The organism is Spirosoma sp. KUDC1026, from assembly GCF_013375035.1.
In the GTDB taxonomy this organism is placed as follows: domain Bacteria; phylum Bacteroidota; class Bacteroidia; order Cytophagales; family Spirosomataceae; genus Spirosoma.
In genome coordinates this window covers 4981446-5096788 of record NZ_CP056032.1, presented here as the reverse complement: position 1 = coordinate 5096788, position 115343 = coordinate 4981446, and the positions used below count along the sequence as shown (strand labels likewise).

The window sequence follows — 115343 nt, the reverse complement described above, 5'->3', positions numbered from 1 at the left end:
GTTGCCTGCCGAGGAGAAATACGTTACGTTGTTATTCGTCACGACGTCATCGACGGCCTGCGCAATAACGCCATCCTGAAAAAACGGCTCCGCAAAGTAGCTGACGTCGTCAACAATAATGTTGCAACCCGCTGCGGCCAGGTTCCTGATGCCCTGCGCAAATCCAGCCTGACCCGTAAACGCAGTATTGAACGCAATAGCGGCTCCCTGTGCTACGTCGTGGACGATCTCGGCCATCGCCCGGCCTTCATCGGATGCGTCGGGTTCCCGATACTCTTCCAGTACCTGAACAGTGGCAGGCAGATCGCCCGAGGCAACCCCCGCAGCCGCACCACCCCGTGCGTCATACGAATCGGAGAGAATCCCAATTTTAGACCGGGTTCCTGTCAGGCCATACCGTTGCCGGGCAAGATCGGATTTCTGGGCCTTGTCGCCCTGCGATGTAACGCGCCCTGCGCTATGGACTGGCTTATAAGCAGGCCGGACAAACCGTAGTGCGGGAATCGTTTTGAGGATATTTAACTGATTTATCGGTATGTATCCGAAAACCAGCTGGTTATACGCTCGTCCGTCCGTTAGCCCCAGCCCCTGCAACGCCTGTAGGAGGGAATTAGCGTCCCAGCCAGGAGCGGCCACCGCTTCGATGGCAATACGATCTCCCCGCATCTGAAAACGGGTCAGTTTGTCGAGCCCCCGAACCTCGGAAGGAACAGTAGCCGAGTTACCACCAGGAACGTTTAACAGGTCGGTGGTGAGCCGGGCTGTTTGGGCTGCTGCCTTACCAGGAGGCTGGGCCTGAACACTACTGACCAGAAGAATGAACAGGAAAAAGGAAAGGCGCTGTAGTGGTTGTAGCATAGATTGATAAACGTGACTGCGTAAGAAGGAGTGAACTACAAAAGTAATCGGAATAGAAGACGGGCGGAGGGGAGAAAGGATTGCGTCCGGATTCACCTAGCCAATGGTCCGGGCAGCCAGCTTTTTTGCGAAAATGTTTGCTCCGACAAATTTTCTGGCGTAATCTTGTGTTAATTAAATTGAATCTAAATAAGGCGCGGGTCGAGGTCTGCCGGTCAGAAGCCAGTATATGAGTAAGCGTAGCGTAGCTGATTTAAAAATTGGAGAACGGGCCACTATTCAGTCGTTCAGCGATCAGATTATGTCCCTGAAACTGCTGGAAATGGGCTGTCTGCCCGGGGCTGAAATCTGTCTGCAATGCAAAGCTCCATTGGGAGATCCACTCTGCCTGGACGTATCAGGCTACTGCCTGTCGATGCGCAAATCAGAAGCCGCTACGATTCTGATTGAGAATTAACCGTTTGCTGTTGTACTGTTTGCTCAGTTCCAAACCGGTAAACGGTGCGCTGTAAACCGTAAAGTAAATTGAAATCGTCGCCTACCATCGCCCTCATTGGTAATCCCAATGCGGGAAAATCGTCTTTATTTAACCAACTGACGGGCCTGCGTCAGAAAACAGGAAACTTCCCCGGCGTCACCATGGACCGCAAGTCCGGTACGTGGGCGGTGAATGAACAGATCAGCACGACCGTTGTCGATTTTCCCGGTATCTATTCCGTTTACCCCAAGTCTCTCGACGAACAGCTCGTAACGGACATCCTGGCCAATCCAGGTCATCCTGATTATCCGGACGTTATCATCGTTGTCGTTGACGCATCAAACCTGCACCGAAACCTGTTGCTGTTTACGCAGGTTGCCGATCTGGGCGTGCCGACGGTACTGGCCCTGAACATGCTCGATGTAGCCAGGGAACAGGAGAAAGACGTCAACGCGACCCGGCTGGCCATGCGCTTGGGCGTGCCGGTCGCCCGGATCAACGCCCGGACCGGAGAGGGGGTCGATTCGCTGAAAAAAGCGGTGCAGGGACAATTAACCGAGCCCATCTACGCTGAGAAACTATTTTTTGATCCTGCCGACGAAGCCCGTTCGCTGATCGAGGAAACCCGCGAATCCTATCATCTGGATAACAACTATCTGACCCTGCAGTATCTGATTCAGCACGACGGTTTTACGTTCCTGAATCAAGAGCAACGGGTAGGTTTGGACGCTCTTATCGACCGGCACCAGTTTCAGGAAACGCCGTTTCAGGCTAACGAAACCATTACGCGCTACAAACGTATTGCCACTATTGTTGCCGAGGCTGTTACTGAAAAGCGACCGCGTAACCAGGTCACCTGGACCCAGAAACTGGATCGGGTGCTGCTGCATCCGGTCTGGGGCTACGCTATTTTCGCGCTGATCCTGCTGCTGATCTTTCAGGCAATCTTTGCCTGGGCCGAACCGTTCATGGATGCCATCGATTCAGGCGTAGCCTGGCTGAACGGCGAGCTAAAATCCCGGCTTCCCGGTGGCCCGCTGACCGATCTGTTAACCGACGGAATCCTGGCGGGGATAGGCGGTATTCTGGTATTTATCCCGCAGATTGCTTTTCTGTTTCTGCTGGTCTCGCTGCTCGAAGAGTCGGGCTATATGTCGCGGGTGATGGTAATCATGGACCGGATCATGCGCAAATTTGGTCTGAATGGACGTAGTGTAGTGCCGCTGATTTCGGGTGTGGCCTGCGCCGTCCCCGCTATTATGACAACCCGGAGCATCGGTACCCGGCGCGACCGACTCATTACGATCCTGGTTACGCCACTTATGAGCTGCTCGGCCCGACTGCCGATCTACACGATCTTTATCGCGCTGGTAGTACCAAACCAGCGGGTGCTGGGTATTTTTAACCTGCAGGGCTTTGCCTTGATGGGGCTGTACCTGCTGGGCCTAGTGAGTGCCCTGCTGTCTGCGGCTGTTCTGAAACTGATCCTGCGTACTAAAGAACGGAGTTTCTTCATTATGGAGCTGCCTACGTTCAAGCTGCCCCGCTGGAACCATGTCGGCATTACGGTCTGGGACAGCGTTCGCTCGTTTGTCTGGGAAGCAGGTCGGGTCATTCTGGCGATTTCTATCGTCCTGTGGGTCCTGGCGAGCTACGGTCCTGGCAATTCGATGCAACAGGCCGAAGATCGGGTACGGCAGGAAAATAAAACGCTGGCTGACGAAGATTTACAGAATTACATTGCCTCGGAGCGGCTGGAGTCGTCCTACGCCGGTCGGTTTGGGCACTTTATCGAACCAGTTATCAAACCACTGGGTTACGACTGGAAAATCGGTATCGCCCTGCTCAGTTCTTTTGCCGCCCGCGAGGTGTTTGTCGGCACTATGTCCACTATCTATAGCATTGGCGACGGCGATGAGGAAGGCGTCACGATCCGTGAGCGACTTAAACAGGAACGTAATCCGGAAACTGGTGGACCGATGTACACTACCGCTGTGGCCTGGTCACTGCTTATTTTCTACGTTTTTGCCATGATGTGCATGAGCACGCTGGCCGCTACCCAGCGTGAGACCCGTAGCTGGACCTGGCCAGCCGTGCAGCTGGCATTTATGATGGTTCTGGCTTATGTATCAGCCTTCGCTACGTACCAGATTCTTCGTTAACTGAACTTCATATACGTAATAAAGCCCGCTGGTTATGGCCAGCGGGCTTTATTACTAAACAGTATAACTGATTTACCAGAGCAGCCCTTTCGAGATGAGCGGGTAAATAAAATGGTAGGTAATGTAGGTTAGCAGAGCAATCGTCAGGCCGCCAATAACTGATGTCTGATCAAGACTAAAACGATTCTGGCGAGATGACCGGACGGTACGCCAATCCCGTTGTGCAGTAGGTTTCATAGGATACGTAGAAAAACAGGATAAGTGTGTCTACCACGTAAACAAATTTGAGACCGCGTTACGTATAGTGCCGTTTAATAAACATCTGGTTATCAGAAATAGCCCAAGAGTCTGATTAGTCGATCCTTAATAAAAAGCAAGTGCTGAAAACTGAATAGGTCAATAGGGTAAAAAATCAACAGAAGTGTGGCAGAATATCTACACTACGGCTATAGAGATCATGCGCTAATTCCAGCGTAAGGCGTCAACAATATCCGAGGCTGTCATACCGATCTGGCCGTGCTGGCTCGCTACCCGGTCTCCTGCCAGCCCGTGTGCATACACGCCCAGCACTGCCGCTTCAACTGGGTCGTATCCCTGCGCTAACAAAGCTGTCAATACGCCCGTTAAGACGTCGCCAGTGCCACCTGTGCTCAGGCCAGGATTACCCGTGCTATTGAAATGCACTTCACCATTGGGCGTAGCAACGGCTGTATGGGCGCCTTTCAGCACAACTACGACCTTGTATTTCTGCGCAAACTCGCGCAGCATGGCCAGTTTCTGATAATCGTCTGTCCAGGTGCTAGTCAGACGTTCGAATTCTTTGGGGTGGGGGGTCAGTATGCTGTTGGGCGGAAGCTGCTCCAGCATTTCCCGGTTCTTCGACAGCAGGTTCAGCGCATCGGCATCAACAACCATTGGCTTTTTCAGACCGGGCAGCAGCTCACGGAGCATCGCTAACGTTTCATCGGCGGTTCCAATGCCGGGGCCAATGCCTACCGTTGTGTAGTCAGCCGGGGGGGGAGTGTCTACTTCACTGGCCCCCGTCAGGACATGCTCGTTCGTGTCGGGGCGGCACATAGCTTCCGGAACGGCCGTTTGCAGGACGGAATAACCACAACCCGGCGTCTGGACCGTAAGTAAACCAACCCCCGAACGCAGGCAGGCCCGAGCCGAGAGAACAGCCGCTCCTATCTTTCCGTAACTCCCCACAAAAAGCAGCGCTTTACCAAACGAACCTTTGTTCGAGTAGCGGTCGCGTTTGTGGAGCAATAGCCTGGCTTCGTGCGGTTGGGTATAAAAATAAGGCGTGGGGGCCAGGTCGATGTAGCGTTTATGCAATCGGATATCGACCGTATGCCAGTCGCCAACATACTTACCGTTCGATGGCAGCAGAAAGGCCAGCTTGGGCAGCTGAAACGTAACGGTATGGTCGGGTTCAATAATCGTATCACCCTTTGCGTTGGGTTTGTCAGTATACAGGCCGCTGGCAATATCAACCGACACGACCATCGCTGGCGCCCGGTTAATGGCTTCGATCGTGTACTTGACGATGCCTTCGGTGGGGCGGGATAAACCAGAACCCAGGATCGCATCGATGATGACGTCGTTATGACGAATGGGTGGAATGTCGCGCGAGTATTCCAGGTAATGAACGTTCTCTGTAATGAGCTTGAGCCGCCGGTGGTTATGCATGAAGTCGTCGGACTCGCGCGGGGCGTAACGAACCACAAAAACGTCGACGGGGTATTCCCGCTCCAGCAGCAGACGGGCAATCGCCAGGCCATCCCCCCCGTTATTTCCTAGGCCGCAGAAGATCTTGGTGGCGGTGGTGCTGGGGAAGTTACTGACGAACCAATCGACAAAAGCGAGGGCAGCCCGCTCCATTAAATTCAGGGGGGCAATGGGTTCATTTTTGATGGTCGATTGATCGAGCGCGTGAATCTGGTCGACATTGAGGATTTTCATACAGGAAAGCGCGATTTACATAACGTAATTTTGCAAAAGTATTTTCTCCCACCGAGAAGTTTGCTATCTTTGCGGCTCATTTCGCAAATAGTTTTCCGGCGATATATATAAGGTCATGAGCGAGTTAATTAAATTAGTGGAGGCAGACAACGCGCAGCGTCGCGCCGAACTGCCTAATTTCCGGGCGGGCGATACGGTGAACGTTCACGTCAAAATCCGCGAAGGAAATAAAGAGCGTATTCAGGTATTTACGGGCACGGTTATTCAGCGCCGGAACCCAAGCAGCGGTGGCGAAACGTTCACCGTGCGGAAAGTATCGAACGGTGTTGGTGTGGAGCGGATTTTCCCGCTGCTGTCGCCAAACGTTGACAAAGTTGAAGTTGTACGGATGGGTAAAGTTCGCCGGGCTCGGTTGTTCTTCCTACGTGGCCGTCAGGGTAAAGCTGCTCGTCTGAAAGAGCGTAAGCCAAAAGTTAAAGTAGCAGCAGCGGCTTAAGCGCCCGTACCCGCAAAAAAAATCGAAAAGCTGTCTGAGAAGACGGCTTTTTTTGTGTCTATTGGTGTTGCAACTTTGTAACTCTACCATAAGCTTGCTCCAACGTGACTGTTGATTTCTTCAAATACCAGGGTACCGGCAACGATTTCGTCATGATCGATGACCGCGGGAACCGTTTTCCCGAACATGATCAGGCGCTGATCGAACGGTTATGCCACCGGCGGTTTGGTATCGGTGCCGATGGGCTCATTCTGCTACGTAATGATCCGGACTACGATTTCCGGATGATCTACTTCAACGCCGACGGGGCCGAGGGCAGCATGTGTGGTAACGGCGGCCGGTGCATAGTTCGGTTTGCGTACGATCTGGGGCTGTTCTCGGAGAAAACACGCTTCATCGCCGTCGACGGTGAGCACACCGCCACTGTTTCCGACGATGAGGTGTTCTTGAAAATGAGCGACGTCAGCGGGATTACTCCACGCGATGGCAAGACGTTTCTGAATACGGGCTCACCCCACGTGGTAGAGTTTGTGAGTGATCTCGATTCGCTGGACGTAGTGAAAGAAGGCAGGGCGATCCGCTACAGCGATACGTTTGCGCCCGGAGGAACCAACGTCAACTTCGTCGAACCTTTGGCGGACGGAACGCTTTACGTTAGAACCTATGAGCGGGGCGTTGAGGACGAAACCTATTCCTGTGGAACGGGGGTAACGGCCGTAGCGCTGGCCGCCAGCCAGCAACTGGCTGTAGCAGGGCCGGTCGCTATCAAAACGATTGGCGGGAATCTGCGGGTGTCCTTTGCTAGGCTGGCTGATACGCAGTTCAATGATATTGAGTTGATTGGTCCGGCAAAACGAGTGTTCACGGGACAAATAAACCTGTAACGCATTCGTTCTTTAAAAGATCTACACCAAACCCCGCCTGAGGTGACTGCCTTGGCTCCCCTGCATGATCACCTATAGAAAGACCGACTGGATCAAAGCAATCTGGTATTTCCACACCGGAGAAACGATCATTTCGCTGCTGAAGCGGCTTCTTATCGTGCTGGTGTACGTCACTTTTGTGACTGTATTTGAAATCTCCTATTTGCACCAGCGGTTAACCAACACGCCTACCGAGTTCTTCTCAGCTCTGGGGATTCTGTTGAGTCTGCTGCTCATTTTCCGTACGAACACGGCGTACGATCGCTTTTACGAAGGCCGAACGGCCTGGGGAAGTCTGGTAAACAATTGCCGGAACCTGGCTGTGGCCATTGATGCCATACTACCGGCTAACCGGCAGGCCGAGCGGTATTTCTTTACGAAGACAATTGCCAATTTTCCCTTCGCGCTGAAAAATCACCTGCGCGACAACCGGATAATTGAAGAACTGGAAGTTACCGACAGCTTCGACGAGATCAAACGGTTTGATCATTTGCCCAATGCGGTGGTGGTACAACTCCGGAAACGGGTAGAAGGTCTCTATCGGGAGGGGGTCATTACCGACGCTCAGCTGATTAACCTGAGTGATATGCTGCTGACCTTTCTGAACGTAGCGGGGATCTGCGAGCGGATCAAAAGCACACCCATTCCATTCTCCTACAGCTTCTTCATCAAGCTCTTTATCCTGATCTTCGTCACGTTGCTGCCGTTTTCCATTCTGGAAGTGTACGGATACATCACCATCCCGGCCGTACTGGTCATGTCATACGTACTGATTGGGCTGGAAATGATCGGAGAAGAAATTGAAGAACCTTTTGGCACTGAGCAGAACGACTTGCCTCTGGACCAAATCTCCCGGAACATCCGGATTAACGTACACGAAATCTTTAATGTTGCCCTGCCCAAGCAGGATAAGGCCCCCCAGCGTAACTTTACAATCGTTACGTAATTAGTCTTCGGCTTCGATGATGCCGCCCCGCAGGTGGTAAATTTTCTTGTTCTGCAAATGGGGCTGGCGCAGAAAATCTTTGGCTGCTACCCGACTGCGGACGCCGTTGGTGCAGATCGCAATCAGCGTATTGTAATCCTGAAACTCCGCGCTCCGGTTTCGTATGTCGGAAAGGGGAATGTTCAGGCCACCAATGTTGAATTCCTCGAACTCCCATTCGTCACGCACGTCGATAACGACCGTATTGGGTTGCTGGCGAAGCTGTTCCAGCTCAGGTAGAGAAATGTCGGTGTACGAATGAGTAAGCATACATTGGTACAACAGCCGTAGTCTGCTCCCCGTTCGGTCTTTTGTGCAGGAAGTCTGCCGAATCAGGAAGGGTTGCAGGGCGGATGAGATTTTAACTCTGTCAATGTGTCAGCCGGGAGGTATCTGGAACAGGATTTGTCCAAGGGCTACTACTAACCAATTCCTTTCTAAGTCATAGCTATGGAAGCCGTACAAAGCGAAAAGGGGCAGATCTCGATCCATACCGAGAATATTTTCCCGATCATTAAAAAATTCCTGTATTCAGACCACGAAATTTTCCTGCGTGAGCTGGTCTCCAATGCGGTCGATGCTACGCAAAAACTGCGTCAGCTGGCGTCGTTTGGCGAGTTCAACGGCGAACTGGGCGATCTGAAAGTAACCGTTTCGCTCAACGAAGAAGCCAAAACGATTACGATCAGTGACAATGGCGTCGGGATGACGGCTGATGAAATCAAGAAATACATCAACCAGATTGCCTTCTCCGGCGCCACCGATTTCCTGGAGAAATATAAGGACAAAACCGACGATAAGGGGCAGATCATCGGCCACTTCGGACTAGGTTTCTACTCGGCGTTTATGGTGGCCAGTGAAGTGGAAATCGTCACTAAATCATACCGGGAAAACGCTGAGGCCGCTCGTTGGGTGTGCGACGGATCGACGGAGTTTGAGCTGACGCCAGCCGAACGTACCGAACGGGGCACCGACATTATTCTGCACGTTGCCGAGGATTCTGAAGAGTTTCTGAATAAAGCTCGTCTGCGGGGTATCCTAGACAAATATGCCCGGTTCCTGCCCGTAGCCATCGAGTTCGACGGCGAAACGATCAATAATACGGCCCCCATCTGGACCAAATCGCCGTCTGATCTAACCGACGAAGATTACAAAAACTTCTACCGGGAACTATACCCGATGAGCGAAGAGCCGCTGTTCTGGATTCACCTGAACGTGGACTATCCGTTCAACCTAACTGGGATTCTGTATTTCCCCCGCGTTAAAAACGAACTGCGTTTCCAGCGGGAGAAAATCCAGCTCTATAGCCGCCAGGTATTCATTACCGATGAGGTGAAGGACGTAGTGCCCGACTTCCTGATGATGCTGCACGGCGTAATCGACTCGCCCGATATCCCGCTGAACGTATCGCGGAGCTTCCTGCAGGCCGACTCGAACGTTAAAAAAATCAATGGATACATCACCCGGAAAGTCGCCGATAAACTGAACGACCTGTTCAATCAGGACCGCAAAGCGTTCGAAGAGAAGTTCGACGACATTGGTTTGTTCATCAAATATGGTATTCTGAGCGACGAAAAATTCTGGGAGAAAGCCAAAAACTTCGTACTGCTCAAAAACACGGAAGGGGAGTTCAGTACACTGGACGAATACCGCGAAAAAACGCAGGCCAACCAGACGGATAAAAACGATACACTGACCCTGCTTTACACCACCGACCGGAAACATCAGGACGCTTATATCGAATCGGCGCGTCGCCGAGGGTACGATGTGCTGCTGATGGATAACGTGATTGATGCACACTTCATCAACGCCCTCGAGTCGAAGCTGGAGAAAGTACGTTTCCAGCGCGTTGATGCTGATACGCTCGACAAACTGATCGACAAAGGACTGGCGAACGAAAGCGTTCTATCGGAAGAGGATAAAACGAAGCTGAAAACGGTATTCGACGAAGTACTCAATGATAAAATGCTGACCGTAAGCGTTGAAGCGCAACCCACCGACGAACTGCCCGTAACCATTACGTTGCCCGAGTTCATGCGCCGGATGAAGGACATGTCGGCCCTGTCGGGTGAGCAGTCGTTCTACGGCAACCTGCCGCTGGGCTACAACGTCGTTGTAAACGCCAATCACCCGCTGATCGGAAAAGTCTTGGCCGAGCCAGAAGGTGATTCACAAAAGGCGCTGGTAAAACAACTGTACGATCTGGCCCTGCTGTCGCAGAATATGCTGACTGGCTCCGACCTGACCGCCTTCGTGCGTCGGACGGTCGCTACGTTGTAGTTGAATAGAGTATTCGAACGAACGCAGAAGCCCCATCAGATTTTCTGATGGGGCTTCTGCGTTTTTATTTGTCATTCCAGCGCCAGGAACGGGCTACCGGGGGGATATACACTAGTTGTGGATACAGGTCATGCTTACTAGTGATCTGGCTGAGCGCTTTAGTCTGACATATCACCAGTAAAAGCATCTTGCCTTGAACTTGGAGCCGATGCGGTGAACTGACAACAGTTTTTTGCCTTCATGCCCGCTACTGAGCAGGTAGCTAAGTCAGCAACCACTCTGGCCGATTCAAGGAGTAATACAAAAAAGCGGGACTACTATAGTAGAGGATCGGGCAGCTTGTATTATAGTATGAAGTGAGGACATGCCAATTATGGCAGCGCTGATGGTTACTATGTTGTAAGCGGCTTCTCTAAAAGCGGTGATCTATACGATACCGCACTTAAAATTAATGTTGGGGCACGGCCATGACCAAAATTAATTTTCTTCAAATTGGGCTTGTTTGTCTATGTTTTTTTTTGTTCGGTTGTCCTTCCGACAAAGCCAAACTGTACACACTTGCTGGCGGTACACGAGGTACCTGGGAATGGATCAAAACAACAAGCCCTACCCGAACAAATACACCACAAACTCAAGGCTACAGTCAGCAGTTATCGATTGGGACCGATCAGAAGGGTAATGTAGCCGTCTTCTTTAGGAACGATTCGATTCAACGACTACTATACGAGACACAAACTGACATCAACCATGTTTCAGCGGACATCAACGACCAGAGTTTGATAATTCAATACGGGCAGGTAGGGTCTATTAAATACGTAGTTCCTAATGGCCAAAACTCGACAACTCTTTTTGTTGGGGAAGTATTGAACCCATACACCGCGCAGGCTGATACTATTCAACACCTGTACCAAAAGTCGAATAAAAAGCTTTATCCTTTCTAGCTCATGCTAACAGGGTCAGAAGGCAGTGAGACAAAGTAAAAACGTCTCCCGTTATATCTATGATGCGTCATACATTGTCTATACGTCGGCACGATTAAGAACAGTCAATGTCAGTTAAGATTCGTTGGGCTGCGGGGGACGTTCGTAAATGTACCCGCTCCCCGTTTGCCGCGTGTGAACCAGACTTTGCGTTTTGCGGCCAGCTGGCTAATAACAAACACGAGGAGTATACCGATAACGGCGGCAGCAATCAACGGGAGCAGGATCGTTAAAATAGACAGAATAACCGAAGCGGCATTCTCTCCAGTAGCCAGTACCGAATTCGCAACGCCCCCGGTTGTAGCGGTTGACCCCAGGCGTAACAAACTGGTGCCGGCCTGCACAATCCCGGCCGAGCCACCCCCAACGATCAGCCCCAGCCCCCACTGAATAACCGGCGAGTCGATGAAGAGAAAGGACGAACTGAGAATTGTACCGGCGATGATCGACGCGGGCGTCGCCAGCGTATCCAGGAAATTGTCGAGCCAGGGAATGTAATACGAACCAACCTCGAAAATCGTCGCTACAGACAGACCCACCAGCGCTGGCCAGCCACTGAGCCACTCAAATCCGGCCATCGTGTGAACAATACCCAGCTTGGTAGCGAGACTGGCCAGAAGCAGGGGGACAAATACCCGAAAGCCGCAGCAGGCCGCCAAACCAACGCCAATACAGGCGCTCATAATCCAGTCGATAGACATACCAAAATCGTTGTGTATAACCCTACCTCTAACTGGTTTTTGCGCCCAACGGTTTTAACCAAAAAACTGCTGATTGAAATTCATCAGGTAAGCTTCGTCCGTAGCGCGGGTCAGGGCCGTATACAGCCAACGCACGAATTCATTGTTGACCTGGCCATCGGGCAGGAAGCCCTGATCGATAAAGACCGCGTTCCACTGACCACCCTGCGCCTTGTGGCAGGTCAGCGCATAGGCAAACTTCACCTGTAACGCATTGAGGTACGGATCCCGACGGAGAGCTTCCGTTCGTTCTTTCTTGCTCTTGATGTAGAAATAATCACGCTGCACGCTTTCGTAGAGTGCCTTGTACTGATCTGACGTCAGCGACGGGACAGGTGAGTACAACGTATCGAGCAGAATCTTGGCGTCGAAATCCGGCTGATCTTCGTAGTCGACCAGACGCAGCGTAACGGTGGCAAAGCGGAAACCGTGCATTTCTTCCTTGTTCCGAATCTTCAGCACCTCGGCAAATTCACCATTGGCCAGAAAACCCGCGGGCGAATCGTCGTCCAGTACCGTATAGTTGTTCCGGGCAATCATCAGCATATCGCCGGTGTCGAGCTCGTCTTCGCACTGGTCGATCATACGCCGGATAAACTGGTTATACTGTACCGCCGTTTTATTTGACCGACACAGAATGACGGTGTTTTCGCGGCCGTATTTATTGTAAGCGTACTGAATGCCGTCTTCAAGCTTGTTCAGCGGCATTTTATAGATGTCCCCAAAAGAACGCACGTTCAGTCGGATGTCGGGCGCGTCGAGCTCAGGTACCGTTGGCCTGTCGTTCAGCAGGGCGTCGAAGCCCACGGCTTTAGGAGTCGCGTCGCTACGCTCGGCATCGCCCAATAGGACGCGCAGTTCCGTAGCGTTATAGAGAATGCCCGATTCTTCATCCTGGCGCATAACTTCAGTCAGCTCCTGTTCGAAGACGGTCATGTCGAACGAGCTAGCCAGGAAACCACGATCCAGCGCGGGGCTGAGTTCACGGCCAACGGGGGGGAGCTGCGCCGTATCGCCCACCAGCATCAGTTTATTACCGGGGTTTTCGAATACGTAATCAATCAGGTCGGTCAGAAGACCTTTGCCACCAAAGTCGGCTTCGTCGGAGATCATGGATGCCTCGTCGACAATAAAGAGCGTGTCTTCGTGGTAGTTTTTCTGCCGCTGAAACGCCAGCGTACCCGAACCCGGATCGGCCACCTGCCGATAAATTTTGCGGTGAATGGTCTGGGCGGGTTTTTTGGCGTAGTTCGACATCACCTTGGCGGCCCGACCCGTAGGCGCCAACAGGATGGATTTGTAGCCAAAGCGGGGCAGTACTTTAATGAGGGTACCAACCAGCGTCGTCTTACCGGTACCGGCGTAGCCACGTAGCAAAAAGCAATCCCGGTATCGCTCCTGCTCCTCCGGTGTGATGAACGTACTAATCTGATCAAAGAATTGTAACTGTCCGGGAGTGGGTTTGAAAGGAAAGCGTTTGGCCAGTAACTGAGCCGCCGACAGAGTATCGTTCATGCATCTAAGTTACGAAAAAAGGGGCAGAATATGAAGGATATCTGATACTATCAGAAGCAGGATCGCGCAAAGAAAAAAAGTGGATACCCGTGTTTTTTGTATTTCCTTTTGTCTACTTTCACTTTTTATAAACCTTTAATAATCAACGAATATACGTCAAATTCTACAGGCTAAATCTGTAAATGCACTTTACTCGGTGTCATCCCGACAGACCGTATTGGCCGCCCTTGAGTTAATGGCGGAAAAAAACATCGGGGCCGTACTGGTTGTCGATGCCGGCAAACTAACCGGAATCTTCTCCGAACGCGATTACGCCCGCAAAGTGATCCTGAAGGGACGCCACTCAAACGACACCCTGATCGAGGACGTAATGACCCGCCAGGTGATCACGATTGAGCCCCAGCAGCGGCTGGAGGAATGTATGGTCATTATGTCGGAGAAGCACATTCGCCACCTGCCCGTTATGGAAGAAGGCGAACTGCAGGGAATAATATCCATCAACGACGTTGTGGCTGCCATTATCCGGGATCAGAAAATCCGGATCGAATCGCTCGAAAGTTACATTTCGGGCAGTCCATACTAGTTCGGATCGCTCTGGCAGTCCCCGTTTTCACGGGGCAGTCACCTGGTGCACGCAGCCGAATACACGATTCCCATACGCCCAACGTCGTAAAACCGCTACCTTTGCAGTTCTAACTAGTGACGTAACTGTGACGAAGGTACTTGACAAGCCCCGGGAAGAGGTGTTGAAACTATATGGTAATCGGCTTCGGCTGCGTGTGTGTGGCCTATACTGTGAAGACGATAAACTGCTGATGGTACGCCATCGCGGTATCAATCCTTCTGACACTTTCTGGTGTCCGCCGGGGGGCGGGGCACAGTTTGGCGAAAAGGCACCCGACGCGCTGGTCCGGGAGTTTTCCGAAGAAACCGGCCTAGACGTAGAAGTCGGGGAGATGCTCTTCGTCAACGAGTTTATGTTGCCCCCGCTGCATGCGCTGGAGTTGTTTTTTACCGTCCGGGCGGTGGGCGGTTCCCTGCGGATGGGCCTCGATCCCGAAATGGGCATCGACGAGCAGATCATCGAAGAAGTGCGGTTGATGACGTTTGATGAAATTAAGCAGCTGCCGGCTGAAGAAGCACACGCCTTGTTTCAGTACTGCAATTCGCTGGATGATGTTTTTCGGCTGCGGGGTTACCTGGGGCATTAATTCTTTTGGTCGTTTCTGCTTTTTAAGTAGCTTGCCTGCTTCGTTCGAAAGTCAACCCCCTGCCGCCCCGTCGTGAAAACCGCAGATATGCTCACCCCGACCATACTAATTCGTGCTGACTCCTTTGAGCCGACTCAGGTTGGGCAGTCGGTGCTATGCCTGGAAATTGGGCGCGACCGGTTGCGGTTCATGGTGCAGAACAAACAGCGGGAGGTGGGGTATCTGGAAGAATACACCTTTCCGTCGATGCTGACCGAGCGTCCGCTCACGGAAGTATTGCCCGAGGTCTTCCAGAATCATCCGGTGCTATCCGCCGGGCCGTGGCAGGAGATCCGGATTTCGCTGAATTCCCCTTCGTTTACGCTGGTCCCTCAGCCATTATACCGAAAAGAGTATGCCGGTAGCTACTTGGCGCTGATGCGGGGGAGCGCTTTACCCGCTCACGAGTTTGCGCAGGCGCATTTGCACGAAAACGAAGGATTTTTGTCGGTATTCAACCTGTCGCACCCGCTGGCTGACTATTTCGCGGAGATCTATCCGCTGCAGCCGCTTCGGTTCGTGCACCAGACCAGCGCCCTGATTCAGGCGACGGCCGATCTGGACAAACGCTCGCTGACCCCGCAGGGTGTATGGCTATATTTCGAGGATGAGTTTGTCACGGTCATCTGCCGTCAGGACCACAAGCTGCATTTCTGTAATCGCTTTGGGTATAAGAACCCGCAGGATCTAACGTATTACATCCTGTATGTACTGGACGAGCAGCAGATGAATCCAGCGGAAGTGCCTGTTACGTTATACGGCGAGATTACGCCCTTTGCCGATTCTTTCGCTGAGTTAAGTCGTTTTCTGGCCCACCTGTCGTTTGGGCAGACACCACCCAGCCTGCGTCTGGACAGTGCGTTCGACGACGTACCCGAACACCGCTACCTGAGTATGTACGGGCTGACACTGCTGACAACCTAGCTGCCAACCGAAGAAAGTAAGCGAGAAACGAACGAAGCCGCGAAGATGCTGCGGTCTGTTGCTGGTTTACGTTTATTCTCTACCGTTCTTTGTGCTCCTTATTTCAGCTCTATGAAAAGAATTGCGTTGTTTCCCGGCTCGTTTGATCCGTTTACGAAAGGTCACGAAGATATCGTGCTGCGTGGGTTGAAGCTGTTCGATGAAGTCGTTATCGGGGTTGGGCGAAACGCACGTAAGGAGCGTTACTTTCCATTGGATCAAATGATGGAACTCATCGAAGGGGCCTTCCAAGCTCATCCGGCGGTACGGGTGATCAGCTACGAGGATCTGACCGCCCGGGTTGCCCGCAATGAAGGCGCTAAATTCCTGCTGCGGGGGCTGCGCAATACCACCGATTTTGAGTACGAGAATGGCATCTCCCAGGTTAACCGTTACGTATACGACGAAATAGAAACCGTTTTTCTAATTACGTCCCCCGATCTGGCCCCTATCAGCTCCAGTATTGTACGGGATCTTCACCGCTACGGACAGCCGGTCGATACGTTCCTGCCTTACAAGCTTTGACCAATAAACTCATCGTTACCCGATGAGTTTATTGGTTTCGTCGATCACATAGCGAATGGAACTGAACGAGTTTGTCAGCGCTTTTTTGGTTTGCCGCTGATCCAGCCAGGCTAGCTGCTCAATATCCTCGTCTTCCTGAGGAGCCATGTTCCGGTCGTCCAGGACGCTCATCAGGTACCATTTGGTGCGCTTCAGGATGCGGTTGCCGTTTAGCTTATACGTGTGCCAGGTCGTGCAGATTCGTTCGCCTACGGCAACCCGGACACCGGTTTCTTCTTCCACTTCCCGGGCGGCTCCCTGCCGCGACGATTCACCGTCGTCCAGTTTGCCCTTGGGCAGATCCCAGACACTCCGGCGGAACATCAGCAGCATTTTTTTATTCTTGATCACTACGCCCCCCGCAGCTTTAATGATCTTGAAGGGCTTTTTGATAGCCGTTTCGCAGTCGGTTTTGTTAAGACAGGAAAGCGTAACCGAAAGTAAATCACTGATAGCATCCGTTTGCAGGAGGGTCAGGAGTTTGGCAATCAGGGCAGGGGTAGTGTTTAAGATCAGGAGGTGACCCTGCAGCGCTTCGGGCTTCAGGGTTTCCAGCCGGGCGTCAACAATCTGGTCGTAATCCCTCAGCGGTTTGCTGTCTGTGGGGGCAACTTGCTTAGCGGTTTTGGCGCCAACGAGCCGAATGGGACGGTCGTTCAGAAAAACAATCATTGGAACAGGAACGGTTCGAACTGTAAAAGTAATGAAACCGGCGTTTTGTAACACGAGCGATTGAGTAGGAAACCTGACCGGTTTCTTTATTTTTGCGCTGGACAACCTCATTCCCTTTGTGGAGATTCTCATAATATTCGTGTTGACATTGCTGAATGGAGTTTTCTCCATGTCAGAAATTGCACTGGTTTCATCACGTCGGTCCAAACTAGAAACGGCGGCCAAAAACGGCGACCGCCGGGCGCAGGTAGCCCTCGATCTGGCGAACTCCCCCAACCGCTTCCTGTCGACGGTACAGATTGGTATCACACTCATTGGTATTCTGTTGGGTATTTTCTCCGGCGACAAGCTAACCGACGACGTACAGAACGCCGTGGTGCAGGTAGAGATATTACGTCCCTATGCCCATACGGTGGCCGTGGTGCTTGTTCTGTTGGTCCTGACTTATCTGTCGCTGGTGTTAGGCGAGCTGGTCCCCAAACGGATTGGCCTGTCGAATCCGGAGGGGATTGCCAAAACGGTGGCCGCACCCATGATTTTGCTGTCGAAAGTAACATCGCCCTTTATTACGCTCCTGACGTTTTCCAGCGATCTTCTGCTCAAGATTCTACAGGTCCGGCCGAATGAAAGCGCGGTTACCGAGGAAGAAATCAAGAGTATGATTCAGGAGGGAACCTCCGGCGGAACGATTGAAGAAATCGAGCAGGAAATCGTTCAGAACGTATTCCAGTTAGGCGACCGGCGTATTACGTCGCTGATGACTAACCGGCAGGAAATTGTCTATCTGGATCTGGATGACGACCTGGCCGAAAACCGGGAAAAAGTGCTGCAATACAAACACTCGGTTTTTCCCCTCTGCCGGGATGGCGTCGATGACGTAGTCGGGCTGATTTACTCGAAAGACTTTCTGGGGAAAGATCTTGATACGGAACTGCTGCGGCTGATGGAGATCAAACGCGATGCCCTGTTCATTCCCGAAAACAACCGGGCCTATCAGGTGCTGGAACGGTTCCGGGAGCGGAAAATGTACGTCGGTATCATTGTCGATGAATATGGCGGTATTCTGGGTATGGTGACGCTGAACGACATTCTGGACGTGCTGGTGGGCGACATTACCGACGATGCCGATGATGAGCACGAAATCGTTGCCCGCGAAGACGGCAGCTTCCTGATTGATGCGCAGTTGCCTTTCGATGAATTTGTTGCCTACTTCGATATTGTCATCAGCGCCGAGAATCGCCGAAATCTGACCGGGTTCGATACGCTGGGAGGCTTTGCCCTGCACATTCTGCAGGATATTCCCCAGACCGGCGAAACATTTGTGTGGCAGCAGTTCAAATTCGAGATCGTTGACATGGACAAAAGCCGGATTGATAAGATCCTGGTTCGCCAGCTCGACGAAGAGTAAGATTCTTTAGAACAGGAGGGTGCCTCAGCGCGTTATGGGTTCAGAACTAAACTCAATGTACTCATGCGCTTATTCATTCCTGATTCCAGCGATTTGACAGGCGGTAGTTCTCGGTACGTCAGCACCGGTATGGATGTTGATCCGACTGCCGATGAGGAAATCATCAACCAACAGGCAGGAGAGCAGTATCCTAAACCCGTAGAGGACCCCGCGAAAATCGCGCCCGACGATCTGTCAGCCTCAATTGCCTACGCATTGGACGGTAGCGGCCCCGGCCCTACTCATGACACTCCGAACGTATCTGGTCATAAAGTAATCTCCGAGGGCATCACTGGTGCCAGTCTGGAGGATGAAGAAGATGCGATGCGGGTGTAAAACAAGTCATACGTTGTTACAGCGAAATGGGCATAAACCGACGAGTTTATGCCCATTTTCTTTCTCTGAAAATCTGTAGTCAGAAATCACTTCTGGCGGACAAACTGGATGGCGGGCGCACCCGCCCCCTTTAGCCAGGTGCAGCGGGAGTTTTTTTGGGCCGTGACCGTTTTCTTCTCAATCACATACGATTCCGGATTCGAGTCCCAGTCGACGTTAGGATTGTCGCGGTAAATGATAGCCTGATTGCTAAAAAACGACTACTTAAATAAATGGTTATGAACCGACGATTGGACGAGCTTCTGTACTGACGTTACGCTTATTTATGTATTTGTGTCATCAGCAAAGCGGCTAAAATAACTGATCCGCCAAAACAGATTGTCTTAGAAGGTGTTGTATGACTACATTGTAAACAACAATCAGCATGAGTAAAGAGACAAACATTGCGGCCCAGAAACGATTTGGTGAAGCCGTCAATACGGGAAATCTGGAGGAGTTTTATGAATTGGTGGCTGAGTCGTCCGTTGACCATGACCCGGCTCCTAGTCAGGAACCCGGCCCCAACGGATATATTGTCTTTTTTACGATGATGCGTACGGCCTTTCCAGATTTTAAGCTGACTGTAGAGCAACTTGTGGCCGATGAAGATAATGTAGCCTTTGCCTATACGGCAACGGGTACGCACAAAGGAGACTTTATGGGCGTGGCTCCAACCGGGAAAGCAATCAAGATTCGGGGGATGCAGATCAGCAAGTTCGCAGACGGGAAAATGGTTGAACGCTGGGGTAGTTCCGACGAGCTTGGTATATTAAAGCAAATCGGTGTAGCACCCTCCAAAGCCTGAATAGTATCAGAACCACAGTTGCGAAGACAGACATCTGCTCTGTTCACAGCTGGCAAATGGCGCATAAAAAAGGAGCCCGGTAAAGTTTACTGGGCTCCTTTTTTATGGTATCTGATTAATTCCGTTATACAACCTCCTTGTACTGCATCCGGTAGAGATTAGCGTAGAAGCCTTCGCGCTGAATGAGCTCTTCGTGGTTACCCTGTTCGACAATCTGTCCTTTGTCAACAACGATGATTTTGTCGGCTTTCTGAATCGTTGACAATCGGTGAGCAATGACAACAGCAGTACGTCCTTTCATTAGCTTGCTAATGGCGTTCTGAATCATTTCCTCCGTTTCGGTGTCGACCGACGAGGTCGCTTCATCCAGGACGATGATACGTGGGTTCTGTACCATGGCTCGAACGAATGAGATCAACTGCCGCTGGCCCACCGAAATGGTGGCACCCCGTTCCATAACGTTGTAGCTATAGCCGCCAGGAAGCCGCTCAATAAACTCGTGTACCCCCACGAGTTTGGCCGCTTCAACAATTTTCTCTCGCGTAATGCTTTGATCACCCAGCGTAATGTTGTTCTCGATGGTATCCGAGAAGAGGAATACGTCCTGAAGAACAACGCCGATGTTCCGGCGGAGATGCCCCAGTTCGTAGTCATGAACATCGACACCATCGACCTTAATTTCCCCCCTGTTGATGTCGTAAAACCGGCTGAGCAGATTAATAATCGATGATTTCCCTGCACCGGTGGCACCCACAAACGCGACAGTTTCGCCCGCTTTAACGTCAAATGAAATGTCGCGCAGGACGTAATTTTCATCGTTGTAGGCGAACCAGACGTGGTCGAAGGTTACGTCACCCCGAATCGCTTCGGGCGCGTAGCTGCCATTATTGACAGTGTATTCATCGCTATCGAGCAGTTTCAGAATACGATCAGTACTCACAATCCCCATCTGGAGCGTATTGAACCGGTCAGCCAGCATCCGGATGGGGCGGAAAAACAGGTTGATGAACATCACAAAAGCGGTGATGGTACCAAAGGTTACATCCGAGTCAATAACCTGCTGCGCGCCATACCAGACAACCAGTCCAACGGCCACCGCCGAGATAATATCCGCTACGGGGTAATAAATCGAGTAGTACCAGATCGACCGGATATTGGCCTGCCGATGTTCGTCGTTGATCGATTGAAACTTTTCGGCTTCGATTTTTTCGCTGCCAAAAATCTGGACAATGTTCATCCCCGTAATGTGCTCTTGAACAAACGAATTCAGGTTGGCAACGGCCGTACGTACTTCATTGAAGGAGTGCTTGATCTTCTCCTTAAACACGTACGTACTGAACAGCATCAGCGGAATCGTCGACAGACTGATGGCCGACAAACGCCAGTCGGTATAGAACATTACCGCAATGATCAGAACCAGTTGCAGAATGTCGCCTGCAATGGCGGCCATACCTTCACTGAACACATCGGCCAGGGTTTCAACATCGGAGATAGAACGGGTGACGAGTCGGCCAATCGGTGTGTTGTCAAAGAATTTTAGCCGTAGGTTGATGATTTTCCGGTAGAGCTGTACCCGGATATCCCGGATGATGTGCTGGCCCAGCCAGCCCGACAGGTACGTATTGGAAAACTGAACGATGGCCTGAACGACCAGTACGCTGATCATGATAATCAGCATCTGCGTGAGCCGCGTGTAATCACCCATGGCAATCACGTTGTCGATGGTATAGCGAATCAGCAGGGGAGAGAGGGGGGCCAGACAGGCCGACAACAAAATGATGCTAACCAGCAGGTAAAAGCGGCCCTGGTAAGGCTGTATAAAATCATACAGCCGACGCAGGATTACCCAGTCGAAAATGCGTCCGGACGGTGATCCGTCGCTTTTTTGTTCTTGGCTCACGAGGAAATGTAATAATGACGAGTCTGAAAACGTAACAGGATTTTCCCGGCGAACGTTTCAGCGCGGGCAGAATCGGCCGATAAGAACGAGTATCGGGCTGTGTGCTACGAAGGATGACGCGTAAACCAGTTCACTTTTGTGAGCGAATACGCGACGTAACGTTGGTGAAGGAAACGAGGATTTGGCCGCTGTTTGGGTTGTCGTTACGTAGGATTAGCGTGGAGACCTTACACCAGAATACGAGAACAGCTTGAGCAGGTATATGTTCTGTATAGTGGGGAATAATTACCCCCTCCTAAAAACAGGAGGGGGTGATTAAAAAGGTCATTTCTGCTTGTTCCCCTCCTGTTTTAGCCGGGCCGCCGGTGCGGAGGGGGCAGGGGGGGGTAGAGCAAACCCTTACAGGATTACCTATGATGAGTATTTCGTCGATTACGACACCGTGCCGCCGTTCCAGACAGCATCGCCGGGAGCGATGAGTGCTAGTTTGCCGTCGCGGTCTTCGGCCATTAGAATCATACCCTGCGATTCGTGGCCCATCATCTTACGGGGTGCCAGGTTCGCCAGGAACGTCACCTGCTTGTTGATCAATTCTTCGGGCGCGAAGTGCTTAGCAATACCGCTCAGGATTTGCCGACCACCCATGCCGTCGTCAACTTTCAGTTTTAGTAGCTTGTCGCTTTTTGGAACACGTTCGGCTTCGACGATGGTACCAATCCGAATATCCATCTTTGCAAAGTCGTCGTACGTAATTTCCGACCGCAACTCAGGTACGGTCTTGGTAGCTAGTTCATTCATGCGTTTGGCATCCAGTAGTTTCTGGATTTGCTTATTAATCTCGTCGTCTTCGATTTTAGCGAACAGCAGTTCTCCTTTGCCCAGTTCGTGCCCTTCGATCAGCAGATCGGCCCGGCCCGCGTCGATCCAGGTAAAGTTGTCGGTAATGTTAAGCTGACTACGTAGTTTTTCGGCCGTGAACGGCAGGAATGGTTCGCAGACAATGCTCAGGTTTGCCGAAATCTGCAGCGCCAAATTCAAGATCGTGTTGGCACGTAATGGATCCGTCTTGACGACTTTCCAGGGCTCTGTTTCGGCTAGGTACTTATTGCCAAGTCGAGCCAGATCCATCAGGTGGCCCAGTGCTTCCCGGAATTTATACTGGCTGATGGCCTGCCCGATGCGGTCGGGGAAGAGCGCCAGTTCATCCATAACCTGAAGGTCGTAATCCGTATGTTCACCGGCAGCAGGCACTTTACCATCGCAAAACTTCTGCGTCAGTACTACGGCCCGGTTCACGAAGTTGCCGAATATGCCGACCAGTTCCGCGTTGTTACGGGTCTGGAAATCCTTCCACGTAAACTCGCTGTCTTTAGTTTCGGGCGCGTTGGCCGCCAGCACGTAACGCAGGACGTCCTCTTTGCCGGGCAGTTCCTCCAGGTACTCGTGCAGCCAGACCGCCCAGTTCCGCGACGTACTGATCTTATCGCCTTCCAAATTCATGAACTCATTGGCGGGCACGTTATCGGCCAGAATATATTTGGACGAAGACCCTTTGCCTTCAGCCATCAGCATCGCTGGGAAAATGATGCAGTGAAAAACGATGTTATCCTTGCCGATGAAGTGCACCAGCTTGGTCTGCTCATCGCGCCAGTACAGTTCCCAGTCGCGGCCCTGTTGCTCGGCCCACTCCTTGGTCATCGAAATATAGCCGATAGGCGCGTCGAACCAGACGTACAGCACTTTGCCTTCGGCGTCGGGAAGGGGTACTTTGATGCCCCAGTCAAGGTCGCGGGTCATGGCACGGGGACGTAACCCTTCTTTCAGCCACGATTGGCACTGCCCAAATACGTTGGTTTTCCACTCGGTATGGCTGTTGACGTATTGTTCAATCTCGGGTTGCATCCGGTCGAGCGGCAGGAACCAGTTCTTGGTCGATCGCATGACAGGTTTCGAGCCGGACAGCGTGGAGTGCGGTTCGATCAACTCGGTTGGGCTGAGTGCCGTACCACAGCGTTCGCACTGATCGCCGTAGGCGTTGGGGTTCCCGCAAACCGGGCACGTACCAACGATGTAGCGGTCGGCCAGGAATTGGTTGGCCACCTCGTCGTAATACTGCTCGGTCACTTCTTCGATAAAGCCGCCCTGGTCGTAAATCTTAGTAAAAAACTCCTGCGATGTTTCGTGGTGGATAGGGTTGGAGGTGCGGGAGTAGATATCGAACGAGATACCAAAGTCGCTGAACGACTGCTTGATCTGCGTGTAGTATTTGTCGACAACTTCCTGGGGCGTAATGCCTTCCTTCTTGGCCTTGATCGTGATAGGAACGCCGTGCTCATCGGTCCCGCTGATGAAGGCAACATCCTTACCCGTCGAGCGAAGGTAGCGAACGTAAATATCGGCGGGCAGGTAACAACCCGCCAGGTGACCGATATGAATCGGTCCGTTGGCGTAGATGAGTGCCGCCGTAACGGTATAGCGTTGGGGATTTTCTAAAGACATGGTCCGGTAATTGGAACGCAAAATTAGCAATTCAGACCCGAAGGTTGTTATGTTTACACAAACAGCTGCGTCAGGTTATGATGGAGAACAACACACCCGCTACGAATAATTTCCTGAACTGGGTCGAAATCAAGAATATACAGTGACCTCATCCTTACCTAAATCGGTTTTCATTACTGGTGCGACCGGATTCATTGGCTCGCATATTGCCCGGCGCTATCTGGCCGAAGGGTACACGGTTTGTGCACTGAAACGGCCGGAGAGTAGCTATGGGATGCTCTCCGACGTAGCCAACCGGATCTCCTGGCACGAAGGTGATGTGCTCGACATCCCGTCGCTCGAACTGGCGATCTTGCCTGACATGGATGTGATTCATACAGCGGCAATGGTGTCATTCGTGCCGAAAGACCGTCGGCAGATGGAGCGGATTAACGTTGAAGGGACGGCTAATATCGTCAACGTATGTCTGAAAACAGGCGTCCGTAAACTGGGTTATCTGAGTTCCGTAGCGGCATTGGGGCGGCCGGTGGCGAAAGGAGAGAAGCCAATGAACGGAACGCCCGTTGTCATTGACGAAAACCAGAAATGGGAGGAGTCGCCCAATAATTCGGCCTACGCGCAAACCAAATACCGGGCCGAACTGGAAGTCTGGCGGGGTATTGCCGAGGGGCTGAACGCCGTCATGGTCAATCCGTCAATCGTACTGGGTGCGGGCGACTGGACCCGCAGCAGCCTGCAACTCCTTAAATACGCCTACGACGAAAAGCCATTCTATCCCGCTGGGCTAATGAACTACGTCGATGTGCTTGACGTAACCGACGCCCTGTTTGGGCTCATGCAAAGCGACATTACGGGACAGCGCTATATCCTGAACGGGGGCACCATTCCCTATCGTTCCTTGTTAGAACAGGTAGCTACCATACTGGGTAAGCGACCGCCGTCTATTCAGGTACCCCCCTTGCTCACGCAGGTGATGTGGCCCCTGGAAGCAATACGGTCCTGGATAACCGGGAAAGCGCCCCTGATTACCCGCGAAACGGCCCGGTCGGCCAGCTCGTTGTACCAGTTCAATGGACACAGGATTGAGCAGTTGCCTGGTTTTCAATACCGACCGTTGAGCGAGACGCTGCAGCGGGTCGCCGACGCCTTTAATCAGTCGCCAGTAGGAGCATAAAAAGTTGAATCAGGGGTTGGAGTTGTGTTTTTTTAGATTTACATTTCTATCAAAGAAGGATAAACCGCGTCAGTTGATGCGGCCCCTATCCGCCCTACATTTTTCGTAAAGGAAACAGCATGGAGCAAGAGTTCGAAGAACGTGAAGGCGATAATAAAGAGGCAATCCAGCGTTTTGAACAGATGTTGGACCAGCAGCAAAGTCAGTTTTTCGACCTGGATGTCTATGAACAGTTAGTTGAGCATTACCTCAACCGTGGTGATCTGGACAAAGCCTTAAAGGCAAGTGAAGCCGGTCTGGAAAACTTTCCGTATGCGCTGGAACTGATGCTGGATAAAGCGCAAATCCTGGCTAATTACCAACGCTTCGATGAGTCGCTGGATTTATTAGAACAGGCCTATTTATTCAATCCCGGTGATCTGGACATACCCTTTATGCAGGGCTCTGTTCTGAGTATGGCCGGACGCTATGAAGAGTCGGTGCAGGTACTGGAGGAGTTGCTCGACCGGGCCGATGAAAAAGATGATATTCTGTTTCAACTGGGGCAGAGTTATCAGAATTGGGGTAAGTATGACGAGGCCATAACGCAGTACAAAAAATCGATTGCGCTGAACATTAATAACGAGAACGCGCTGTACGAGCTGGCGTTCTGCCTGGACGTAACGGGTGAACTGGAAAACAGTTTGTCGTATTACCAGCAGCTGATCGATCAGGAGCCGTATTCGTACAATGCCTGGTATAACATTGGTATCGCTTACAGCAAACTGGCGCGTTACGCCGAAGCTGCCGAAGCCTACGACTACGCCATTATCATCAAGGAAGATTTCGCGTCGGCGCATTTCAACCTGGGTAACACCTATATGAACCTGGGGCTGTTCGAGAAAGCCGAAGCCTGTTACCGCGAGACGCTGAAATACGAAGAAGCCACGGCCGATACGTATTGTCACCTGGGCGCTAGTCTGGAGAAGCAGGATAAGATGACCGAAGCGATCAAGGAATACCGCGAAGCGATCCGGCTGGATACTATGTGGGACGAAGCGTGGTACGGTATTGGGGTGTGTATGAGCACAGCGGGTAAATGGTATGAGGCTCTGCCATTTCTGCAGAAGGCCATCAAGCTGAACGACCAGAATGGGGAGTACTATCTGGCTTTAGCCGAAACGGAATACAAAATCGGGAACGTACTGGCCAGTCTGGAAGCGTTTGAAAAGGCAGCCGAAGTAGACAGTCACAATCCTGATGTGTATTTAACCTGGTCGCTGGTAGCCTTCGATCAGGGGGACTACGCGCGGGCCAATGACGTGATTCAGATGGGTCTGGAGGACATGCCGAAAGAAGCGGACCTGTACTACCGCTCGGCGATTTACCTGATTCACGCCGGGCAGTATCGCCAGTCGCTGATTCAACTGGAAGCAGCCCTGATGCTCGACTACGACGCGCACGTTCAGCTGTTCGAGTTCTTTCCCGAACTGGAAAAGCAGAAAGCGCTGTACAAAATCATTCAGCAGTACAAGAAAGACTAATCAGGTTTTATAATGGTAATACTTGAGAAGCCGCTGCCTATATTGGTAGCGGCTTTTTGCTTACACTGCAGAGACTGAAGTAGTACGAAAAATACCGAGGTTGATATCCAGATTACTTTATAGATATGAACGATTCAGATAAGCATAACGAACGTATGGCAATGCTGAAATTCTCCTCAGTATATCCCGCCTATCTCTCAAAAGTAGAAAAGAAAGGTAGAACGAAAGAAGAATTGCAGCAGGTCATCGAATGGTTAACTGGTTTCGATGAAAAAAAGCAGCAGGCACTGATTGATGAACAAGTTACGTTCAAAACGTTCTTTCAACAGGCTACATTGAACCCCAACACACACCTCATTAGTGGTGTAATATGTGGGTATAGGTTGGAAGATATCGAAAACCCATTGACACGACAGGTGAGGTATCTGGACAAACTAGTCGATGAGTTAGCGAAAGGCCGCAAAATGGAAAAGATACTGCGAACGGAATAGCACCCGCATCACCGACTATCTCAATGTCTATAAACCCTACTTCGGATGGGGTTCAGGCCATACCATCGTAACGGCTGTTTGTGATTCGGGATGAAGTCGTAGCTAACGGATTATTCGAACGAAAACAGCGTACGTTGTTAGCGAGTTAACGACTTTAGTTCAGTCATGGGAAAGTAAATACGATGACAAAATCCGTATCAGCGAAAATGGGTATCAGGGCAGGGGTGCGGACTCTACTGGTTAATGCGCCCGGTGATGCTGTTGATGCTATCGAGCTACCAAGCCTGGCTATGGAGACGAGCCGGGAGGGCGAGTTCGAGTATATTCATCTTTTCGTGACAAAACAGGTCGACATGCACGAGCACTTTTCAGCTCTGATGAATAGTCTAGCCAAAACTGGTGCGCTTTGGCTCTCCTGGCCTAAAGGGGGCAAGATGAGTACTGATCTGTCGCTACCCGCTGTCATAAAAATCGGGTACGATTATGGCCTGGTTGAAAGTAAAACGTTGAGCATCAACGAAACCTGGTCGGCTATAAAGTTTACGTGGCCGAGGGAAGGAAAAGTATACCAAAACAGCTTCGGGAAACTCAGATCATGAGTTTCCCGAAGCTGTTTTGGTACGTTTGATGATTACGCCACCTTATAACTGACGCCTTCCAGACTATCCAGCCCGCGTAGCAACGTATTGGCAGGTGGTACTTTCAGCGTGCGCGATGGTGTATTTAAGCTGCTTGTAAACGAATTACTTCCAGTTCTGCTCCTTTCATAACCGCATCCTGTGCCTGAGTAAGCAAACGACTGGTTACGTCCGAATCGATGTAGGTTTCTCCACAATTCGGGCAAACCTGGGCTGGCACTTCTTTAAACACAATGATGGAGCCATCCCGCTCCAAGGTAATCGTTGTAAATCCTGCTTCTGGTTCTCCGACTTTACAGATCAGACAAGTCATTTCTTCTTTGTTTTAAAGTCAGCATTCCACATGAATACGCTTGGTTCGTAAGCCGTTACAACAAAACAAATTCCGCTTTCGTTTCTGGCGACCACCACGTGAATCGGCCGACCATTTACTACGTAAAGACGCAATGAACTTGGATAGGGCTTATCGGTTGGATAAGCAGCTACCTCTTCTCCCTCCGCAATCACCTGCTCGACTTCATACGGCGATATAGCTCGTTTAAACATCTGTTCTACAGCGTGAAGTCGATACGTTATTTTCTCGCAATCCATCTATCTACGCCACTTTATAGCTCACTCCGGCCAGGCTGTCCAGTGCATTGAGCAGGGAGTTGGCAGGTGATACTTTCAGCGTGCGCGATTGCAGGCTGATTTCCAGCCGCTCGTCGGGGTCTACTACGTTCAATGACAGGTTGCAGGTGCCGGGGTGGGCGTTCATCAGTTCGTTGATCTGGCTGATCAGCTGTGCATTCAACACGTCCAGCGTGAGCGACACGCGCAGTTCCTTGCACATCTTCTCCCGCATCTCGTTGAGCAGCCGGATCGATGCGGGTTTGAACTCCAACTGGTCGGAGTTCCACTTGTTCTGCGTTTTGCCGGTAATGTGCAGGAAGCGACCCACGTCGACGTACTGACCCAGCCGCACGTAATCGTCGCCAAACAGCGCCAGTTCGATGGATGTGTTGTAATCTTCCAGCTTGAACAGACAAAACGGGTTACCCGTCTTGGTCATGCGAACCTGCATCGACGAGACAATACCGGCAACTTTGATTTCGGGCGTTTTGGTTTCGTAGAGTTTATCGAGGGTGCAGTTACAGAAGCCTTCCATTTCGAGCCGGAACTCATCGAGCGGGTGGCCGGTGATGTAAAAGCCGACGACTTCTTTCTCGAATTTGAGCTTTTCGATCTGATTCCAGCCCGGCACCGTGGGGGGCTTGGGACGAGCCAGCATAGGTTCCCCACCCATCATGGCACCAAACAGCGACTGCTGCGCGGCTGCTTTCTCGGCGTGGTAGTTGTTACCGTAGCGGATGATTTTTTCCAGGAATGGACTGGTCTCGGTCGGTGGTAAGTCGAAATACTGCGCCCGGTGATAATCAGGCTCCAGCGCGTCGAAAGCCCCGGCATACGCCAGCGATTCGAGCGTTTTCTTGTTCACCGTCCGCAGGTTGACCCGGATAATGAAATCGAACACGTCTTTGTAGTCGCCCCCAGCCGCGCGTTCTTCGATGATGGCTTCCACAGCCGCATCGCCCGCCCCTTTTATACCGGCCAGTCCGAAGCGGATTTCACCCTTTTTGTTCACGCCAAATACCCGTTCCGATTCGTTGACGTCGGGGCCGAGTACGGGAATGCCAATGTTCTTACATTCTTCGAGGAAGAACGTGATTTTTTCGATGTTACCCAGACAGCTCGTCAATACGGCCGCCATGTATTCCGACTTGTAATAGGTTTTGAGATACGCCGTCTGGTAGGCGACGAAGGCGTAGCAGGTCGAGTGCGACTTGTTGAAGGCGTACGACGCGAAGGCTTCCCAGTCGGTCCAGACTTTTTCGCAGACTTTCAGGTTCAGTTTGTTGGCCGCGCAGCCGTCCATGAACTTGCCCTTCATCTTGTCGAGCACGTCCTTCTGCTTCTTACCCATCGCCTTCCGCAAGACGTCGGCGTCACCCTTGGTGAAGTTGCCAAGTTTCTGCGACAGCAGCATCAGCTGCTCCTGGTAGACCGTAATGCCGTAGGTGTCAGCCAGATACTCCTCCATCTCGGGCAGGTCGTATTTGACTTCCTCGCGGCCGTGTTTCCGGTTAATAAAGGTCGGGATGTACTGAATCGGGCCCGGACGGTAGAGGGCGTTCATCGCAATGAGGTCCTCGAAACGGTCGGGCTTGAGGTCCTTCATGTACTTCTTCATGCCGTCGGATTCGAACTGGAAAATAGCGTTGGTTTCCCCGCGCTGAAACAGTTCGTACGCTTTCGGATCGTCGAGCGGAATGTCATCAATATCGGTTTCGACGCCGTTAATAATCAGGCCACCGTGGTTTTGCTTGATGAGCCGCAGACACTCCTTGATGATCGTGAGGTTGCGCAACCCCAGAAAGTCCATCTTGATAACCCCGGCGTCCTCAATTACCTTCCCCTCATACTGGGTAATGATGAGGTTGGTATCTTTCGAGGTCGAAACGGGGACGATGTTGCTCAGATCGTCGGGGGCGATGATGATTCCGGCCGCGTGAACGCCCGTGTTCCGCACCGTACCCTCCAGCCGACGCGCCTGTTGCAGCACGTTCTGTACTTTCTCGGTATCGATGAGTTTCATCGTCCGCCCCACGCTTTGGTCGCCCGATTCGAGCGCCCGCATCCGCCGGACGTTCTCGACTTCCTCCGGTTGAATCTGATTCGCCAGCCCGCCCGGTCCTTCGATGGGATCTTCGAAAATCCGGCGCAGCGTCATGTTGTACGTCGGCTTGTCAGGCACCAGCTTGGCGAGGGCGTTGGCGTCGGACAGGGGTAAATCCATCACCCGCGATACGTCTTTGATCGCCGATTTAGCCGCCATCGTACCGTAGGTTACGATAGCGGCTACCTGCTGCTTGCCGTACTTCTGTACGACATAATCAATTACCCGCTGCCGGCCTTCGTCGTCGAAGTCCGTATCGATATCGGGCATCGACTTCCGGTCGGGGTTGAGGAACCGCTCGAACAGCAGGTCGTATTTGATAGGGTCGATGTTGGTAATGCCGATGCAGTAAGCCACCGCCGAGCCAGCTGCCGATCCCCGGCCCGGCCCGACCATCACGCCCAGATCGCGCCCGGCCTGAATGAAGTCGGCAACGATCAGGAAGTACCCGGCGAAGCCCATCGTTTTGATAGTAAACAGCTCGAAGTCAAGCCGTTCCTGCACATGACTTTCAATTTCGCCATACCGTTTTCGCGCCCCTTCGTAGGTCAGGTGCTTCAGAAACTCCCATTGGTTCGCTACGTCGTCGGTATGCAGTTTAAACTCGCTCGGAATCGGGAAGTTGGGCAGCAGGATGTCGCGTTTCAGCTTCAGCGTCTCGACCTTACTGACGATCTCATTAGTGTTGTCGATCGCTTCGGGCAGGTCGTGAAACAGCGTCGTCATCTCCTGCGTGTTCTTAAAGTAGAACTGATCGGAGAAGAAGGCAAAGCGCGTGTTTTTGGGCATCGCTTCGTCGTCACTGAACTCCTTCATCGACGGGGTGCTCTGCTTTTCGCCCGTGTTGACGCACAGAAGAATGTCGTGCGCTACCCAGTCGTCGCGGTCAACATAGTGCGAATCGTTCGACGCGATGATTTTGACGTTGTATTTCCGGGCAAACTTAACCAGCACCTCGTTGGCCTTGATCTGGTCAGGAATTTCGTGCCGCTGCAACTCGACATAATAATCCTCGCCGAAGCGGTCGAGCCACCACTTGAACTCAATTTCGGCAGCTTCCTCGCCCTTTTTCAGGATCGTTTTCGGCACAATAGCCCCAATGCAGCAGGTCGTCGCAATCAGTCCCTCCTTGTATTGATCAATGAGTGCTTTCGTGACGCGCGGATACTTGCCATACAGCCCCTCCATGTACCCCAGCGAGCAAAGTTTCGCCAGGTTTTTGTACCCCTGCGGGTTCTTCGCCAGTAGCAGCTGGTGATAACGAATATCTTTCTGTTCCTTCGTGAACTGCTTACGCGTATGGTCGTCCACGACATAAAACTCACATCCGACGATAGGCTTGATACCCTGCTTACTGGCTTCGGCCACGAACTCGAACACCCCGAACATATTGCCGTGATCGGTGATCGCGACGGCGGGCATGTTGTCGCCTTTAGCCTTTTTAATCAGCTTCTTGATGTCGGCCTGCCCATCGAGCAGCGAGTATTGGGTGTGGGTGTGGAGGTGGGAAAACTGCATAGGATTCTCAAGCTATTCTGACAGATCAGCGATCATAGTTAGCAACGTATCTTTGTTGATGCTGCTGTCTTCGGATTTGTCGTAGATGGTAAGTAGATAAATGTCTGTGCGGTCTTCGTATTCTGTGAGCAGATAACTTATAATCCGAAAACCACCACTTTTTCCTTTTCCTTTACTTTTCACCGCCAGGCGAATTTTATACAGCCCCGATCCAAGCGGTTGTCCCATGGTTGGTGACTTTGTCAGGTCGGTAATAAGTTCGTCCAATTCACCTTCCAACGAAGCAAATTTTTTGCTGAATCGTTTATATCGTCTTTCAAAACGAGGAGTCAGTATTACATCATTTGGCATCGTTCATTTCCCGCTTGAGATCGGCAAACGTGCGACGGGGCAGTTTTCCTTTCCGAATCAACTTTACTTCATTCAGTCCCTGCTCAATGTCTTCCATCAACGAGAAAGGTTTTTCAGCTTCATCCTCGCTGTTGATGAGCAGTTTAAGTTCCTGGCGAATGCGCTTAGGCAACACTTTATACTGCTCGTAGATGATCTGGGCGGTAGTCATGTGTATCTGAGATCTGAATTTTTGAGTCAAAATAATGCTTGGTGTGCGTTCGAAGAAAGCTGTAACAGTATCCTCGAATCACTACATACCTTACCGTGGTCGGTGATCGCGACGGCGGGCATGTTGTCTCCTTTAACCTTCTTAATGTCGGCCTGCCCGTCAAGCAGCGAGTATTGGGTGTGGAGGTGAGAGAACTGCATGTAGTACCGTTGTCTGAACCGGATGCTGCCAGGTTTTCTGATTGCTCAGATGACCGCTACTCCGGGTGATTAGCTGGATTCACGTTGATAAAAATAGCTGAATCCACTGGGTCAACGGGTATGCAGTAGTCAGAAAATTTACAACAGTTTCGCAATCGATTGATTCTATACGAGTTGCCGCTTCTTACAGGCGAAGCCTGCAGAGACCACTCGCTACGGCAATTCGCGTTTCAAGACAAACATCAATGCTTTCACACCAGTCCCGGAAATGTCGGTATCGACTGCCGACACGACTTCCCACCCTTGGCGCCCTAATTCATTAAGTGTATCGGTTAATTCCTGGGCGTCAATCTTGATGCTCCAGAAACTATCTGGCGTTACGTGCAGAATACGGTGTTCGAACTTTCTCATGTGGTTTTTTAGTGGCTGGATGTTACGTCTGTATTTTGTACGCATCTGCGTACGATTTCAATGATATCTTCCGGTTGTATTTTAGAAGATAGCTTTTCTGCTCCCTACTTGAACTTGCTGGCATCCAGCCGGAAGAAGCGGACGGCGTTGTTGAACATGATATCCCGTTTCTGTTCAAACGACAGATAATCGGCGTTTTCGATGATGCTGATCGACGTTTCAAACAGTTTGGGCCAGACCATAAAGTCAGTTCCGTATAGAATACGTTTGCCGAAACCAGCTTGTACCAGCCGTTTGAGATAGGCGTGAATTTCGACCTGGGGATAGCTCCAGATGAAGCCCGCCAGATCAACGTAGACATAGGCATTGGCACCCATCAGAGCAATCATTTCGTCGGCCATGGGGTAGCCTGCGTGCATCACCCAGATCTTTAGCTTGGGATGCTTGGCTAATAAATCCTCCAGCAGAAACGGCCGCCCCAGCGACGCCCGGTACTTAGCCTGGGTGAGGTTTGCCATGCCGTTTCCGCCCGTTCCCATGTGAATGCCCACTGGAATATTCAGCTTCTCAGCCGCGGCAAAATAGCCATCTAGCGACGGATCGCTAGGAGACAGGCCCTGATACTGGGGAGCCACTTCACCCATCACTTTGTAGAAACCGGACGACAGTGAATCGGTGAAAGCCTGTACGCTCATTTCGTTCGGGGAACTGACGCCAATGCCGGGAATAACGCGATCCGGGGCCGCCTTCTTCCACTGCCGCAGAATCGTTGGGTCGCCGTAAGCCACAATGGTCATGTTCAACCGCTCCATGGTGGCCAGTACGGCCTCCTGCATTTCCTTGTCGGACTTGGCTGGTTGCAGTGGGTCGACGCAGGTAGCATTCAGGAAGGCGCGCATCTGTTGATTCGGGTCTCCGCCGGGCATGTCTTTCAGAAACCAGGGACACATTTCGATGGCAAAGCCAGGATTCACCTTCATGGCGTGGACGTGCACGTCGATGATGGGTAATGGTCGGCGGGGCGGTTCGGTCTGGGCCAGGGCGGCAACCGATAGAAACAGCCCAGCCGTAAGGGCAGCAAGTGTTTTCATAGAAACAGGTTGGTTAAGAAACATAGAAAATTCAAACGGTTAATTGCATTTCCAGCAACGCATAGCTCAAACTCTTGCCGTGCGTATCCATTGTTAATGACGTCGTTACGCCACCAGTGAGCGCCTGCTGGCACACAAACTGGAGCGCAGGCAGGTTAGGTAGTTCATACCGCGTAATCTCGCCCGCCACAATGGCGCTGAGGTGTTGTTTAACCACTTCAGCTGTAACCTGCATTTTGAGCAGTTCGTAATCGTCCGCGTTATACGGAATCAGGGAAAGCGTCAGCGTATTGCCCTTGTCCCCTGCCCGGCTGTGAGCAATATCATATAGCTTGATTGTCATGATTGTAAGACCGTAACGTGGGGAGTTAGTTGATGGCGATCAATAAGCGTCGAAACAATTCCGACAACTTCGTGGACGTATTTTCGGGCACCTCCACCACCGGCTGGACCATTCGTGTAGAGCGCTTCTACCTCTTCACCAACGAGGGCCGCCAGTTGTGCCGGCGTAGTGCGACCCGCAACCCGTAACCGGATTTCATACGGGGCTGGATTGTGCCCAAAATTAGTTCGGTGGACGGACGTACTACCAATGTAATCGATACGTAAGTCGCTGAATCGATCCTGCAGCCGTTCCTGGATGATGGTTCCGGCCAGTTGAGCCCGGTCCAGGGCGTTTGCCCCCGCGTACGAAATTTCGCCCTCGCCAATATAACCACCGTCGTAACCGACACTCACTTTCAACGTATTGGGTCGGGTAGTGCCCCGTCCGCCGGTCGCCTGAACCTGATCTGGACCAACTTCTTCCAGCGATACCTGCGTAAAATCGGCCACTACGTCGGGGGTGATATAGCGGCTCGGGTCCATGACTTCGTACAACAACTGCTCTTTGGCCGTTGCTACGCTCAGACGGCCACCCGTGCCTGCTACTTTGCCGAATACGGCCCGCCCGTTTGCCGAAACGTCAGCGAAAGGATGCCCCAGATGCGCCATGTCCGGGATCGCTTTCGGACCGGCGGGGTCAGCGAAGTAGCCGCCCGTGAGCTGACCGGCACACTCCAGCAAATGCCCGATAACCGTTCCCTGGCCGATCAAGTCAGCGTCGTCCAGCGACCAGCCAAATTCATGCACGAGTGGAGCCACGAACAGCGATGGATCGGCTACGCGGCCGGTAATCACGATGTTTGCGCCCGTAGCCAAAGCGGGGAGTATAGCATCGGTACCTAAATACGCATTGGCTGAAATCAGCATACCAGACGCTGACAATGGGTTCCCCGTTTCCAGCGCGGACTCGTTGCCTGTAAGCTGCGCAAACACATCGTCGCCCGTCACAACGGCTACGGTGACCGGAATAGTCAGTCGCTGAGCAATCTCGATTATTTTCTGACCAGCCGCCAGCGGATTCGCGGCTCCCATGTTCGTGATCAGGCGAACGTTATTCGCAATCAGATGGGGGAGTAACAGGTCAATCCGGCGTTCGAGCAGTGGATCATACCCTAGTGCCGGATTCTGGCGCTTCCGTTTCTGGGCCAGAGCAATTGTGCGTTCGGCTAAACACTCCAGCACCAGATAATCCAGTTGGCCCCGTTGCGCCAGAATAACCGCCGGTTCAAGCCGGTCGCCGGAAAAACCAGCTCCGCAACCAATGCGAATCGTTTCTTTCATAGTTGGTAACGGTCACCGCTTTACTCGATGAACCGGGAGAGTTTATAAATGAATGGAGCCAGTCAGCAGAGCCGCCAGCGTCATGACCAGCGTTGTGCCAAACGCCCATTTGAGAATAAATCGCTGGTGATCGCCCAGGTCCACTTCCGCCAGGCCCACTAGCAGAAAGGTTGAGGCTGTTAGCGGACTGACCGGAAAGCCAACTGTCATCTGCCCCAGGAGCGCAGCCCGACCAATCTCCAGCGGATCGATCCCAAATTGCGTAGCCGTCTGACTCAGGATCGGTACGACGCCAAAGTAATACGCATCGGGCGTAAACAGCAGACTCGCGGGCATACTCGTAACGGCCGTGAGCGTAGGCAACCAGGCTGCGTGCTGTTCGGGAATGAGCGACACCAGCGACGTTGCCATCGCGTCGATCATCTTCGAGCCGGTCAGGATACCCGAGAAAACCCCGGCGGCAAAAATCATGCTCGACACCAGGAAAATATTGTTGCCGTGCCCCCGCAGGACTTTCTGCTGATCGGGCAGCTTCGGATAGTTAACCAGCAGGGCAATCACAGCCGCTACGATGAATAGCGCCGAAGCCGGTACCCAGCCTTTCATCAACGTAACAATCAGGCCGATGGTTAGCACGGCGTTGATCCAGAATAGTTTGGGACGACGTAACGCTTGTTGCTGCTCGGTCAGGCTGTCGTGGTGGGCGTAATTCAGGTCGACAATACCCAGCCGTTTCCGCTCCTGCCGACCAAACCAGTAGGCCACGAACAGCACCCAGGCAATACCCGCCAGAATAGCCGGAATGTTGGGGTTGAACAACTGCGTCGCGTCGGTCTTTAGCGTCGAAATCGCCCGCGCCGACGTACCCGACCAGGGAACGAGGTGCAGCGGACCAACGCTGAGCGCGACGATACCCGGCAGGATCAACCGGTTGATGTTCAGTTGTCGGTAGATGGGCAGAAAGGCCGACATCACGATCATGAACGTAGCGGTACCGTCGCCGTCGAGGTGCACGATCATGGTCAGAATAGCGGTACCCATAATCACTTTCAGCGGATCCCCCTTGACGTATCGGATGATACCGACGACGATGGGGTCGAACAGACCAGCGTCGAGCATAGTGGCGAAATACAGGACGGCAAACATGAGCAGGATGCCCGTTGGGGCTACCTGCTTGATTCCCGCCAGAATCATTTCGCCCAGTTCTTTAGGGGTAAATCCGGCCAGCAGACCCATTACCAGGGGTACCAGCACCAGCGCCGTAATGACCGACAGCCGCTTGGTGATAATCAGGGCGAGGAACAGGCCAATGGTGGCAAATCCCAGAATCGACAGCATAGGGTACGGTGGTTAATGTAGACTATTATTTTTTTGTGCCATCTCAACATCTGCCCTGGCATCGTCGGGGAGCATAAATCCCTCACGAACGAGTTCGTCGGCGGCTTTCCGGACGGCGGCTACGTAGGCGTCATGGGTGCCGTAACGCTCTTCGAGAGAGAGTCGTGGATCGCCGGCGGCTACTCGTTCAGCCTTCGTTTTTTTGAAGGGGATAAACATACCGTTCAGCGACGCCAGATCGCCCTGACCGTAACCCGCCCGCCGTACTGCCCAGCCGGTATACGTACCCAGCGGGACGCGCATGGTCGTATTTCGTATACCAGCGATTTCATTGCCATCCTGATCTACTTTAGGCACCAGCACCGTGTACACATTCTCCCGGATTGGCTGCGGAGGTTCTTCGGTGACAATGCCCGTTACGTGGTGCATGTCGTAGGCAGGCCCAAAGTTGAGGAGTGGTACGTTGTTGAACCGACCGTTGTAGACTACACCCGGAATGGCCGGCCAACCTACGCTTGTCTTATCAGGAAGTACCAGCGTCTGGGCTTTGAGAGTTGGATAGACGCTGGCGGGGGGGCGTTTGTCGACCATTACCCACTGCTCCAGCGCAATCAGCAGGGCGCGCAGACCGGGTTGGTAGGGGTTATGGTTCATCGAAAATCCAGTCGTTGGGTCCACGGCGCCGTTAGGGGTATGCTGCGTCCCGGCGAACAGATAAATCCGCACATTGTCGGGAATAGCCAGGTCCTGTTTCCCAGCCGGATCGGTCGTGGGCAGCGATGCCCGTATCTGCCGGTACTCCGACGAGCTAAGCGTCTGCATGATTTTAGGACAGTTGCCATCGGGCGAGCAGGTTTCCAGAATGCCGCCCGTGATGCCCGATACCGGGTCTTTTGTTACCTGCCAGGTAAACGGGGGCTCGTTGCTGGGATAGAGGTGGTCTTCACGCTGCAGGCCACCACCGCCCGGTCGGCCGAATCGAACGTTCAGGGAAATGCGTCGGGTGGCGATGTGAGCATTGATGCCGTCGAAGACTCGTTTCCCGGTTTCGTCTGTGTTGAAGCCTAACTGTAAAAATGTACGGGTGAAATTACTGCATTGCGAAATCCCCTGCATGATAGTCGCCCGGATAGGTAAAGTTTTCGGACTGGTTGCTAGTGGATTGCGGTTACCAACTTCGTCAGTCGTGTTTGTTCGTAAAAACGACGTAATGTCGCGGATGGCGGCAAAGCCCAGGCCCAGTACCAGCGGGTCTTTGGCCGTGTACACTAGCTCGTAGATGTAGTTTGGGTCGAAGCCGTCTTTGAGTGAGAGTTTTGTCGTGCTGGGCGTACCGGGAAAGGGTTTGCTGGTACAGTCCGCGAACGCCCAGTCGCTGTTGGGGATAGGTTCCCGCGGGTCGGCTTCGTGCACCCGTCGAGTCAGGATCAGACCTGTGTTGTCGAGTGAAACGGTCTCGTAACTGTGATGCGTTGCGCCACTAAACGGCCCACTGCTGAGTGTCTGTGTTTTGGCCGGGGTCGTTACCTGAAATTCGGCGCGGAGCTTTCCCGTAATTGGCTGGCCGTTCTCTGTAGCCACCGGCACTTTAATCGTCAGGCGCGGCCAGCCCGACCACGATTCGCCGGGGAGTACGTCACCCTGCCAGGCACCCCAGACGTATACGTATCCCCGCTTAAGCAATACCGTATCGGCCGGAAAGGGGTTGCCCCGGTTGGGTAGGCTCAGAAACAGCAGCCCGTTACTCTTACCCATATCTTTCGGGCGCAGAATAACAAAATCGGATACGTATTCCACCAGACCCCGACCGTTACGTGGGGCCAGTCGCAGGTCCTGAATGATTCGGTTCTGAGGCAGATTGGGATCTACTTCGCCAAACGCCTGCCCTGATACCTTCTCGTAAGCGCCCGCATTTCCGAATTGTCGCCCATCGGCAAATGACTCAGTTTTCTGCACAACCAGCCGGACAATTTTCGCCTGGGTTGTTAGGGGGAGGAGGAGGGTAAAAACGAGGAGGTAGGGGCGAAGGTGGTTCATTCAAAAGCAGATAAATAAAGATCCAGACCAAACGAGTATGAAAATTTAACCTAGAGGCTAGTACTGCTACTCATTTTAGATGAGACTTTCTTGTTGAAAATCTGCTTGTTTTCTTATTATCGATATTAATTCATTTGCTCGGGGCCTGTATCCTCCTTTTCTGCACAACGCTCGAGGATGACACATTTGGTATGAATGAACTGGTAAGAGGTTATTAGTGATCAAACGATCTAATTTAGTCGATTCAGTACTTGAACGTTCTAGTTTAACCTCATGATCTGATTCTTCATAAGGCTTGTTCTTTTGCCAATTGTAGTAGTTTAAGTGCCAGTTGTAGAAACCATCTTTGGTCATTATCAACACTAAATCTGGTTTTACAATAGCTATTTCGTTGATAAGAAGATTTATGAAAAGCTGAACAAGCTGATCAAATTCCTTGCCGGTTGGTCTCCTTTTACCAACATCAACTTTTGAGATGTTAGTCCATAAAGTGGCCTTCATGAATTCACTCTTATCAATGCCAAACTCTTGACTAAGCCCTTCTCTAAACCACCAGAAGGGAGAGTTATAGTGTTTATTGGATTCGTATACATTTTTATACAGTTCAATAGATGGGATTGGGCTATCAGATTCATTGAAATCTTCCCAGCCATACGTTTCTCTGCCTACAAACAGAATTTTATGTGGAGCGTGAATGTACTCATCACTAACGTGCATAAAGAAAGGTTTAGAAACACCCGATTCCCATTTACAACTTTTGATAAGCTTGTTTATCTCAGGAAGATACTCTGTGTATAAAGTTAGCAGGGCGCTGTTCATGGAATCAGCAGATAAGGAAGAGAGCATACGGTCGTGGATTTATCTACATCAGCAATATAGATAAAACCACCAGCATAGCGCAAAATATTCCAACTCTATCTATGTCCGGTACCCAAACTGCAGCAAAATGCGCCGGGCCGTGGCGCTACGTAAGAATTGAATGAACTGCTGGGCGGCCTTGGGTTGTTGAGTACGTTTCAGGACAACGACGCCCTGCGCGATGGGCGAATACCCCCGGAGAGGCAGGTCAATCCAGTGGCCACGTTGTTTCAGACTGGGATCGAGAACAACGGATTTGGCCGTGATGCCGACCTCAGCCGCACCGGTTAGAACGTATTGATTGACCTGCGAAATGCTTTCGCCATACACAATTCGGGGCTGTACCTGATCGAACAGTTTTTTGTGTTTCAACAGCGAAACAGCTGCTTCGCCGTAGGGGGCCGTAGCCGGATTGGCGATGGCAATATGACGGACGGCTGAACGTTTCAAAACGGTCAAATCGGCAGAAAGTGGTAGCGTACCCATGGTCCAGAGTACCAATGAACCGTAGGCATACACAATAGGGGCCGCCGTAGTAAAACCTTCTCTGTGTAACGTAGCGGGATAAGCCATATCAGCAGATAGGAAAATGTCATACGGCGCTCCCTGCTGGATTTGCGTCGTCAATTTGCCCGACGAACTGACGATGGCTTCTACTTTAACACCAGACTGCTTCTGGAAAGCATCGCCCAGTGATTTCATGACGAACTGGGCGTTGGCTGCCACCGCCACGCGGATTGACTGCGCCTGTAGGCCGGTGGAACAGAGTAAGAGAAGAAAAAGTAGCTTTTTAAACATAGAAATGCGGGGCGAGCCGGAGGACTTTGTGTGCTGATACGTGCCGGTGAGCCAAAACAACGTCAGAAGGAGGTCTACTTCGCGAATCGAACGTCAATGGACGTAACCTTCCGAATCCAGCGGGTGGGCTTTTTCTCGTCTGGAACAATGATCCTATAAGGCCCTGCTTCCGCTGGTAGGGGCATTCCGTCGACGCTGTCGGCCAGGAGGATCATCCGGTTGGTAAATTCCGGATCAAGCTCGGGTAAAGAAAACAAAGCTTTGTATGAATCAGCGGCTGTAACAATCACGTATTTAGCCAGGTTTTCGCCCCGGAGTTCACCGCCGGTGCTGGCTCCGGCTTGTTTCAGCAGATCGACCAGCGGGATACCCGCGTAGCTGTGTTCCTTGCCATCGCGGTCTTTTGCCGTTACGGTCGTATGCGGCATCGCTTTCAGATCAGCGGGCTGTAGGGTTAGCGATTTGGTTACCTCGCCGGAAATGGTGATGGGTTGCGCATAGCTGCTGGCGGCAATTAGTGCGCCTAGAAACAACAAAGTAAACCGACTCAATGAAGAACGGGACATTCAATAAATCGTTATATTTATTCAAATATAACGATTCTGGATTCTGACAGATGTTTATGCCTGAAAAAGCAAGGCAATGGGTCAAAAAGCGAGTGAAATACGCCTTTTCTTGTAGGTTTATACGTCGGAAAGCGCTTTTTGCGTTTGGTAGACAAAAGCATCTTCACTGATTACTACTCATGGCTTCCAACCCGCTTATTGTTTCGTTTCGTAATGTATTCATCGCCCTGCTTGTGATTGGCTCGCTGGCTACAGGCTGTAAACGGCTTGGTTCGGAAAGTGACGTCGATCCCCGCGAACAGTATCTGGGTACGTATTCGGGTGGGGCTCAAATATCGACAAACGTGGGTGGGTTTGAGTATAATCCCGAATCGTATTCGATGGTTGTTACTGTTACCAAGGCCGCTAACGACAATGAAATTTACCTGGACAAAAATTATAACAATGGTGCATTAACCGAGCGCGTAACGGCGCAGCTAACCGGTACCACATTTAAAGTAATTGACAAAACACGGAACATCATCCGGGTGAATGGAAACACGCAGGTAGAAGGCGACTACAGTTCGCAGGGCGTATTGGAGAATAATACGATTGCCATGACCTCTGTTACCGAAGCCCGGCAATCGGGGGCGGTCGTGCGACTGGTTGAATCGGTCAATGCAACCAGAAAATGACGTACTTTAGTTGCGGCTATAGACCTGTGCTTCATGAAAACAGTTTTTCTAACCGGCCTTCTGGCCGGTTTTTTTGTTACGGCTTCGGCGCAATCGCCCATTACGTCGGCCGTAAATTCCAATGCCAGAACCACCCTGCAACCAGCCTCGGCCGAAAGCGTGGATATGAGTACTGAGCGGCTCCAACGGATGGACGCTGTTATCAACGACTACATCGCCAAAGGACGGCAGGCGGGTGTCAGCGTGCTCATTGCCCGTCATGGTAAAGTCGTCTACGAGAAAGCCTATGGTCAGGACGATATGGAGGCAAAAACACCGTTCCGAACGGATGCCATTGTGCGCGTTGCTTCCCAGACCAAAGCCATTACGAGTATCGGTGCCATGATGCTGTTTGAAGAGGGAAAATTCCTGCTCGACGATCCGGTGTCAAAGTACATTCCTGCTTTCAGGAAACCCAGCGTACTGGACAAATTCGACCCCAAGGATTCGAGTTACACGACGGTACCAGCCAAAAGCGAAATCACCATTCGGCAACTGCTGACGCACACGTCGGGAATCAGCTATCCGGTGATTGGTACCAAAGAGATGAGTGCTATTTATGCTAAAAACAACATTCCCAGCGGCATTGGTACCCCGAAGGGAACTCTGGCCGATGCCATAACCCGACTGGCTACGTTGCCCCTGGCGCACCAGCCCGGCGAGCGGTGGACGTATGGTCTGAGTGTTGACGTGCTGGGTTATCTGATTGAAATCTGGTCGGGGCAGTCGCTTGATCAGTACCTGCGTACCCGCGTGTTCGAGCCGCTCGGCATGAGCGATACGTACTTCTACCTCCCTCCGGCCAAGCAGAATCGGCTGGCGGCTCTCTATACCGAAAATGCCGACGGAAGCATACGGCGGCAGATGGGGCAGTCGGGTGTGTCGCCGGATTATCCGAAGACATCAGGTACTTACTTTTCGGGCGGGGCGGGGCTATCGTCTACGATGGCCGATTACGCCAAATTTCTGCAGATGTTGCTCAACGGTGGCGCTTATAAAGGGAAACGATTGCTGAGTCCTACGACAATCAAGCTGATTACGTCAAACCAGATTGGTGGGCTGAACCAGGGACCCAACAAATTTGGGCTGGGTTTTGGAATTATTGCGGAGCATGGGGCCACCGGATTGCTGATGACGCCGGGTACCTACGAGTGGGGCGGTTTTTTTGGGACAAACTACTGGGTTGATCCCAAAGAGGATCTGATTGCCCTGATCTACACCCAGAAATCCCCGAATCGTTACGGCGATCTGCTCGATAAATTCCGGGTGCTGGTGTACCAGTCGATTACGCAGATGAACGAGCCCGGACGGTAGAAGGCGCGTGCACCATGCTTTGTTATCCGTTACCTTCGCGCCTTACATCAGACTATTCGTTACGTATGAAATCAATCCTGACCCTCGGTTTCCTGTTGTCATTCTATGCCGTCCAGGCGCAAACATCCGTAGCGCCCTCGGCGGGTATGAGTACCACCATGCAGGCCGATGCCAATGCGGTCAAGAAAGCGGAATTGCAGCGCTTTGAGGCTCAGGTAAAAAAAGACTATACAGCCCTGGAACGGCTGCTGGCCGACGATATGATCTATGTTCACTCCAGCGGCAACTCCGATACAAAGCAGTCGTACATCCAGTCGATCAAAGATGGGAAATCGAGATACGATGCGATCGAGCCGGGGGAGATGAACGTACGAGTCTACGGGGGAACGGCCGTTATCAACGGAACCTGCACGGTTAAAGCCATTAATAACGGCACAACCGTTGACACAAAACTGCGCTATACCGATGTCTATGTCCGCAAAGGAAACCAGTGGCAGATGGTAGCGTGGCAGTCGCTGAAGGCGGGGCAATAAAAGGAACAAGGATGAAATGGAGAAAGGAACAAGAAAGCATAGGTAAAGCTTTTCCTTGTTTCTTTCTCCATTTCATCCTTGTTCCTACTCTACTCTTTCACACCCACATTCAGATACTCCCGTAACTCCGTCGCGTCATGGGGGTTCATGCGGCCGGCCAGGACCAGGCGGAGCTGACGCCGACGCAGGGCGCTGATGTAGCGTTCTTTTTCTTCGTCCGTTTCGGGCGTGACGGCGGGTACCTCAATGGGGCGACCGCTCTGATCGACGGCGACGAAAGTATAATAGGCACTGTTGGTGCTGACCCGGATTCCCGCCGGAATATCTTCGGCCCACACTTCGATGTAGACTTCCATCGACGAGTTAAAGGCGCGGGTTACCTGCGCTTTCATCGTGACGATATTGCCCAGCCGGATCGGTTCGGCAAACGATACGTTGTCGACCGAGGCCGTAACAACAATCCGGTTGGAATGCTTCTGGGCGGCAATAGCAGCCGCAATGTCCATGAAGTGCAACAAGCGCCCGCCCATCAGGTTGTTCAGTGTATTAGTGTCGTTGGGCAACACCATTTCGGTCATAACCGTCATGGAGTCGCGGGCGTATTTGGGTTTTGGCATTGATTGGGTGTTAAGTGCAGACCGCTACGAACAAAGCACAAAAGTACAGATATATCCTGGTTTCAGTCCCGCCGTCAGGGACAGGAAATTCGGGCCAGGGCATAGGTATAGTTGCCCGTTGGGGACTTCAGCTCCCAGCGTCCCTTTTTGTCAACCCGTTCGCCTTCAGGCCAGGTTACTGTATTGGGGTTGAGCGTCAAGGTAAGTACGTAGGTTTGCGTAACGCCTTCGCCCGACCGCTGCCATTCGGTCTGAATCTGATTGCCGCGTATGGTACCGCTGAGTGGCCCTTTAGCTTGATCTTTCTCGAATGGATCGATATCCAGATAGCCGCTCACGGTCGAACCATTGACAACCAGTTTAAGCGTGGTCGTATCCTGTTTGATAACCTGCCGGAAACAAAGCGTATCGGCTGGCAGCGGAGCCGGACGCATTGCCATGCTGGAGTCATCGGAACCAGTGGGGGTATCCTGGGTTCGGCGGCTTTGACAACTCATAGAAAGTACTAGAAAGAATAATAGAGCCTGAATACGTTTCATTTTATGTAACTGGTTGGTATACTAACCGGATTCAAGAAGTTAAGTTTATGTGGAGTTAGCGGTGTAGATAGGCCCGAAAGAGCGCAGTTTTACGCAAAACTCGACGCTTGGTAAAAAAGGCTAACAAAACGTACGAAGCGCTGTTACCATTCCTGTATTGCTGTATCTTAATGATAGTACTACGTCTCACAATTAACTAATATTCCGATCCATGTACTCTTTTCGTCAGTTTCTGTCCTCATGGGGGACGTTGTTTGCCTTATTTATTGCGTTGGGCATCAGTATTTTGTCCTGTAAGCCTAATGATGATAATACACCAACTACCCAGACTATTGCCGAAACGATTGCTAACGGAAACGGGGGCACCAACCAGTTCTCGTTGTTGAACGCGGCACTGATGCGTACGGGGCTGAATGGTGCATTGAGCCAGTCAGGGAACTATACACTATTCGCGCCAACAAATGCGGCCTTTACTCTGCTTGGCTTTTCGACGGAAGCTGCCATCAATACGGCGCCGGTTGATTTGCTGACGCAGGTCCTGAGCTATCACGTGTTAAACACAAAGCTTGAGTCGGGAACGATTGCTACGGGGGTTAACACGCCACAGCAAACGCTGGGCGGTGGGACGATTTATATCACCAAGCCTGCAACCACCACCACTACATCGACGACGATTTCAGTAAACGGGGCTCGTATAGCGCAGGCCAATATACAGGCCAGCAACGGAGTCATCCATGTCATTGACCGGGTGATGCTGCCCCCTGCTTTTGGTAACGTTGTTCAGACCATTGCCGGTATACCAGCGCTATTGGCATTAACCGCACCACAGTCTGCATCGGCGAACTCATTCTCGTACCTGACCGCGGCCGTGACCCGGGCAGGACTTGTCAGTTCCTTAACGGCTTCATCGGGCGTACCGATCACCATCTTCGCGCCGACCGATGCAGCCTTTACGGCAGCTGTACCCAGTCTGACATCAGTAGCGGCCGTAAATGCGCTGCCTGTTGCCCAGCTTCAGCAGATACTGGCGTATCACGTTATCCCGGGCAATCGGCTGTATACTCCACTTATCACGAATGGTGCCAGTCTGCCAACCAGCCTCTCCGGTGTCAGCCTGACGGCGGTTGTCAGTACAACCAGTGTAGCGGTGCGCGGACGTAGTAATGGAACTACGGCATCGAACATAACCGGGCCTGACGTATCAGCAACCAACGGTGTTATCCACATCATCGACCGGCTGCTGATGCCATAGAAGTGGAAGATCAAATTATCAGACATGAGCTGCTCTACCGGGCGGCTCATGTTTGTTTTATACCGGTCGCAGATACCACCCGGAGGAATCAAAACGCAGGCAGAAACGTTATAAAAGACCTGGTTTTACACAAAATCAACACAAACTAATCGACAAAAATCGCTCTGATTATCGGCAAGACTGTCGACCTTTGGGGTACGATTTTGCGACTACCGACGAATGGCCAAACCCCAGAAAAAACTGTTTTTATTAGACGCGCTGGCACTTATTTACCGCGCTCACTTTGCTTTCAATAAGTCGCCCCGTATCTCATCGCGGGGTGTAAATACCTCGGCCATTTTCGGGTTCATGAATGCCATGATTGAGGTGCTGACGAAGGAAAAACCAACGCACATTGGTGTCGCCTTTGACTCCTCAAAAAAGACATTCCGCCACGAGCAGTTTCCGCAGTACAAAGCCACGCGCCAGTCGCAGCCCGAAGACATCAGCGTAGCAACGCCGTATATCAAGAAGATCATCGAGTCGATGAACATCCCGATCCTGATTCTGGATGGGTATGAGGCTGATGATATTATTGGTACCATTGCCAAAAAAGCGGCTCTGGCTGATTTTGAGGTGTATATGATGACGCCCGATAAAGATTACGGGCAGCTGGTTGAGGAACACGTGCATATTTATAAGCCCGCGTTCATGGGCAAGCCCGCCGAAAAGCAGGGTATCAACGAAGTGCTGGAACGCTGGCAGATCGAGCGGATCGAACAGGTAACCGATATGCTGGGCCTGGTGGGTGATTCGGTCGATAACATTCCCGGGATTCCGGGTATTGGCGAGAAAACGGCGCAGAAGCTCATTGCCGACTTTGGATCGGTGGAGAACCTGATTGCCAATGCCGACCAACTCAAAGGAAAACTGAAAGAAAACGTAATCAACTACGGTCAGCAGGGAATGCTCTCCAAGCAACTGGCCACCATTCATCTGGACGTTCCGGTGCCGTTCGACGAAGAACACCTGCGGCATACCGAATACGACAAGCCCAAACTGGCGGCCCTGCTGGATGAGCTGGAGTTCCGGCAGATGAAGACCCGGCTGCTGGGCGGAGATTATGACGAGAAGCCCCTGCCCGAAGCATTCAAAAATAATAATGCTCCCCAGGGACAATCCAGTCCGGGACAATCCAGTCGGGGACAGATGAACCTGTTTGATTCTCCGGGTGGCGATGCACCCGCGTTCCTGCCGTTCCCGAATATGGGGATGACTAACCCGTCGGGAGCCGATGATCTGCCGTTTGATTTTGGCCCGGATGATGCGTCCGGCGTGGATACGTCCAGCGTGGCACCCGCTGCGCCTGCCGACAAGCCAAAATCAAAGCGGACGAAGGCGGCCAATGTCCCGGTGACAGCGCCCTTTGCGTCAGGTTCGGAAGCAACGCCCGACGCGGTGACGAATACTATTTCAACCGACGATAAAACCGGGGCGGAAGTGACCGAAACGCCGGCTTTCCTGGACGTTTATCCTGATTACGAGATTGATGAGAATCAGCCCGAGCGCCGAAAAACGATTTTCTCGGTTAAACACGATTACCGGCTGGTCGATACACCTGGATTACGGGCCAGCCTGCTGGAATACCTGAGTCTTCAGGAGAGCATTTGCTTCGACTCGGAAACGACGGCCCTGGATCCCGTCGAGGCTGACCTGGTTGGGTTGTCGTTCGCGTACCAGACCGGCGAAGCTTTCTACGTACCGGTTCCGGCGGATCGGGCGGAGGCCCAGGCGATTGTGGATGAGTTCAAGCCGATGTTCGAAAATCCGGCCATTGGTAAGATCGGACAGAACCTGAAATACGATTTGCTGATGCTGAAAAAGTACGGTGTGAACGTACAGGGCAAATTGTTCGACACCATGATTGCGCACTACCTCATCGAACCCGAAATGCGCCATAACATGGACATGATGGCGATGACCTACCTAAACTACCAGCCTGTCGAAATTGAATCGCTGATTGGGAAGAAAGGAAAGGGGCAGCTGACCATGCGCGACGTCGAGATTCAGAAGGTCGTTGACTACGCCGGGGAAGATGCTGACATTACGTTACAGCTTAAGCAAACCTTTGAGCCCCGCCTGGAGAAGGACAATCTGCATAAATTGTTCGATCAGGTTGAAATGCCGCTGGTGCAGGTGCTGACCGATCTGGAGCTGGAAGGCGTTACGCTGGACACCAACGCGCTGGCTGAGCTATCGGCCACGCTGGAAACCGACATGCGGCAGGTGCAGCAGGAAATCTATGAGATCGCCGGTGAGTCGTTTAACGTCGGGTCGCCGAAGCAGCTGGGCGAGATTCTGTTTGATAAGCTGAAGCTGGACAAGAATGCCAAGAAGACCAAAACCGGCCAGTACGCAACGGGCGAAGAGATTCTGTCTAAACTCGAAGAGGAGCACGAAATTGCCCGGAAGATTCTGGACTACCGCGAGCTGATCAAACTTAAAAATACCTACGTTGATGCGCTGCCGCTGCTGATCAGCAAACGCGACGGCCGGATTCATACATCGTTCAATCAGGCGGTTGCCAGTACCGGACGGCTGTCATCCACGAACCCAAACCTGCAGAACATCCCGATCCGGACGCCCCGTGGTCAGGAAATCCGCAAAGCGTTTGTGCCCCGAGGTCCGGAATACCTGATCATGTCGGCCGACTATTCGCAGATCGAATTACGGATCATGGCGGCTTTTAGTGGAGATCAAACGATGCTCGATGCGTTTAACAACGGCGTTGATATTCACACCCAGACGGCCAGTAAGGTCTTCCACGTACCGATTGAGGAAGTAACGGGCGATATGCGCCGGAAAGCCAAAACCATCAACTTCGGGATCATTTATGGTATCTCGTCTTTCGGTCTGGCCCAGCGGCTGAAGATTCCGCGTAAGGAAGCCGCCCAGATCATTGACGAGTATTTTGCGGGTTTCCCGGCAGTGAAAGATTACATCGATCAGTGCATTGAAAAAGCGCGCGGCTTTGGTTACGCCGAAACTATTCTGGGCCGACGTCGGTATCTGCGCGATATCAACTCCCGTAATCAGACCGACCGGATGTTCGCCGAACGTAACGCCGTGAACGCGCCGATTCAGGGGAGTGCGGCCGACATGCTCAAGATCGCTATGATCCAGATTCACGAGTTCATGCAGGCCGAGAATCTGAAGTCGAAGATGATCCTGACCGTGCACGATGAATTGGTCTTCGACGCCCACCGCGACGAAATTGACTACCTCCGCGAGCGGGTCGACGCCATTATGAAAAACGCCATCCCGATGGCCGTTCAGATGGAAACCGGCATCGGTATAGGCGAGAACTGGCTGCTGGCGCACTAAACCAATAGCAAGAGATCTTTTTCATCCGATCGTTCGAGAAGTATTGCTGAGCGATAGCTGGACAATCACGCACGACCCGTATTACGTTGATGTAATGGGACGAGCTATGAGGTTGATCTTGTTGCTGAACAACTAGTAGGGGCAAGCGGTAGAAGTAAAGAGTTTTCCGGTATCCGATATTGTTATTAGATTCCTGCCCGAGTTTATGCAGGCTCACTTTGGTTTTGCTGTAGCATAAAGAACGCCCGACTACGACCACAGACTGGTTTTAGCCGGGCGTTTGTACGGGCGGGGAACAATCATTTCCTGTGGAATGTCTCTTTGACAGATTACCGTTACGAGTTCATGACACGCCGACAGCATTTTACGATTATCCTGATTCTGGGGACCCTCTCCACGATCAGTCCTTTCTCCATCGACATGTACCTGCCGGGCTTTCCGGCTATTGCCAGCGATCTGCACACCTCCATTTCGCAGGTGCAACTGTCGCTGACGGCCTATCTGGTGGGTATTGCCGTTGGGCAATTGCTGTATGGGCCGCTGCTCGATCGATTTGGTCGTAAGCGTCCATTGTATGCCGGCTTGGTCATATATCTACTGGCGTCGATGGGCTGCGCTTTTGCTACGTCGATCGATGCGTTGATTGTAATGCGATTTTTCCAGGCGCTGGGCGGCTGCGTGGGCATGGTAGCCGCTCAGGCGCTGGTACGCGACCTGTTTCCGGTCGGTGAAATTGCCCAGGTGTTTTCGTTACTGACCCTGGTTATTGCGGTGTCGCCAATGGTGGCGCCCACGGTGGGTGGCTACGCTACGGTAGCCTTTGGCTGGCACTCGATCTTCCTGATTCTGGCCATCATTACGGTGCTTATTCTGGTCGCCATCTACTTCGTGTTACCCGACGGGCGCCAACCGGATAGCTCGCTGTCGTTACGTCCTCAGGCTGTACTGAGCAGTTTCTTCACGGTGCTGAAACAGCCCCAGTTTCTGACCTACGCCCTGGTGGGAGGAATCGCTACGTCGGCTCCCTTTGCCTACATTTCGGGCTCACCGGATGTCTTTATCAATCAATACCACATTAGTGAGCAACGCTACGGCTGGATATTCGCCTTTCTGGCGTTTGGGATGATCGGGCCAACCCAGCTCAACCGGTTTCTGCTGAAGCGCTTCAAGAGCGAGCAGATTGTGTACACAACCCTGATCTACCAGTCTGTGATTAGTTTGCTGCTGGTTATCGGTGTCTGGTTCGACTGGTACGGCCCCTACGGCCTGATTGGGATGCTGTTTCTATTTTTGGCCGGACAGGGTTTGTCGAATCCCAACGCATCGGCCTTGTCACTGGCTCCGTTTACCCGGCATGCTGGCAGTGCCGCAGCCCTGATGGGAAGTTTCCGGATGACGTTTGGAGCGCTCGTTTCCGGTGCTGTCAGCTTATTGCACAACAATACGCCGATCCCAATGGTCGGCGTCATGGCTGTCTGCGTGCTGATGGGGCTGCTGATCCTTTTAGCTGGTCAGCGCCGGATTCAGTACCGACGTAAAGCAGCTACGATCGACGAACCGCTGACGGAAGCTATGCTGTAGAACAGGAATGTATGCTATTTTGCCGAACTTCTCAGGATACATATCATTACCTAATGACGTGCCGATGGAAAAACCTGAGAGTCGATACGATGATTCACGTTCTATTTGATCAGAAAGGGGGCACGTACGCCGACACGATCGTACGCGTCGACGGCGGAATATTAACAGGAGATTCATATGCGTTGGTGGATTATCTGGGTGTAGTGCCTGACGACGATGATGGTTATTACCCGGCCTTCAAAGACCTTCGTGAGATGCTACTACAGCACTGGATTGGTCTGTTTACAGATGACGCGAAGGAAATATTCATGATCTATGATCTTTCGGATCAGTACATAGCCACCTTGTATTTTGAAGCTTTTACGTTCAAAGGGCGGGGCGGTTATTACTACGTATCAAAAAAGTGGACGAAAGACTTTACCGCCTGGTCGATCACGCGGGATGTGAGCCATGCTGAACTGTCGGCAGCTAACTGGGAAACGGATGACCCCTATTACCAGCCCCGAATGATAACCCGGAAAAATATTCTATATGGATTGCGCTGGAGTCTGAAAAATCTGCAAATCAATTCCAACGAAGTCGTGATCTAAATAATCTCCCCGTCTATTGCTCATTACCAGGTTTGGGCTGATTTACAACTGCAATTTGTCTGGCCTCTATTAGCCGTTCGAGGATACTACCCGTACGGTTTCCGGCTGATTGGCCACACCAAGATTGAAAACGTCTGGTCGGGCGTAGTGGCCTACGCAGTCGAAATCGAGTTTACTTTTCGCCAGGACAGAAAAGTCCAGCCTGGCAGTCAGTAAACCTTCCTCGTTCCAGAGCGGACCCGCCAAGACCTCACCCAGCGGGGAGACGATCACGCTGCCGCCCGCGCTCATGATCTCCGGCTCGTCGATTAGGTCGGCCTGATAACGCTCAGGGTAATCGGCTTTGCGGACGAACTGGTTGCTGGCCAGCACAAAACAGCGCCCCTCCAGTGCAATGTGCTGCATGGTCGACTGCCACGACGGGCGGGCGTCGGCGGTGGGAGCGAGGTAAATCTCGACGCCTTTCTGGTACATTGCCATTCGGGCCAGGGGCATATAGTTCTCCCAGCAGATCAGCCCGCCAATCCGACCCAGGTCCGTAGCAAACGTAGCCAGCGTACTGCCGTCGCTTTCGCCCCAGATGTAGCGTTCCAGACCCGTTGGTTTCAATTTGCGGTGTTTGCCCAGCAACGTACCGTCGGGACCGAAATAAAGGAGGGAACAGTGTAACGTACCACCAATCGGTTCTTTCTCGGTAACTCCCAGCCCAACGAATAGTCCCGCTTTCTTTACAGCTGCCTGAATCCGGCGGATGGGCTCACTGTCGGTCTCGACGCTGTTCGACCAGTAGTCCAGCCACATGTCGCTTCCCTTGTCCGTACGGCGGCCCACGATGGCGTCGAACCGCAATCCGCGCGGGTAGCAGGGAATGAACGACTCCGGGAAAAGCAGCAGCTGGCAGTGAGCGTCGGCACCTCGTTCAATCCAGGAAATCGTGAGATCGACGGTTTTCTCCAGGTCGAATAAAGCGGGTGTGGCCTGCACCACGCCTACGTTGATGGTTTTCTGACTCATAGGGCGAAAGTACGAATTTCGGCCATGACGGCATGTTACGAGCCGGCATACAAAGTTTGTCCCTGCCTGATTCGGCGACTGGGGAAACCCGTGTGCCCAGTTGATTTGATTTTTGTACTATCCAATAAAAATATTGTATCTTACGATCTCTTTTGGTGTCATTTTTTAGATAAATCAGGGCTGTTTAACGCAAGAACACGTTCATGCAACGAGTAATTCTTTGGCTGGTTTTAGTGCTTTTGGTGCTGCCAGCGCTCGTTGCCGGGCAAAATCTAATCCCGAACGGTGGGTTTGAAACGTACCAGCACTGCCCGGAACAGAGTAACCTGCTATTTGAAGCAGCCCCCTGGTACAATCCCACCAAAGCGACCCCCGATTTTTACCACCAGTGTTTTGCGGGAAGCCCGGCGCAGTTGGCACCCCATTCTGGGCAGGGACAAACGCACCTGTTTTTCGATAAGGACTTTCTGGAATACATGGCGGTGCCGTTGACGGAGCCCCTGAAGGCGAATGAGTGTTACTACTTCGAGATGTATGTAGCCCCCGACGTGGTGGCCAAGTACATTCCCGGAACGCTGGGAGCCTATTTTTCTGCCCAGCCGGTTACAAGTGGCATGACCACGATGTTAACCGCCAGTCCGCAAGTGCTGGACAATACGGCCCAGGGGAATGTGGCCCGTCTCCAGTGGCAATCGGTTTCCGGCTCGTTCACGGCGAGTGGGGGGGAAGCCTACGTAACGATTGGCAGTTTCTACAAAGAACCTCCGTTTCTGGGGTACTACTACATCTACGTTGACGACGTGTCACTGCGCAAGGTCAAACTCGATCTGGGCAATGACACAACCCTATGCAGTCGGCAGAGTACCCATCGGCTCGATGCCACTACGCCGGGCGCCTTTAGCTACCGCTGGAACGATGGCAGTACGCAGCCAACGTTACTGGTAACAAAGCCGGGCCGGTATTCGGTAACGGCCGTTACGGGCTGCAAAACGCTGGTTGATTCGGTGAAAATTGACTACGCCATCGACCTGGAACTGGGACCTGATACGACCCTCTGCGAGGGACAGACGCTAAAATTAAACGTTCCGGCCGATGCCGCTGCTACGTACCGTTGGCAGGACGGAAGCGGAGGAGCAGCCTATACCGTAAGCCAGGCGGGTACCTATCGGGTTACAGTGTCGAGGGCCAAGTGTGTTGTCGCCGATTCTGTTCAGGTACGTTACGTCCCTCGGCCAACGCTGGAACTGGGGCCAGACCGGGAGCTGTGCGGTACCCAGTCGGCCAGGATACAGCCGGTAGTTAAAGCGGGGACGTTTCGCTGGCTGGATGGCTTTGCCGATCAGGAACGTACCGTTAGTCAAAACGGCGTATTTCAGGCCAGTGTGCAGAACGAGTGCGCTACGGTAACCGATTCGGTAGCGGTGGATTACGATGCCTGCGATTGCCGGCTGTATGCGCCCAACAGCTTCACCCCCAACCGGGACGGACTCAACGATCAGTTTCTGGTTTACGGCTGTGGGGCCATCACGATCCGATCAATGCGGGTGTTTAACCGCTGGGGCGAAGTGATTTTCGAGACGCAGGAGGCCCCCTTCCAATGGGATGGTTACTACCAGGGGCAGCTCGCTGAGTCGGGTCCCTATGCCTGGCAGATTGACTATCAGCTAAAAATCAGGAAACGTATTACGAACCACCAGCAACAGGGAACGCTGACACTAGTTCGCTGACCAGGATAGCCGGTTAATTGCATCGATTGGCTAAGATGTTATAAGATTCACAGAGCCGGAAACGAATTCCGGCTTTTTGCTTTTCTGTAGTCGAATGGTCCTCGCGGGTACAAAGCCAACGGGGTGACAGCGTCGAAAACAAACTAGCCGACCTGTTCAAAACCAATACACTACGCATGAAAAAAAGTTTGTTTCCGCTCACGATGGGCGGCTTCGGTATCGGCATGACGGAGTTTGTGATGATGGGTATTCTGCCCGACATCGCCAACTCGCTGAACATTTCTATTCCCGTTGCGGGGCACCTCATTTCGGCCTATGCGCTGGGCGTGGTGCTGGGCGCGCCTATTCTGGTAGGTATTGCCGGGAACTACCCGCCCAAGAAAATTCTGCTGGGATTGATGGCCATGTTTACGTTCTGTAACGCCCTGTCGTCGTTTGCACCGAACTACGAAATCATGATGATTACCCGCCTGCTGTCGGGCCTGCCACACGGTGCTTTCTTTGGCGTCGGAGCCGTCGTTGCCAGCCGACTGGCGGGGCGTGGTAAAGAAGCGCAGGCTATCTCAATGATGTTCGCGGGGCTGACGATTGCCAACATTATTGGTGTGCCACTGGGTACATACATCGGGCATACCATGAGCTGGCGCATTACATTCCTGATCATTGCCGTGGTAGGTCTGATCACGATGGGCGGTATTTACAAACTGTTGCCCGAAATGCCGGTAGTGGGTGAATCGAACATCCGCAAAGACCTGAAACTATTTTCCTACGCCGAACCCTGGTTGATTCTGGGAATTACGGCAATCGGAACCGGAGGGCTTTTTGCCTGGTTCAGTTACATTGCCCCGCTGCTGACCGAAGTAGCCGGGTTTCAGAGTAGTCAGATTACGTATATTCTGGTACTGGCTGGCGTAGGCATGGCCGTTGGAAACCTGCTGTCAGGCTGGGTAGCCGACCGGATTTCGCCGATCAAAGCCACAGCGCTGTTTCTGGCCCTGATGGTCGTTTGTCTGCTGGTGGTATACGTGGTGTCGCCGTTCAAAATTCCACTGCTGATCATGACGTTTATGACAGGGGCTATTTCGTTCTCGCTGGGGGCACCCATTCAGATTCTGATGATTCGGGCATCGAACGGATCCGATATGCTGGCATCGTCGGTGAGTCAGGCCGGTTTTAACATCGGTAACGCACTGGGTGCCTACCTGGGTGGTCTGCCGATTGCCGCTGGGTTGGGTTACGCATCGCCCCAGTGGGTAGGGGCCATCATGGCCTTTGCTGGTTGTCTGCTGGCGATAGCCGTGTATTACCGGCAACGTAGCGTAAAGCATTACGAACTGATTGCGGAGTAAATAACTTCTGAAAAGACGTAGCCAAAAGGGGTTCCGGGCTAGTCCCGGAACCCCTTTTGCTTTTACAGTGTCAGCCCTACGGACAAAATCGGGCTGATTTTATGCCGTTTATCCAGATTCAGGTGCGGGAAATTCAGGGCGATACATAGCTTTGGTCTCACTACCAAATCGACCTAAACAAATGACTTTCCTGACAATACTTCTTGTGCTGATTCTGGTCATCGGCTTCCTGTCCATCGTGATCGTGCAGCAGGGAACCGTGGCCGTCATTACCATTTTTGGTAAATACGCCCGGGTACTGACTCCGGGGTTAAATTTTAAGATTCCAGTTATTGAGGTGATCTACCGCCGGATTTCGGTGCAGAACCGCTCCGTCGAGCTGGCGTTCCAGGCCATTACGTCCGATCAGGCCAACGTCAATTTCAAGGCCATGCTGGTGTACTCGGTGCTGAACCAGGAAGAAGAAACGATCAAGAACGTAGCGTTCAAATTCATTGACGAAGCGTCGTTTATGCAGGCGCTGGTGCGGACTATTGAAGGCTCGATCCGGAGCTTTGTGGCGACCAAACGCCAGTCCGAAATTCTGTCATTACGCTCCGAAATCATCGAGCACGTCAAATCACAGATCGATACGCTGCTCGAAAGCTGGGGCTATCACCTCACGGACCTGCAACTGAACGACATTGCGTTCGACGAGGTCATCATGCGCTCAATGGCGCAGGTAGTTGCTTCCTCCAACCTGCGGGCAGCCGCCGAAAACGAAGGGCAGGCCCTGCTCATCACGAAAACCAAAGCCGCCGAAGCTGACGGGAACGCCATCCAGATTTCGGCCGAAGCGGAAAAAACGGCTTCCCAGCTGCGGGGGCAGGGCGTCGCGCTGTTCCGGGAGGAAGTTGCCCGCGGTATGGCCGAGTCGGCGAAAGTAATGACCGAAGCCAACCTGGATGCGTCGCTGATCCTGTTCTCCATCTGGACCGAAGCCATCAAGCACTTCGCCGAGAACGGCAAGGGCAACGTCATCTTTCTGGACGGTTCCACCGAAGGCATGGAGAAAACAATGCGGCAGTTGTTGGCCGTGGAGAAGATGAACTCGGCGCCTGGGGCAAAGTAAAACCAGTAAAAAATGACGGCCTCATGCTATTTATTGCGTGAGGCCATTCTGTTCCGGCGAATCTGTCTGTTACCCTGCTCGTTTACCATGCTTCAGTTTTTCTCTGTTGTAATACTTTGTCTGCTCGGCCTGAAGGGCCTGGCTCAGTCGCTTAATCAACCACCTGCCGCACGTACCACCTACCAGAATCCGGTGATCGCCGGCGATTTTGCCGACCCGTCCGTTATTCGGGTGGGTGATACGTACTATGCCGTCGGTACCTCATCGGAATGGGGCCCCGCTTATCCGATCTACACCTCTACTGATCTGGTCAACTGGACTTACGTTGGTCCGGTCTTTAGTAAACTGCCAGCCTGGACAATGGGTAGCTATTGGGCGCCCGAGCTGGTCTACCATAATAACACCTTCTTCGTCTATTACACCGCCCGACGGAAATCGGATAAGCGCTCGTATATCGGTGTCGCCACTACCCGCGATCTGCGTAAGGGATTCACAGATCATGGACTATTGCTGGAATGGACCAGCGAGGCCATTGATGCGTTTGTTCTCGACGACAACGGAAAGCGGTTCATCACCTGGAAAGCCTATGGGCTCGACAAGGGGAAAGCCATTGAAATTCTGGGCGCCGAACTGTCGGCGGACGGCCTTAAAGTAATCGGTACGGACTTCTCCCTGCTCAAAGCCGAACCGAATACTTGGGAAGCGGGCGGGGCCGAAGGACAGGCAATTTTTAAACGGGGCCGTTATTTTTACATGCTTTATTCGGGCAATGCCTGCTGCGGCTCCCGCTGCAATTACCAGGTAGGGCTGGCCCGCGCCGAACACCTGCAGGGCCCCTGGGAAAAATACGCCAACAATCCGGTGCTGACGAGTGATGAAAGCTGGAAATGCCCTGGGCACGGTACGGTGGTGACAACGCCGGACAACCGCTATTTCTATCTGCATCACGCCTATAACGGAACGGATTTTACCTTCACGGGTCGTCAGGGCGTCCTGAGCGAACTCGTCTGGGACGAGAAAAGTCAATGGCCTTCGTTCCGGTATGGTTCCGCTACACCTGCCCAGGCTGAATCACCGTATGGTATTGCCCAGCGCAGGAACGAGAATTTGCTTGTTGATTTTCGCCAGCCCGGACCGGATCCATTGTGGGTGTGGGATGTTAGTCTGCCGAAACCTGCTTTCACCATCCAGAAAGGCCAGCTACAGGTAGCGAGCGCGACGAATAATGTAGGTAGCTTCCTGGGACTGGTGATTAAAGATGGTACCTATACGCTTTCGGCGGATGTCAGTCCACAGAGCGACGTACTGCAGAGTATATGTCTCTACGGCGACAGCGATAATGCGCTGGGCGTTGGTGTTAAAAATAGTACTGTCGAGATGTGGCAGGTGAAAGAAGGAGTACGTACCGTTCTGAATACCCAATCTATCAAGTCCGGTACGTCGGTGATTACCTTGCAACTAGAAAGTCGTCAGGGGCGCTATTACACGTTCAGCTGGGGTGAACCGAATGGGGCCCTCTCGCTGATAAATCGGGAGCCGGTTGACGGATCATTTCTTCCCCGCTGGGATCGGGCGCCCCGGGCTGGTATAAGCGTCTTGGGGCCAGCTGGCAAGCACGGGGCTGTTGATAAACTCCAGATGAATTACAAGTGATTTGATTGCATCAAACTCATTGTAACAGAATACCCGCCGGAACCTACTCGGCCAGTTGGTACGTCGTCCAGATCGACGGAGCCAGTAAACAGAGTACAGCCAAAACGGGAACGGTAGTAGTAGCGATTGTGAAAATGTAACCGGATGTTAAACTGTAGACGGCTGATTAGTAGATATAAATCGAAATAAATCCCAACTTGTGTGTCTACGACTACTCTACCGGAAGAAAAAGATGGGGCTGGTTTGAAAAGCAGAAAAAGCTGAATTTTGAGGTGCTCAAACCAACCAAAACCAGCTTTCTCTGATGAACCCGGAGGTCTTTACAAAGGTAAAAAAATTTTGATCTTGTGCCGCTAGCCACTAATCTGGCCCGTCAAAAGTGTTTTGTAGGGGCTGTCACGGGGCTCATCCACGCCAAGAATGTGCAATTACCTCAGATCGCTAAAGGCTTCAATAGCCATCGATCCAATCAAGCTAATGAACGACGACTTCAGGCCTTTTTGACTGATTACCGCTTTGACTATGATCGAATTGCTCTACTACTGACCTTGTTCATCCCTCGTGGCCGAATCACGCTTTGCCTAGACCGTACCGAATGGGATTTCGGCAAATGTCAAGTCAATGTGTTAATGATAACAGCCCGCTGTGGCGAGGTCGCAGTACCTCTGTTTTGGGAGTTGCTCAACAACAAAAGCGGCAATTCCGCCGTGAGTGATCGAGTCGATGTGCTGGAAAAGACTATTAACTTATTGGGCCTGGCCCGGATCAGTTTACTGGTAGCCGATCGAGAGTTTGTGGGAGCTAAGTGGGTTAAAGTACTCATCGACAAGCAAATACCTTTTTGTCTTCGCTTGCCAAAAACTCACCCCATTCGGTTGCGAAACGGAGAATGTTGGCTAGTGGATGACTTATTAGTGGCGCACAAACAGCGGTTTTATCAACACGTACTGGTGGATGGGCAGTGGGTCAACGTCTATCTTAAACAACTCGATAAGCACGAGATACTGTATTTGATTGGTAGTCCAGACGCCCATGAGTTAGGTAGGTTGTATCGTCGTCGATGGTCAATTGAGACGCTTTTCCAAAGCCTTAAAGCGCGCGGATTCGATCTGGAGTCTTCTCATTTACAATCGCTTGATAAGCTAAAGAAATTGATTGGTCTGGTAGCCATGGCCTTTGGTTTTTGTCTGGTGGCGGGTCATCATTATCACCGCAAGGTGCGATTGATTCCCCTGAAAGGTCACGGTTACAAGAGTCTAAGTTATTTCCGGAAGGGCAAAGATGAGTTGCAAGACTGGCTAATGGGCAAACCCATTGCTCTGTACGCTGTCTGGGAAGCCGCTTTAGAACGTGCTTACCGATGGCTAAAGTGGCAACTAACTTACCCGGTAGAAATCTTCCGGTAGAGTAGTCTACGACTAATGTCTTTGGTTAGAAATTGCTAACTCGAGACATACCAGTATCGTAGCACTTTTAGCAACTCTGAAGCTCTATAATATGAGGATTCCCGCGCTTCTTCTTTTCTGCTGTTTTGCGTTGAACGCGAAGGCTTTCAAACCTGAATACGATTATTGGATTAGGCCTGACTCACTGGGGCTGAAATATGTAGAGAAACAATTAACAATGTCTTAGCCCCCTATTAACTGAACAGATTTTCTGAAAAGGTTGTGTCGTAAGTTACTTGTGCTTCTTCCCATTTTTGCTGGGGTGTTATAAACCCAATCGAACGGTGCAACCGATAATTATTGTAATGGGAAAAATAACGCCCTAACATTTCTTTGGCCTCATAATAGCTACCAAATACATTAGGCTCAATCACATCATGTTCCAGAATGCTGTGAAAAGCTTCAATGTATGAGTTCTCTTCAGGGGTGGCCACATGAGTGAACTCCTGCTTGATCTCCGAGCTTTTCAAAAAGTTGCGTACCGAGTGAGCAATGAACTGACTGCCGTTATCATTGCGCAAAATGACGCCCTTCAGTTCATGACTCTGGTTTATTCGTCGAAAAAGATTGATTAAGTCGATCTGACGAATACTGCTTTGGAACAGCCAGTCCAGAATTTTACGGCTATAAACATCAATGACGCTCAACAGATAGTAATTCCGCCGTTCCCCTTGCACCCAGACGTATTTGATATCCCAGCACAGGTATTCCAAGGGCTTGGTCGCTACAATTCGTCTGAATTTAACAAATTCCCGCTTGCCCGTCGGTCGGATTACTTTGCCTAGCAGTAAATTGTGCTCTTGCATGAGTCGATACACCTTTTTCTTGTTGATCAAATATTCTTTTTTCAACTCGTGGGTGATGTACTCATAGCCAAGAGCATTGAACTCAATATCCAGCAATTGCCGAATACTGTTCACTACCAGTTGATTGTCTACCCGCGATCCATCCAGCTTCATGGTTACCTGGCTGGGTCGTGCTCCAGGCCTACCTGATTGAGGTTGGTAGTAAGACACGCTCCGAGGCACGCTAAACCACTGGCATAACAGGGTACGACTTACTCGATTTTCGAACTGTTTTATGAGTGCTAGCTTCTCCGGGAGAGAATAGGCGTTTTTTTTAGAAGCTCACTCTTGATCTCGAGTTCCAACGCTTGTTTTGCCACAATCCGCTTCAGGCGTTCATTCTCCTCTTCGAGTGCTCGCAGTTGAGGATCAACCCGTGCATAGGAATCTTTCAGGCCTTCTTTGCCTTTGCTCAAATATTCCAATCGCCACCTGCGTAGCAACGAAGGGGATAAATTGTACTTGCGAGAAGTCTCGGAATGGCCGTTACGGATGGCTTCCTGGACGATGGAGTAGCGGTCTTCGGGAGTAAAACTCCGCCTTACTTTGCTCATGGTATCTGAATGTAAGTAATGCGACAAAATTAGTTTGACTAAAAATCGCTGAATCGAATGAACAATTCCTGACCCACAGCGGCTAATGCTAACCAGACGGCATAAAACAACGTGTTACTGGTCTGATAATCTTCAGGCCGTAACCAACGCGCTTTCAGCTCTTTCCAAAGTCGTTCAGCCAAGTTCAAATGGGGGCTGTAAGGCGGCAGATAGAACAGGTATAAGCCCCGTTGGTGCCAGTCTCCAAGCCGTTGGCGAACTTTATCGGACGTATGAATCCGGGCGTTATCGAGTACGATTACCGTTGGTTTGGACAGCCGCCAAGACAGTTCTTCTAACTGGTTGACGACAAAAGCTGATGTAATAGAGCCATTTGTGGTCGCATAGTGCAACTGATTCTGGCGCGAAATCATCCCAAAACAATTCAGCCGTTGGCCCTTTGCGACCTCAATATGCACCGATTCATCTTTAAACTGCCAACCGTAGGGCACGTATCCTTCTTCGCTGACGCTGGATTCATCGCCGTAAAAGAGGTCAATAACTCCGGCCTGACTTTGCTCTTCCAGCAAGCTAAGAGCCTCGTAACGAACCTGGTACAACTCAGCATTTGGTTTGCTTTTGGGTCTCAGTCTGATGCGTCGGTAAGAACCGTCAAGTTTTTTAAAAAGCGTTGCAAGGTCTTTAGGCTCATGGAACGACCCGTTCGAGACTCAATCTGCGCTTTAGCCTGATTCAGTCGCTGCCGTTCGTTCTGCACTACCTGTCGTACTAAAGTGGCATCGGTTTGCTTGTCAAGCAGGGCTTTACGCCCTCGTCCGGGTTTGGTCCGCAGGCCGTTGAGTCCCGCTTGTTGATAACGGTTTAACCAGGCATTGACCGAGACATAGTGCTGTTTAACGAGTTGAGCAACTTCTTTGGAGGTACGGCCCTCACTTTTGAACAAGACGATCTGGCAACGTTGGCGAAAGGCATGGGAGGTGTCGCTGCGAAACGCTTGTTCAAGGGCTTGCCGTTCGGCGGGTTGGAGTTCGATAGTGCGCGGTTTTCCCAAAGCTAGCTTGTTTTTAAAGCGAAGAACCGAAACATACTTGTATTAACCTAATTTTGTCTAATTACTTAAAAGGACTAAACTGTTTTTGCAATTTTGTCCAGCCATTCAGGGGGTTAATACAAATCCACATATATCAATTTTGCCTCAATGAGAAAAGCTCTTTTCTTAGTATCAGTTCTTCTACTCCCATTCGTTTCATCGGCTCAAGAAAGTGCCGAGCCCATGACTAGCCTGAAGGCTGTACCGTTTTACAAGTGGGAAATTGGTATTGATTTGCTTCCGCTTGCTGATAAGTCGAAAGATGCGTTTGGTTATATCGTTAAACGGAACTTTCAAACAGAAAATGGTCGCCAGGCGCTACGGTTTAAGCTATTACCTCGATTCGTGTCAGGACCAGGAGGTTCAGGAGCTGATGCCAAAGACTCTAGTATTAAACTAGCTTTAGGCTTTGAACGGCAAAAAATGTACGGTCACTTTTCCGTCCTCTATGGTCTTGAGCCTTATTTTAGCTATAGGACAGCTAGAACAAAATCAACTACCACTGGAATAGTAGTAACCCGTCAGAACGATACCAGTTTTGGAGTTGCGGGTTTTGTTGGTGGACGTTATTATGTTGGCAATCACGTTAGCTTCACTCTAGAAAGTCACTTAGTTTATCAATTCCAGGATCAGAACGGAAGCATTGATAACGTTGGAAGTTACTTCGCCCGTACTCATATACTATTTGCTGAACCCCTGCATGCAGTCTATGTGAGCTACCAGTTTTAGACTGATTTTGTTAGTGGAACGAGCTTATCATTTCAGGTAATGGAACCCGAACGAAGTAGCAAAGGAACCAAGATTGGAACCGCCGTGATTGCTCCCAGTAAGACATCTCCGAATCTGTAAAGTCATAATATACATGATCGGCACTACATCCAGACAAAACGGATATAGTGCCGTTTTGCTTTTAGGGCTACAGGCGATTGTTGAAAATTTACAGACTTGAATAAAATTTACAATTTTTGTAAATTCGTGAAAAAGACACAGTATGTACCTACTGGATACGGCTACAGATCCACCGAAAGCCGTTAGGGCTGTTATTGAGTTAGTAACGGTCAGTGATGCGAAAAAGCTAACCCAAAAGGACTTCTCTTTTAACTGGAGAGGTATTGAGGAGGCCGACCTGTGAAAATTGAGGTTGGAGGACAGCAAAGAGATACTTGGCGTACTAGCGTTGATTGACTACCCATCGGAAAGCCGGTTAGAAATTAAACTGATTGCCAGCCGGATAGATAACGTTGGGTCCAGTAAACAGTATGATCGGATTGCGGGCTGTCTGATTGCTTGGGCGTGCCGGTTGTCGTTAAGAAAATATGGTGCTGAAGCGGCAGTATCATTGATACCTAAGACGACCTTGGCCCGGCATTATCAGGTAAAATACAACATGGCAGCAGCGGGTCGGCAATTGTATCTGGACGGCAGCAATCTCTATGATCTTATACAAACCTACATCGATAATGAACCTTAATACGATAGCTCCTGAAGAAGTAGTAGATGGTTTCTTCTTTCCAGATCAGATGAACGGTAAGGAGCAGCAGCAGGCCGATGAAGAATTAGCGGTTGCTCTTCAGAAGCGGAGAGCCAATCTGACCGACGTTGAGAAATTACGTGGAAAGCTACTGCAACTGAAATTTCAGATTGAAGATTATATCAAGGAAGATAAGTTTGACCCCCAAAAGAGTTTCGCTTACTTCCTGAAGTCTTATGTGGAGTTACAGCCGAAAAAGAAAAATGAAATAGCGGCTGAATTGTCTATCCATAAGAGCAAATTGAGTCAGTTACTTTCCGGAGATCGGGAACCTTCCGACGATCTATTTATTCGGTTGGAGTTTCATTCCGAGCGATTTATCCCCGCTCGTGATTGGTTTCGGGTGACGATGAAAAAGCATGAGAATGATATTATGACAAACGTTGCTCTACGAAATCAGGAGAAGAGTTATGTAAAAAAACATCCGGTGTTTTAATAGCTGGTACGTATCCTGATATCACTCGCTTCGTCTGCGGGTAACTGTGCTAAAGCCTCACCGTAATTCTGGCGCTGTTCAGACCCGGAAGTACGCTGATTGACCGATTGCGGTTCGCCTTGATTTTGGGGTAAAGCCGGATGACGCTTTCCGCGCAAGCCACGCCCAGAGCCGTTCCCAGTAATACGTCAGACAGCCAGTGCGCACCGACATAGACACGGGAGGCTCCCGTAATGACCGGGAGGGCGTAAAAGACGATTTTCAGGGGCACAGGCTTGACCTGATGGGCCAGTATCCAGAATGTAGCGGTCGATAACGTAGCGTGCCCGGATGGAAACGAGTGGTAAGACGGACCGCCAAAGGGTTTCAAAAGGAGGTTCCCCTCACCCGCCTGCGGACGCGGACGTCCGACGACTTCCTTGGAAATGGTCTGAATGATTCCCGACGTAGTGACGGACGCGATCACCATAATTCCCGTATCGCGGAGCCAGTCGTTGTTGAACACGACCCCACTGCCCCAGAGGGCCAGCATAATCGGGTAATTTAGCTGAGGTCTGCCCAGCGTAAACCCCACTTCCTGTAATCGATCAAGGGCTGGGGTGTGGTTGCGCTCCATGAACGAAAAGAGCTGCTTTTCAACCAGCAGCGCCGAGGCCGAAATGGCCAGGGTTCCACCGAGCCGGAGAAAGTCCCGTTTCTGCCAGTGGACTGGCTGGGCGTAGGTGCGCCCGATCGTACTAAAGACGTTCACCCCATCCGTCGCGATGCGGCCAATGATGCCCCGCTGGAAAATGGATTTTTTGACAATTAGACTGTCTGTGGATAACACCGTCGCCGTACTATCCTGGGCCAGTGCCGAACCAATCATCTGGCCTGACAGCACAAATAATCCCAGAAAACGAAGCGAAAAACGTAGTGTTGGTAACTGACGCATAAACAAAAACTATTAATCGTATATCAGAAAAACGGCGAGGAAGGCCAGTACCGATACGATAAAGCCAAACATGAAAATATTGTAGGTAATGCGCAGTAGCTTGTACTTCCGCCCCAGCACTACACCCAGGTAGTAGATGTCTCGGGTCATACTGCCGTACAGAAATTCGCTGTCGTTCATCATGGCGTTGATGCCCATTTCGTACTCTTCCAAGCTCATGTTGTAGAAATTGCCGAAGAAGAGCAGGTTCGCTTTCTGATGCTGAATATCTTCTTTGCTGAACGTGCCCCTGGTTACGTTGGGGCGCGTCGCCAGAATCGCAAAAATGATGGTCATCAGTGAGGTGATCAGGAACAGCGTCGTGGGTAACACCAGGTGGGGATTTTCTTCCAGCCGGTGTGACAGAACCGACACCACGACCGAAATCATGATGGAGTTAACCGAGATCATGATGTTGGCTTTACTATCGGCAATCTCGCTCAGGCGCAGGTGATTCGTGGAGGTCGTTCGGAACATCGTTTCGACCCCCCGGTCCGGCTTACTGTCCTTGTTTTTCTTCTCGCTTTTGGGCTGACTTTGATTCGCTTCGATGGGCTGGGGCGTAGCCGGAGCCGGTGACGACTTCTGTTCTTTCTCGGCCTTCTTATCCTCCAGCTGACGCAGATTGTCGGCTTTCCCGGCGTCCTGAATCGTTCGGGCGTAGTCGGTGAAGTAGCGGTGATTTTTCAGGAAATCAATGTTCCCCTGACGCCATGCCTTCCCCGGAATGTCGTGGCCTTTCAGCTGCTCCAGTTCCGTCCGCAGCTGCTTACTACGTTCCTTATAATCGGCATTGCCGAGGTGAAACAGATCGGCGTCGCAGATAATTTCCTCCGGCAGATCGATCGGTGACTGCGGCATTCGAGTCGCCAGAATACACTGCTGTACCTTCTCGATCAACGCTGTGGAAGCCGTATTCTCGCGTAGAAATTCAGCGGCTATCTCCGCGCTTTTTTCTTCATGCTGCTCGGGTCTGGCCAGTACGTAACCCGTATCGTGAAACCAGGCGGCCGTCATAACCGCCAGATAAAGCTCGTCGCTGAGCCGGTAATGATCCGCCAGCGTTTTGGCCGCCCTGACAACGTCCCGCGTGTGCGCCAGCGAGTGGTAGGGGAGCGGGCTAGCACTCTCGCCGAACAACTGTGTTACGTATGCTTCGATACGCTGAAGAAGGCCCTTGTTCATGATAATCTCGGTTACAGGTTACCGGGCTAAAAACGATACCCCAGGGAAAAGTAAGCTAATGTGTTCTCTTTTGAAAACGCGACGGATCCGTTCAGCACCAGCAGTTGTATCGGGGTGACATACAGACCGAAGCCGTAGCCATCATGCCACTGGGCCGAGCGCTCGCCTTTGGCCCACACCCGGCCGATGTCGTTGAAAAAGGTCATGCCAACGCTGCCCGGAAACAGAAATGAACTAAAGTCGAACAGCTTGACCCGCAGGTCGATGTTATGGTAAACCAGACTGTTTCCCGCAAAGCGGTAGTTTCGGAAGCCGCGCAGGTTCGAACGGCCGCCCAGAAACTGCAACTGATAAAACGGGGAGTCGCCAAACGTAGCGCCCCCCCCAATCCGATTGGCAACGACGAAACGGGCGGCTTTGCTGAAACTGGAATACACCCGCAGATCGGTCGAGAGCTGGGTCAGTTGGGGGCCTAATTCGCTCAGGGCCTGCAGACCCTGCAGGTTTGTGTCCCAGTATAGTCCCCGCGTTGGTATGTCTGGATTGTTACGGTTGTCGATCAGGAAGTTAACCCGGTATCCGGCGTACCCTTCCCGGTCAATGAATGATGTTCGCTCAGGGAGCTGATTCAGGTAAGTTTCAATAAACCGGCCCCGGTTATTGTCCTCCTCCAGACTGAAAAACTGAAAAACAGGACCAACGGCCACCTGAGCGTGTTGCCCCAGCGGACGTTTCAGTAAAGCCGCCACGGTGTATAAGTTAAACCGGGTGCGGTAGTGCCGAATCCGGCGCGACCGGTCGAAGTCTGTTTCGTTACCGACCCCGAAGAAATTCTGGGTATTGTTGGGCGCCCGCAGGTCGGCATGCAGCCAGAGGTCCGTTTTGCCGATCAGGTCGGTCAGGATGCCGTCATACCGAAAGAACGTAGCGTTGGTAGCCAGCGCATGGCCGATGAGCAGTTTGTGCTGAGCGGCAAAGGGCGCTTTTCGAAAGCCTTGTTTGGTCAAGCTCAGGCCAGCACCCAGCAGAACGCCGTCGTCGATGTTGTACGCGGCCGTGAGCTGCGGAACCAGTCGGTCGTATTTGAACGAGTGCGGGTCGTATTGATTGATAGCTTTGTCGGCCGAGGTGTGAATGACGGCCTGCTGACTGGACGGAAACACGTTGTTCTCCATCGAGCGGTCGTAGATAACGGTTAGCGGACGCAGGTGGTGGGCCGGGCTCTCCACCCGGAACGTATCGCTGCCCCCGCCCCCAATCATCCTGACCCGGATGCGGCTGGGCTGGTTGCCGTTAATCAGAAACTCATCGTTGCCGCCCCGCCCGTACAGGCGGACTTCTTCGGTCGTCGCTGCGTCGAACACACGGCTGTATAAGCGCTGTTCCTGCGCCCCGCTCTTACTCAGTTTGAATACTGAAACAATCAGATGATCGTCGTCCTGGTGAACGACCCGAAACCGTTCGGTCTTGTCGGTGCCGGGAATGTCAACGGTTCTGGACAGAAACCGGTAATACGTCATGCCGTATTCCATCATGTCAGACCGGCGTGCTTTCAGCGTTTGCAGAATCTCCTCGCCGGTTTGCTGCCGGATGGCGGGTGGAAACTGCTGCATGGCGCGCTGCAGAACGGAGTCGGTCATTGCCTGCTGAAAGTCGGCGATGGTTTCGAGCCAGTCCTCGCTGCTCAGACCAGCCAGAAACAGGCGGTCGAAGTAGCGGGCGTTGTACATGAAGCCGTTCACGTTAGGAAGCTTCGACCGGAATCCCTGAAACTTGGGCTGTATCCATGGCAGACCGGCTATTTTGATCAGCGGCCCTTCGCCCTTGAAAAAGACCTGATCCCGGTCGCGGGGAACGGGGGTATAAATCCGTCCCTTGCCCGCTTTCCGACTTTCCCAGCGCCACTGGTCCTCGTGGCGGTCCCAGTCGCCAATGAACAGATCCAGCAGCCGGGCGCGCAGCACCGCCCGCTGATTGATTTGGTTATCATTGTCTTCTTCGAGCGCGTCGACGACCTTGGGCGTGCTGATGCTTTTACCCTCGCCCGGATTACGCTCTTCCAGGATGCAGACGGTATTGGCAAAATCGGCCCGGTACTCGCCCAGCGCTGGATCATCTGGAATGAAACAGTAGATCGGGGTAGCGTGCGGTACCTGGGCCGCCGTAGCCAGGGTGGGAACAGCTAGGGGCGCGTACGGATTAGCCGCCGAGATCTGATCCTGTAGGATGGTGCTGGCAATGGTCTGGCGCAAGTAATCCGGCAGCGCCTGATCGGGGGCTTTCTGCACTGTCCGTAACACCCACTCCCGACCGGCTTTGTCTTCGAGTCGCAGCGACTTGGTTTGCTGACCACCGCCCCGCTGGAGAATCGCAAAACCGCCGTTGGTCTGTGTCAGCTTGAATACCGGAAAGGTAACCGGCGTGGCCCACTGGCGCCGGTAATTGTCGCCCAGCAGCCAGCGGTGAAAACGACCCACGCTGTCATAAGCCGGAGCTACGGCCACCCGCACGCTGTCTGGAAAGGAAGGCGAAGCCACCTGACCCGTCTGCCTCTCTTTAGTAGGTGATACGGTGAAAATATCGGTCGTGTAGACGGGCGTTGCTTTGGCCGCTTCGTCGACGGTGTAGAACGTAGCCCGTACCCGTCCATTCGTCAGGTGGTCGACGACGACGTAGCCCCACTCGCCACTCACGAATCGAGCCAGTTTGCCGTTCTTTACCCGCTCCCGGTTAATGCCCGATCCACTGATGATATACGACCGACCTTTGTCGACAATATGCTGCAGGGCATGATCGTGTCCTGACACAAACAGGACGTTCGGGGCTGCCGATACGGCGGCTTCCATCCGCCGAATCATGTCCTGGTAGGTTGGGTTCGGCAGATCCTGAATATTGCCAAACACCCCACGGGCAATCGGGTAAATGGACCCGATAACGGGCAGGGGAATGTAGAGGTGGGCGTTGAAATCGGTCAGCGGAAAGATGTGCTGTTTGATGGTGTAATACCCGCCATGAATGCCGTAGCTGCGGAAGGGCTGGTGGGTAGCCAGCACAATGCCTTTGTCCTTGTTTTGCTGAATAATATCAGTCAAGCGGGTCAGCACCTCATCCTCGGTTTTGCAGGCACAATCCGAGTCCGGGCCGGGCTTTTCGTAGGGATGCAGCCACCACTGCGTGTCGATGATTACCAGCAGCAGGTTATTATCCAGCGGAACAACTTCCGGACCGGGACAACCTTCAGCGGGAAGCAGTCGGATATTGGGCGCGTGCAGGCTATCCAGCCAATGACCCTGCCGCCTGATCTTCTCCCAGCCGTCGGGTTTGCCTTTGCCCCAGTCGTGGTTACCCGGAATAAACAGTACGTTCGACTGCTTACCAACTCCAGGCTGGGCCCGGCCAGGATTAGTCCGGCCAGGATTGGCCAATCCTGGCCGGGCCTGATATCCGAGGATGGTGGTGAGGGAGTCATAGTCCGGATGGCTTTCGTCTTCCAAACCGTGGGGATACACGTTATCCCCCAGGTAAAGCAGCGTTGTACGGCTGTTGTCCAGGTTGTAGCGGGCCGAGACGGCATCTACAACGGGGTTTCTGCCCTTGAACAGCCGACCGGCGTCGCCAATGAGAATCAGCCGATGTTTGACGGAATCGGGCGGTACGGGTTGCGCTAACATAGGCCCGACTAAAACGGTCAGAAGCCCTAGCAACAGGCTACCGGTGCGCGTAAACAGGTGTTTCATGCCGCGTAGTTAATGGCTAATCGTACTGCCTTAAGCCGGGTAATGCCCTGCAGGGGTTCCAGGTCCAGGTATTCCAGCGCCGTCCCTAACCGGCCTGTCTGCTGCAACTCATCGATAATCGGCAGGTAATCCGCCAGTTCCCGTTTGTTGGCATACACCAGGGCAATCGTGTCAGGTTTGGTGAGTCGTTCGGTTGAGCCCTTGATACTGGCTTTGTCAATCCGCTTTTTGATGACTTCGTATCGGATACTGTACGACCCTTCTACGTCGAACCGGCGCTCGTTCCGGCGGAAGCCGATGGTGACAGGGCGTTTGTGTACCAGAATAAGCTGGGTGGTCCGCAGCGGTAGGGACAGATGCGGCTGTATGCGGTGAGACAGCTGCGCCATCTCCACCATAGACACCAACTGCCACCGCCGGAGGTGCTGCAGATCCTCTTCGCTGAATGGCTTCTGGGGGGCAATGGATTGCCCGGCATAGAGCGTATATTCCATCCCGTCTGTGCGAAACTTCTCGAAATAGTTTGGGTAAATGGCCTGCAGGTTTTTCTGCTGGCTGTCGAGATACTCTTCCAGCGTAGCATTCAGCCAGGCATGGCTTTGTTCAAAAGCCTGCAGGTGTTCGGTGAACAGACCGGACGTGGGATCAAGCTGGGTAAAATAGGCCTGTACTTTCTCCCGGAGGACCGGGCGGGGGACCTGAATACGCTGCAGATAGGTACTCACTTCCTGCGTTAGAAAATACGTCAGGTCCGCATCCGCATCGGGGCTTAGTCCATTGGCGACCTGATGCTGCCATTGCCGAACGTCCTGCCGCAGCGGATCGGACTGACTCGGATCGCCGGCCTGGTCCTGAATGGCCAGCAGCGCATCGACGGCTGCCAACTGCTGAACAAGGTCCTGCTGGATGGCGTTATTTCGTTCCGACGACGAGTTGCGAATATCGATAGCGCCGTACAGCGGAAACACGTCGGGGAAATGAATGGCGGGTAACTGTTTTTCGTTGTCGCGCAGGTAACTCCAGGCTGCCTCGTAGAACTTCCATTCCACAGCGGGTTGCAGGGATGTAAACTGATTGCGGATGGTTGCCTGTATCCGACCCATAAACTGATTCCGCTGGTACAGTAGCAGCTCCCGAACCAGGGGCACGATGGCTTCCAGCTTGTATTCGGTCTGCTCGTTCAGCGCATTAGCGTGCGGGCTGCCAATTTCAAGTACGCCCAGAATATTGTCACCCGCTATGATCGGGTACAGAATAAAGCTCTGAATGTTGTGCGGACGATCAATCGGCATCCCGTCGGCTGGAATGTCTGCCAGTGAAGGAACAATAATCGGCAGGGGCTTTTTCCCCATACACGGCTTCAGGCGCTGCAACGTTTCAAACTCCAGCCTTTCGCCAGCGTGTTTAAAAAAAATACTGCGTCGGGTGAAGTCAGGCGCATGAACCAGGTGGTCGTTGATCTGCACCAGCGGAAACAAACCGACCTGTAGATCGGGCTGGAACAAGTAGTTGCGCAGGCCGCTCTCGAACCGACTGTAGACGATAGGCTCTGTATCCGACTGCAGATGCGTAAAGACCTCGCGCAACTGCTGGATTGTTTCCGACTCGGTAACATCTTCGATCCAGAAAAAACCAAAGCCTTCGCCGGTAAAGTGCTCCAGGGGAAGGGAAGTGGGCAGGTCATCAACGGTTTGCCGCAGGCCCCAGGCAAAATTTACCCAGGCCTCCTGCAGGGGGGGGAGCTCTCCTTCCCAGTGCAGCGTAATGAAGGTGGTGTCGATGTGAGTCCGGTAAAATTTCGTCAGCCCATCTACCCGTTTCTGAAACGTAAAGAAAGCCGTGTCGTTGCCGAAACCCTGTACGTGGTAGGCTTTCTCCAGAATCTGCCGGTAGCCGAATCGCAGGTGATCTACTGGGTCAATATCGGCCTTGATCTCCCTGAGTAAATCCGGTGAATCACGGACCATCCGTTCGAAGGCCGGCGACCGGTGCAGGATATGAATCGGGTCTGGCAGGCCGAAGGCATAGGCTATGTCTGCCTGGACGCGGGTCATGGGCAGAATACTGAACGCGATCAGCTCAAAGATCTCTTTCAGGCGTTCAGCATCAGCGGGCGGACTGTCGGTCTGGCTGAAATCCGGGAACGGCATTAGCCGGTTGATGAGGTAGTCGACCAGGTCCGACATCAGGCGGGACGAGCCTGCTTCCGGCCTGTTTTTCTTCAGGTAGTGGATAAACGGCTGAAAAGACAGTCGAAACCGTAATAGTCGAGAAACTGGTGTATTCGAGTGTATATGTGTACCCATACTAGCTACGTCAGGAATAAAGTTTGACGGTAAACTAGGTGACCTTTCTCGCCGTTTAACACGGATCAACTGACGCGAGTTTTGCGAGCAGGACCTTTCTTGTTTATCAGCAAAAAGGTTAATAAGGAGCCATTCAGTTCACTATTGTTTGATAATATCCTCTGACTACTGCTTTCGACGCTCTTTATTCCGCTTAAGTATAACCAGATAGCCGATCGTGTTACATTGAGCGTATCAGCGGATCGTTGTATCAGGTCTTCAGATACCAGAAGGTGAGCGTGATTTGAACGGAAACTAGACATCCTGCTGTCTACATCGTGGAAACGTCGGTTTTTAGGCCAAGTCGTCCATAACAGACGGGAAATAAGTGGTAATTTTCGGCTCTTCCAGGCGGCCATAAACCAACGTTGGTTCCTGTACCTGGGTGCTCACGCCAACTGAATTAGTTATACATTCAGATCAGCACTACGTAAAATGACTGATTACATACGCCAGCTGGCACTCACCCTGTGGGATTACCATCGTCTGAACCATACACTGACCAAAGCCGATGTTATCTTAGTACTCTGTAGTCACGACCTTCGGGTGGCCGAGCGGGGAGCCGAGTTATTTCTGGAAGGCTGGGCGCCCTTACTTATGTTTTCCGGCGGACTGGGTGTCATTACCCGGCATATGTGGTCGAAGCCCGAAGCCGAATTATTCGCACAAATTGCGCGGGACATGGGCGTCCCCGACCAGCAGATCCTGATTGAGGACCGATCCAGTAATACGGGCGAGAACGTACTGTTTTCCCGGCAGCTACTAGAACAGCGCCGGTTAGACGCGGAGCGTTTTATCGTGGTTCAGAAGCCATACATGGAACGTCGGAGCTTTGCTACGTTTAGGAAAGTGTGGCCGCAAAAAGACGTACTGGTTACCTCTCCCCAGGATTCATTCGATGACTATTTGGGGCGGTATACCAACTCTGCCCTGACGCCCGACGATGTAATCAATATCATGGTTGGTGACCTGCAGCGAATACAGCTTTATCCGAAGCTGGGTTTTCAGATACCGCAACCGATCCCGCAAGAGGTATGGGCTGCCTACGAAGCGTTGGTTCAGGCAGGATACGATCGCCATTTAGCGACTGGTTAGCCAACTATAGATAGCCGGAACAGACCGGGCAGGAAACGAATTAAGCCAGGTCAGCGGGGCTAAGCAACTGGCTGGAGAGCCAAGAAACTTGGTGAAAATCGGGAACGTTGGCCGTTTTATTTGTTGATGCAGATACATCAAGATTCACGCACGAATGACAAGCTTGCTTTTCCCTACGGATTTCTCTACGCATACGACCGCAGCCCTGGACTGGGTTCGGTTGTTTGCTAAACAAACGGGCGCAACCATTACGTTGCTGCACGTATATCAACCCGTTGTTCCCGACACGACCCTGCCCACGGTTGGTGATCCTGGTCTGGGAACGCTGACGGCACTGGAACTGGAAGATATTGGCCGCCAGCAACTGGTGGATCTGGAAACGAAGCTGATCGCTGAAGGGTATTCGGTTAAAGCTGAGTGGCGCATTGGGGCAATTGAGGACGAGATCCTGGAAACCGCGCGTGTGCTGCAGTCGGACCTGATTGTCATGGGTCGCAGCGATCTAAGCACATTCTTCGACCGGCTGGCGGGTAGCGCTGTGTCGGATGTGGCGGAAGGGGCTACCTGCCCGGTGTTGATTATTCCGATGACGGACGATAGCCAGGCCGTACGCCCGGCCGAGGTAAGAACCATTGCCTACGCTATGCAGCCCAAGACCAGCCAGAGCGACGTAGCGCAGCAAACCGATTGGTTGATTGATATGTTTGGAGCAACTCTGGTGGTACTGACGGAAGATAAACTGGAGCACAATAACGCCGATCTGGTTGTGATGCAACTCTATCCGGCCGGTGGTTTTCTGGATAGCCTGCTGCATCCGAACAAGGTGAGCGCGCTGGTCGAAAAATCGGACGTGCCGCTCCTGATCTATCACCAGCCCAAATAAACGCGTATGACGATTGCATTCATCGGCCTGGGCAATATGGGTCAGGCCATTGCGCATAACCTGCTTAAAGGTGGGCACCAGCTGACCGTATTTAACCGGACAAAAGAAAAGGCCGATACGTTAATGGAAGCCGGTGCTCAGTGGGCAGCTACGCCCGCCGAAGCTGCCGAGAACGCCGACGTCGTGTTTACGATGCTGACCGACGATGCCGCGTTGCGCGAAGTCGCAACGGGGGAGTTTGGTTTTCTGGACCGGCTGCCGGAGGGGGCTGTTCACGTATCGTGCAGCACGATTGCACCGGATACCGCCCGGCAACTGGCTGACCTGCACCAGCAGCGGGGAACAATCTACGTAGCCTGCCCGGTGTTTGGCAAGCCCGACGCGGCTGCCGCGGCTAAACTCTGGCTGACCATTTCCGGTGACGGGGCTGCCAAAACTAAAGTTCGTCCGCTGCTGGACCAGATCGGGCAGGGGATATACGACTTTGGTGAGGATCCGGGTGCGGCCAATGTCGTGAAACTGTCCGGCAATTTCATGCTGGGATGCGCCATCGAAGCTATGGCCGAAGCGTTCACGCTGGCGGAGAAAAATGGTATCGATCGCACCGCCGTCTGGACGTTCTTCACCGATACACTGTTCAACTCGCCGGTCTACAAAAACTACGGCAAAATGGTCGCCGAGGAGGTGTACGAACCTGTTGGCGCGGCCCCGGCCCTGATTCGCAAAGATATCTGCCTGGTACTGGATGAAGCCCAGAAATCGCTGGTGCCGATGCCGTTTGCTCAGGTCGTTCATCAGCAACTGACTGCGACCGTTGCCAAGGGTGTTGATAACATCGATTGGGCCGGTTTCGCGGGCGAAGTGTCCGAGAATGCCGGGGTTGGCAAACGATAGAGGAGACGTCAATCAGTAATGAATAGAACAGTTTTCAACTGGACTCTGAATTAAGGGACTTACAAAAAAGGCTACGGCGTTTTTGTGAGTCCCTTTTTTAAGTAGTCACGGATGGGTATGTCCAGAAAGCGCATAATTAGGTATGCGTTGATAATCAGAAGTATAGTACCCGCGATGGTAATAATGACCAGCTGGGAGATAGGCGGTTTATTTACCTGCATGTAACTATACACAATCCACAGAAAGGGGTAATGGGTCATGTAAAGCGGGTAGGAGATATCACCGGAAAACCTGCAGATTCTGGCCAGTGCCGCCCTGGGTCTGGCTCCTGCTCCCAGGGCAATCAGGAACGGGAAGTAGAAGATAGCGATTCCTGGATCGACAAACCAGTTGACTGATTTTGAGAAGGGAATCAGGAAGGCGATCAGCAACAGGATAGCCATCGCCACAAAATCAAGACGGGAGGTAATAACCCACCCGGAGCGATACACAAGCACACCGGCGAAGAACGAAAAGAACGCCCTGAAGCCTCCGCCAATAACATTGTCTCCCCCAAACCCAACCCCCAGATTCGTGGAGTGACGGGCTTCGTAGATCAGACAGCCAGCCGCTATGATGGTTAGAATCCACAAGACTTTGTTGGATATCCTGATCAGGAGTAGAGCATAGAGCCCATTGGCTACGTACTCCCAGAACAGCGACCAGGTAGGCGGGTTCAGGTGAAAAATATTATAGTACCGTTCGTGCACCAGAGGGTAGGGGATCATCAAACAGGAAGCAACAAACATGGGGACCAGTTTGCCGCTATATGCCTGGTAAAGCTTGCTGAACGGATCGAAAACAAACGTTAGTAAACCAATCACAGAGCCAATAACGACCAGCGGATGGAGCCGGATCAGCCGGAGTTTCAGGAACGGAATAATGCCGAGCGCAGATAGTTTCTGGTCATACGCATAAGCAATGACAAAGCCCGACAGGCAGAAAAAGAAGTCGACGGCCAGGTAAGCGTGGGCGATGAAATTATCATGATAATCGGGGGCAATGAACTCCATAAAATGGAAGATCACCACGGCCACCGCTGCAATTCCCCGAAGACCGTCCAGAATTTCGAAGTGGTGCTTTTGGGTTAGTGGTGCTTGTACTGGGTTTGTTGAGCTCATTCCTGTTTAAGCAAGACGAGCCGCAATAATACTGGAACACATAATGAAACCAGAGAAGGGCAGGAGATTTGAATACACAGATTAGTTGTGGATTCTGAACGATCCAAGCATCCTAACGCAATTCAGCGAGCTGTAATCTGAATTGTTTTAGGTAGCCTGATCGATAGCCTTGAATTTTTTACGATTTCCTGAATGCCAATGTAGATAACCGCGAACCCTCCGATAAAAAAGTAAGATTGCTCAATGCCGAGGTTGGTCTTAACAAAACCCGCCAGCATAACAGAAGCGCCCGGAAGAATGGAGAAAGCGCTACTAAATACAGTAATGATGTTGGTCCAGGTTAATCTCGTTAGTTTTCTTCTTGATCGAGTGAGTAACTAGGTAGGCCTCAATAGTAACAGCCCCGACTGATACATCAATCGGGGCTGTTGTCAACATGGCGCGAAGATCGTCTAACGAATACAAGTTAAGATCGGGCTTTATGTTTTTCAGTGTTTTTCTGATGCTGTTTCTCCGAATTGTTGATTTCTGACCAGTAACCCAGGCCAAACCCTAAAGCCATGCCGACAATGGCACCCGGAACGCCAAAGATTGCCCCGCCAACTGTGCCAACTCCGGCAGCACTAGCTAGTAGGCTGGTCGTATTCAGATCTAATTTCTGTACTCTCATAGGACGCTGGAAGAAAGCCTTTGTGACGTCTTGATAAACTTACACAAATAAAACACAAATTCTAGTTGAGTGTTCCTTGGGACAGATTATTAGTGCCTTTCACCCAAGCAAACCGGCTGGTGGTGCACTGGGAAGTTGCAGGAGTTGGCGATAAAGCATTTCCGGTTGGCGGGTTCGTGCAGGGCGTTGGCTTGGGCGATCATGCTGGCATCGGCGACCGTGACGGTGGGGTGGAGTGTGACTTCGGTAAAGCGGCCACTGCCGTCCGGGGTTTCGATCATTATGCCCGTGGCCTTGTCTACGCAGTCCGTTACGACCACGCCTGCTTCGGCGCAGAGGTGCAGGTACCAGAGCATGTGACAGGTTGACAAAGACGCCACCAGCAGTTCTTCGGGATTGTAGCGCGTGCGGTCGCCCCGAAACGACGGATCGGAGGAGCCGGGGATAGCCGGTTTGTTTTCGACCGAAACAACGTAGTTGCGCTCGTAGGATTGGTACGAGCGCGTGCCTGTTCCTGTATTGCCCGTCCAGTTCGTGGTTACTGTATACTGATGTTCTTTAGCCATAGATACGTAGCATTGAGGCCAGCAAGATAGGTATGGAGATGGTACGGTCGGTCGCCAGCCGAGGTCTGCTGAACTCGGTTGGCGACGGTGTTAATCAGCCTGCAAATAATCCGGTAACGGAATATCCGGGCAGTAAGAAGCCGGTTCCGGTGTCAGCGAAACGGTTTTTAGAGGTAATACGCCCGCCCAGGTTGGTAAGTCGCGGTCTTCGGGATCGTCGTTCGGCCCGCCGGTACGTACCTTCGCCGAGGCTTCGGTCAGTGGGAATGCCAGAACAGTGGTTTTACGCATTTCACTATCGGTTGTGGGTCGGAGGTCTGCCCAGCGGCCGGGAATGAGATGGTCGGTGATGAGTGCCAGGGCTTCCATTTTTTCAGCTTCATTGGTTACCTTCTCTGCCTGCGCAAAAATGATCACCGAGCGGTAATTCACCGAATGGTTGAACGCCGATTTAGCCAGTACCAGCCCATCAGTCAGCATCACCGAAACACACACCGGCGCTCCATTTTCGATGGCGCGGATAAAATGGCTTCCAACCGAGCCATGAATGTACAGCTTGTCTGCCTTACGGGCATGAGCTGTCGGGAGAGCAAACGGCTGACCGTCAATGACGGTGCTGACGGTGCAGAATAAGGCTTCGTCCAGAATGGGGTGAATAATGGCTTCATCGTAATGAACGCGTTTGGCGGCCCGGCTGGGGGTTGTACGAATGGTTTGCATAAGTGCTGCAATTAGCTGATTGCACAGAACAAAAGTCGATCTTTGCCGGACCAGTAGAAGCGTCCGGTTTTTAGATTTACGCTAGTCCAGTTATGGTTCCTTTCAAATCACTGATTCAACTCGATAAAACAGCGTCCATTCCCATTTATCTCCAGTTAAGTGATCAGTTAAACCAGCTGATTCAGTCGGGGCAGTTAGTGGCCGGACAACGCTTACCCGGAACCCGACAGCTGGCAGCGCTGCTGGAACTGCACCGGCAGACGATTGTGGCCGCGTACGACGAAGGACTGGCGCAGGGCTGGCTCGAAAGCCGGGCGGGAAGTGGTACGTACGTAGCGGCTCATATTCCGCAGCAAATACCTCAGCGACTGGATGCAACGTCGCCAGTTTCTCAGACGCAACCCGGTTACGCATTCGAGACGAAACCATATCTGCTGCGCCCCGTGCTGACCAATCAGGCGGGTTTGCGGCTGGATGACGGTTTCCCTGATATTCGGCTGGCCCCAATGGAGGAACTCAGCCGGGCGTATCGGTCCTATTTTCGCTGGGGTAATCCGCAGCAGCATTTTGGCTATGGCGATACCAAAGGGCACCCGCTGCTACGGGAACAGCTGTCGTATCACTTAAACGAAACGCGTGGTCTGCGAACAACGCCGGATAACATTCTCCTTACGAGGGGCAGTATCATGGGATTACACCTGGCCTGTCAGGTTTTGCTGCGGCCGGGTGATATTGTCGTCATTGGGGAAACGACCTGGGCGGGAGCGACAATGAATGTTCAGCAGGCCGGCGGGAGGGTGGTTACGGTGCCCGTAGATCCGCACGGGATGGACGTTGATAAACTCGCGGAACTGGTTTCGCAGCAACCAATCCGGATGGTATACGTAACGCCCCATCACCATTACCCAACGGCCGTTACGTTACGCGCCGATCGTCGGCTACGGCTGCTGCAACTGGCCGAAAAACATGGCTTTGCGATCCTGGAAGATGACTACGATTATGATTTTCATTACCTCAGTCGACCCATCCTGCCACTGGCCAGCGCTGATCGGAAGGGGATGGTGGTTTACGTTGGCTCGATGACTAAATCAGTAGCACCCGCCTTTCGGATTGGCTACGTCGTGGCCCCGGCAACTCTGATTGATGAGCTGGCCCGGCTCCGACGTATCATCGACCGGCAGGGCGACCCGATGCTGGAGTTTGCGCTGGGGCAGTTATTCAAGAACGGCGATATGAAACGTCATTTGCGGAAGGCACTTCGCACCTACCACGCCCGGCGCGATTGGTTCTGCGATTTGCTGACGAACGAACTGCCCGACGCCATTCAGTTTACCAAACCCGACGGTGGCCTGGCTGTATGGGCTACGTTCCGGCCGGATATTGATCCGGAAGCACTTGCCAGACAGGCTGGGCGAGAGGGGCTATCCTTCGCCAATGGACTGGCCCATAATCCGCCTGGTCAGCGGCTCAACGGTACCCGACTGGGGTTTGCCTCCAGCACCGAAACAGAACTGACGCAAAGCGTTCTTGTTTTACGTAAACTACTACACCCCCTGCTGTAAGTTTGTAGAGGATCTTTTCCGCCTGGCCAATGTTCGATTTACTTTTCCAGCAAATTAGTACCACAACCAATCTGACAGCAACCGAGAAGGAACGATGTCAAACGTATTTCACGCAGCATACCGTCCGGAAACGTCAGTTTTTGCTTCAACCCGGCGATACCTGTCAGCAACTGGCGTTTGTTGTTACGGGGTTACTGCGAGCCTATACCATTGACGACAAGGGAACCGAACACATTATCCAGTTTGCTCCCGAAGGCAACTGGATCTCCGACCCGAACAGTTTTTTTCTGCACGAACCCTCGCGTTACGCCATCGAAGCGCTTGAAGAGGCACAGCTGCTGCTGATAACAAACGAGGCCATGGAAGAAATGCTGGCGCGTGTACCGGCCCTGGAGCGCTACTTTCGAAAGCTGCTCCAGAAGAATGTCATTGCGCTGCACCAGCGGCTGATCAGTTCGCTGAGCCAGTCAACAGAAGAAAAATACCAGGCGTTACGTCGGCAGTTTCCGGACCTGATGCAACGGGTTCCCCAGCACATGATTGCGGCTTATCTGGGTATTACGCCCGAAACATTGAGCCGGGTCCGGCGGCAGTTACTACGTGACTAAAGGCCGTGATTTCTTATCATACATCAATGACAGACGGCTGGTAGAAAGGGTATTTTTGTAGACCGACTCAGACCGGTATTCACTATGAACCGCAAAACATTCGTACAGTCGGTCATTGGTATGACGACAATTGCTGATTTATCGGATTTCAATACATTCACGGCTGGCCTGGAAACCCAGTCGCAGGTAATGCCGGTGCTGTTTATCGGGCATGGTTCGCCCATGAACGGCATCGAGGATAACGAGTTCTCGAAACGCTGGACCAAAATGGCCCGCGAAATTCCAACGCCCAAAGCGGTACTGGTCGTATCGGCGCACTGGTTTACGCGCGGCACCCGGATCACGGCTATGGAAAAACCGCAGACAATTCATGACTTTGGTGGGTTTCCGCCTGCGCTGTTTGCGGTGCAATATCCGTCGCCCGGCAGTCCGCAGCTGGCAAAAGAAACAGCGTCGCTGATTCATTCGGCCCACGTTGAACTGGACCACGACTGGGGGCTGGATCACGGCACCTGGACGGTCGTGCGGCATATGTATCCCGACGCGAAAATTCCGGTATTACAACTCAGCATCGACTATACGAAAGGACCGCAGTATCACTACGAACTGGCCAAAGAGCTGTACGCCTTACGTCAGAAAGGTGTGCTGATTATGGCCAGCGGCAACATGGTGCATAATCTGCGCATGATTTCCTGGCCGATGATCAACGGTGGGGGCTACGACTGGGCCATTCAGATGAACGATACGTTCAAAAAGCTGATTCAGAACGGCACGCACGATTCGCTGATCCACTACGACCGCTTGGGCAAGGACGCGCAACTCGCCATCCCGACGCCAGAACATTACCTGCCATTGCTCTATACGCTGGGCTTGCAGGGAAAAGATGAACCCGTGTCGTTCTTTAACGATAAAGCCGTGGGGGGATCGCTCACGATGACATCGGTAAAGATTGGCTGACAACTACCTGCTGGCTGACTAGAAATCAATTTCCTCGTTGGCCAGCAGTTGTTTTATATTCAGGACGCAGTCGTCCAGTACGGTAATATTTTCCGACCAGTTGATGATGTACCAGGTAGGATCGTTACGGTCAATGACATATACCTTCTGGGCACTCGTAATAATCCAGATTACTTTCTCAACACCGAATTCAATGAGTTTCTGGGATTTCTGGATGAGGTAACCATCCAAACGCCCTTCAAAATCGGCTACATCGGCTTTGATGTCGACTTCAATGGCAATCTTGGGCGGTACGTCAAAATATTTACCCTTTAGCTTACCTACCTTTTCTTTCTCGAAGATCGCCAGATCGCTACCGAGGTTGTCGTTCGTAGCCAGATGCAGCCCGGATTCATTGGTACTGATTAAATACTTCTTACGATTGACATTATTACCAATGTATAACCCAAGGAGATAGACAAGTACTCCCTGCAAATCGGAACACGACATTATTTCTTCGATTGTTTTCTTACCTGCTAATACATCTTGGTATCCCTTATAATAGATAGGTCTTCCCTGCCACATCTCATAGATTAGGGCGGTGGGGATGCTGCTGGTTGACAGGCTAGTACGTCGTCGGCTAGGTTTCTCTTTTGCTATGGCCGTCATTGAATTGACTGATTTGGTATAGACAAGTTGCTTATAAAAACTGGCTTTGACAATAGATGGCTTGGCTAGCTATGCAGATATCCATAAAAGCGCAAAGCCGGACCAAATGGCCCGGCTTTGCTTTGAGTTACGGTAAGTATAGAATCCTTTTCTGCGTGATTTCTACAGTGAGACAATGTTTGTTTGAACACTGCCGCTGAATTATGATGCAAGAATAGGTTAGTAAAATTTATAGATCAAATTGATTTAATTTATAATATAATAGATATTAATGATGTGTTGGTGTGCGATGTTTCGTAGACGCGATTGATGAATGACCTGTTCAGGAGAAAATAATAGGGAGATAGTCTCAAAACAGGGTGGCGGCCATTAGGTGATAAACATTTTACTATCAGGCGGGTTTATTCTCTACTACTCAACAGAGAGAACCATGGATAAATTACAGAAATTCGAATTGATGAATAAGGTTGCGCGGGAACTGGAAGACCTGCAAAACAGCCAGAATGCACTGATCGAGAAGATCGGTAAAATCGAAGTTGACAACATGAACGGGCTGAACGACTCGTTTCTGGAAAAGAACCTGAGCGATATGCATGGCAAAATCGCTGAGAACGTAGAGGCTGTAACGGGTATCTTCTCCTATTTCGAGCAGAAGCGTGATGAATACGGCGACAAAAACCGCTCAGCCATCGAAGCGCTGGAAGCCCAGGCTGCCGTTGATGCTGCAAACAGCTAAACTGTTACCAAGCTATATAGCCTAATGAAAAAAACGCCGGACAGACCGTCCGGCGTTTTTTCGTATTCAGGGCTCATAAAGCAGGGCACTTGCCCGAAACGTATTATCGGCCGCCTGAAGCAGCTTGGCTTTCAGCCGTGGATTATACGTAGGCCGACCAGCCAGAAACTGGCGAACCTGCTGTGCGACGCCTGGGTTCTGGTAGGAGGAAAGCGTTGACCGCAGCCACGATTCGGGAAAGAAAATGTCCCCCGTACGCTGAATTTCTTCCAGTAACTCCAGGCTTTTGGGCAGGTATTTAGCCGAAGTTTCTGCCCGTAGCGGGTGATGCAGATACCCCAGTGCTGCCGTTACCCAGGCTTCGCGGTCGCGATTGGCTTCCGTAGCCAGCGATGAAAAGAAAGCATCCCGCTCTGCTACGCTGCCGGATAGGGCAGGCATCATAAACTGAAGTCGTTTTTGCCGGTCCGGGTTTTTGATACGGGCCAATTGTTCGGCCAGAATGCCCGGCGCCGGATAGTCTCGGACGGCCAGGGCCAGCGCCAATGACGTGTAATCGTCTTCAGTCAACGTAACACCCTCCGGCGCTTTCCGATCTTTCCAGATGCTGTAGAGTCGCTGTTGGGCGTCGGGGCTGAGCGCTACGCTCTGATACAGCCGGAACAGGAGCTTCTTCCGCCCGCTGGCCGATTTTCCGGTGGTTTGCTGCATAGTCTGCCAGGCTGCCTGTTCGACGGAGGTAGCCAGTGCCGGTCGGTTTTCGGGTTTGGTGTAGTTCCAGACAAGATCGCTTAGCTGACTGGTGAGCAGGCGCAGGTTCAGTTCCTCAGTTTCGGTAGCAAGCAGTTGCTGATACGTAGCGGCTAGCTGCGCCGGACTAATAACGGCCGGTTTATCCAACCGACCCGTCAGCATGGTTTCGTAGAGGTTGATGTAAGTCGATGCCCGCATGACCGGATTCCGAAGCGACGGCAGTGATGAAACCAGAGCCGGATCGACCGGAAACAGGCCGTAACCCTCCCCGGACGAGTTGAACACGATAAACGACGGAAGCGGTTTACCCGTAGCGGCTGAGATGGTCACCTGCCCTTCGTTCATGGCTACGGGGATTTCCTCAACACGGTCGGGATAGACCAGCGCAATGGAAAATCCCTGCGGCCATACGCGTTTTGAGCCGTCTTCGCCCTGCTGCGCCAGAGTCAGTTTCCCGATTGTGTTGCCCTGTTTGTCGAGTCGATACGTAAAGCGTGGCCGACCGGTCTGCTCCACCCATACCTTGTTCCAGGCCACCAGATCCGTTGGGGTGCGCTTGTCCAGAATCGTGATCAGATCCGTCCAGGTTGCGTTACCAACGGCGTATGTTTTCAGATAGTCCCGCAGGCCGTCGCGTAGGGCATCTTTGCCCATGAGCTTTTCGAGCTGGCGCATCATTATCGGCGCTTTATGGTAAATAATTCCCCCGTACAGCGTACCGGCCTCCTGTAAATTGGCCAGCGGCTGACCAATTGGATTAGCGCCCTGAGTGCGATCGACACCATAGGCCGCCGGGAAATGGTCAACCACGAACTGGAGATCGTAGTTAGCATCCGCGAACGCCGTTTCGGTTATTTTATCCGCCATGAAGTTGGCAAACACCTCTTTCAGCCAGACGTCATTGAACCAGCGCATCGTCACCAGATCGCCGAACCACATATGGGCTGTTTCGTGGGCGATCAACGTAGCGCGGGATAGTTTCTGATCGCGGGTGGCACCGGCGTCGAGGAATAGGCTCGACAGTTTGTAATCGATCGCTCCGGCATGTTCCATGCCGCCGTACTGAAAATCGGGAATGGCGACGAAATCAAGTTTCTGAAAGGGGTACGGAATCTGGGTGTAGTCTTCCAGAAAACGAAGCGCGTCGGCATGGAGCGAAAAGATCGTGTCGGTGCTCAACCGCATTTTGGTTTCGTCCGTTTCCCGGTGCAGCAGTGTCATAGGGCGCTTGCCCAGCGTTTTGGTGATGGACTCGAACTTGCCGGCTACGAACGAAAACAGGTACGTACTGATCGTATCCGACGGCAGGAAGTGAACTGTTTTCCGATCACCGGCCATCGAGGAGTCCCGCACGGGAGCGTTGGTCATTGTCTGCCAGGTGCTGGGCACCGTCAGCGATACCTGAAACGACGCCTTCAGATCGGGCTGATCGAAGCAGGGGAAGACCGTCCGGGCGCGGTCGGGAACGAGCAGGGTATAGAGGTAATCGTCGTTGCGGTTGAGGGATAAATTACCGGCGGTGAACCGAATCGAAACCGTATTCTGACCCGCTTTCAGGAGCGAATTGTCGATCAGCAGATGCTCGTTTTCGAATACGATCGGAATATCTTTTCCGTTAACTGCAACGTTCTGCAAATGAGATCGTTCTTCTTTAAAGTCGATCTGGAGCGGATTTGCATTTGTCCGCCAGACAAACGAAATTGTTTCCGTTGCCGGAATGGGCTGCACTTTCTGATTCGGGATGTCGAATGACAGAGCATAGGCCAGTTGACTGATCACCTGTTTGCGGTGCTGGGCCAGCGTCTGAGAAACACCGGTTTCGACAGGCAGCTTGCCGTTGAATGACGGCTGGCGGGAACAGAACATAAGGGTAGGTACTAGTAGGAAAAGACCGTAACGAAGCATTGTGGGCTGAAGTCCCATACGTGTGTTGAATTGGAAGTGGGCGTAACGTCAACCAAAAATAGTATGTGCCATGAAACAGCACCTTACTTTTCTATTACTGATCGGGACAATTCTCGGTTTTGCCGCACCCGCCCGAAGCAATTCGATCCTGATTCCGATGGACGACGCGCAGGCGAATCACCTCAAAGCGTATGGCATTGCTTACAAAATTCTGAAAGACGATCAGGAGGTCGAATGGCTGCTCAACTACCGGGGCGGCAGCTTTCTGATGAAATACACAGCCGCCCTGGAAACAGAGTGCCGGGTGCGCGGTGTTTCCTTTGAATCCATATCCGACGCTAGCGCCAACGGCATCAAGCAGCAACTGGCTAATCCCGACCTCAATACGGACGTAGTGATGCTGCAGAAAGCGGCCAAGATCATTGTTTACTCCCCCCTGAAAGTCAGCCCGTCGGAGTTTGAGAACACGGACGCCGTCCTGCTGGTGCTCAACTACGCTGAGATTCCATATGAGATTGTCTACGATGAAGAAGTTTTGAAAGGCGAGTTGCCCAAGTACGACTGGCTGCATCTGCACCACGAAGATTTTACGGGACAGTTTGGCCGTAACCTCCACCGGCAGACGCTGGCCGATATTAAAGCGCAGGAAAATATCGCCCATAAGTTTGGTTACGCCAAGGTATCGCAGATGAAACTGGCCGTGGCTAAAGGCATCAAAGACTTCTGCGCGGGGGGCGGCTATCTGTTCGCGATGTGTTCGGGTGCCGAAACGCTCGACATTGCCCTGGCGGCTGATGGCGTCGACATCGTGGGCGACAGCTACGATGGCGACGGTATTGACCCTTCAGCCCAGAGCAAACTTGATTTTGGGAAGACGCTGGCCTTCCAGAATTTTACGCTCGAAGGCGACAATGGCTATCGGGGCTTCTCAACGTTTTCTGATATCAACTCGGGAGGTCGTGGGTACGACCAGGCGGGGGGCTTTTTCGAGTTGTTCAACTTCTCCGCCAAATGGGACGCCATTCCGGCCATGCTGACGCAGAACCACACGGCCATTGTAAAAGAGTTTTTTGGGCAGACAACCGCCTTTCGCAAAACCGCCGTTAAACCAAACGCGCTGGTGATGGGTGAGGGGAAAACCTCCGACCGCTATCTCTACGGCGAGCTGGGCAAAGGGCAGTGGACCTTCTACGGCGGGCACGACCCCGAAGGCAGCCGCGGGGGCGGTTTCCGCAATCCGACGGATTTGAATCTACACCCGCACTCCCCCGGCTACCGGCTTATTCTCAATAATGTCCTGTTCCCATCGGCCAAGAAAAAGAAGCGGAAAACGTAGGGAGAATGGCCCGGCTGTAATCCTGCCCAGAACTCTTTAAAACGTCAGCACGATTTTACCCGTTGTCCGGCGGCTTTCGAGTTGCTGGTGGGCGTCGGCGATTTTGTCGGCGGGGAGTACCTCGCTGATCTTTACGATAACGCGCCCTTCGGTGATGAGCTGACTGATGGTTTCCAGGTCTTCACCACTGGTGTGGACCTGAATTCGTTCGGCGCGAATATCGGGACGTTCAGCCAGCACTTTATCCATTGCGCCGTACGCAATCGAAATCAGGCGTCCGCCCGACTTGAGTACCTTTGCCGACTCAAAAATGGTATCAGCGCCAGCCGTATCGAAGACCATGTCTACGTTCGATACCGCGTCTGTTACGTTGGTCGATTTGTAATCGATGAATTCATCGGCACCCAGCAGTTTGACAAACTCTTCGTTTTTGCCCGAAGCGGTACCAATAACATACGCACCCAAGGCTTTGGCCAGCTGAACCGCCAGGTGACCCACTCCGCCGGAAGCCGCCTGAATCAGGATTTTCTCGCCAGGTTTGAGATCACCATGTTCCGTTAGCGCCTGCCAGGCGGTCAGGATCGCCAGGGGAGCACCAGCCGCTTCCTCGTAGGGAAGCGCCGTGGGTTTGATCGCCAGGTCGGCCGCGGGAGCTGCTACGTATTCGGCGTAGGCGTTACCCGGCTGCGGGAAGTTGACCATACCAAATACCGGATCGCCTACCCGGAAATTCGTTACGTCGGCACCCACTTTCACTACGTCGCCCGCCATGTCCCAGCCCAGAACAATCGGAGACTGATAATTTTTCGAATAGGGTGTAGTACCCGTTCGGGTTTTAAAATCGGCGGGGTTAACACCGAAGGCTTTCACCTGAACCAGTACTTCATTTGGTTTGATGGCTGGTGTGGGTACGTCCTGGATAGAGAAATTCTCGGGGCCGCCCCAATCACTCAAGACAATTGCTTTCATGGTTATCTTAGATTAACTACTTGATTATTCATCTTTGTTCTTTACCCAGGTGAACGTATTCTTTGCTCCGTCGAAGGTATACTGACGGGGCACGCCCGTTGCTAGTTCAACCTGTTCGATGTCTTTGGGGCTTATGTTTTCCAGTTGCATCATCAGCGCCCGCAAACTATTACCGTGTGCTACAATCAGCACGTTTTCTCCCTTCTGTAGATGAGGCAGAATGTGCGCGTTGAAAAAAGGCATTACCCGGTGACACGTATCAGCCAGACTTTCGCCGTTGGGGGGACGTTCGCTGTAGCCGCGTCGCCAGCAGAAAACCTGTTCCTGTCCAAACTGAATTTCCGCGTCGTGTTTGTTCATCCCCTGCAAATCACCGTAGTAGCGTTCGTTCAGCGCGGCATTGCGCTCAATGGGTAAGTCGGTCTGCGTGGTTTCCTCCAGAATAATAGACATGGTTTCAATGGCTCGCTTCAGAACCGATGTGAAACCGATATTGAATCGATCCTCATGGAGCAACTGACCGGCCTTGTGGGCTTCCTGACGTCCCTGATCCGTAAGGGGCGTATCCGTACTGCCCGTGAAGCGATTCTCCAGATTCCATTCTGATTGTCCGTGGCGGACAATGACAAAAAGAGCCATCGTATATGTAGTGGTTGTATTCTGTATAGACTACCGATGAAAGCGGTCAACTGTTTCGCACCAACCGGTTCCTGTCGAACAATTGGCTTTGATCATACGTTAGGGTAGGTCAGTCGGCTGGGGAAATAAACCTTTCCTGCTTCCGGTTGTCTAAACAACAATTGTTGATGTTTGACCTGTAAAATTAATTGCTATGAAAACGAATCAACTCGCGTTACTCCTGGCCTTGTTGCTGTTCGTAACGTTTTATACCCCAGCGCAGGCGCAACGCCGGCGGATGAGACCACAGACGAAAGGGGTTATTATCGGAACCGCTGCGGGTGGAGCCGCCGGAGCCTTAATTAACCGGCGAAACCGCTTGGTCGGTGGGCTGATTGGTGGAGCTGTTGGTGGAACCACTGGCTATCTGATCGGTAAAAATAAGGATAACAAAAACAAAGCAGCCGCCCGGCTGGCGGCTGCCGAAGCAGAAACGGCTCGTGAACGCGAGCGTCGGATGGTAGCCGAGCGGGCTGCCGAAGAACGGGCGGCTCTGGCAGCTGCTCCGGCTCACGGTCTGGGACCTGCTAAACCTGTTGCCTTGCCTGCGGCTGTGGCGGCTAAGCCAACAACATCGCCTTACGTACTGAACGCGTCCTTCCTGACTAATGTGTCGTACGGGGATCAGTCAACGGCGTATGGCTCATCAATTTACCGGCGTAAGAGCTGGTAATGCCAACCTTTGGGAGGGTACGTCAGTTACTCTCCCAACTACATTCACTAAAATCATGAAGAACATAGTATTAGCGCTCGCCAGCGCATGGCTGCTGGTAGGGTGCAAATCAGGCGAGACGGCCAATGTGCAGGCCCTGAACCAGGAGTTCATTGGGGCCTGGAATAACAAGAACGCCGATAAGGTCATTGGTATGCTGGCCGAAGACGTTCAGTTCCTGCAGGGAAATGTTCGTTTCAATGGGAAGTCTGAAGTATCTCAGAAGTGGGTTCGGGAAACCATTACGTCGCTGAACGATTTAAAAACGAACGTAGTAAGCTCCGGAACAGATGCGACGATGGCCTACGAAGCGGGAACGTTTTCGGTTGACGTATTACCCGAACAACCCCAGCAACCCCACGGATTTGGCGAAGGGAACTTTGTCCTGCTCTGGAAAAAAGGAACCGATGATACCTGGAAACTTAGTTACGCGCAGTTAGAGGACCTGCCGGTGCAGGTGAAACAATAAAGAAGAAAGCCGCTCCCACGAGCGGCTTTCTTCTTTATTGGCAGTTTGGTTGTTCACAGTGGCAAAATTGCTGGCCGGAGCTCGATGAAGCAAAAACGCTCGGTATAATCAGGTCGAGCATTACTTTCTGAGAAGGTCAGTGAGATCACCTTAGAATAAAGCTCGTTACCCCTAAATTTCCTGAAAGGGACTCTGTCTACATACGAGAGAAGTCTCCTTCAGGGGATTTAGGGGTAAAATAATCTAAACTAGTTTAGATTATCCCATTTTATGCGGGATCGAAAGTTATTAGCCTCTTTGGCAACTGAATCGATAGATTTATTGACTATCGCTTTTGGTAGAGGGGCACGCTAGTATACTTGCTCTTAAGCACGCATTGGTTATGCTTTTGAAACGTATTATTTTCGAGGAAGCTTCCCCATCACCGCCGGAACACGTATCAATACGGATGAGGTGAAACACTGTTGTTTAGCTGGCTATCCGTCGGTTTTTGATGGACGGTGATGGTGCCTGCCTGATCGATTTTTATCAGGCCCATTCCTGCAAATGCGTTCAGCCAGCGCTGCATGGGCAACACATTCCATTTCTGCTGGTATCGCGTAGCGTTCTCAATGATCGAATCGAAATGGTTTACCGGCGGATCGTACTTATCGTGATACTGATGTAATACGTAGTCGTGCACAAAGATCAGCTTAACACCCGCCCGATGAAACATCATGGCAAAATCGGTGTCTTCTGCCCCATAGCCTGTAAACGATTCGTCAAAGCCACCAATACGTTCAAACGTCTGCTTTTGAATCGCGAATAGCAACGACCAGAATTGCAGATGATCAACCGGCTGACCAACCGGTATACGCTCTCGGGCAGGATGTGATACGGCTTGATGCTGTAGATTCCCATAATTTCCTGTGTCCGGCACGATCGGCAGATACAATGGATACGCTGCAATGATCGTTTCAGCGTCCAACCCCATCAGCATAGTGGCAAACAGGGTTGGCGAAACGATGCAGTCTACGTCTATACATATGACGTTGTCCGTTTGTGCAGCGGTAATGCCAAGATTCCGGGCTGCAGCTAATGGCAGCTCATGCGTTCCTTTACTTGCATGGATGCTCACAGGCAACCCTTCGGGAATGGTAATTCCGTCCGAGTCGTCCATGCAAACGACTTGTATATCGTAGGGACGAATCGTCGATGCCTTGACGGAGTAAAGCAGATTGGCTAATTGCTTTCGTCTTCCCTTTACAATGGTGACAATACTGAATTCAAGCATACCAGTTTCTCATTTGCTGCGCTATGGCCTCCGGGGCTGACGCATTCACTAAACCTTCGCAAAAAGGCGTAAACCCGTTCGCTTTTTGCAACAGGTTTTGCCACTGCTCAGCGCTGTATGTTATCTCCGCTAACAGCGCAATATGCTGATCTGCTAACACAGTGGCGTGTACTGCCTGTTCGTCGTACGGTCTGGGTTCCGGAAGTAGGATCAGGCGTTTGTGAAGCGACAAAAGTTCGGCAATGGTGTTTTGACCGGCAGCCGCAATCACTACGTCGCCAACAATCGCTTCGCTGATGTCTTCAACCGGACCGAGCAGTACACAGTTTGTCGCTAACTCATACGCTCGCTTATTGCCAATAATTGTAAAGTGAATGTTTTGATCGTTTGTGATCGTTTGTAGCACTGATTCATCGTAATTATCGTAGCCCAACAGAATTGTTACGTTATTAATCGCTGAGCGGCTGGTCGGCTCAACTCCACGGCCGGCATACTTTGACATATAGCCACTGTAATACGTTCTGGCTGTGTACTGGTAGTTTGCCTGTTCCAGCGAAGCCGGAAAATGAGCGACGATATGATCCGCCAGCTCATGCGCAAAAACCTGTGTCGGATCGTTCATCACATTTCCGGGCAGATGCACCAACACAACCGGGACGCCCATGCCCCGAACCATGATGGCCAACTCCGGAACCCCGTCGCAGTAGAACGCTTTTGGCTTGTAGTACGCTATCGCTTCTGCCAGTGCTTTAGCCCGTACTGCAGGCTCAATGGCATACGGCGTCACCTCAAACGCTTTTGAAAACGTATGCGCTGGTATCTGGTAATTAGCCGGATACTTTGGCGGCAGTTCCAGTACGTCAACGTCGTGCTTTTTATGCAGATACGCAGTTACTTCGTGGTTCGTCGTTACCGCTACAACGTCAAAAAAGAGGGATAAGGCGGGGTACAACAGATTAAATGTTGCCCGATGCCCATTCCCGTGCGCATGAACAAAATAGAATATCGTTGGCTTCTTTATCACCTTACCTTTTCTGCTATGCGTTTATAAACGCTTACATAAGCTGCGGCAGTTTTTCTCATATCGAATGAAGCCGCAAAATCTCGGCAGGCTCCCGGTGCCGAATCTCCAGCGACATCCAGTGGTTTTATGAGGTCCCGCCAGTCCTGTGAATCAATGGCTATGGATAGTTTTTCGTGGCGCAATTCCGGCGGTATGGCGGTGGTAAACCCAATAACGGGTAAACCACTGGCCAGCATCTCCAGCGTGCTCAGGCCGAAAGGTTCTTCCCAGGTAGCGGTTGCCAGATACGCCGAAGCGCCCGCTGCTAGTTTACTTAACTGCTGCTGCGTAGCATGGGAAATGTAGTCGATACGTTCGTTTAGCTGCGGCTGCACACGGTCACGGAAATAATGGTTGTCAAAAACAGGGCCGACAATCTTGAGTGGCCGTTCTAAATAATTGGCTAGCTGAATAGCGGCTTCAACGTTCTTTTCTTTGGCAATCCGCCCGCTCCAGAGTAAATACCCATCCGCCTTTCTTGCGTGTAAGGGCCACTGATCGAATACAATTCCATTTAGAATTACGTCCACATCATTGCCGAGGAATGACGTCCACTGTTCGCTCATTCGGGTTGAAATACCAACTGGTACGACAGGGGCATGCTTCAGGAAAAATTTGTACATCAAAACAAATTTTTCGGTTGGCGGCAGATGCAAGGTTAGTACGCCCGGCGTTTTGAGGAGTGCACCCACTGCGTAGATTTCGGGAATAAACGAATTGTAATGGATGACGTCGTACTGACTAACGTCGAACAGGCCATACTGTAGCGTCTGATAGTGCTGCTGTCCGAGCCATTCCGAAGTTGGTCGGTACGAATCATCTTTCATGCTGAGCGGACTCTCATGAAATTCAATCACCTGAAACAGATTCGTTTCGTCGGCATCTTTGGCGATCACATCGACGCTGTGACCCAGACGCACCAGTTCGTTGGCAAGCGCGACGATGAATGCTTCCGTACCGCCATTATAGGGCTCACGTAACGAGATGAACGGCCCAGCAACCAGGAGTAGCTTCATAGCACTTTCTCAAAATACGTTATGTAGCGCTCAGCCATCGTTGTCAACGAGAATTTTTCGGCGTGGCGCCTTACGTTGTCGCTCCCCAGTGGTATTGCCGCTGCGATGGCTTTAGCCAGCGATTTTACATTTTTTTGCTCGGCAACCACGCCACTTTCCGCATCTACCAATTCACGGAAAGCACCGCGGTCGAAGCCGGCTACGGGTACGCCCGACGACATGGCTTCCAGGGTAGTGAGGCCAAACGGCTCTTCCCAGCGGACGGCATTCACCATAGCGGCTGCGTCTGAAAGGTGCAGCCGTAGTTCAGCCTGGTTTAAATGACCAAGGTACGTATCAGTCTCCGTCATACGGGGCCTGATCTGTTCATCAAAATACGTCTTGTCATCGAGCGGTCCGGCAAATCGCAAGGGCATACTCAGCTCGTGGGCCGCGTCTAGTACGATGTCCAGTCCTTTCGCGTGCACGATTCGGCCAAACCAAAACAGATAGTCACGACTTTTGCGAACGAGCGGCCACGTATCCGGATCGACACCGTTGGGTATGATGATTGAATCATTCGTCAAATAGGGCTGCCACGTAGCTTCTAATGATGTTGACGGTAGCGCGAAATGAAGATTTTCAGAACCGGAGCAAATGGTAATCGCTGCTTTTAATTTGCTGGTGGGTGGCGTATGGATGGTCGTGACCACCGGCATCAGCGCCTTCGTACCCCACAGTATGGGTAATTCGTGCGTCGAGTTGTTATGTACGACATCAAAATCGTTTTGTTCAATATCTGCCAGTATCGAGAGGTATTCATCGGTCTCATAGAGTTCGAATAGCTTGTTTTCCCGATACGTATCGCCGTAAAATCCCTTTACGTTCAGGGCCGGGTCACTATCCGCATGGGCATACAACGTGATTTGGTGACCGAGACGGATGTACGCTGTACACAGGGCGTGGGTAAACGCTTCCAGGCCTCCTCGAAATGGTTCGGTTATCGGCAATCTTGTTTTGGCTACAACAGCAATTTTCATAGGCCAATGCTACTGTAGTCTTTGCGGGTGCTGAGCGGCTGTTTGTTCTGCATGATTGCTGGCAGGCATCGCTTTTCCACGAATACCATCTTGTCGCAATACGTCTCTGTATAGCTTCACATACTTCGACGTCATCGTTTGGCTAGTCATGGTCGATGCAAATGCGGCACAGGTATTCGAGCTAATCGCGTGACTCTTTTGAACCAGTTCGACTAAGTCCTGCCAATGGGGCGATGCCGTTGTTGCTACGCTTTCATGCGCCCAACCGGGTGGAACGGCCGTATCAAACCCTACGACAGGCACGCCACTTGCCAGCATCTCCAAAGCCGCCAACCCGAATGGCTCCTGCCAGGTTGCCGTTGCCAGGTAAGCAGACGCTTTCTTCGCTAAACGGCTCAGTTCACATTGCGTTACGTGCCCGACATACTCAATTTGATTGTTCAGATGCGGTTTAACTTTCTTCTCAAAATACTGCGGGTCAGCAATTCGGCCAGCTATCTTCAGCGGCAGCTGCATATGTTTGGCTACGCGAATGGCCGCTGCCACATTCTTTTCTTCATTGATTCGGGCTGACCACAACAAGTACTCACGGCTCCGCGAGCTGCTCGTAGGCCAACGATTTATGTCTATGCCGTTGTCTATGAGCGGTATATGTATGCCAAGCGCTTGGGTCCATTGCTGCCTGACCCGGTCCGATATCGCTACGAATGTTACATTGCTTCGCCGGGAAAGTTTTTTATACGCCACTATTCGTTTTTTGTCCGCCGGTGAATGAAGCGTCAGCAACGAAGGTTTCTGGGCATGCAACCCTGTCGTTAGCAGATGCGGGTAAAACATGTTGTAGTGGATGATATCGTACGAATCGACATTCAGCTTCTCGAACTGACGCTTTTCTTTCAGGCGTCTGAAAAAATTGGGTTTGTCGGAAGTAGATCCAGGAAATGGGTTTATAAGCGTGAATTCAGCGTCGGATTCTGTCTCGCCAGCCACGACATCTACTGTATGTCCCTGACTGACAAGTTGGTTGGCCAGGGAAACAATAAAGGCTTCTATACCACTGTTGTAAGGCTCTTTTAACGATATACAAGGACCTGACACAAGCAGAATATTCATAATAAAAACAGGATTGTAGCTCCACCTATTTGGTAAGGCTGATGTCAATGCGGTCTATACACTCTCGGAGTAAGCCGGTGAGACGGAACGTTCTTTTATTTCCAGCTCGCTGATCTGCCGGTCCAGTTTGCGGATGTTCAGCAGCAGCATACAGATCCAGGCGAGCGCGATCAGAGCCGCGAATAAATAGAACGTTATCTCCCAGCTAAAACGCTCTTTGACCGGGCCAATCAACGTAGCGCCAACCATTGAACCGACTGCCCCAATAGTCATATAAAACGTAAATTGACTGGCCGATACCAGCTTCGAGCAGCACTCCATCGCGACGGCATACACGCCGATCTTGGCAAAGGCGTTCAGCCAGCGGTAGGTAATGATAAACCCGTAGATGAACGTACTCTCTGTCCAGTAGGCTTTCAGCAGGGCCAGGGCGGTCGTAATGAAAATGATCAGCAGAAAATAACCACCAATCATGCGCTTCTTGCCAAACCGTTCGATGAGATAGCCTCCCAGCACCATGCCGCCAATACCCCCAATCAGGTCTGCCGTGGCGAAGGCTTTCGAATAGGAGATGTTCGTCCAGCCCGCTATTTTTACGGTGAAGAGAGGCAGCAGCGTTTCAAAATAGTTGTAGGCCCCCTGAGTGATGAACACCAGCGCGGCAACCAGCAGCGAATTTCGCAATCGAAACAAACTCCATAATGCCTTCAGAATGGTGGACCAGCTGGTAATCTGCATTTTCTGAGTGGCTGCCGAAGGGGTACCCGGTGTCCAGGGTAAGATTTTCTCTCCGGGCTCTTCCCGCAAAATAATCGGCACAACTGTTAGCAGACCAATTAGTAGCGCGAGGGCCATTGTCGCCACTTTGTAATCGTAATTAGCTAGCAGCCAACTCCAGCCAGCCAGCGAGAGGGAACTACCAATCATGCGGGCACCCCCCATAAACCCGTTCGCCCGAGCCTGCTCATCGCCCGGAACCACGTCAACCGCCAAGCCGTCCGTAGCCGCATCCTGAATGGCCCCGAAGGCCGAAACCAGGAACGCAGCCCCCATAAACAACTTCAGATTCGACAGCGGGTCGGGCACGAACGCCATAAACATCAAACTGGCCGTTAGCCCCAGCTGAGCCAAAAGAACCCAGGGTCGTTTTCGTCCCATCGGCAGGTACGTGTACCGGTCCATGAGGGGCGCAACCACAAATTTGAACGTCCAGGGCAGCGCACAAGCCGTTGCGAACGCCCCGATTTCGGTGGGTGTTTTATTCTGCATGGCCATCCAGGCCGGAATGCCGACGAAAAGCATGCCCATGTTGAGCCCCTCGGCGAAGTACAACGCGGTGAACGTAAAATAGCGCACAAATGCACGATCAGAAAGCGCAGGAAACGAATGGCTAAGCGTCATCGGAAGCGGGTTAGCGGTAGCATTTTGTTAGTGAGGTTTTTTTGTCATCCCGTTTTTCTGTCATCCCGACGCAGCCGGGCGGCCGGTGCCGAGGGATCTTCGGTGATTGCCGGAAAGGTTTCCTATTGCCGAAGATCCCTCGGCACCGGCCGCCCGGCTGCGTCGGGATGACAAAAAGTGCATTGACGAGGATCACCAATCCCCCTCCCTAAAACACCGACACTTTCGTGAATTGATCGGGGAGGGGGCTGGGTACGTTTGGATTGGTGTTGATTTCACCCTGCGGGTAGATAAACCGCTGCGGCTTCTGCGTACCCGTATACAAAGGAATGGGGAGCTGTACGACCGGCGTCGCTCTGGCTAGCCGACGGTAATCATTGAATGCTTCATACTGCATCAGCAGCAGGATGTAGCGCTGGCTGATGATCTCGTACAGCAGAGCCGTCTGAACCGTCGCTAGTCGGGTTGGATTCGCCAGTCCAGTCGCGCCGAAATTGTCCAGCGTGTACGCATCGTATTTCCGCCCCGTTGCCGGCAGAGTTTTGCCGTTGACGTAGCCCGTTGCCAGTCCCGCCCGAACCGCGTTGAGCGCGGCAAGGGCATCGTTCATAGCCCCCAGACGCGCCTGCGATTCAGCGATGATCAGCTGGTTTTCGTAATACGTCAGGATGGGGTGGGGCGCGTTGGCCGTGAACGCGCCGTCGACGGTGTTCGGGTCCAGGCTGCCGGTGGCCGTAATGCCCACCTTGATGTAGTGATTATAAAGCGCCGTTTCGTCAGTTTTTGTGTTGGCCGACTGGATGCGTGATTGCAGTAACTTCGGTAAGTACGCTCCGTCGAAACCCGTATCACCCGCCCGGTTGACCCGGAAAAAATCATAATTCTGGTTCAGGTCGATACCCAGGCTCGTGCCGTGCGGAATCAGGGCGTCGCCCGCCGTACTACTGATCCCCCGACTGGCGCTGGCAATGGCGTTGGCGTAGTCGCCGGTATGCAGATACAGCCTGGCTTTTAATGTGTTGGCCGCAGCTCTCCACTTCGTTACGTCGCCTTTGTAGATAAAATCCTGCGCCGAAAAAGCCAGTCCCGTCGGGGCCGATAGGTTCGTGATGGCGTTGTCCAGGGTGGTCTGGAGAGCCGCGTAAACGTCGACCTGTTTGTCGAACACGGGGGTGGGGAATGTTACATCATTGAAGGCCTGGCTGTAGGGAACGTCGCCGTAGAGAGCGGTCGCTTTGGCAATTGCCAGCGCTTCCAGCACCTGCCCGACACCCTTCGTCCACTTGTCGCCCACGGCATCCGCTTTCGTCTGAATCAGCCGGGCCTGACTGGCCACCGGGTACAACGGGCTCCAGGTAAAACTCTGCGATGAAACGATATACTGGGCAAAACCTTGGTGCGCCCGCGACAAACCGTTTAACTCTCCCGCCCACATCGAGGCAATACGAACGTCGGTGTCCTCGTGCAGAAACGATACCCCCAGCAGCGTACCCGCCAGCAACGTAGCTACGTCCACGTCCGTCACCGCGTTGGGGTTGCTCTGAATAGTCGGTTCTACGAACAGGCGCTGGCAACTGCTTAGTCCGTTAACCGCTAGAAACGCAATGATTATTTTATAGGAAAACCATTTTTTCATGATTCGTGGTTGGAAGAGGTAATTAGTAGTTGATGCGTACCGAAAAGAGGAGCGATTTCGTATTGGGATTGGTAAACCAGTCCTGCCCGCGCGATAGCCCCGCGCCCGTAATGTTCACCTCGGGATCGGTGCCCGTGTACTTAGTCCAGAGGATCAGGTTGCGGCCAGTCAGGCTGAAATCGACGTTGGAGAGATGGGTGACCCGACGGAAACCGGGGCTGCGCAGGCTATATGTAAGCGTGATTTCACGTAGCCGCGATACGCTCGCATCTTCGACAAACTGCTTGTACGATGCCGAGTTTGATGCCGATCCCCGGCCCTGCCACCAGGCCTGGTTGATCGCTACCGGACCCGCTCCAAAATCCCGGATTTGCCCCTGAAAGGCCGTTCCCGCCGGAATGACAATACCATTAGCATCTTTCAAACCGCCCGCCGGTGCTACGACGGTATACCCCTGATCGGCATGAACGCCGAAATTGTAAAGTGATCCCCGCGTACCGTTGAAGAAGTCGTTGCCCGCAACCCGGTCGAACAGGACGTACAGCGACAGCCCTTTGTAGCCAAATGTACTACCCAGGCCACCCCGCCATTTTGGGTTTGGATCGCCAATGATTTCGTTGCTGATACCCGCCTGCGGAAACCCATTCGCATCGAGAATGTAGCTGCCGGATTCATTTTTGCGGAAATCCGTCGAGTAAAAAATGCCGAATGGCTGGCCCGGAATCAGCGATGCGTTCTGCATGTAGCTGTCGGGCAGAATATACACCGATGCACCCGCCAACGACACGACCTTGTTGCGGTTCATGGAGTAATTGGCCGATACATTCCAGCTAAAGTCGCCCCGGCGCAACAGGTCAGCACTTACTTCCAGTTCCAGCCCTTTGTTCGACAGTTCGGCGGCATTGCTGTTGCGGATCGAGAAACCAGTTTCGTTGGGTACATTCAGCGACAGGATAACATCGCGGGTGTTGTTGCTATAGGCGGTCGCCGACAGGCTGATCCGGTTCCGGAGAAACCGCAGATCGACCCCGATTTCAGCTTCGGTTTTCCGTTCGGGTCGCAGAAAGTCATTGCCCGCCGTAGTGCTGCGGACGTAGCCACCGCCATAAAGCGCACTAGTCCCCGTCAGGCCCCTCGTAAACATATCCGCGTAATTAGCCGGACCGAAGGTCGTGAAATTCAGGTACGGCTGCGGCTGAATACCAACCTGCCCCCAGGTCAACCGCAGTTTTCCGAAGCTGAGCCACGAACTGCTTTCCAGCCCTTTCAGTTGCGTGAATTGCCAGGCTAATGCGGCCGAGGGGAAGAAGAAGCTGGCGTTGGTTTTAGCCCCGAACGTTGAGGCACTTTCGTTCCGCCCCGTCAGGGTCAGAAACAGTTGGTTATACGCCTGAAGCTCAGCCTGTGCGTAGTAGGCATAGGTGCGAATGAGCGAATTTGTATTCCCCGCTGTCAGGTTCGAGTTGAGCGCGTTGGTCAGAATGTCGGGAGCTGTCGGTACGATCAGATTGGTAATCGCACTCCACAGGGTAGCCCGTCGGCGGCTGTTGTAGTTAACCCCGAGCAGCAGCGACCCGCTGAAATTATTGCTGAACGTTCTGCTGGCATTGGCAAATACGTCGGTGTTGAACTGCTTCTCGGTGATCCAGTTTTTTGATAGATATCCGTTCAACTGCAGAGCCGAATTGCGGGCAAATCGTTCCAGCCGGTTGTCCGTAAAATTGTCGATCCCTGTACGACCCGTTACCGTCAGCCACGACACGGGCGTGATGTCCAGTTCGATGTTTCCGGTCAGACGGTCGACGTCGCTGGTATTGCGGTTGTTATTGATCGTCCAGATAGGGTTGGCGTAGATGGTACTCAAATCTTTACCTAGTGGGTTCCGGTACGATACGTGCGCATTGTTGAAGACCTGACCGGACGGATTTGTATACGTACCGGTGTAGTAGCTGTTGTCGAAATCGGGCGGGGTCCGTAGCGCGCCCAGCATGATGCCATCGACGTTATCGCCTTCCTGCACCCGCGACGAGTAAACTTTGGCGTATCCCACATTTGCTGACGCCCGAAACCAATCCGTAAATTGACTTGATACGTTCACGCGGGCGGTGTTACGCTGGTAATCGCTGTATGATTTGATAACACCTTTCTGGATCAGGTTGGCGTAACTGACCATGAAGCTGGTCCGGCTGTTGCCCCCGCTGAGGTTGAGGCTGTTGTCGGTGAAATGACCCGTCTGAAAGGCATCCGTGGTGTGATCGTAGGTATCCCGCGCATTTTTACCCCCATGCGGATTGGCCGCCGTTCCCGACGCGATGGCGTAGCGTTGCGTACCATCGGGAAACGTAATGAACCCCTGATAGCCAGTTGCTTTCGGGTCCGTGATGTACGTATCGGGGCCACCCGTCCGGTCGGCGATGAGATCGCCAAAGCTGTTTCGCTGTCCCTGCACGTACAGGCCGCCCGACCCCTGTCCGTAGGTGTTCTGCAACGGGGGCATCTTGTTCACCCGATCGACGGACACCGTCGACTTGAACGTAATGTTGATTTTACCCTTCGAATCGTTGCCTTTTTTCGTCGTAATGATGACCACCCCGTTAGCCGCCCGCGTTCCCCACAAAGCCGCTGCCGAAGCGCCTTTCAACACTTCCATCGTTTCAATGTCTTCGGGGTTGATATCGTTGATACGCGACTGCTGCACAATCCCGTTCCCGGCGGCCGTGCCCAGGTTATCCGTAGCGTTACTCACCGGAATCCCATCCACGATGAACAGCGGCTGAGCGTTGCCATTGATTGTATTTTGCCCACGGATCTGTATGTACGCTCCCGCGCCGGGGTCACCCCCGTTGCGCGTAATCAGCACGCCCGATGCCTTGCCACTTAGGCCCGTCAAGAGTCCGGTTTCGCCCGTTCGGGCAATAGCCGTTCCGTTAACGGTCGAAATAGACGAGGCAAACTTGTCTCGTTCGGTGCGGGTTCCGATGGCCGTGATAATAACTTCGTTGAGTAACCGGGATTCGTTTCGTAGCAGGACGTTGATTGTTGTACGCCCATTGATGGGCTCTTCGACGGTTTCCATGCCGATTGCCGAGAAAACCAGCGTATCTGCGGCAGGGGGCAGGGTTAGTATGTAGTTTCCGGTAGCGTTGGTGATGGTCCCGACTGAAGTGCCTTTGATCGTAACGTTGGCTCCGGGAAAACCATCCGGGTTTCCATCACTATTGACGGTACCCCGAATTTGTCGATTCTGCGCCCACACTGTTGCAGAATATAATGACAGTACGCATATACTCAGTAGTAATTGTTTACTCATGCTAGTTGGTTAAAAAGTAATGACTGGACCTGGACGCGGCTTGTCCGAGCGGAAATAAACAGAGCACATAGCCGAAACGAGGTGCTTCAGACTTCAATGAGAAGATGTGTAAGCTAAATGTTTAAGGAAATCTTGTCGGTAAAGGGTTACCACGAAAGAGAATTAATGCGGCAGGACTATCAGGGGGCCGCGGAGGGATTTATTGGAACGTTGATTTGGGCAAAAGTCATTGGGCAATACTTGTTGATTACTAGATATCAGAGCCGCGAGAAAGGCTAGTTATAGCCACTGTGTTAGTTATCAGCCATCGGAAAATTTTCTGCTGTATTCAGTTCAACTACCAGAATCGTGAACTCTTGATTGTCTTACCTGCTCGCTTCATCTGGGCACCAATACCGTCACGGTTCTGCTAGGTCGGAACATGACAACGTAACTTTGCCTGTATGATCAAGCCGATGAGTACCGGTTGTGGGCGAGTCGATCCAGAGTGAGGTGATGAAAAAATAAAATCAGCAAACAAAGCAACCCGGCAGATGCCGGTTACACTACAATTATTCCCTAGTTTAACCAGCGCTGATGCAAATGGTATATAATCAGTTTGTAGGCGCTGGCGGTCGCCGGTTTAGTGATAAAATCGTTGGCCTGCAGTGACGCTGCCTTTGCTTTATCCTCGGCCAGATCCGATGTCGTCAGAATAATGACAGGTACGTTAGCTGCGCTGTGTTGCTGGCGGACCAACGCGAGCGTTTCCAGCCCACTCAAAATGGGCATGTTTAAATCGAGCAAAATAAGTGTTGGCAGAATCCCCTCCTCTAATAGCCGAAGTAACTGATGACCACTTTCCACTACTATTAGTTCATTGTCAGCAGCGTGGAGCTTAAATGCCTGACTTACGATAAATCGATCATCTTCGTCATCGTCTACCAAAAGAATAACTCGCTTGCTACGCTCTTGCATTTGTTGTGTTGAAGCCAAGTTTAGAGAAGACTTTCTTGACAAATATAGTACAAAATAAACATAGTCTTTATTTGTACAATACGCGTTATGTAAACCAATATTAAATAAAGGTAATAAAAAGTTAATTTTTATTGAATTAAAGCTAATTAGAGGGCAGTTTTACCAGCTTTTGGAAAATGCTGTGACAATAACCTTAGCGACAATACGCTAACAGCTACAAACAAAAAACGGCAGTAGCTTACGCCACTGCCGTTCCCATAAAATCTATTCTACTTACACCAACTCACCCATTCCGAACACCGTCAAGCCCTTGGCAAATTGTTCGGCTACAGCCTGGTTGGCGGCTTCAATGTATTGGCCGGTGATGGGATCGACCACGGTGCGTAAGGGCCGGGTGCCTTTCGGCGTGCCAATCAGTTTTACGATGGCATCGGCAACATCCTGCGGGTTTGGGTTTTTAGTCTGCATCTCTCCGCCCAATGCAGCCAGCATTTTGTTGGGTAGATCGGCAATGGCGCCGTACCCCTCCACTACGCCCTGATCAGAGGCAGGGTTATTCTTTTGCTGCATTTCGGTCGGGAAAGCACCCGGCTCCACAAGGGCCACGTCAATGCCTAAACGCTTTACCTCGTAATGCAGGCCCTCGCTTATGCCTTCCAGCGCAAATTTAGAGGCCGCATAAATGGTAGCAAACGGGAACGATACCCGCCCAAAGCCACTGGTCACGTTAATGATTAGTCCGTCGGCCTGTTTGCGCATGACGGGGAGCACCTGCTTGATCAGTCGCCAGGGGGCATACACGTTAATATCAAACGTGGTGTGCACATCGGCGGTGGTAAAGCTCTCGGCCACGCCGGTCATGCTGTAACCGGCGTTGTTCACCAGCACATCAATAGCGCCTTCTTTGGCCAAAATGGTGTCAACGGCCTGCTTCACGCTCTCCTCATCGGTCAGGGTAACGTCCAAAACAGTCACGTTCGCTACGGCCGCAAGCGCTTTTGCTTTATCGGCATTACGGCCCCCGGTATCGCGCATCGTGGCATATACCTGATGCCCTAGGGCGGCCACGCTGTGGGCGGTAAGCCAGCCAAAACCACTGTTTGTTCCGGTTATCAAAACGATCTTTTTGCTCATCTTTATTGCTTATAAATGAATAAGCAAAGGTTGAAAACGGCAATAAGAAACCATTTATCATTTGGTAAAAAGCGCCGTCAACGAATAGTACGGCGGATACGGCTCAGTGATTGTTGAGTGATGCCCAGGTAGGAGGCTACGTACGAAAGTGGGATGCGGTTGATCAGGCCGGGGAACGTCTCGATAAAGGAAAGATAACGCGTGGTGGCATCTTCTGAAACCAGCGGACTGCGACGTTCCATGGCCAGCGTAAGGCACTTTTTTACCATGTTGGCCTTCATCATGTCCCAGCCCACAATGGTGTTGGATATCTGGTCCCAATTCTTTTTGTTGAAAACCAGCACCTTGCAGTCGGTCACGGCCTGCACATATTCGGAGGCCACAAGCTCCGATTCAAACTTTTGATTATCAACGACAAAGTTGCCTTCGTCCACAAAATAATTGGTGATTTCTTGGCCCCTGTTGTTATAGTAGCAAAAGCGGAATACGCCTTCCAAGACGAACGCCACATACCGGGGCACCTTCCCGGCTTCTGACAGGTAATCGTCTTTTTTTAATTCGAGCAGTTCAACCTTGCTCAACAAAAACTCGATCTGCTGTTTGTTCAGGTTACCAACTTGCAGGATATGATTAATAAGTGCTTCCATCATTTAAAGGTAGTACACCTGACAGGGTATCCATTTATCATATGGTAAAAAATGAGCCGAAGCTGGCATTAGTTTGATGCCTTGTGAAAAGCCCGAACTATAGATACTCCCTCGTCCCGGTTGGGAGCATTTATTCCTCAACAAGACTAATTATTAACGGGGCAAACCTTCCACGGCCTGCTTACCATGAAACGATTGGAAGTGGCCTGGCAGTGGGTTGCGGGTATATTACGTCCTTCTTTCTAACACTCCCTTAAAGGAGCATATATATGAAAGATTCATCGTTTTAAGCGGAAGCGATATAGAAGACTACTTTATAAGTAGTTGATTGGGTGCTTTTGGAGGCCAAACGTTTCTTAAATTTTGTCCAGTATAAAGTAGTAAAGAGGGGAGAACAATCAGTCCCGCATGAACTACGCTTTGGGCTGCTTTATCTACCTGAGCCCACTGGGGCTTAGTTAAGTCAGAGACTTTTCGCGGGCCAGCCGTTGGTGCCTGGCAATGGACGCGATTTTATCTTCCTGAAGTTCTTTCAGCAAGTCAGGATCGACGGCAGTTGGGCAATGGTTGGCTCCCCACAAAATTAATTCCACGATAATAGGTATCGTATCCACCCCTTTTTCGGTCAGCCGGTAGGTGAACTTCGATTTTTTATCCGAGGCTACTGTCTTACCCAGCAGGCCATGCGACTCCAGCATCGCCAGGCGGTCGGCCAGCACATTGGTGGCAATTTTTTCTCCCGACTGCAGGAACTGCCCGTACGTGGATTTGCCTGCGAACACTATATCCCGCAAAATGAGCAGGCTCCACTTGTCCCCTAACACGTCAAGCGCCGTACTGATAGGGCAAGTAGAACGCTGTTTTAAGTTTTTCATAAGAAAGAGGTTGTATTTAACTTGCAATTTGCAAGTATTTTAAATTACCTTTGACTTGCAATTTGCAAGTAAATATACACTGTTTTTATTTCTGCTAAATATGATTCTAGTAACTGGAGCCACTGGTGGTTTAGGTCATCAGACCATCGACTTTTTGCTCACCACCACCCCGGCCGCTGAAATTGCCGCTCTTGTACGCGATATCGATAAAGCCACGGACCTGATAGAGCAGGGTGTCGACGTCCGGCAAGCCGACTACGTTGACTATCCCGCGCTGGTAGAGGCCTTTCGGGGTGTGGATAAACTGCTACTGGTTTCGGCCGTGGCCTTTACTGACCGGCTACAGCAGCATCGCAACGTTATCGACGCGGCAAAGGAGGTCGGGGTGAAGCACCTGTTTTACACCAGTATCCAGCGCAGCTCCGATTTTGTGATGCCCGAGGTTACTGAGAGCGATCTGGCCACGGAAGCCTATCTCAAAGCGTCCGGACTGACATACACCATTCTTAAAAACGGCTATTATTTTGAAGGCCTAGGGTATCTGATTGGGAGTGAGGTACCGGCCACGGAGATCCGTTTCTCGGCAGGAGACGGCAAGATCGCTTTCGTTAAGCGGACCGAGCTGGCTGCTGCCACGGCTGCTCTACTGACAGGCGAGGGGCACGAGAACCAGGAGTATACCCTGTCGGGGAGCGAAGCCTATTCTTTTAACGATATCGCCCGGGAATTTTCCGCGTTAGCTGGCCGGCTTATCACCTATAAAAGCATCGAGGAGGCTCCCTACGTCGCCCAGAAAGTGGCCGCTGGCTTTCCTGATATGGTCGCCACCTTCTTAGCCCAGTGGGGGGCAGCCGCCCAGGCTGGTATGCTGGCCGGGACGAGCGATACCGTTGAGCGTCTACTAGGTCGCCAGCCAACTTCGCTAGGGGAGTACCTGAAAGCGACTTATTTCTCAGGTAACTGACCGCTTGCTGTGGTTTCTAATAGGTATGCGTCCATTCAGAAATGAATGGACGCATAAATTTTCCATCGTCTCACTTTGGAGTGTTTTTGTGAGATTCCAACTCCCGGATCGCTTGGAGTAGGGTAGCCCTACAGTCTATTGATTCAACCGTTCTCTTGGCGTATAGTACCGAAGCTCAGAGCGCCTATCAAGCAGCATGACGTTGTTCCCTGATGCGCTCCTAATTCAGTACCAACTCTCGGGGCGGGAGTGTATCTGTTGCAGATGAGCACGCCGACTCAGAGTAAGACGGTCAACGTGATTAAGGGCGTGCTTAGCTCTGCAGACTGTTGTGTTAATTGATTCTGTTTAGTGTAACCGTGTAGCATTAACTTGCAGTGGCGAACGTTTTCTGAATGATTGTAATCGGCTTCTTTGTGCCGACGAAAAAGCGTATTTTTATCGGTAAACAAATACCTGATGAAATGGTCAATGACCGAATAATGGCGAAATTGCAAATCCTGGCCGATGCGGCAAAATACGATGTGTCGTGTTCCTCCGGTCAAAGTAAACGAGCCAACAAAGACAAAGGACTGGGCGACTCCAAAGGATACGGCATTTGCCACGCCTTTACCGAAGACGGGCGGTGCGTATCGCTCCTTAAAATCCTGCTGACCAATCATTGCGTGTTTGACTGTGCCTATTGCGTGAGCCGTAAGAGCAACGATGTCAAGCGGGCTGCCTTTACAGTAGAAGAAGTTGTTGATCTGACGATCAACTTCTACCGTCGAAATTACATCGAAGGGCTGTTTCTGAGCTCGGGGATCTTCGATAGCCCAGACTACACTATGGAACGTCTGGTGCGGATTGCTAAAAAGTTACGCCTGGAGCAACGCTTTAATGGCTACATCCATCTGAAAGCCATTCCGGGGGCCAGTGAAGAATTGATCAAAGAAGCGGGTTTGTATGCTGACCGTCTGAGTGTCAATGTCGAAATGCCTACCGAGCAAAGTTTAAAACTACTTGCTCCGGACAAAAACCATCAGGATGTCATCCGGCCCATGACGTACTTAAAAACCGAGATTGCTGGTCATCATCAGGAACGGAAGCAGAACCCTAAAGCGCCCCTTTTTGCACCTGCCGGTCAGAGTACGCAGATGGTGATCGGAGCTACCAAAGAAACCGATCTGGATATTCTGGGAATGACCCATCAGTTTTACAGTCAGTTAAACCTGAAGCGGGTCTATTATTCGGGCTACGTCCCCATCAGCCAAGACAACCGCCTACCCGCTGTAGGGACGCCGGTCCCCATTATCCGGGAAAACCGGCTCTATCAGGCAGACTGGCTACTGCGTTATTATGGGTTTGCGTTTAACGAACTGGTTGGATCAGAGCAACCTAATCTGGCGCTGGATATTGATCCCAAACTGGGTTGGGCGCTGCAGCATCTGGACCTGTTTCCCGTTGATATCAATACGGCCGACCTTGAACTGATCAAACGAATACCGGGTGTTGGCTTTCAAAGTGCCCAGAAAATTGTCGAGGCCCGGCGCTTTAGAAAGCTGCAGCCCGAACACCTGAAGCAGATGGGGATCGCCTACAACCGGGCTCAGTATTTTATGGCGTTCACGACCGCTTTCTCGTTGCGAAAAGAATACACGCCTTTTGCGCTTAAACAACTGATTCTGGCGCGGCAAAAAAGCAAGTATGCGCGCACCTTCTCCACGCAGCTAAGCTTATTCTGATCGGATGACGACTATACTGTACGATGGAACGTATGAAGGCTGGCTGACGGCCGTCTTCGAGGCCTATACCAACAAGCTGACGGATGTGCTGTTTACCCGCCAGGAAGCGTCTACAGCAAAATTGTTCGAGGCTACGCTTACCGTGGTTATGGACGAAACGAAAGCGGAGCGGGTGCTGGCTGGCTTGCAAAAGCGTCTGTCAGCCCAGGGGATAATGTCGCTCTACAAAACGTACCTGTCTGATATTGAGGAGCCGGAGCGGGTAATGTGGCAGTTCATACGTCATGTCTTCGGGAACGGGCATAATGTGGAAGAAGACTATGGTCATCCGGCGGTGTGGGCTGTCAGGCAGGCGGCCCGGCGGGTAAAACGGGAAGCGCATCGCATGCAGGCGTTTGTTCGTTTCAAGCTAACCCAGGACCAGTTGTATTATGCGATCATTGAACCGGAATGCGATGTGCTGCCCCTCATCTCGGCGCACTTCGAGAGCCGGTATGCCGATCAACGTTGGCTAATCTACGATGCTCGCCGTAAGTACGGAATTTACTATGATTTAGAAACGGTGTCTACGGTAGGGGTTGATTTTCAGCCTCGTGGACGGTTTACTTCTGGGTTGATGGCCGAGATCAGTGACGAGCGGGAAGAGTTTTATCAGGAACTCTGGCGTTGCTACTTTAAGAGCGTAACGATTGACGCCCGGAAGAATCTGCGGCTTCAGTTGCAGCACATGCCCAAACGGTATTGGAAGCATTTAACCGAGCAGATAAGAAAGGAATAAGTAGCTCATTGTCGAGTACTGGCAGCAATGTTTGCCCCCTAACGGCCCGCTACGCTAGCCAGTAGCAAATCAACCAAAACAATTATCGGGGTTGATGTGTCCTAGATACTAGTTTTCTGATTTGCTCAACATGAACGATTTTTTAGGTTTCATCGCCAGCCCCGCCGGACGGGCGGCCCGGATTGCGGCCGGCTACGTCTTGGTGGCCCGCAGTGTAGCCAAGTCCGACAAGCCAAGCTGGGGTATGCTGGGTATCATCCCCCTAGCGGCTGGCTTATTTGACTGGTGCGTATTGGCTCCTTTAGCGAAGAAGCCGTTTGAGGGCCAAGAGCTGCGCCGTTTGCTCAAGGCTCATGATATCGTCAGCCGACTAGGGAAGACGACTACTCAAAGTTTGGATAAACAGGTTTAACCATAAGAAAGAAGGCCCCCAACGATGTGTTGGGGGCCTTCTTTACCTAATGAACACTGGTTAGTACTTTAGTTAGTAGTTGGTAACCCAGAGCTTAGGCAGTATGCTTCAAACTCAAAAGCAGACACTATTTGTCAAAAAGAGTATGTTCTCGTCCGTGAGTTGTAAGACCACTTTAGATAGCCTGTTGCCGGTTAAGCCCTATCTATTGATCGTCGAAGACGTCTACTTTGGCTCGGCTGAGAGTATCAAGTGGCAAAAAAATCGGGTAGGCTTGTGAGCCGTGGGGGGGGAGGGGGTAAGTGCTCCCAGCAGTAGCAGTAGTATCCTGCTAGCAGACTGAGCGGAATCAGCAAGAAAGCTGTTTGCTTGTTCTTCGTATGGTGGTCAAGCAGCCGCTAAAGTAGTCTACCTTCGTAAAAAGGAATATATAAAGTAAGTGTATCCAACAGGAGCGTTTTTTGAGAATCATTAGATTTAACCTGTAGTAGATTCGTCTGCGTTAGCCAGTCTCCCTTATCTGACAACACCCTAATCCCGTACCTCGCGCGTCCTGTTGTCTGGCTACTGTTCAGTTCTAGCCTAGGCTGATAAACAATTGGCGTACCCTGGAGTTAAAATCCGCACCTGGGCGAAGCACCAATCTATAACTCGTCCGTCGTACTAACAATGAAAATAGGAATCATTGGCGCAGGCTTCATTGGTAGCGCCCTTGCCACTCGGCTTACCAGCCTCGGCCATTCAGTAGCGATTGCCAATTCTCGTGGCCCCGAAACGCTGGGTGAGGTGGCCCAAAAAACCGGCGCTACTCCCGTTACCGCCCAGCAGGCAGCTCACTACGGTGAGATCATCGTGGTGACTATTCCACTGAAAAATATTCCCGATTTACCCAAAGGCTTGTTCGAGGGCGTACCCGCTGAAGTGCCCGTCATTGATACCAGCAATTATTATCCGCTGTTGCGGGATTATATATTCCGGAGATACTGTGCCAGCCAAAACGGCTAAAGTGGGCCACGGTGGATAAGGGGCGAAGAGGGCATAAAAATAATCAGGATCCGGTTAAATCATTCGTTTTTTTGATGCGCCTGCGCATTGACTCGCCTTGCAACTCAATGCGGTGTGCCTGATGCACGAGTCGATCCAAGATTGCATCGGCCAGCGTTGGTTCAGCTAGGTACTCATACCACTTAGACACCGGTAACTGCGAGGTAATGATCGTAGCCGACCGGCCATGGCGATCTTCAATGAGTTGCAGCAAAGCCAGTTTGGCATTCATGTCTAGACTCGATAGGCCCCAATCGTCCAGGATCAATAACTGCAACCGCTCCAGACGGGCAAGCTCCCGAGTATAGGAGCCATCCGCTCGAGCCAGATGCAGTCGTTCCATAAGTTTAGGCATAGAGAAGTAGCCCACCCGCAGCCCTCGTTGACAAGCCTGGTAGCCCAGACATGTAGCCAGATAGCTTTTGCCACAACCAGTGGCACCGGTGATGAGAATGTTTTCGCCCCGTCGTACAAAAGAGAGGTCGCCCAGGCGAAGTACCATACTTTTGTCCAACTGCCGATCAGGCGTGTAAATAACTTCTTCCAGGCTGGCCTGATACCGAAAACGAGCCTGGGTAATGGCAGTTCGCGTTTTGCGTTCCTGCCGGTATTCGTGTTCGGCATCCAGCAGCGAAGCCAGGAGATGGTCGGTGGGCGGCCACTGATTAACCGGTAGACGCAGAAGGGTTTCCCAGTGGGTGGCCATGCCCTGTAATTTTAATTGACGCATGCGCTCGAGGGTTGCTTGTGTATTCATGAGTTGATGGTTTAATGGTTAGCTCTTTTTATCCCCTTTACCCCTTTATTATTGATAGACATCGGCTCCCCGGATGTTCTCATGAGTTGGCAGAGGCTTATGGGTTACCTCCGTTGAGGTAGTCTTATCTAAATTGCGCTCCAGGATGCTACGGATCAACTTGTAGGAGACAGCCCCATACGTTAACGCCCGCTCACAGGCCCCCTCCAGGCGTTGCTGGCCAACCTTGGCTACCAGCGATAGTACGCCGGCACAGGAACGGAAGGCCTGTTGGGGATAGCTCCGCGTGTGGAGCAGTTCCTGAATGGCCAGTCGAGTATGGGGACCGATCTGGCTGGCCTGATCGATAAAGTACTCCGCAGACCACTGGCTCAGCCATTGTTGTTGGCTGGGCAGGTGTTCGCGACGGGTGGTGTACTGATAGGCCTCGGGTTGGCGCTCATGAAGCGCAATCCGCTGATGATCATGGTAAATCTCCACGGTCTGAGCGGTGTAAACCAGCTTAACGCTCTGGCCCACATGCCGGTAGGGTACGCTATAATAGTGCTTGTCTTCCCCTAACAGTACATGACAGTTGGGATGCACTTTGGCCATGCGAAAGGCTTTGGACCGGTAAGGCTGTAGCGGCAAAGGCATCAGCGTGGCTTCTTCCAGGGTCTCAAAACGCTGACGTCTTGAGTAGGGCTTACCCTGAAAGCACTGCCGGTTGTGGACTTCTACTTGTTGAGCAATAGCTTGGTTCAGTTCCTTCAAAGAGTGAAAGCTCTGTTCTTGTAGGGGAACATATACCCGACTATAGAGAATGGAGATGGTCTTCTCCACCAGCGCTTTATCGCGCGGCTTGCCACTACGGGCTGGATAGATACAGGTACTGTAATGAGCCGCAAAGTCTTCAATCGACTCGTTCAGATCAGGCTCATAGCGGTTGGCTTTGGTCACGGCGGCTTTCAGGTTATCGGGCACAATGGCCTCGGGGACACCACCAAAGTAGGTTAGCGCATCGGATAAGGCTTGTAGGAAATCGGCTTTTCGCTGACTGGCAACCGCTTTAGCAAAAGTGAGTTGGGAACAGGCCAGCACGGCGACAAAAAGCTCGACTGGCTGAGGCTGACCGGTAGTTGGATCGACCAGGGCTAGCTTTTTACCGGCATAATCGACGAAAAGCGTCTCCCCAGCTTTGTGCTCCAGGTGCATCACCGTCTGCTGGTTGAGTCGCCAGGTCCGGTAGCGCTCACAAAATTGGGAGTACTGGATGGCATTGGGGTTAGCCTGCTTATAAGCTAGCCATAAGTGATGGCGGGTCACACCCGGCTTGGCCAATTGGGCTTCGTAGTTCTCAAATCGTTGGTAGAGATCACCCAGCCGATCGGCCTCTGGTTGGGGTACACGATGAGTGAACAGGCGGTGAAGTTGATCATCCTGCCAGCTCAAAGCCTGAGCCAAGTCCGAAAAATGCGCTTCGACTATACGCAAATAGTGTTCGACGGTGGTTCGGGAAATGGCTAAAGCCGAAGCAATCCGGCGCTGGCTGAAGCCCTGCTGGCGGAGTTGAAGAATCCGACGGAGTTGAAACATAGGTAAGCGAGAGTTAGCCATGCTTGACTACAAACGTGAGTGATGTTCGTTCACGTCAGGGCCAAACTAGGGGTCTTGGCTCACTTATCCACGATGGCCCATTTTGTGCCGGAATACCCGGCCGGATTGGGCCGGAATGACTGGCTTACTTTATGCCGGAATATATAGCGGGATGGACACATCCCCGAACTTGAGCAGGGTGAACTGACCGAAAGTGAGTGGGTAGAGCAGCACCTTGGTCGGCCTGTGATAAAGGTATTCAACAATATCATGGCCGACCACCTTGAAAAATTAGGCAAGCCCGTTGGTACCCCCGGCCGTATCGCTCTGCCTGTAGCCGGCGATGACCCCATGGCCAAGCAGAAAGTGATGGATCTGGTGGAAGAGTTGGGCTTCGATGCGGTGGATAATGGTAGTCTGCATGAGTCGTGGCGACAGCAGCCCGGCACCCCCTGCTATGGAGCAGATTTACCCGCCAGGGAGCTAGAGCAAAAATTGGAAAGCCTGGGGACAACGCGTACGGAGCAGCAGCACGCGCAGTTTTTGGCCAATCATGCTGCCCTGCAGAAGCAAATGGAAGCTCAGGGTGTCAAGCTGAAGTAGCGAACGATCGGCCCCGTTGCCCTAGAGGCTAATAAGTGCTTGTCGCATTATGCTGACTTTCGCCAGAAAGCCGCGCCGGTAGAAACTGAGCGCGGCTTTCTGGCGAAAGCGGTTTTGGGTACAGTTAATGAGCAAAGAATGGAAAAGCTAGATTTTCCCCTTGTTTCCCTTCCAGATTGTGCCAGTTGCAACCGGGTATTGGTTAGCTAGACAATAAAAATAAGGGTTCATTCAGTTGCACCAGTCAAGGGGTAACTGAACGAACCCTTATTCATCTCAACTTGGGAGCGTTTACTGGGACGGGTGGTTTACTGAGTCATCTACTTACTGTTCTTTCGCAAAAATGTGGGAGACCTTATCGCCTTGCTCAAAGGATAGGGTACGTTTCTCGGGATCAAAAACCATCCGTATTGAGGCAGCCTCGTACTTGAACGTGTGATGCTTATAAGCGTCCAGCCGGAAGGGGCGTTGGCCAGCTGCCTGACCTTGGGCCCACAAGGAGTTGTCGCGGATAAAGACGGCAAGCTTCAGCGGAATCGTCGATGCCGAGTAGAGACCAACGTACTTTTCCAAACTTGCTGAAGTGGACACAGGCTTCAATCCCTCTGTCACTAACGGCTCGTGATAAAGAATTTTCCTCACCACTTTGAGCGGTATCTGGATCCGATCAGTGGCGTTGTTCTGCAGCATGATAATGGTCATTCCCGTGTCCAGATGACGCTCAATCAAGCTAATATAACCGGCCCAGCCGCCCGTATGGTTGACGATCCGGCCATAGGGCTTACTGTCCAGTAAAGCCCAACCAAAACCATAGTCCGTCCTTGCTCCGCTTGCTAGCGTAGCCCCCGAAAAGATTGCTTGCCGGTCTGTGTCGTTGATCAGTTTGTCGGTATACAATGCCTGATCCCACAAGAGCAGATCACCGACCGTTGAATTGACCATCCCGTCGCCCACTACCCCATCTAGGTAGGTTGAGTAACTGTCTAATAGTTACCCCCCCTATAAAAAGCTAGTTCTGGGATGTAGTCGGCCAGTGCATCGTCGTAGTCTAGTTTTTGTTGCTTTTTAAGCAGCACAATGCCGATGGCGGTAAACTGCTTAGAGACGGAGGCTAACTCAAAAACAGACTGGATGTTTAGATCTCTTTCTTGCTGTTCATCGGCTTTGCCGTACGATTTTGCGAACATGAGCTGCCCCTTTTGGGCCACCAGTACATTACCATTAAACTTGTCATGCTGGTGTAATTCGGTAAACAGGCTGTCGAGCTGTCTGGTGGTATGCTGACTATGCAAGGGGCTATTCGAGCCAAGTACTAACAGCAGCCCCAGAGAGCGAAGCACATGAATTAATTGCATAGAGAGGCAGGCCGATGGTATGTTCAAAGATAGCCCGCTGAGTGGCTTATAACAAAAATGGGGATAGGTACAGCCGAGCTAACCGATCGTAATAGTTGTACCGTATGCCTCTAGTGGCTGTGATAAATGTGGAGGTGCATGTTAAGCTTAGGCCTAGTAAGCTGCTTAGAATAGCTTATTTAGAAACAGGATTGCAGCGACCGGAAGCGATTAAGCGAGACGGTTTGAGGTTACCCTATCAATAAACTCTTCGCGTTGACCAATTAAAAATCTTGTCTCCCAATGGGCGCACATTATCTTGTTGAGCAAGTAACCATGACTTAGCCGACTAGAAAGGTGCCCCTTTTGAAAAGCAAACGCATGATGGTTCTATCGTCTCAGGTATGAGCGTTTGATAAGATCGATGCTTTTCCTAGATTGGAACTC

The 115343-nt window shown here is 52.0% G+C and carries 106 protein-coding genes and 1 pseudogene (1 of these 107 only partly in view); 48 read left to right on the top strand and 59 right to left on the bottom strand.

The window, feature by feature from the left end:
• Window positions 1–858, bottom strand: the beginning of a protein-coding gene (locus HU175_RS21380; RefSeq protein WP_176568503.1) for a putative Ig domain-containing protein. The gene continues 2265 nt to the left of window position 1, outside the view; 858 of the gene's 3123 nt are visible here — the first part of the coding sequence; its start codon is at window positions 856–858; its stop codon lies beyond the left edge, outside the window.
• Window positions 859–1087: 229 nt separating this feature from the next.
• On the opposite strand from HU175_RS21380, the gene HU175_RS21375 reads away from it, so the two are divergent.
• Together HU175_RS21375 and feoB are read left to right on the top strand one after the other, a co-directional pair.
• The gene (locus HU175_RS21375) at window positions 1088–1315 is read left to right on the top strand and encodes a ferrous iron transport protein A (RefSeq protein WP_176568502.1); all 228 of its coding nucleotides are present in this window, start codon (window positions 1088–1090) and stop codon (window positions 1313–1315) included.
• A 68-nt stretch (window positions 1316–1383) separates the two neighbouring features.
• Window positions 1384–3498 (top strand): ferrous iron transport protein B, encoded by a 2115-nt coding sequence (gene feoB, locus HU175_RS21370; RefSeq protein ID WP_176568501.1) that lies wholly within the window; start codon window positions 1384–1386, stop codon window positions 3496–3498.
• Window positions 3499–3570: 72 nt separating this feature from the next.
• Here feoB and HU175_RS21365 read toward each other — a convergent pair whose 3' ends face one another.
• A complete protein-coding gene (locus HU175_RS21365) occupies window positions 3571–3735 on the bottom strand; it encodes a hypothetical protein (RefSeq protein ID WP_176568500.1) in 165 nt (54 codons plus the stop codon).
• Window positions 3736–3960: 225 nt separating this feature from the next.
• On the bottom strand, window positions 3961–5463 hold the full coding sequence (locus HU175_RS21360; protein WP_176568499.1) for an NAD(P)H-hydrate dehydratase: 1503 nt from the start codon (window positions 5461–5463) through the stop codon (window positions 3961–3963).
• Window positions 5464–5578: 115 nt separating this feature from the next.
• Between HU175_RS21360 and rplS the strand changes: the two genes are divergently transcribed.
• The 3 genes from rplS (at window position 5579) to HU175_RS21345 (ending at window position 7828) form a co-directional block, all read left to right on the top strand.
• Window positions 5579–5959 carry a 50S ribosomal protein L19 gene (rplS, locus tag HU175_RS21355; RefSeq protein WP_176568498.1) on the top strand — a complete coding sequence of 127 codons (381 nt, stop codon included), beginning with the start codon at window positions 5579–5581 and terminating at the stop codon, window positions 5957–5959.
• A 104-nt stretch (window positions 5960–6063) separates the two neighbouring features.
• Window positions 6064–6843, top strand: a complete 780-nt coding sequence (gene dapF, locus HU175_RS21350; RefSeq protein WP_176568497.1) for a diaminopimelate epimerase — start codon at window positions 6064–6066, stop codon at window positions 6841–6843.
• A 64-nt stretch (window positions 6844–6907) separates the two neighbouring features.
• Window positions 6908–7828 (top strand): bestrophin family protein, encoded by a 921-nt coding sequence (locus HU175_RS21345; protein ID WP_176568496.1) that lies wholly within the window; start codon window positions 6908–6910, stop codon window positions 7826–7828.
• Here the strand turns inward: HU175_RS21345 and HU175_RS21340 are convergent, their stop codons facing one another.
• On the bottom strand, window positions 7829–8137 hold the full coding sequence (locus HU175_RS21340; protein WP_176568495.1) for a rhodanese-like domain-containing protein: 309 nt from the start codon (window positions 8135–8137) through the stop codon (window positions 7829–7831).
• 180 nt (window positions 8138–8317) lie between these two features.
• Here HU175_RS21340 and htpG point away from each other — a divergent pair, with 180 nt between their 5' ends.
• The gene (gene htpG, locus HU175_RS21335; RefSeq protein ID WP_176568494.1) at window positions 8318–10147 is read left to right on the top strand and encodes a molecular chaperone HtpG; all 1830 of its coding nucleotides are present in this window, start codon (window positions 8318–8320) and stop codon (window positions 10145–10147) included.
• Window positions 10148–11198: 1051 nt separating this feature from the next.
• On the opposite strand, the gene HU175_RS21330 is transcribed toward htpG, so the two are convergent.
• Both HU175_RS21330 and HU175_RS21325 read right to left on the bottom strand, forming a co-directional pair.
• Window positions 11199–11828, bottom strand: a complete 630-nt coding sequence (locus HU175_RS21330) for a DUF4126 domain-containing protein (RefSeq protein WP_228724237.1) — start codon at window positions 11826–11828, stop codon at window positions 11199–11201.
• A 54-nt stretch (window positions 11829–11882) separates the two neighbouring features.
• A complete protein-coding gene (locus HU175_RS21325) occupies window positions 11883–13382 on the bottom strand; it encodes an ATP-dependent RecD-like DNA helicase (RefSeq protein ID WP_176568493.1) in 1500 nt (499 codons plus the stop codon).
• A 196-nt stretch (window positions 13383–13578) separates the two neighbouring features.
• On the opposite strand from HU175_RS21325, the gene HU175_RS21320 reads away from it, so the two are divergent.
• From HU175_RS21320 to coaD, 4 genes are all read left to right on the top strand, one after another.
• Window positions 13579–13965 (top strand): CBS domain-containing protein, encoded by a 387-nt coding sequence (locus tag HU175_RS21320; RefSeq protein WP_228724236.1) that lies wholly within the window; start codon window positions 13579–13581, stop codon window positions 13963–13965.
• 127 nt (window positions 13966–14092) lie between these two features.
• The gene (locus HU175_RS21315; RefSeq protein WP_228724235.1) at window positions 14093–14593 is read left to right on the top strand and encodes an NUDIX domain-containing protein; all 501 of its coding nucleotides are present in this window, start codon (window positions 14093–14095) and stop codon (window positions 14591–14593) included.
• Between the two features lie 72 nt (window positions 14594–14665).
• Window positions 14666–15556, top strand: coding sequence for a DUF3822 family protein (locus tag HU175_RS21310; RefSeq protein ID WP_228724234.1), 891 nt, complete (start codon window positions 14666–14668; stop codon window positions 15554–15556).
• Between the two features lie 111 nt (window positions 15557–15667).
• Window positions 15668–16120 carry a pantetheine-phosphate adenylyltransferase gene (gene coaD / locus HU175_RS21305; RefSeq protein ID WP_176568492.1) on the top strand — a complete coding sequence of 151 codons (453 nt, stop codon included), beginning with the start codon at window positions 15668–15670 and terminating at the stop codon, window positions 16118–16120.
• 15 nt (window positions 16121–16135) lie between these two features.
• On the opposite strand, the gene HU175_RS21300 is transcribed toward coaD, so the two are convergent.
• Window positions 16136–16831 (bottom strand): NUDIX hydrolase, encoded by a 696-nt coding sequence (locus tag HU175_RS21300; RefSeq protein ID WP_176568491.1) that lies wholly within the window; start codon window positions 16829–16831, stop codon window positions 16136–16138.
• A 169-nt stretch (window positions 16832–17000) separates the two neighbouring features.
• Between HU175_RS21300 and HU175_RS21295 the strand changes: the two genes are divergently transcribed.
• The 3 genes from HU175_RS21295 to HU175_RS21285 all read left to right on the top strand — a co-directional run bounded on the left by HU175_RS21295 (window position 17001) and on the right by HU175_RS21285 (window position 19458).
• Window positions 17001–18239, top strand: coding sequence for a hemolysin family protein (locus HU175_RS21295; RefSeq protein WP_255433078.1), 1239 nt, complete (start codon window positions 17001–17003; stop codon window positions 18237–18239).
• Between the two features lie 63 nt (window positions 18240–18302).
• On the top strand, window positions 18303–18614 hold the full coding sequence (locus tag HU175_RS21290) for a hypothetical protein (protein WP_176568489.1): 312 nt from the start codon (window positions 18303–18305) through the stop codon (window positions 18612–18614).
• 424 nt (window positions 18615–19038) lie between these two features.
• Window positions 19039–19458 (top strand): ester cyclase, encoded by a 420-nt coding sequence (locus tag HU175_RS21285; protein ID WP_176568488.1) that lies wholly within the window; start codon window positions 19039–19041, stop codon window positions 19456–19458.
• A 124-nt stretch (window positions 19459–19582) separates the two neighbouring features.
• On the opposite strand, the gene HU175_RS21280 is transcribed toward HU175_RS21285, so the two are convergent.
• Window positions 19583–21358, bottom strand: coding sequence for an ABC transporter ATP-binding protein (locus HU175_RS21280; RefSeq protein WP_176568487.1), 1776 nt, complete (start codon window positions 21356–21358; stop codon window positions 19583–19585).
• Between the two features lie 432 nt (window positions 21359–21790).
• A complete protein-coding gene (metG, locus tag HU175_RS21275) occupies window positions 21791–23857 on the bottom strand; it encodes a methionine--tRNA ligase (protein ID WP_176568486.1) in 2067 nt (688 codons plus the stop codon).
• 142 nt (window positions 23858–23999) lie between these two features.
• Between metG and HU175_RS21270 the strand changes: the two genes are divergently transcribed.
• From HU175_RS21270 to HU175_RS21255, 4 genes are all read left to right on the top strand, one after another.
• Complete coding sequence (locus tag HU175_RS21270; protein WP_176568485.1) at window positions 24000–25031, top strand: NAD-dependent epimerase/dehydratase family protein; 1032 nt, start codon at window positions 24000–24002, stop codon at window positions 25029–25031.
• A gap of 119 nt (window positions 25032–25150) precedes the next feature.
• The gene (locus HU175_RS21265; protein WP_176568484.1) at window positions 25151–26554 is read left to right on the top strand and encodes a tetratricopeptide repeat protein; all 1404 of its coding nucleotides are present in this window, start codon (window positions 25151–25153) and stop codon (window positions 26552–26554) included.
• 125 nt (window positions 26555–26679) lie between these two features.
• Entirely contained in the window at window positions 26680–27045 is a 366-nt protein-coding gene (locus tag HU175_RS21260) for a DUF2200 domain-containing protein (RefSeq protein WP_176568483.1), read from the top strand.
• A gap of 182 nt (window positions 27046–27227) precedes the next feature.
• Entirely contained in the window at window positions 27228–27644 is a 417-nt protein-coding gene (locus HU175_RS21255; RefSeq protein WP_176568482.1) for a hypothetical protein, read from the top strand.
• 124 nt (window positions 27645–27768) lie between these two features.
• On the opposite strand, the gene HU175_RS21250 is transcribed toward HU175_RS21255, so the two are convergent.
• The 15 genes and pseudogenes from HU175_RS21250 to HU175_RS21180 form a co-directional block, all read right to left on the bottom strand.
• Window positions 27769–27996, bottom strand: a complete 228-nt coding sequence (locus tag HU175_RS21250; protein WP_176568481.1) for a type II toxin-antitoxin system MqsA family antitoxin — start codon at window positions 27994–27996, stop codon at window positions 27769–27771.
• Window positions 27993–28229, bottom strand: a complete 237-nt coding sequence (locus tag HU175_RS21245) for a DUF4258 domain-containing protein (protein ID WP_176568480.1) — start codon at window positions 28227–28229, stop codon at window positions 27993–27995. Before HU175_RS21245 ends, HU175_RS21250 begins: the two co-directional genes overlap by 4 nt.
• Window positions 28230–28278: 49 nt before the next feature.
• On the bottom strand, window positions 28279–31917 hold the full coding sequence (gene dnaE, locus HU175_RS21240) for a DNA polymerase III subunit alpha (RefSeq protein WP_176568479.1): 3639 nt from the start codon (window positions 31915–31917) through the stop codon (window positions 28279–28281).
• Between the two features lie 12 nt (window positions 31918–31929).
• Window positions 31930–32268 (bottom strand): type II toxin-antitoxin system RelE/ParE family toxin, encoded by a 339-nt coding sequence (locus tag HU175_RS21235; protein WP_176568478.1) that lies wholly within the window; start codon window positions 32266–32268, stop codon window positions 31930–31932.
• Window positions 32258–32479, bottom strand: coding sequence for a hypothetical protein (locus HU175_RS21230; protein WP_176568477.1), 222 nt, complete (start codon window positions 32477–32479; stop codon window positions 32258–32260). Before HU175_RS21230 ends, HU175_RS21235 begins: the two co-directional genes overlap by 11 nt.
• A gap of 86 nt (window positions 32480–32565) precedes the next feature.
• A pseudogene (locus HU175_RS25150) lies at window positions 32566–32679 on the bottom strand (PHP domain-containing protein); the annotation flags it as partial.
• Between the two features lie 213 nt (window positions 32680–32892).
• The gene (locus tag HU175_RS21220; RefSeq protein ID WP_176568475.1) at window positions 32893–33090 is read right to left on the bottom strand and encodes a DUF4177 domain-containing protein; all 198 of its coding nucleotides are present in this window, start codon (window positions 33088–33090) and stop codon (window positions 32893–32895) included.
• 104 nt (window positions 33091–33194) lie between these two features.
• Complete coding sequence (locus HU175_RS21215; RefSeq protein WP_176568474.1) at window positions 33195–34181, bottom strand: amidohydrolase family protein; 987 nt, start codon at window positions 34179–34181, stop codon at window positions 33195–33197.
• Window positions 34182–34212: 31 nt separating this feature from the next.
• Window positions 34213–34524 carry a hypothetical protein gene (locus tag HU175_RS21210; protein ID WP_176568473.1) on the bottom strand — a complete coding sequence of 104 codons (312 nt, stop codon included), beginning with the start codon at window positions 34522–34524 and terminating at the stop codon, window positions 34213–34215.
• Window positions 34521–35846, bottom strand: a complete 1326-nt coding sequence (locus HU175_RS21205; RefSeq protein ID WP_176568472.1) for an acyclic terpene utilization AtuA family protein — start codon at window positions 35844–35846, stop codon at window positions 34521–34523. The genes HU175_RS21210 and HU175_RS21205 overlap by 4 nt, the downstream gene beginning before the upstream one ends.
• 42 nt (window positions 35847–35888) lie before the next feature.
• A complete protein-coding gene (locus HU175_RS21200; protein ID WP_176568471.1) occupies window positions 35889–37184 on the bottom strand; it encodes a CitMHS family transporter in 1296 nt (431 codons plus the stop codon).
• A 12-nt stretch (window positions 37185–37196) separates the two neighbouring features.
• A complete protein-coding gene (locus tag HU175_RS21195) occupies window positions 37197–39221 on the bottom strand; it encodes an alpha/beta hydrolase domain-containing protein (RefSeq protein ID WP_176568470.1) in 2025 nt (674 codons plus the stop codon).
• Between the two features lie 75 nt (window positions 39222–39296).
• Window positions 39297–40067, bottom strand: coding sequence for a hypothetical protein (locus tag HU175_RS21190; protein WP_176568469.1), 771 nt, complete (start codon window positions 40065–40067; stop codon window positions 39297–39299).
• A 72-nt stretch (window positions 40068–40139) separates the two neighbouring features.
• Entirely contained in the window at window positions 40140–40877 is a 738-nt protein-coding gene (gene modA / locus HU175_RS21185) for a molybdate ABC transporter substrate-binding protein (RefSeq protein WP_176568468.1), read from the bottom strand.
• Window positions 40878–40951: 74 nt separating this feature from the next.
• Window positions 40952–41443, bottom strand: coding sequence for a molybdopterin-dependent oxidoreductase (locus HU175_RS21180; protein WP_176568467.1), 492 nt, complete (start codon window positions 41441–41443; stop codon window positions 40952–40954).
• 179 nt (window positions 41444–41622) lie between these two features.
• Between HU175_RS21180 and HU175_RS21175 the strand changes: the two genes are divergently transcribed.
• The 3 genes from HU175_RS21175 (at window position 41623) to HU175_RS21165 (ending at window position 44003) form a co-directional block, all read left to right on the top strand.
• Window positions 41623–42117 carry a hypothetical protein gene (locus tag HU175_RS21175; protein WP_176568466.1) on the top strand — a complete coding sequence of 165 codons (495 nt, stop codon included), beginning with the start codon at window positions 41623–41625 and terminating at the stop codon, window positions 42115–42117.
• Window positions 42118–42150: 33 nt separating this feature from the next.
• Window positions 42151–43470, top strand: coding sequence for a serine hydrolase domain-containing protein (locus tag HU175_RS21170; RefSeq protein ID WP_176568465.1), 1320 nt, complete (start codon window positions 42151–42153; stop codon window positions 43468–43470).
• A 65-nt stretch (window positions 43471–43535) separates the two neighbouring features.
• Window positions 43536–44003 carry a nuclear transport factor 2 family protein gene (locus HU175_RS21165; RefSeq protein ID WP_176568464.1) on the top strand — a complete coding sequence of 156 codons (468 nt, stop codon included), beginning with the start codon at window positions 43536–43538 and terminating at the stop codon, window positions 44001–44003.
• A gap of 89 nt (window positions 44004–44092) precedes the next feature.
• Here HU175_RS21165 and HU175_RS21160 read toward each other — a convergent pair whose 3' ends face one another.
• Together HU175_RS21160 and HU175_RS21155 are read right to left on the bottom strand one after the other, a co-directional pair.
• On the bottom strand, window positions 44093–44620 hold the full coding sequence (locus HU175_RS21160) for an acyl-CoA thioesterase (protein ID WP_176568463.1): 528 nt from the start codon (window positions 44618–44620) through the stop codon (window positions 44093–44095).
• A 74-nt stretch (window positions 44621–44694) separates the two neighbouring features.
• Window positions 44695–45117 (bottom strand): hypothetical protein, encoded by a 423-nt coding sequence (locus HU175_RS21155; protein WP_228724232.1) that lies wholly within the window; start codon window positions 45115–45117, stop codon window positions 44695–44697.
• A 253-nt stretch (window positions 45118–45370) separates the two neighbouring features.
• Here HU175_RS21155 and HU175_RS21150 point away from each other — a divergent pair, with 253 nt between their 5' ends.
• The 5 genes from HU175_RS21150 to HU175_RS21130 all read left to right on the top strand — a co-directional run bounded on the left by HU175_RS21150 (window position 45371) and on the right by HU175_RS21130 (window position 51945).
• Window positions 45371–46411 carry a fasciclin domain-containing protein gene (locus tag HU175_RS21150; RefSeq protein WP_176568461.1) on the top strand — a complete coding sequence of 347 codons (1041 nt, stop codon included), beginning with the start codon at window positions 45371–45373 and terminating at the stop codon, window positions 46409–46411.
• Between the two features lie 219 nt (window positions 46412–46630).
• The gene (gene polA / locus HU175_RS21145) at window positions 46631–49774 is read left to right on the top strand and encodes a DNA polymerase I (protein ID WP_176568460.1); all 3144 of its coding nucleotides are present in this window, start codon (window positions 46631–46633) and stop codon (window positions 49772–49774) included.
• Between the two features lie 43 nt (window positions 49775–49817).
• Window positions 49818–49910: a hypothetical protein gene (locus HU175_RS25145; RefSeq protein ID WP_176568459.1), complete on the top strand. Its 93-nt coding sequence runs from the start codon at window positions 49818–49820 to the stop codon at window positions 49908–49910.
• A 209-nt stretch (window positions 49911–50119) separates the two neighbouring features.
• Window positions 50120–51355, top strand: a complete 1236-nt coding sequence (locus HU175_RS21135) for a multidrug effflux MFS transporter (RefSeq protein WP_176568458.1) — start codon at window positions 50120–50122, stop codon at window positions 51353–51355.
• Between the two features lie 89 nt (window positions 51356–51444).
• On the top strand, window positions 51445–51945 hold the full coding sequence (locus HU175_RS21130; RefSeq protein WP_176568457.1) for a hypothetical protein: 501 nt from the start codon (window positions 51445–51447) through the stop codon (window positions 51943–51945).
• A 69-nt stretch (window positions 51946–52014) separates the two neighbouring features.
• Here HU175_RS21130 and HU175_RS21125 read toward each other — a convergent pair whose 3' ends face one another.
• Window positions 52015–52959 carry a carbon-nitrogen hydrolase family protein gene (locus HU175_RS21125; protein ID WP_176568456.1) on the bottom strand — a complete coding sequence of 315 codons (945 nt, stop codon included), beginning with the start codon at window positions 52957–52959 and terminating at the stop codon, window positions 52015–52017.
• 203 nt (window positions 52960–53162) lie between these two features.
• Here HU175_RS21125 and HU175_RS21120 point away from each other — a divergent pair, with 203 nt between their 5' ends.
• The 5 genes from HU175_RS21120 (at window position 53163) to HU175_RS21100 (ending at window position 60205) form a co-directional block, all read left to right on the top strand.
• Window positions 53163–54686: a gliding motility-associated C-terminal domain-containing protein gene (locus tag HU175_RS21120; protein ID WP_176568455.1), complete on the top strand. Its 1524-nt coding sequence runs from the start codon at window positions 53163–53165 to the stop codon at window positions 54684–54686.
• A 176-nt stretch (window positions 54687–54862) separates the two neighbouring features.
• Window positions 54863–56035 (top strand): MFS transporter, encoded by a 1173-nt coding sequence (locus HU175_RS21115; protein WP_176568454.1) that lies wholly within the window; start codon window positions 54863–54865, stop codon window positions 56033–56035.
• A gap of 181 nt (window positions 56036–56216) precedes the next feature.
• Window positions 56217–57146, top strand: a complete 930-nt coding sequence (locus tag HU175_RS21110; RefSeq protein ID WP_176568453.1) for an SPFH domain-containing protein — start codon at window positions 56217–56219, stop codon at window positions 57144–57146.
• A gap of 87 nt (window positions 57147–57233) precedes the next feature.
• Window positions 57234–58799: a glycoside hydrolase family 43 protein gene (locus HU175_RS21105; protein ID WP_176568452.1), complete on the top strand. Its 1566-nt coding sequence runs from the start codon at window positions 57234–57236 to the stop codon at window positions 58797–58799.
• Window positions 58800–59146: 347 nt separating this feature from the next.
• Entirely contained in the window at window positions 59147–60205 is a 1059-nt protein-coding gene (locus HU175_RS21100) for an IS4 family transposase (protein ID WP_176565150.1), read from the top strand.
• A gap of 233 nt (window positions 60206–60438) precedes the next feature.
• On the opposite strand, the gene HU175_RS21095 is transcribed toward HU175_RS21100, so the two are convergent.
• Genes HU175_RS21095 through HU175_RS21080 form a run of 4 tightly spaced genes read right to left on the bottom strand, consistent with a single transcriptional unit; the run spans window position 60439 to window position 62694 of the window.
• Entirely contained in the window at window positions 60439–61293 is an 855-nt protein-coding gene (locus HU175_RS21095) for an IS3 family transposase (RefSeq protein WP_255433138.1), read from the bottom strand.
• Between the two features lie 38 nt (window positions 61294–61331).
• Window positions 61332–61643, bottom strand: coding sequence for a transposase (locus tag HU175_RS21090; protein ID WP_176568451.1), 312 nt, complete (start codon window positions 61641–61643; stop codon window positions 61332–61334).
• Window positions 61644–61681: 38 nt separating this feature from the next.
• Window positions 61682–62272 carry an IS630 family transposase gene (locus HU175_RS21085; protein ID WP_228724426.1) on the bottom strand — a complete coding sequence of 197 codons (591 nt, stop codon included), beginning with the start codon at window positions 62270–62272 and terminating at the stop codon, window positions 61682–61684.
• Complete coding sequence (locus tag HU175_RS21080) at window positions 62269–62694, bottom strand: helix-turn-helix domain-containing protein (protein WP_176565871.1); 426 nt, start codon at window positions 62692–62694, stop codon at window positions 62269–62271. Before HU175_RS21080 ends, HU175_RS21085 begins: the two co-directional genes overlap by 4 nt.
• 147 nt (window positions 62695–62841) lie before the next feature.
• Between HU175_RS21080 and HU175_RS21075 the strand changes: the two genes are divergently transcribed.
• The gene (locus HU175_RS21075; RefSeq protein WP_176568450.1) at window positions 62842–63462 is read left to right on the top strand and encodes a hypothetical protein; all 621 of its coding nucleotides are present in this window, start codon (window positions 62842–62844) and stop codon (window positions 63460–63462) included.
• A 731-nt stretch (window positions 63463–64193) separates the two neighbouring features.
• A complete protein-coding gene (locus HU175_RS21070; RefSeq protein WP_176568449.1) occupies window positions 64194–64700 on the top strand; it encodes a hypothetical protein in 507 nt (168 codons plus the stop codon).
• 49 nt (window positions 64701–64749) lie between these two features.
• On the opposite strand, the gene HU175_RS21065 is transcribed toward HU175_RS21070, so the two are convergent.
• The 4 genes from HU175_RS21065 to HU175_RS21050 are packed head-to-tail and all read right to left on the bottom strand — an operon-like array spanning window position 64750 to window position 72901.
• A complete protein-coding gene (locus tag HU175_RS21065) occupies window positions 64750–65634 on the bottom strand; it encodes a phosphatase PAP2 family protein (RefSeq protein WP_176568448.1) in 885 nt (294 codons plus the stop codon).
• A 12-nt stretch (window positions 65635–65646) separates the two neighbouring features.
• A complete protein-coding gene (locus HU175_RS21060) occupies window positions 65647–66858 on the bottom strand; it encodes a Pycsar system effector family protein (RefSeq protein ID WP_176568447.1) in 1212 nt (403 codons plus the stop codon).
• Between the two features lie 26 nt (window positions 66859–66884).
• Complete coding sequence (locus HU175_RS21055) at window positions 66885–70595, bottom strand: BamA/TamA family outer membrane protein (protein ID WP_176568446.1); 3711 nt, start codon at window positions 70593–70595, stop codon at window positions 66885–66887.
• Window positions 70592–72901 carry a GAF domain-containing protein gene (locus HU175_RS21050; protein ID WP_176568445.1) on the bottom strand — a complete coding sequence of 770 codons (2310 nt, stop codon included), beginning with the start codon at window positions 72899–72901 and terminating at the stop codon, window positions 70592–70594. The genes HU175_RS21055 and HU175_RS21050 overlap by 4 nt, the downstream gene beginning before the upstream one ends.
• 474 nt (window positions 72902–73375) lie before the next feature.
• Between HU175_RS21050 and HU175_RS21045 the strand changes: the two genes are divergently transcribed.
• The 3 genes from HU175_RS21045 (at window position 73376) to HU175_RS21035 (ending at window position 75812) form a co-directional block, all read left to right on the top strand.
• On the top strand, window positions 73376–74035 hold the full coding sequence (locus HU175_RS21045) for a YdcF family protein (protein WP_176568444.1): 660 nt from the start codon (window positions 73376–73378) through the stop codon (window positions 74033–74035).
• A gap of 154 nt (window positions 74036–74189) precedes the next feature.
• On the top strand, window positions 74190–74918 hold the full coding sequence (locus HU175_RS21040) for a universal stress protein (RefSeq protein WP_176568443.1): 729 nt from the start codon (window positions 74190–74192) through the stop codon (window positions 74916–74918).
• 6 nt (window positions 74919–74924) lie between these two features.
• A complete protein-coding gene (locus tag HU175_RS21035; protein ID WP_176568442.1) occupies window positions 74925–75812 on the top strand; it encodes an NAD(P)-dependent oxidoreductase in 888 nt (295 codons plus the stop codon).
• 71 nt (window positions 75813–75883) lie between these two features.
• Here the strand turns inward: HU175_RS21035 and HU175_RS21030 are convergent, their stop codons facing one another.
• From HU175_RS21030 to HU175_RS21015, 4 genes are all read right to left on the bottom strand, one after another.
• Entirely contained in the window at window positions 75884–76972 is a 1089-nt protein-coding gene (locus HU175_RS21030) for an acyltransferase family protein (RefSeq protein ID WP_176568441.1), read from the bottom strand.
• Between the two features lie 466 nt (window positions 76973–77438).
• A complete protein-coding gene (locus HU175_RS21025; protein ID WP_176568440.1) occupies window positions 77439–77642 on the bottom strand; it encodes a hypothetical protein in 204 nt (67 codons plus the stop codon).
• A gap of 89 nt (window positions 77643–77731) precedes the next feature.
• A complete protein-coding gene (locus HU175_RS21020) occupies window positions 77732–78208 on the bottom strand; it encodes an OsmC family protein (RefSeq protein ID WP_176568439.1) in 477 nt (158 codons plus the stop codon).
• A gap of 90 nt (window positions 78209–78298) precedes the next feature.
• Complete coding sequence (locus HU175_RS21015; protein WP_176568438.1) at window positions 78299–78928, bottom strand: pyridoxamine 5'-phosphate oxidase family protein; 630 nt, start codon at window positions 78926–78928, stop codon at window positions 78299–78301.
• A 92-nt stretch (window positions 78929–79020) separates the two neighbouring features.
• Between HU175_RS21015 and HU175_RS21010 the strand changes: the two genes are divergently transcribed.
• From HU175_RS21010 to ygiD, 3 genes are all read left to right on the top strand, one after another.
• Window positions 79021–80490: a PLP-dependent aminotransferase family protein gene (locus HU175_RS21010; protein WP_176568437.1), complete on the top strand. Its 1470-nt coding sequence runs from the start codon at window positions 79021–79023 to the stop codon at window positions 80488–80490.
• A 29-nt stretch (window positions 80491–80519) separates the two neighbouring features.
• Window positions 80520–81098 (top strand): Crp/Fnr family transcriptional regulator, encoded by a 579-nt coding sequence (locus HU175_RS21005; protein ID WP_176568436.1) that lies wholly within the window; start codon window positions 80520–80522, stop codon window positions 81096–81098.
• A gap of 84 nt (window positions 81099–81182) precedes the next feature.
• Window positions 81183–82055: a 4,5-DOPA dioxygenase extradiol gene (gene ygiD, locus HU175_RS21000; protein ID WP_176568435.1), complete on the top strand. Its 873-nt coding sequence runs from the start codon at window positions 81183–81185 to the stop codon at window positions 82053–82055.
• Between the two features lie 18 nt (window positions 82056–82073).
• Here ygiD and HU175_RS20995 read toward each other — a convergent pair whose 3' ends face one another.
• Complete coding sequence (locus tag HU175_RS20995; protein WP_176568434.1) at window positions 82074–82703, bottom strand: Uma2 family endonuclease; 630 nt, start codon at window positions 82701–82703, stop codon at window positions 82074–82076.
• A 430-nt stretch (window positions 82704–83133) separates the two neighbouring features.
• On the opposite strand from HU175_RS20995, the gene HU175_RS20990 reads away from it, so the two are divergent.
• The gene (locus tag HU175_RS20990; RefSeq protein WP_176568433.1) at window positions 83134–83439 is read left to right on the top strand and encodes a hypothetical protein; all 306 of its coding nucleotides are present in this window, start codon (window positions 83134–83136) and stop codon (window positions 83437–83439) included.
• Between the two features lie 66 nt (window positions 83440–83505).
• On the opposite strand, the gene HU175_RS20985 is transcribed toward HU175_RS20990, so the two are convergent.
• Entirely contained in the window at window positions 83506–86058 is a 2553-nt protein-coding gene (locus tag HU175_RS20985; RefSeq protein ID WP_228724231.1) for a M1 family aminopeptidase, read from the bottom strand.
• Between the two features lie 109 nt (window positions 86059–86167).
• Here HU175_RS20985 and HU175_RS20980 point away from each other — a divergent pair, with 109 nt between their 5' ends.
• Window positions 86168–87433 (top strand): asparagine synthetase B, encoded by a 1266-nt coding sequence (locus tag HU175_RS20980; protein ID WP_176568432.1) that lies wholly within the window; start codon window positions 86168–86170, stop codon window positions 87431–87433.
• 36 nt (window positions 87434–87469) lie between these two features.
• Here HU175_RS20980 and HU175_RS20975 read toward each other — a convergent pair whose 3' ends face one another.
• Both HU175_RS20975 and HU175_RS20970 read right to left on the bottom strand, forming a co-directional pair.
• Window positions 87470–88402, bottom strand: a complete 933-nt coding sequence (locus HU175_RS20975; protein ID WP_176568431.1) for an NADP-dependent oxidoreductase — start codon at window positions 88400–88402, stop codon at window positions 87470–87472.
• 24 nt (window positions 88403–88426) lie between these two features.
• On the bottom strand, window positions 88427–89041 hold the full coding sequence (locus HU175_RS20970) for a 2,3-bisphosphoglycerate-dependent phosphoglycerate mutase (protein ID WP_176568430.1): 615 nt from the start codon (window positions 89039–89041) through the stop codon (window positions 88427–88429).
• A gap of 193 nt (window positions 89042–89234) precedes the next feature.
• Here HU175_RS20970 and HU175_RS20965 point away from each other — a divergent pair, with 193 nt between their 5' ends.
• Together HU175_RS20965 and HU175_RS20960 are read left to right on the top strand one after the other, a co-directional pair.
• Entirely contained in the window at window positions 89235–89753 is a 519-nt protein-coding gene (locus HU175_RS20965; RefSeq protein WP_176568429.1) for a glycine zipper domain-containing protein, read from the top strand.
• A gap of 55 nt (window positions 89754–89808) precedes the next feature.
• A complete protein-coding gene (locus HU175_RS20960) occupies window positions 89809–90261 on the top strand; it encodes a YybH family protein (RefSeq protein WP_176568428.1) in 453 nt (150 codons plus the stop codon).
• Window positions 90262–90700: 439 nt separating this feature from the next.
• Here HU175_RS20960 and HU175_RS20955 read toward each other — a convergent pair whose 3' ends face one another.
• The 12 genes from HU175_RS20955 to HU175_RS20900 all read right to left on the bottom strand — a co-directional run bounded on the left by HU175_RS20955 (window position 90701) and on the right by HU175_RS20900 (window position 105705).
• Window positions 90701–91534: a glycosyltransferase family 2 protein gene (locus HU175_RS20955; RefSeq protein WP_176568427.1), complete on the bottom strand. Its 834-nt coding sequence runs from the start codon at window positions 91532–91534 to the stop codon at window positions 90701–90703.
• Window positions 91527–92486, bottom strand: coding sequence for a glycosyltransferase (locus HU175_RS20950; protein WP_176568426.1), 960 nt, complete (start codon window positions 92484–92486; stop codon window positions 91527–91529). Before HU175_RS20950 ends, HU175_RS20955 begins: the two co-directional genes overlap by 8 nt.
• Window positions 92487–92554: 68 nt before the next feature.
• Entirely contained in the window at window positions 92555–93613 is a 1059-nt protein-coding gene (locus HU175_RS20945; RefSeq protein ID WP_176568425.1) for a glycosyltransferase, read from the bottom strand.
• A complete protein-coding gene (locus tag HU175_RS20940) occupies window positions 93610–94632 on the bottom strand; it encodes a glycosyltransferase (RefSeq protein ID WP_176568424.1) in 1023 nt (340 codons plus the stop codon). The genes HU175_RS20945 and HU175_RS20940 overlap by 4 nt, the downstream gene beginning before the upstream one ends.
• Window positions 94633–94641: 9 nt before the next feature.
• Window positions 94642–95745 carry a glycosyltransferase gene (locus tag HU175_RS20935; RefSeq protein WP_176568423.1) on the bottom strand — a complete coding sequence of 368 codons (1104 nt, stop codon included), beginning with the start codon at window positions 95743–95745 and terminating at the stop codon, window positions 94642–94644.
• Window positions 95746–95799: 54 nt separating this feature from the next.
• Window positions 95800–97146, bottom strand: coding sequence for an MFS transporter (locus HU175_RS20930; protein ID WP_176568422.1), 1347 nt, complete (start codon window positions 97144–97146; stop codon window positions 95800–95802).
• Between the two features lie 208 nt (window positions 97147–97354).
• Window positions 97355–98782 carry a SusD/RagB family nutrient-binding outer membrane lipoprotein gene (locus HU175_RS20925; protein ID WP_176568421.1) on the bottom strand — a complete coding sequence of 476 codons (1428 nt, stop codon included), beginning with the start codon at window positions 98780–98782 and terminating at the stop codon, window positions 97355–97357.
• Window positions 98783–98804: 22 nt separating this feature from the next.
• The gene (locus tag HU175_RS20920; RefSeq protein ID WP_176568420.1) at window positions 98805–102092 is read right to left on the bottom strand and encodes a SusC/RagA family TonB-linked outer membrane protein; all 3288 of its coding nucleotides are present in this window, start codon (window positions 102090–102092) and stop codon (window positions 98805–98807) included.
• A gap of 558 nt (window positions 102093–102650) precedes the next feature.
• A complete protein-coding gene (locus HU175_RS20915; protein ID WP_176568419.1) occupies window positions 102651–103049 on the bottom strand; it encodes a response regulator in 399 nt (132 codons plus the stop codon).
• Window positions 103050–103322: 273 nt separating this feature from the next.
• A complete protein-coding gene (locus HU175_RS20910; RefSeq protein WP_176568418.1) occupies window positions 103323–104183 on the bottom strand; it encodes an SDR family oxidoreductase in 861 nt (286 codons plus the stop codon).
• Window positions 104184–104260: 77 nt separating this feature from the next.
• On the bottom strand, window positions 104261–104833 hold the full coding sequence (locus HU175_RS20905; protein ID WP_317167761.1) for a Crp/Fnr family transcriptional regulator: 573 nt from the start codon (window positions 104831–104833) through the stop codon (window positions 104261–104263).
• A gap of 455 nt (window positions 104834–105288) precedes the next feature.
• A complete protein-coding gene (locus HU175_RS20900) occupies window positions 105289–105705 on the bottom strand; it encodes a winged helix-turn-helix transcriptional regulator (protein ID WP_176568417.1) in 417 nt (138 codons plus the stop codon).
• Between the two features lie 100 nt (window positions 105706–105805).
• On the opposite strand from HU175_RS20900, the gene HU175_RS20895 reads away from it, so the two are divergent.
• From HU175_RS20895 to HU175_RS20875, 5 genes are all read left to right on the top strand, one after another.
• The gene (locus HU175_RS20895; protein WP_176568416.1) at window positions 105806–106669 is read left to right on the top strand and encodes an SDR family oxidoreductase; all 864 of its coding nucleotides are present in this window, start codon (window positions 105806–105808) and stop codon (window positions 106667–106669) included.
• A gap of 482 nt (window positions 106670–107151) precedes the next feature.
• Entirely contained in the window at window positions 107152–108393 is a 1242-nt protein-coding gene (locus tag HU175_RS20890; protein WP_255433074.1) for a putative DNA modification/repair radical SAM protein, read from the top strand.
• A 4-nt stretch (window positions 108394–108397) separates the two neighbouring features.
• Entirely contained in the window at window positions 108398–109171 is a 774-nt protein-coding gene (locus tag HU175_RS20885) for a TIGR03915 family putative DNA repair protein (protein ID WP_176568415.1), read from the top strand.
• 130 nt (window positions 109172–109301) lie between these two features.
• A complete protein-coding gene (locus HU175_RS20880; protein WP_176568414.1) occupies window positions 109302–109583 on the top strand; it encodes a YgaP-like transmembrane domain in 282 nt (93 codons plus the stop codon).
• A gap of 669 nt (window positions 109584–110252) precedes the next feature.
• On the top strand, window positions 110253–110588 hold the full coding sequence (locus HU175_RS20875; RefSeq protein ID WP_228724230.1) for an NAD(P)-binding domain-containing protein: 336 nt from the start codon (window positions 110253–110255) through the stop codon (window positions 110586–110588).
• Between the two features lie 43 nt (window positions 110589–110631).
• On the opposite strand, the gene istB is transcribed toward HU175_RS20875, so the two are convergent.
• On the bottom strand, window positions 110632–111384 hold the full coding sequence (gene istB, locus HU175_RS20870; RefSeq protein ID WP_176566175.1) for an IS21-like element helper ATPase IstB: 753 nt from the start codon (window positions 111382–111384) through the stop codon (window positions 110632–110634).
• A 48-nt stretch (window positions 111385–111432) separates the two neighbouring features.
• Window positions 111433–112959, bottom strand: a complete 1527-nt coding sequence (istA, locus tag HU175_RS20865) for an IS21 family transposase (protein WP_228724144.1) — start codon at window positions 112957–112959, stop codon at window positions 111433–111435.
• Window positions 112960–113229: 270 nt separating this feature from the next.
• Between istA and HU175_RS20860 the strand changes: the two genes are divergently transcribed.
• Window positions 113230–113562: an NADPH-dependent F420 reductase gene (locus tag HU175_RS20860; protein ID WP_218037012.1), complete on the top strand. Its 333-nt coding sequence runs from the start codon at window positions 113230–113232 to the stop codon at window positions 113560–113562.
• Between the two features lie 324 nt (window positions 113563–113886).
• Here HU175_RS20860 and HU175_RS24700 read toward each other — a convergent pair whose 3' ends face one another.
• Complete coding sequence (locus HU175_RS24700) at window positions 113887–114504, bottom strand: serine hydrolase (protein ID WP_218037011.1); 618 nt, start codon at window positions 114502–114504, stop codon at window positions 113887–113889.
• 41 nt (window positions 114505–114545) lie between these two features.
• Entirely contained in the window at window positions 114546–114917 is a 372-nt protein-coding gene (locus tag HU175_RS24695) for a serine hydrolase domain-containing protein (RefSeq protein ID WP_218037010.1), read from the bottom strand.
• Between the last annotated feature and the right edge of the window lie 426 nt (window positions 114918–115343).

What these genes read in the sequence shown, in the direction of transcription:
- HU175_RS21070 (WP_176568449.1), top strand. Translation starts at nt 64,194, where the DNA reads ATGAACCTTAATACGATAGCTCCTGAAGAAGTAGTAGATGGTTTCTTC.
- HU175_RS20970 (WP_176568430.1), bottom strand. Translation starts at nt 89,041, where the DNA reads ATGGCTCTTTTTGTCATTGTCCGCCACGGACAATCAGAATGGAATCTG.
- HU175_RS21170 (WP_176568465.1), top strand. Translation starts at nt 42,151, where the DNA reads ATGAAAACAGTTTTTCTAACCGGCCTTCTGGCCGGTTTTTTTGTTACG.
- HU175_RS20965 (WP_176568429.1), top strand. Translation starts at nt 89,235, where the DNA reads ATGAAAACGAATCAACTCGCGTTACTCCTGGCCTTGTTGCTGTTCGTA.
- HU175_RS20925 (WP_176568421.1), bottom strand. Translation starts at nt 98,782, where the DNA reads ATGAAAAAATGGTTTTCCTATAAAATAATCATTGCGTTTCTAGCGGTT.
- HU175_RS20860 (WP_218037012.1), top strand. Translation starts at nt 113,230, where the DNA reads ATGGCCGACCACCTTGAAAAATTAGGCAAGCCCGTTGGTACCCCCGGC.
- HU175_RS21005 (WP_176568436.1), top strand. Translation starts at nt 80,520, where the DNA reads ATGTTCGATTTACTTTTCCAGCAAATTAGTACCACAACCAATCTGACA.
- HU175_RS21215 (WP_176568474.1), bottom strand. Translation starts at nt 34,181, where the DNA reads ATGAAAACACTTGCTGCCCTTACGGCTGGGCTGTTTCTATCGGTTGCC.
- coaD (WP_176568492.1), top strand. Translation starts at nt 15,668, where the DNA reads ATGAAAAGAATTGCGTTGTTTCCCGGCTCGTTTGATCCGTTTACGAAA.
- dnaE (WP_176568479.1), bottom strand. Translation starts at nt 31,917, where the DNA reads ATGCAGTTTTCCCACCTCCACACCCACACCCAATACTCGCTGCTCGAT.
- HU175_RS21325 (WP_176568493.1), bottom strand. Translation starts at nt 13,382, where the DNA reads ATGAACGATACTCTGTCGGCGGCTCAGTTACTGGCCAAACGCTTTCCT.
- HU175_RS21055 (WP_176568446.1), bottom strand. Translation starts at nt 70,595, where the DNA reads ATGAAACACCTGTTTACGCGCACCGGTAGCCTGTTGCTAGGGCTTCTG.
- HU175_RS21155 (WP_228724232.1), bottom strand. Translation starts at nt 45,117, where the DNA reads ATGAGTTGTCAAAGCCGCCGAACCCAGGATACCCCCACTGGTTCCGAT.
- HU175_RS20985 (WP_228724231.1), bottom strand. Translation starts at nt 86,058, where the DNA reads ATGTTCTGTTCCCGCCAGCCGTCATTCAACGGCAAGCTGCCTGTCGAA.
- polA (WP_176568460.1), top strand. Translation starts at nt 46,631, where the DNA reads ATGGCCAAACCCCAGAAAAAACTGTTTTTATTAGACGCGCTGGCACTT.
- HU175_RS20900 (WP_176568417.1), bottom strand. Translation starts at nt 105,705, where the DNA reads ATGAAAAACTTAAAACAGCGTTCTACTTGCCCTATCAGTACGGCGCTT.
- HU175_RS20940 (WP_176568424.1), bottom strand. Translation starts at nt 94,632, where the DNA reads ATGAAAATTGCTGTTGTAGCCAAAACAAGATTGCCGATAACCGAACCA.
- istA (WP_228724144.1), bottom strand. Translation starts at nt 112,959, where the DNA reads ATGTTTCAACTCCGTCGGATTCTTCAACTCCGCCAGCAGGGCTTCAGC.
- HU175_RS21340 (WP_176568495.1), bottom strand. Translation starts at nt 8,137, where the DNA reads ATGCTTACTCATTCGTACACCGACATTTCTCTACCTGAGCTGGAACAG.
- HU175_RS20895 (WP_176568416.1), top strand. Translation starts at nt 105,806, where the DNA reads ATGATTCTAGTAACTGGAGCCACTGGTGGTTTAGGTCATCAGACCATC.
- HU175_RS21245 (WP_176568480.1), bottom strand. Translation starts at nt 28,229, where the DNA reads ATGTTTAAACGAGCTATATCGCCGTATGAAGTCGAGCAGGTGATTGCG.
- HU175_RS21180 (WP_176568467.1), bottom strand. Translation starts at nt 41,443, where the DNA reads ATGTCCCGTTCTTCATTGAGTCGGTTTACTTTGTTGTTTCTAGGCGCA.
- HU175_RS21210 (WP_176568473.1), bottom strand. Translation starts at nt 34,524, where the DNA reads ATGACAATCAAGCTATATGATATTGCTCACAGCCGGGCAGGGGACAAG.
- HU175_RS20980 (WP_176568432.1), top strand. Translation starts at nt 86,168, where the DNA reads ATGAAACAGCACCTTACTTTTCTATTACTGATCGGGACAATTCTCGGT.
- HU175_RS21330 (WP_228724237.1), bottom strand. Translation starts at nt 11,828, where the DNA reads ATGTCTATCGACTGGATTATGAGCGCCTGTATTGGCGTTGGTTTGGCG.
- ygiD (WP_176568435.1), top strand. Translation starts at nt 81,183, where the DNA reads ATGAACCGCAAAACATTCGTACAGTCGGTCATTGGTATGACGACAATT.
- HU175_RS20905 (WP_317167761.1), bottom strand. Translation starts at nt 104,833, where the DNA reads ATGATGGAAGCACTTATTAATCATATCCTGCAAGTTGGTAACCTGAAC.
- HU175_RS20960 (WP_176568428.1), top strand. Translation starts at nt 89,809, where the DNA reads ATGAAGAACATAGTATTAGCGCTCGCCAGCGCATGGCTGCTGGTAGGG.
- HU175_RS21345 (WP_176568496.1), top strand. Translation starts at nt 6,908, where the DNA reads ATGATCACCTATAGAAAGACCGACTGGATCAAAGCAATCTGGTATTTC.
- HU175_RS21255 (WP_176568482.1), top strand. Translation starts at nt 27,228, where the DNA reads ATGACAAAATCCGTATCAGCGAAAATGGGTATCAGGGCAGGGGTGCGG.
- HU175_RS21175 (WP_176568466.1), top strand. Translation starts at nt 41,623, where the DNA reads ATGGCTTCCAACCCGCTTATTGTTTCGTTTCGTAATGTATTCATCGCC.
- HU175_RS21195 (WP_176568470.1), bottom strand. Translation starts at nt 39,221, where the DNA reads ATGAACCACCTTCGCCCCTACCTCCTCGTTTTTACCCTCCTCCTCCCC.
- HU175_RS20935 (WP_176568423.1), bottom strand. Translation starts at nt 95,745, where the DNA reads ATGAATATTCTGCTTGTGTCAGGTCCTTGTATATCGTTAAAAGAGCCT.
- HU175_RS21120 (WP_176568455.1), top strand. Translation starts at nt 53,163, where the DNA reads ATGCAACGAGTAATTCTTTGGCTGGTTTTAGTGCTTTTGGTGCTGCCA.
- HU175_RS21190 (WP_176568469.1), bottom strand. Translation starts at nt 40,067, where the DNA reads ATGCTCTCTTCCTTATCTGCTGATTCCATGAACAGCGCCCTGCTAACT.
- HU175_RS21360 (WP_176568499.1), bottom strand. Translation starts at nt 5,463, where the DNA reads ATGAAAATCCTCAATGTCGACCAGATTCACGCGCTCGATCAATCGACC.
- HU175_RS21230 (WP_176568477.1), bottom strand. Translation starts at nt 32,479, where the DNA reads ATGACTACCGCCCAGATCATCTACGAGCAGTATAAAGTGTTGCCTAAG.
- HU175_RS21250 (WP_176568481.1), bottom strand. Translation starts at nt 27,996, where the DNA reads ATGACTTGTCTGATCTGTAAAGTCGGAGAACCAGAAGCAGGATTTACA.
- HU175_RS21220 (WP_176568475.1), bottom strand. Translation starts at nt 33,090, where the DNA reads ATGAGAAAGTTCGAACACCGTATTCTGCACGTAACGCCAGATAGTTTC.
- HU175_RS21290 (WP_176568489.1), top strand. Translation starts at nt 18,303, where the DNA reads ATGCGCTTATTCATTCCTGATTCCAGCGATTTGACAGGCGGTAGTTCT.
- HU175_RS21045 (WP_176568444.1), top strand. Translation starts at nt 73,376, where the DNA reads ATGACTGATTACATACGCCAGCTGGCACTCACCCTGTGGGATTACCAT.
- HU175_RS21105 (WP_176568452.1), top strand. Translation starts at nt 57,234, where the DNA reads ATGCTTCAGTTTTTCTCTGTTGTAATACTTTGTCTGCTCGGCCTGAAG.
- HU175_RS24700 (WP_218037011.1), bottom strand. Translation starts at nt 114,504, where the DNA reads ATGGTCAATTCAACGGTCGGTGATCTGCTCTTGTGGGATCAGGCATTG.
- HU175_RS21035 (WP_176568442.1), top strand. Translation starts at nt 74,925, where the DNA reads ATGACGATTGCATTCATCGGCCTGGGCAATATGGGTCAGGCCATTGCG.
- HU175_RS21015 (WP_176568438.1), bottom strand. Translation starts at nt 78,928, where the DNA reads ATGCAAACCATTCGTACAACCCCCAGCCGGGCCGCCAAACGCGTTCAT.
- HU175_RS21300 (WP_176568491.1), bottom strand. Translation starts at nt 16,831, where the DNA reads ATGATTGTTTTTCTGAACGACCGTCCCATTCGGCTCGTTGGCGCCAAA.
- HU175_RS21135 (WP_176568458.1), top strand. Translation starts at nt 50,120, where the DNA reads ATGACACGCCGACAGCATTTTACGATTATCCTGATTCTGGGGACCCTC.
- HU175_RS21040 (WP_176568443.1), top strand. Translation starts at nt 74,190, where the DNA reads ATGACAAGCTTGCTTTTCCCTACGGATTTCTCTACGCATACGACCGCA.
- HU175_RS20955 (WP_176568427.1), bottom strand. Translation starts at nt 91,534, where the DNA reads ATGCTTGAATTCAGTATTGTCACCATTGTAAAGGGAAGACGAAAGCAA.
- HU175_RS21025 (WP_176568440.1), bottom strand. Translation starts at nt 77,642, where the DNA reads ATGAGAGTACAGAAATTAGATCTGAATACGACCAGCCTACTAGCTAGT.
- HU175_RS20910 (WP_176568418.1), bottom strand. Translation starts at nt 104,183, where the DNA reads ATGAGCAAAAAGATCGTTTTGATAACCGGAACAAACAGTGGTTTTGGC.
- HU175_RS21265 (WP_176568484.1), top strand. Translation starts at nt 25,151, where the DNA reads ATGGAGCAAGAGTTCGAAGAACGTGAAGGCGATAATAAAGAGGCAATC.
- HU175_RS21050 (WP_176568445.1), bottom strand. Translation starts at nt 72,901, where the DNA reads ATGGGTACACATATACACTCGAATACACCAGTTTCTCGACTATTACGG.
- HU175_RS21110 (WP_176568453.1), top strand. Translation starts at nt 56,217, where the DNA reads ATGACTTTCCTGACAATACTTCTTGTGCTGATTCTGGTCATCGGCTTC.
- HU175_RS21030 (WP_176568441.1), bottom strand. Translation starts at nt 76,972, where the DNA reads ATGAGCTCAACAAACCCAGTACAAGCACCACTAACCCAAAAGCACCAC.
- HU175_RS21130 (WP_176568457.1), top strand. Translation starts at nt 51,445, where the DNA reads ATGATTCACGTTCTATTTGATCAGAAAGGGGGCACGTACGCCGACACG.
- HU175_RS21365 (WP_176568500.1), bottom strand. Translation starts at nt 3,735, where the DNA reads ATGAAACCTACTGCACAACGGGATTGGCGTACCGTCCGGTCATCTCGC.
- HU175_RS20945 (WP_176568425.1), bottom strand. Translation starts at nt 93,613, where the DNA reads ATGAAGCTACTCCTGGTTGCTGGGCCGTTCATCTCGTTACGTGAGCCC.
- HU175_RS21295 (WP_255433078.1), top strand. Translation starts at nt 17,001, where the DNA reads ATGTCAGAAATTGCACTGGTTTCATCACGTCGGTCCAAACTAGAAACG.
- HU175_RS21010 (WP_176568437.1), top strand. Translation starts at nt 79,021, where the DNA reads ATGGTTCCTTTCAAATCACTGATTCAACTCGATAAAACAGCGTCCATT.
- HU175_RS20930 (WP_176568422.1), bottom strand. Translation starts at nt 97,146, where the DNA reads ATGACGCTTAGCCATTCGTTTCCTGCGCTTTCTGATCGTGCATTTGTG.
- HU175_RS20875 (WP_228724230.1), top strand. Translation starts at nt 110,253, where the DNA reads ATGAAAATAGGAATCATTGGCGCAGGCTTCATTGGTAGCGCCCTTGCC.
- HU175_RS21125 (WP_176568456.1), bottom strand. Translation starts at nt 52,959, where the DNA reads ATGAGTCAGAAAACCATCAACGTAGGCGTGGTGCAGGCCACACCCGCT.
- HU175_RS21065 (WP_176568448.1), bottom strand. Translation starts at nt 65,634, where the DNA reads ATGCGTCAGTTACCAACACTACGTTTTTCGCTTCGTTTTCTGGGATTA.
- metG (WP_176568486.1), bottom strand. Translation starts at nt 23,857, where the DNA reads ATGTCTTTAGAAAATCCCCAACGCTATACCGTTACGGCGGCACTCATC.
- HU175_RS21165 (WP_176568464.1), top strand. Translation starts at nt 43,536, where the DNA reads ATGAAATCAATCCTGACCCTCGGTTTCCTGTTGTCATTCTATGCCGTC.
- HU175_RS20920 (WP_176568420.1), bottom strand. Translation starts at nt 102,092, where the DNA reads ATGAGTAAACAATTACTACTGAGTATATGCGTACTGTCATTATATTCT.
- HU175_RS21200 (WP_176568471.1), bottom strand. Translation starts at nt 37,184, where the DNA reads ATGCTGTCGATTCTGGGATTTGCCACCATTGGCCTGTTCCTCGCCCTG.
- HU175_RS20990 (WP_176568433.1), top strand. Translation starts at nt 83,134, where the DNA reads ATGGATAAATTACAGAAATTCGAATTGATGAATAAGGTTGCGCGGGAA.
- HU175_RS20915 (WP_176568419.1), bottom strand. Translation starts at nt 103,049, where the DNA reads ATGCAAGAGCGTAGCAAGCGAGTTATTCTTTTGGTAGACGATGACGAA.
- HU175_RS21205 (WP_176568472.1), bottom strand. Translation starts at nt 35,846, where the DNA reads ATGAAAGAAACGATTCGCATTGGTTGCGGAGCTGGTTTTTCCGGCGAC.
- HU175_RS21260 (WP_176568483.1), top strand. Translation starts at nt 26,680, where the DNA reads ATGAACGATTCAGATAAGCATAACGAACGTATGGCAATGCTGAAATTC.
- HU175_RS21060 (WP_176568447.1), bottom strand. Translation starts at nt 66,858, where the DNA reads ATGAACAAGGGCCTTCTTCAGCGTATCGAAGCATACGTAACACAGTTG.
- HU175_RS21285 (WP_176568488.1), top strand. Translation starts at nt 19,039, where the DNA reads ATGAGTAAAGAGACAAACATTGCGGCCCAGAAACGATTTGGTGAAGCC.
- HU175_RS24695 (WP_218037010.1), bottom strand. Translation starts at nt 114,917, where the DNA reads ATGCAATTAATTCATGTGCTTCGCTCTCTGGGGCTGCTGTTAGTACTT.
- HU175_RS21150 (WP_176568461.1), top strand. Translation starts at nt 45,371, where the DNA reads ATGTACTCTTTTCGTCAGTTTCTGTCCTCATGGGGGACGTTGTTTGCC.
- HU175_RS20885 (WP_176568415.1), top strand. Translation starts at nt 108,398, where the DNA reads ATGACGACTATACTGTACGATGGAACGTATGAAGGCTGGCTGACGGCC.
- HU175_RS20880 (WP_176568414.1), top strand. Translation starts at nt 109,302, where the DNA reads ATGAACGATTTTTTAGGTTTCATCGCCAGCCCCGCCGGACGGGCGGCC.
- HU175_RS20995 (WP_176568434.1), bottom strand. Translation starts at nt 82,703, where the DNA reads ATGACGGCCATAGCAAAAGAGAAACCTAGCCGACGACGTACTAGCCTG.
- HU175_RS21075 (WP_176568450.1), top strand. Translation starts at nt 62,842, where the DNA reads ATGAGAAAAGCTCTTTTCTTAGTATCAGTTCTTCTACTCCCATTCGTT.
- HU175_RS21090 (WP_176568451.1), bottom strand. Translation starts at nt 61,643, where the DNA reads ATGAGCAAAGTAAGGCGGAGTTTTACTCCCGAAGACCGCTACTCCATC.
- modA (WP_176568468.1), bottom strand. Translation starts at nt 40,877, where the DNA reads ATGTTTAAAAAGCTACTTTTTCTTCTCTTACTCTGTTCCACCGGCCTA.
- rplS (WP_176568498.1), top strand. Translation starts at nt 5,579, where the DNA reads ATGAGCGAGTTAATTAAATTAGTGGAGGCAGACAACGCGCAGCGTCGC.
- HU175_RS20890 (WP_255433074.1), top strand. Translation starts at nt 107,152, where the DNA reads ATGGCGAAATTGCAAATCCTGGCCGATGCGGCAAAATACGATGTGTCG.
- HU175_RS21115 (WP_176568454.1), top strand. Translation starts at nt 54,863, where the DNA reads ATGAAAAAAAGTTTGTTTCCGCTCACGATGGGCGGCTTCGGTATCGGC.
- HU175_RS21160 (WP_176568463.1), bottom strand. Translation starts at nt 44,620, where the DNA reads ATGCCAAAACCCAAATACGCCCGCGACTCCATGACGGTTATGACCGAA.
- istB (WP_176566175.1), bottom strand. Translation starts at nt 111,384, where the DNA reads ATGAATACACAAGCAACCCTCGAGCGCATGCGTCAATTAAAATTACAG.
- HU175_RS21020 (WP_176568439.1), bottom strand. Translation starts at nt 78,208, where the DNA reads ATGGCTAAAGAACATCAGTATACAGTAACCACGAACTGGACGGGCAAT.
- htpG (WP_176568494.1), top strand. Translation starts at nt 8,318, where the DNA reads ATGGAAGCCGTACAAAGCGAAAAGGGGCAGATCTCGATCCATACCGAG.
- HU175_RS21235 (WP_176568478.1), bottom strand. Translation starts at nt 32,268, where the DNA reads ATGCCAAATGATGTAATACTGACTCCTCGTTTTGAAAGACGATATAAA.
- HU175_RS21375 (WP_176568502.1), top strand. Translation starts at nt 1,088, where the DNA reads ATGAGTAAGCGTAGCGTAGCTGATTTAAAAATTGGAGAACGGGCCACT.
- HU175_RS20975 (WP_176568431.1), bottom strand. Translation starts at nt 88,402, where the DNA reads ATGAAAGCAATTGTCTTGAGTGATTGGGGCGGCCCCGAGAATTTCTCT.